We start from the raw sequence: 115,343 nt of genomic DNA on the forward strand, positions 1-115,343 counted from the left end.
TGTCGTGGAAGTCGTAATCCATCTCGAAGGGCGCGGCGACGGCGGCAAAATCGGCGCTGATGGCGGAGCCCGACAGTCCCTCTTCCGAAATGAAGCTGACGCGCATGAAGAACCTGCCGGTATCGAGATCGTCGAACTGGCTGGAGTCGATGATGTTGCAGCCTTTGTCGGCCAGATAGCTCGAAATCGCCGCAACGATGCCGCGCGTCGATTTGCAGGATACGGTGAGTACGAAGCTCTTCATGCTGTCTCTTCCTTCACCCTTTCAGGTATAGAGAGTCCGGTCATGCCGAGCTGTCCAACCCGGCATGGCGAAGACGTCGGTCCGGCTGCTCAGATATCGAGCGTGCTGTCGCGTTCCCACTGGGTGAAATGCGAGCAGTAGGCATTCCATTCCCGGTGCTTGAGCTTGAGATAGGCGGAGGAAAACTCAGCCCCGATTGCCGCCTTCAGGCCTTCGTCGGCATCAAAGGCGCGCAGCGCATCGAGCAGGTTGAGCGGCAGGCGCGGCGCGTCCTTCACCAGGTGTCCCTCGGCATACATATCGATATCATAGTGCTGGCCGGGGTCTGCCTGGCTGCGGATGCCGTCGAGGCCGGCCGCGATGATGATCGCCTGTAAGAGATATGGATTGACCGCACCGTCCGGCAGGCGCAGCTCGAAGCGCCCGGGCCCCGGCACGCGCACCATGTGAGTGCGGTTGTTGCCCGTCCACGTCACGGTGTTCGGCGACCATGTCGCGCCTGAGGTCGTGCGCGGCGCATTGATGCGCTTGTAGGAATTGACCGTCGGATTGGTGATGGCAGCAAGCGCCGAAGCGTGCTTCATGATGCCGCCGAGGAAGGTTTTCCCCTGCGCGGAGAGGCCGAAGGCCATTTCCTTGTCGGCGAAGGCGTTGACCCTGCCGTCGATGTCCCAGACCGAGATGTGGGCATGGCAGCCGTTTCCGGTCAGGCCCTTGAAGGGCTTCGGCATGAAGGTGGCGCGAAGACCGTGTTTTTCGGCGACCGACTTGACCATGAACTTGAAGAAGGAGTGCTTGTCCGCCGTCTTCAGGACATCGTCATATTCCCAGTTCATCTCGAACTGGCCGTTCGCATCCTCGTGGTCGTTCTGATAGGGCTTCCAGCCGAGTTCCAGCATATAGTCGCAGATCTCGGCGATGACATCGTACCGACGCATCACGGCCTGCTGGTCGTAGCAAGGCTTCTCGGCGGTATCGAACTCGTCTGAAATCACCGAACCATCAGCAGAGATGAGAAAGAATTCGGGCTCCACGCCGGTCTTTACCCGGAGCCCCTCCTTCGCAGCTTCAGCCACCAGTCTTTTCAGCACGACACGCGGCGCCTGTTCGACAGGCTGATCGTCCATGACGCAGTCGGCGGCGAGCCATGCGACGTCTCTCTTCCAGGGCAATTGGATGACGGAGGAGGCATCGGGAACCGCAAACAGGTCCGGATGGGCCGGCGTCAGATCGAGCCAGGTCGCAAAGCCCGCGAAACCGGCGCCATCCTTCTGCATGTCAGCAATGGCTTCCGCCGGGACCAGCTTGGCGCGTTGGCCGCCGAACAGGTCGGTGTAGCTGATCATGAAATATTTGATGCCTTTGTCTCTCGCAAAAGCAGCAAGGTCCAGTGTCATTCTCGTTCCCCTTTGGATTTCTTCGAGACACTTTGGTTATGGAGATGAGACGGCCGGGACTTTGGCCCGGCCGGTAGAAATCAGAAGCCTCCCTTGCCGGGAATCCAGTTGGTGCCGGCGAGCGGCACCTGCGCCATGGCCGATGCCTCGATCGTCAGCGCGACGAGGTCTTCCGGCTCGAGATTGTGCAGGTGGTTCTTGCCGCAGGCGCGCGCGATCGTCTGGGCCTCGAGCGTCATGACCTTGAGGTAGTTGGCGAGACGGCGGCCGGCCGCAACCGGGTCCAGGCGTTTTGCGAGCTCCGGGTCCTGGGTGGTGATGCCGGCCGGATCCTTGCCTTCGTGCCAATCGTCATAGGCTCCGGCCGTGGTGCCGAGCTTCTGATATTCCTCTTCCCAGCGCGGATCATTGTCGCCGATGGCGACGAGCGCCGCCGTGCCGATCGCGACCGCATCGGCGCCGAGCGCCAGCGCCTTCGCCACGTCGGCGCCCGAGCGGATGCCGCCTGATATGATGAGCTGCACCTTTCGGTGCATGCCGAGATCCTGCAGCGCCTGCACGGCCGGGCGAATGCAGGCGAGCGTCGGCATGCCGACATTCTCGATGAAGACGTCCTGCGTCGCCGCCGTGCCGCCCTGCATGCCGTCGAGCACGACGACATCGGCGCCGGCCTTCACGGCAAGAGCGGTGTCGTAATAGGGACGCGCGCCGCCGACCTTGACGTAGATCGGCTTTTCCCAATCGGTGATCTCACGCAGCTCCATGATCTTGATTTCCAGATCATCGGGGCCGGTCCAGTCCGGATGGCGGCAGGCCGAGCGCTGATCGATGCCCTTCGGCAGGTTGCGCATATTGGCGACGCGGTCGGAGATCTTCTGGCCGAGGAGCATGCCGCCGCCGCCGGGTTTGGCGCCCTGGCCGACCACGACTTCGATCGCGTCGGCACGGCGCAGGTCCTTCGGGTTCATACCGTAGCGCGAGGGCAGATATTGGTAGACCAGCGTCTGCGAATGGCCGCGCTCTTCATCGGTCATGCCGCCGTCGCCCGTCGTGGTCGACGTGCCCGCGATCGTCGCACCCCGACCGAGCGCCTCCTTGGCGTTGCCGGACAGCGCACCGAAGCTCATGCCGGCGATGGTGATCGGCGTCTTCAGCGTGATCGGGTTCTTGGCGAAACGCGAGCCGAGCACCACAGTCGTGTCGCACTTCTCGCGGTAACCCTCGAGCGGGTAGCGCGAGATTGAGGCGCCGAGAAACAGCAGGTCGTCGAAATGCGGAACCTTGCGCTTGGTGCCGGCGCCGCGGATGTCATAGATGCCGGTCGCCGCCGCGCGGCGGATTTCGGCAAGTGTGTAGTCGTCGAAAGTCGCGGACTTGCGTGGCGGGGTATAGGGGTTGTGATAGCTCATGAGTGTCCCTCGCCTCAGTATGCGTCGGCGTTGTCGATGTTGAAATTGTAGAGCTTGCGGGCCGATCCGTAGCGCTTGAACTCTTCGGGTCTGACGTCCGTCACCCCCGCCTTGTCGAGGAGTTCGGCAAGCTTCTCCAGATGCTCCGGCCGCATCTCTTTCTCGATACAGTCGGAGCCGAGGCTCTTGACCTCGCCGCGGACGAACAGCTTGGCTTCGTAGAGCGAATCACCGAGCGCATCGCCGGCGTCGCCTAGCACGACGAGATGGCCGGACTGGCCCATGAAGGCCGACATGTGGCCGATGCTGCCATGAACGACGATGTCGATGCCCTTCATCGAAATGCCACAGCGCGACGCGGCATTGCCCTTGATGACCAGCAGGCCACCCCGGCCGGTCGCGCCAGCATATTGGCTGGCGTCGCCCTCGATGACGACGGTGCCGGACATCATGTTTTCGGCAACACCCGGACCGGCCGAGCCATGAACCGTCACCTTGCCGCCGTCATTCATGCCGGCGCAGTAATAGCCGACCGATCCCCTGACAGCGACCGTCACTGGGCTGTCGATGCCGACGGCGACGGCATGGCTGCCGCGCGGGTTGATGACCTCGAACTCAGTGTCGTTGGCGCCTTTGGAAAGAGCGTGCAGCGCGCTGTTCAGTTCGCGAAGAGGGGTGCTGGAAAGATCGAATGTGGGCATTGATTCCTCGTTGGAAGCCTCGTTTGTCCGGGAGGCGGTCTGCGCCGCCTCTTGGCTTTCAGGCGCCCCTCAGGCGGCCTTGTCGTGATCCCAGAAGTAGACAGTTGCCGGCTCCGGCTCCCAGACACGGGCATTCTCGATGCCGGGAAGATTGACCAGCGCGCGGTATTCCGAACCGAAGGCGACGTACTGGTCGGTCTCGGCCATGACGGCGGGCTTGCAGGCGATGGGGTCGCGCACCACGCCGAAGCCGGACTTGGTGCCGACGACGAAGGTGAAGAAGCCATCGAGATCGTCAAGCGCGCCGGTCAGCGCCTGGCCGAGATCCTTGCCCTTGGCCATTTCGGCCGTCAGATAGGCGGCGGCGACTTCGGAATCGTTCTGCGTCTCGAAGGTCATGCCTTCGCGCACCAGTTCGCGGCGCAGATTGTTGTGGTTGGACAGCGAACCGTTGTGCACCAGGCACTGGTCGGCGCCGGTCGAGAACGGGTGGGCGCCGAGCGTGGTGACGGCGGATTCGGTCGCCATGCGGGTATGGCCGATGCCGTGGGTTCCGCTCATCGCGCGGACGCCGAAGCGCGCCACGACGTCCTTGGGAAGGCCGATTTCCTTATAGATCTCGACGCTTTCGCCCGAGCCCATGAGGCGGACTGCCGGGCGGATCCGTTCGAGCGCCTCGCGCACCTCTGCAAGCTTGGAAGCATCGAGCTCGATGACCGCATGCGTGCTTTTGATCCACACATGGGCCTTGATGCCGGCTTTCTCCAGGTCGCCGGCGAGGCCTTCGAAGTCCGCCCCTGGATTGCTGGACTGGACGGTGATCTTTGCCTTGCCCGCTGCGGAGCCGCCATAGATCGCGATTCCGGCCGAGTCCGGGCCGCGATCGGTCATGGTGATCAGCATATCCGAGAGCAGATTCCCGAGCTGGGGTTCAAGGCTCTTGTCCTTGAGGAACAGTCCTACAATGCCGCACATGGCGCGTGCCTCCGTTCATGTTGAGAAAGGAGTAGCAGGTCTCTATCGGGACATCAACTGGGAAGAATAAAGTTTTCCTCTAAGGCAATTCAGCTCCGCGAGCTCTGCTGGGGATAACTGATGATCGACAGGTATTTGCTCGGCAGTTTCACCAACTGTTCCGGCCCATGCGGCGCATCGGCGTCGAAGAACAGGCTGTCGCCCGGCTGCATCTGGAAAAGCTGGTCGCCGTGGCGGTAGACCACCTCGCCTTCGAGCATATAGAGAAACTCCATGCCCTCGTGCTGGAAGGTCGGGAAGATGTCGGAATCGGCCGTCAGCGTGATCAGATAGGGCTCGACGATGACCCCGCTGGTATTGTTGTCGATATGGCCGAGCAGATTATATTGGTGGCCGGCGCGGGTGCCGCGCCGTTCGAGTTCGACGCCCTGCCCCGCCTTGACGAAGACGGCATTGCGCGGCTCCTCGAAGCGGCGGAAAAAGGCGGTCAGCGGCACGCCGAGCGCCCGCGACAACGATTGCAGCGTCGTCAGCGACGGCGAGATATTGCCGTTCTCGATCTTCGACAGCATGCCGAGCGAAATGCCGGTCGCGGCCGCGAGATCGGTGACGGTGATGCCGAGTTTCTTGCGGTAGGCGCGCACCTCATGGCCGATTGCCATTTCGAGGTTGTTTTCCTTCGGTTCCCGAACGGCGTGCGGGTCCTGGGAAAAGGCAGCACGGCCGCCATGCGGCTGTTCCGGCTGCTCCGCCGCTTCTCGCTTGGATTTCATGGATTTTCCCCTGCCGCCTGCGCTTTTGTTCGGATGCAATCCTATCGTCATAGTGAAATTTCCTCAACCGTGAAGAAAACTATTCCCGCCGCGCCTCACGCGGAGTGACGCCGTAGGCGCTACGGAACATCCGGGAAAAATGGCTGAGGCTGGAAAAGCCGGTGGCAACCGCGATCTCCGAGACGGAAAGCGGGCTCTGCTTCAGCAGGCGATGGGCATGCTGCAGCCTGATCCTGTGGTATTGATCGAGGAAGCTGGTGCCGAGGTGGGCCGCAAACAGCCGGTCGAGATGGCGGGTGGTGACGCCGGCGATCCGCGCCATGGCGGCACGCTCGAGCGGCATCTCGATCGTCTCCTCCATTCGTTCGAGAACGCTGAGCAAGCCGGGGTGGTGGACACCGTAGCGCTCGGCAAGCGACGCACGCTGTGGTGCTGCCGGCTCGTTGACCTCCGTGTGAAGATACCAGTCGCTGACGCGACGGGCGAAATCCGGGCCCATGCGCTCGGCGATCAGCACATGCATCATGTCAAGTGGAGCGATGCCGCCGCCGCAGGTAATCCTGTTGCCGTCGATCACGAAGCGTGCCTGGCGCGGCGTGAGATCCGGAAAGGCTTCGAGAAGGGCTGCCGCATGCTCCCAATGGATGGTGAAGTCGCGGCCGCCGAGCAGTCCGGCGGCGGCCATTAGATAGGGACCGCCCGAGATGCCGCCGATCCTCACACCTTCGCGCGACAGCTGCCGCAAACAGGCAAGCACGCCGGGATATCGCCAGTCGCGCGGCGAACCGCCGGCGCAGACGAAGGCCGTTCCGAGCCCCGAGCCTCTGACGGGCAGAGGTTCGGCGGGTACGCTGATGCCGGAGGAAGAGAGTGCCGATGCGCCATCCGGCGAGAAGATCTGTAGCCGATAGATCTCGCGGCCCGCCAGCAAATTTGCCGCCCGCAACGGCTCCGTTGCCGAGGCATAGGACATCAGCGCAAATCCAGGAACCAGGATGAAGCCGATCGTCTGAACATTTCTGCTATCAAGTGAGGACATGTCCATTTCTTAGCGATTCATGTCCCTATTGTGCAAGTCTGCCCGCTTCTTTCTGGCATCATGCTTCCGTTCTTTCCGGGTGACCCATGCGCTATTCCGCTCTTTCGATTTTTTTGAACGGCCTTCGCGGCAACAAAGGCTGGGCGCCCGCCTGGCGCGATCCGGCGCCGAAGCCGCATTACGACGTCGTCATCGTCGGCGGCGGCGGTCACGGCCTTGCCACCGCCTATTATCTCGCCAAGGAGTTCGGCATCACCAATGTCGCCGTGCTCGAAAAGGGCTATCTCGGCTCCGGCAATATCGGCAGGAACACCACGATCATCCGGTCGAACTACCTGTTGCCGGGCAACAATCCCTTCTACGAACTGTCGATGAAGCTCTGGGAAGGACTGGAGCAAGACTTCAACTTCAACGCCATGGTCTCGCAGCGCGGCGTACTGAACCTCTTCCATTCCGACGCGCAGCGCGACGCCTATACGCGCCGCGGCAACGCCATGCGGCTGCACGGCGTCGATGCCGAGCTGCTCGACCGGCAGGCGGTGCGCAAGAAGCTTCCGTTCCTCGATTTCGACAATGCCCGTTTCCCCGTCATGGGTGGTCTATACCAGCCGCGCGGCGGCACGGTGCGCCACGACGCGGTCGCCTGGGGTTATGCCCGCGGCGCAGACAACCGCGGCGTCGACATCATCACCCAATGCGAAGTCACCGGCATCCGCACCGAAAACGGGAAGGTGACCGGTGTCGAGACCAGCAGGGGCTTCATCGGCTGCGGCAAGCTGGCGCTGGCGGCGGCCGGCAATTCCACCGTCGTCGCCGATATGGCCGGCTTTCGCCTGCCGATCGAAAGCCATGTGCTGCAGGCCTTCGTCTCCGAAGGGCTGAAACCTTTCATCGACCATGTCGTCACCTTCGGGGCCGGGCATTTCTATGTGTCCCAGTCCGACAAGGGCGGGTTGGTCTTCGGCGGCGATATCGACGGCTACAATTCCTATGCGCAGCGCGGCAATCTCGCGACCGTCGAGCATGTGGCCGAAGCCGGGATCGCGATGATCCCGTCGCTGTCGCGCCTGCGCTACCTGCGCTCCTGGGGCGGGGTGATGGACATGAGCATGGACGGCTCGCCGATCATCGACCGTACCCATATCGACAATCTCTATCTCAACGCCGGCTGGTGTTACGGCGGCTTCAAGGCCACGCCCGCCTCCGGCTTCTGTTACGCCCATCTGATTGCCCGCAACACGCCGCACCAGACGGCGCGCGCCTTCCGGCTCGACCGCTTCGCGCGCGGCTACCCTATCGACGAAAAGGGCGTCGGCGCCCAGCCCAACCTGCATTGAGGACATTTAGACGATGGCAAGCCTGATTTCATGTCCTCATTGCGGCGTCCGGCCCAAGGAGGAATTCTCGATCCGCGGCGATGCGAACCTTGTCCGGCCGGCGCCGGATGCCGGCGCAGATGTCTGGTACGACTATGTCTATCTGCGTGACAATCCGAAGGGCCGGCATAGCGAATATTGGCACCATTCCTCCGGATGCCGCCGCTGGCTGATCGTCGAGCGCGATACCGTCACCCATAAGGTCCACGGCGTCAGGGATGCCGCCCTTGCCAAGCTCGGCGGAGAACCGGCATGACGAGCTTTCGTCTTTCCTCCGGCGGCCGCATCGACCGGGCCAGGACAATCGGCTTCACCTTCGACGGCAAGGCGCTGCAAGGCCATTCGGGCGATACGCTCGCCTCGGCGCTGCTGGCCAACGGTATCCAGCTCGTCGGCCGCAGCTTCAAATATCACCGCCCGCGCGGCATTCTGACGGCGGGGGCCGCCGAACCGAACGCGCTGGTGACGACAGGCAGCGGCGGGCGCACCGAACCGAACACACGCGCGACGATGATCGAGCTTTATGAGGGGCTGACGGCCAAGAGCCAGAACCGCTGGCCCTCGCTCGGTTTCGATGTCGGTGCGGTCAACGGCCTGCTCTCGCCTTTCCTCAGCGCCGGTTTCTACTACAAGACCTTCATGTGGCCGGCAGCCCTCTGGGAAAAGCTCTACGAGCCGGTGATCCGCAAGGCGGCGGGCCTCGGCCGCGCCTCCTACGAAGCCGATCCCGATGCCTATGAGAAATGCTGGGCGCATTGCGACCTGCTGGTGATCGGCGCCGGCCCTGCCGGCCTCGCCGCGGCGCTGACGGCCGGGCGCGCCGGCGCGCGCGTCATCCTCGCCGACGAAGGACCCGAACTCGGCGGCAGCCTGCTCTCGGACAATGGCGCCGTCGATGGCAAGCCGGCGGACGCCCTTCTCGGCGAGTTGCTGGCCGAACTCGAAGGGCTTTCGAATGTGCGCCGCCTGCCGCGCATGACCGTGTTCGGCTGGTACGACGACAATGTCTTCGGCGCCGTCGAACGTGTGCAGAAGCATGTGGCGCTGCCCGATCCCGAGGGCCCCGTCGAACGATTGTGGCGCATCGTCGCCCGCCAGGCGATCCTGGCGACAGGGGCCGAGGAGCGGCCGCTGGTCTTCGGCGGCAACGATATTCCCGGCGTGATGATGTCAGGCGCCATGCGTAGCTATCTCAACCGGCAGGCGGTCGCGCCGGGCCGAGGCACGGTGATCTTCACCACCAACGATAGCGGATATGACACCGCCGCTGACCTCGAATCCGCCGGCCTTCGAGTTGCGGCGATCGCCGACAGCCGCCCCGACGGCGGCAAGAACTGGCCGGGCCGCGCCGAGGTGCTGAGGGGCGCGCGGATTATCGATGCCCATGGCGGCCGGCGTCTGCGCGGCGTCAGCGTTAAAGCCGAAGACGGCATTCGCCGGATTGAAGCCGATGCACTTGCCATGTCGGGGGGCTGGAGCCCTGTCATCCATCTTGCCTGCCATCGCGGCGGCAAACCGCAATGGTCGAACGAGATTGCGGCGTTTCTGGCGCCGGCTGCGCAGGATGGTCTTGCCGTTGCCGGCGCGGCTGCCGGCCTTGCGCAGACTGCAGCCTGCCTCGGTGATGGAGCGGCAAAGGCGGCCGCTGCCCTGAACGCGATCGGTTTCGCAGCTGAACCGGCCTTTGCCTCAGCCACCGACACGGCTCAGCGCACGAAGTCGCTCTGGTCCGTCAAAGGTTCGAAGGGCAAGGCTTTCGTCGATTACCAAAACGACGTGCATCTCAAAGATCTCGGCCTCGCCGTCCGCGAAGGTTACGGCCATGTCGAACTTGCCAAGCGTTACACCACATCAGGCATGGCGACCGATCAGGGCAAGCTTTCCAACATCAACGCCATCGGCATTCTTGCCGAGGCGCGCGGCGTCTCGCCTGCCGAGGTGGGCACGACGACCTTCCGTCCCTTCTACACACCTGTCTCCTTCGGCGCTTTGACGGGGGCATCGCGCGGCAAGGATTTCCAGCCGGCGCGCAAATCGCCGTTGCATGGCTGGGCGAAAAAGAACGGCGCGGTCTTCGTCGAAACCGGCCTCTGGTACCGCTCCTCCTGGTTCCCGCGCGCCGGCGAAACGACCTGGCGTCAAAGCGTCGACCGCGAGGTGCTGAACATCCGCAAAAATGCCGGCCTCTGCGACGTCTCGACTCTCGGCAAGATCGAAATCTTCGGCAAGGATGCAGCGACCTTCCTCGATCGCGTCTATTGCAACGGTTTTGCCAAGCTGGCGGTCGGCAAGGCGCGCTACGGCATCATGCTGCGCGAGGACGGCTTCATCTATGACGACGGCACCACCAGCCGCTTCAGCGACGACCACTTCTTCATGACGACGACGACGGCGCTGGCCGCCGGCGTGCTGACCCATCTCGAATTCTGCGCCCAGACGCTGTGGCCGGAACTCGACGTCTACTTCGCCTCCTCGACCGATCAATGGGCGCAGATGGCCGTCGCCGGGCCGAAGTCGCGCGCGATCCTCTCGGAAATCGTCGACGAGGATCTTTCCGATGCGGCCTTCCCCTTCATGAGCGCCCGCAAGGTGTCGCTATTTGCAGGCCGCCTCGAAGGCCGGCTCTTCCGGATCTCCTTCTCGGGCGAACTGGCTTACGAGCTGGCGGTGCCGGCCGGCTACGGCGAAAGCGTTGCCGATGCCATCATGGCGTCAGGCGAGAAGCACGGCATCTCAGCCTATGGCGCGGAAGCGCTCGGTGTCATGCGCATCGAAAAGGGCCACGTCACCCATGCCGAGATCAACGGCACGGTCACCCCAGGCGATCTCGGCTTCGGCCGCATGGTTTCATCGACCAAGCCGGATTTCATCGGCAAGGCGATGCTCGCCCGCGAAGGCCTGCAGGATCCCGAGCGCCCGCGCCTCGTCGGTGTCAAGCCGCTCAATCCGGCAAGCGGCTTTCGCACCGGCTCGCATATCCTTGCCGAGGGCGCAGCGGCGACGCTCGAAAACGACCAGGGTTATGTCACCTCGAGCGCCTTCTCGCCGAGCCTCGGCCATACGATCGGCCTGGCGCTCGTCCGGCGCGGGCCGGAGCGCATCGGCGAAAAGGTGACGGTCTGGAACGGCCTGCGCAACGAAATCACCGATGCGGTGCTCTGCCATCCCGTCTTCATCGATCCCGAAAACGAGAAGCTCCATGCCTGAACTTCCCCAGCACAGACCGGTTCTCGCAGGAGCCAGATATAGCGGCATGGCAGGACCCGGCCTCCGGCTGGAAGCTTTGCCGGAGGGCCATCTCCTGCACGTGCTCGGCGCAATCGAGCCGACCGCACTTGCCGCCGAACTGGCGAAGATAGGCCTTGCGAAAAGTTCGATCCGCAAGGCCGGCTTCCGCCAATGGTTCGTCGCCGGCGACGAGCCGCTCTCGCCTGCCGGTCTGGACGCGCTTGCGGCGGCCCTTGCTGGAAAGGCCTTCGTCATGGACCAGAGCCACGGTCGCGTCCGCATCGGCATTTCCGGAGGGTCTTCGCGCGTGCTTCTTTCAAAGGGCACCGCAGTCGATCTCGATCCCGCCGTCTTTGCGGAAGGCAGTTCGGCGATGACCATGATGGGTCACATCTCCGTACAGATCGCCCGCACCGGCGATGACAGCTTCGAACTCACCGTTCTGCGCAGCTTCGCCGAAAGCCTCTGGGACGAGCTTAATCATATGGCGGCGAGCGCTGAAAAGGACGGTGGCGCATAGGGCCGTACCGGCACAAAGATCGATTATTAACCCAAATTAGCTGGAAGGTTCAACTTTTCGGTGCGATGGCACGCAGCCGTTGACCATCGAGCCCACACGAGAATTCGCTACAGTGGAGAGGATGGCGGCGAAATTGTTAGGCCGTGGAGATCGAGTTCACGGGGTCGCCGGCAAAAAATCTGCTGTTTCGGTAAAGGTCCGTTCGGGGCGGAAGATGTTAGATGTGTGAACATAGCCGCTAGCCAACGAGCTCGTGTGTTACTTTGCAGATCTAAGCAAGTTGACTTGAGGTTTACACCGGAGCTAGGGAAGGTAGGGCCATCGTAAATCAGTCGCATCTACAGGCACAGTATGAACCTTCAGTCTGGTAAGACTCTATATCGCAGGATAGTAGTATCCTTCGTATTTTGTATTGTGGTTATTTATATATACGGCGGATCTCTCCAGTCACATAAGAGCCCGAAAGGACAGACAATAGATATATTAAAGAAATACCTTGCCGAATTTGGGGAGGTTGATCGACTACAGTTTGCGAATTGCTTCAGAATCGAAAAATCAGAAACCGATCAGCTTCCAGATGTGAGCTTCTTTATTGGGTGCGAGGTTAAGAAACCGCTTTCGGCGGCCCCCCTTGCTCTCTCAGTGGCGTTCGGTGCTCGCGGGCAGGTTGAATTTACGGATATGTCGAGGGGCGAGAAATGATGGGAGGCTTTTCTAACCTGAATCTAAAAGCCGCCGCTGGACATCCTGGCCGAGGCGCGGCGGCAGCTGGCGCGTTATCCCACGATCAAGCTCGTCAGTGCCCGGCCGAAAGTGTCTCCGGCGGCATCGACAACTTCTCCGTCCTCACTGGCGATGGCGAAAGCCTCACGGCGCGCCGCGTGATCCTGAGCTATGGCATCGTGGACCAGATGCCTGATGTTCCGGGCTTTGCCGAAAGCTGGGGCACCTCCATCGTGCCCTGCCCCTATTGCGACGGCTTTGAAGTCGCCGGCCAGCATTGGGGCCTCGTCTGGTCCGGCCGGCAGTCGCACAATCAGGCCAGGCTTTTCCACGATTGGACCGACAGGTTGACGCTGTTCGCCGATGGTCATGACATTCCGCCCGATATCCGGGCCGATCTCGCACCTCGCAACATACCTGTCGTCGAGGGCCGGATCACCGGGATCGTCCATCACGGGGGCCACAGCGCCGCCGTCAAACTCGATACCGGCCCCGATGTCGCGGTCGACATCCTGTTCGCCCATCCGCGCAACAAACCGTCCGCCAGTCTGCATGAATCACTGGGCCTCGCCACAGTCGATACGCCCAGCGGCATCGCCCTCAAGGTCGATGAGCGCCGCGAGACCAGCATGCCTGGCATCTACGCCGCCGGCGACCTCGCCAATCCCGGAATGCCCTCGGTCACCACGGCATCATGGCAAGGCGCGATGGCGGGTATCTTCGCCCAGCAGTCGATGCTGGTTTGAGAGCCGCGAATTCCTTCTCCGGGTTCTGGCGGGACGAGCGCGCCACCGGCGCTGGTTCCTCAGCCTCGAAATGTGTAGCCGCTGATCGAGGCCGGTTTCATCTCGATGGAGAAGCCCGGCAGGGTGGGCGGCATATAGGCGGCGTTGTCGATCCGGCAGGGGTCGAGGAAGTGTTCATGGAGATGATCGACATATTCGATCACGCGGCCATCCTTGGTGCCGGATACCGCGATGTAATCGATCATCGACAGATGCTGCACATATTCGCAGAGGCCGACGCCGCCGGCATGCGGCCAGACCGGCAGGCCGAACTTGGCGGCGATCAGCAGGACGGATAGGACCTCGTTCAGCCCTCCCATACGGCAGGAATCGATCTGGACGATGTCGATCGCGCCCTCGGCAATGAACTGCTTGAACATGATGCGGTTCTGGCACATCTCGCCGGTCGCGACCTTCACCGGGCTGATTGCCTGGCGGATCTTGCGGTGGCCGGCGACATCGTCGGGGCTTGTGGGTTCCTCAATGAAGAAGGGCTTGGCGAAAGCAAGCGCCTTGACCCAGTCGATCGCCTGATCGACATCCCAGACTTGGTTGGCGTCGATCATCAGGTAACGATCGGGACCGATCACTTCGCGGGCTATCCTCAGACGGCGGATATCGTCTTCGAGATCGCGGCCGACCTTCATCTTGATATGGTTGAAGCCGGCATCGATCGCTTCCTGGCAGAGCCGGCGTAATTTCTCGTCCTCGTAACCCAGCCAGCCGGCCGAGGTCGTGTAGCAGGCGTAGCCCTCCTTTTCGAGGGTGGCGACCCGTTCCGCCTTGCCGGCTTCCGCCTTCTTGAGGATAGCGACCGCTTCGTCACGCGTCAGCACGTCGGTGAGGTAGCGGTAGTCGACGATATCGGCGATCTCTTCCGGCGACATCTCGGCGACCAGCCGCCAGACCGGCTTGCCGGCCTGTTTGGCGAGCAGATCCCAGACGGCGTTGACGATCGCGCCGGTTGCAAGGTGAATGGCGCCCTTTTCCGGGCCGATCCAGCGCAACTGGCTGTCGCTGGTCAGATGCCGCCAGAATTTGCCGGGATGGGCAAGCACCTCGCCGAGGTCGGCGCCGACGACGAGGTGGCGCATCGCTTCGATCGCCATGCAGCAAATGTCGTTGCCGCGGCCGATGGTGAAGGTCAAGCCATGGCCGGCAAGGCCTGGGACATCCGTGTCGAGGATGACATAGGCGGCCGAATAGTCGGGATCGGGATTCATCGCATCGGATCCATCCAGGCTTTGCGAGGTGGGAAAGCGGAGATCGAAGACGCGAAGGTCGGTGATGCGGGTCATTGTTGTTCCTCCCGATTTATGGGGCCACTTGCGATAGCCGGATCGGCCGGTTATCTGCCGATCGACCGGCTGACGTCAGATCGTCCAGCCGCCGTCGATGGCGATCGCCTGACCGGATGTGTAGGTGGCGCCGGCGAGATAGACGGCGAGATCGGCGATCTCTTCCGGCGAGCCGAGCCGGCCCATGGGCTGGCGGGCGATAAAGGCGGCGCGCGCCGCATCGTAATCGCCCTGGGCTCGCATGCGGTCCTGCAAGGATGGACTTTCCACCGTGCCGGGGCAGATGGCATTGCAGCGAATGCCTTGAGCAACATAGTCGGCGGCGACCGATTTGGTAAGGCCGATGACCGCCGCCTTGGTGACACCATAGGCGAAGCGATTCGGCACGCCCTTGATGCTGGAGGCGACGGAGGCCATGTTGATGATCGACCCGTCCTTGCGTTCGAGCATGCCGGGCAGCACCGCCCGGATGGTGCGGATCATCGCCTTGACGTTTAGATCGAAAGCGAATTCGAGATCGGAATCCGGCATTTCCAGGATCGAGCCGGCATGGACGAAGCCGGCGCAGTTGAACAGAACGTCCACAGTGCCGATTTCGGCGACGAGCGCCGCGACCGCATTCCCATCGAGCACGTTGAGCTTATGCGTGAAGACGCCGGTTTCCGCGGCAACGGTCGCCAGCGCATCGGTATTAATGTCGGTTGCATGGACCTTGGCGCCGGCCGCGGCAAAGGCTGCCGCCGTCGCCCGGCCAATGCCCTGGCCGGCCGCGGTGATGAGAACGGTCTTGCCGGAAAGTCTGTTTGTCATGTCACGGGCCTCTTCTGGATTGTCTACATGAGACGATGCATGCGGTTATCTTGCCGAAGGCCGAGCGGTGATGGAATAGCTCGTCCGTCAAGGCCTGCCACTTTCTCTCTTTACGCGTTTCGGCCGGCCTAGGGTGGGCATGAAGCCTCGCCTCTCGTCGTTTCCGCTGATCGGTTGTCTTCAGTTATGATTTGTCTGTTTATAGACAAACAGACGATGGGCCAAGGGTCAAGCGTGAAGTTTTCCTTTTCCGGCCTTGGTTCTGCGTATATGCAGAATAATATTCACAGGAGGAAAGAATGGAGACCGACGAGTCAGACCGCTACCGCGCTCCTGCCCTCGACAAGGGTCTCGATATCCTGGAGCTGCTCGCCGGCGTCGACAGCGGCCTGACCCAGGCGGAGATCGCCAAGCGGCTCGACCGCAGCCCCAACGAATTCTATCGCATGCTCGACCGGCTGGTGCGTCGCGGTTACGTCACCCGGCTGGATGGCGATCGCTATTCGCTGACGCTGAAGCTCTTCGGCCTTGCGCAATTGCATGCGCCTGTGCGCCGGCTTGCCTCCTATGCCACGCCGCTGATGCGCGACCTTGCCCAGCGCACCCGCCAGGCCAATCATCTCGCCGTGTTCGATCGTGGCGCCGCGGTTGTCATCGCCCAGCAGGAAGCACCGGACTATTGGGGCTTCTCGATCCGCATCGGCGCCCATATCAGCCTGTTCGACACCGGCTCGGGGCATGTGCTGCTCGCCTTCCGCAGCGACGAGGAGCGGGAGATGATGATATCGGAACATGCGCGCAACCGCGCCGAGATCGACCTCGGTGCCGAATTCTACGATCGTCTCGACCAGATCCGCGAGCGCGGCTACGAGATGATGGCAAGCGCCCAGACATCGGGCGTCTATAATCTGTCGGCGCCCGTTCTCGGGCCGGATCGGCGTTGCATCGCCGCCCTGACCTGCCCCTTCATCGCCCTTGTCAACGCGCCGTCCGCCCCCGACATCACCCAGACGATCACGCTGGTGCAGAAGACCGCCACTCAGCTTTCGCTGCTGGCCGGGGCGGATGTCTTCAATTCCGGCTGAAAAGGTGGGAGGATCTCGGGAATTTCTATTTGAATAATCCATTCACGAGAAATAGGGTGCGGCAAAGCCAGTTCTGGAGGAGGAAAACGTGCTCATCGACACGCACCTGCACATTATCGACCGGTCGGCGCTTCCCTATCCCTGGCTCTCCGGCGTGCCGGCTCTCGATCATGACTTTCTCTATGAGACCTATGCGGCCGAGGCGCGGCGCTGCGGCATTACGACGGCGCTGCATATGGAGGTCGATGTCGATCCGGCCGTCATGCAGGCCGAGACCGACCACATTGCCTCTCTCGCCAAAAGGCAAGGCAACCTGATTGCTGGGGCGATTGTCTCCTGCCGTCCCGAGGAGGAAGGCTTTGCCGCCTATCTCGAGCGGCAGAAGGCCGATCCCTTCGTCAAAGGCTTCCGCCGCGTGCTGCATGTCGTCCCCGACACCGTCTCGGAAAGTGTCCTGTTTCGAGACAACATCCGGCGCATCGGTGGCAGCGGCCTGACCTTCGACCTCTGCACACTGCCGCATCAGGCCGGTCACGTCACCGCTCTCATCGATCTCGCGCCCGACGTGCAGTTCATCCTCGATCATTGCGGCGTGCCGGATATCCGCTCCAATGCTTTCGAGCCATGGAAAGCCGGGATATCGGAGATCGCCCGCCGGCCGAACGTGATCTGCAAGATATCAGGCGTCGTCGCTTATGCGGATGCGCAGACATGGACAGCCCAGACGCTGACGCCCTATATCGAACATGTGATCGCAAAATTCGGCTGGGATCGTGTCGTGTGGGGCAGCGACTGGCCGGTCTGCACGCTCGGCGGCGGCCTTTCCACCTGGGTTGCCGCCACGCATGCGGTGCTCGCCAGCAGCAGCGAAGCGGAACGCTCCAAGCTGCTCTTCGACAATGCCCAGCGCCTCTGGTCATTGTAACATTTTGTTTAGGCCGTCCCGATCCTTTGGCTGGAAGGGCCGCAGCAAACCACCATGCTCGACACCCTGAAATCGGATGATGTACCCCCCAAAAGTGCTACTTTGGCATGTTTTTTGCTGCTGCTAATATGAAGCGATGCAATGTTTCGGTTTGGGACGACTTACAGCCAAACAATTGCTAGCTTTGTGTGTCTCAGGTACAAGTTGTCAGACACGGATATGGCGAATAACCTCATGTCCGTGTCCTCAGGAGGGAAAACAAAATGAAAGAAGAACCGCACGCAGTGGATGTTCATGTCGGAAAGACGATCCGCATACAGCGTCTGCTGCGCAAAGTTTCGCAGACGGAATTGGGCGACCGTGTTGGCGTAACGTTTCAGCAGATCCAGAAATACGAAAAAGGCTCCAACCGCGTTTCCGCCAGCATGCTGGTAGAAATCGCCGGTGCGCTGAATGTCGACGTCAGGACGTTCTTCGACGACCTGTCGACCCCTGAAACGGCTAACGACAACCCCGCTCCCAGCGAGGAATTCGTTATTTCGCGCGAGGGTGTCCTTTTGAACGCGGCGTTCTTCTCGATCAAAAACGAAGCGCTTCGCAAGAAGATCCTGAAGCTTGTTCAGGCAATCGCCCACACCGAACAGGCCGACGGTGAAGCGGCCGAATAGCCGGATCTCCTTCACGCGATCCTAACGGCGGCATGAAGGTCAATGGCGATCGATCAGGATCAGATTCTCGCTAGCGTCCTTCATTGCGATCTTGGCCTTGCTGCCGAGCAGTTTCTCGAGGTTGACGTCAAGCTCCCTGTCCGGATCTATGCCGTCCCAATCGATTACGACCTGCAGCAGTGCCATGTTCGTCAGGTGCATCAGATTACGCAGCTGAAGCTTTTCAGCCTCCTCCTTGGCTGCCGACAGCAGCCGGAAGATCCTTGCGTATTCACTGCCTGTACCTTCATTATGTTGTTCAAACATTGTTCCCGCCCCTTTGGCCGTGAAGCCTCAGATTCCATCACCACTGCATCATTTCGCCGAGACCGTTATTCTAGCGTTACAGGAGTCACATTGCGTGTGACTTCGGCGTGCAAAAGCTCCCAATGCGAGGTTGCGGCAAAGCGCCAGTCACGGTTGACGGGGGCGAATTCGTCGCGGTGCAGCCACTCCAGCACCAGCCGCGCGTCGTCGCGTTTGCGTTCGACGCGGTTCTTGCGCAGAGCGGCGAGGAGGTGGTCGCGGCGCGGCTTGCGGAAATGGCACTCGTCGAGCACGTGCGCATAGGTGCGTTCGGAGAAATGCAGGAAGCGGCCGGAGAGCAGCAGTTTCTTGCGCTCAGCCGTCGAAATCTCGCCGCAGGCATAAAGCGCATCGATCGTCGGCTCGAAATCGACCCAGGGTACGGAAAGCGGCAGCCAGCCAAGCGCCTGCGGCGCATGTACCAGCGCGACGGCCTCGTCGTCGAGCAGCCGCCCGGACTCGTAATCCTCGAAGATCGAGCCGAGGCCGACCATGCCGAACGGTGCGCATTCCGCGGCCCGCAACGCGCCCATGCTGGCGCCGCCGGCTACGGCGACATCACGTTCGAGCGCGTAGAGAATTTCCTTGTGCCAGACCGAAGGCAGATCGCCGAAATAGCCGTCGACGAGGCCGATCGCGGTGGCGCCATCCTCCACCGCCTTCAGGATGTCGCCGCGGGCGGCGGGCGGGCGGAAATCGATGCAGGGAGACATGTTTCTCGCTGCGGCAAGGCCGCCACCAAGGCTCGGACCGACGAACAGAACCTTCATGACTGCGCTCCTCTCATGGTGTTGACGGCGCGCAGGCCGAGTTGGACGTACTGTCCTGATATATCGACCTCCAGGCCCGGCACGATCACCCTGACGACCGAGACCGGCAAAGCCGGATGGGCAAAGGGCACGGCGACGATCTGCTCGATCCCGCTCGCCACCAGCCGGTCGGCTATGTGGCGGATGGTCTTCTGGATCGTCGCGGCACGGCGATGGCGGCTCTGGAAGGCGCGCATCCGGCCGTCGCTCTCGCAGAGTTCGACCAGCTGCTGCATCGCCGCACTCCGATCGAGCCGCTGATAGATGCGCGGCGAGAAATCGTCGCGGCTGCCGGCGATCGCGGTCAGCCGGCTCTGGGCCGCTTCGGTAATGGCGCGCAGCGCGGCGCGCACAGGATCGGGATGGCAGCCGCAGCCGCCGCAGACATGCGACCAGCGCGCGTCGACGCGGTCGGAAAGATTGCCCGGCATGATGACGGCCAGAAAAGCCGGAACGCCGATATCCGTGGTCATGTCGAGCAGCAGCAGCCGCATGCCAGCGCGCGTGATCCGGTCGGTCATGACGTCGATGACCGCATCGCCGAAGGAGGCGGGGTCGATGCGGCTCTCCTTGAGGCGCTGCGGCGATTTCAACTGGGTCAAAGCCCAGGCATCACGCTCCACCAGCTCGCAAAGTCCGTGCAGGACGGCTTCGGCCGGCGTATTGCCGGAGGCAAGCCCATCGCTCGACTGCTCGAAGCCCGGCGGCCGCTCGCCGCGATGGTCGAGGCCGACAAGCCACCAGGGGACGAAGACGCTGCTGCCGGACAGAATGTCGAGGCCGGAGCACCATGGGATGGGGTCGCCGCCGATTTCATCGGGCGCACAGCGTGCGACATTATCGAGATCGATCATGGCGGCGCGTTCCGCCCGCATGCTCTCCACCGTCGCCTGCGTCAGGTCGGCAGGCGCATTTTCCGCGATCCGCGTCTCGATCGCCTCCATGGCGGCCGAGGCCATGGCGGCATCATTATCGATGCCTTTGCCCTGGAAGACCGAAAGCGTGTGGCTGTTCGGCCTCGTTGCGAAGGCGACGGGGATGTTCAGCACGTCGAGAGCGGTCAGCAGACCGACGCGCGTAATACCGAATTCGCGCAGATGCGGCCTGATGGCTGCAAGTGTCTGTGCCGGCGTGACTGCACGGTCGTGATAGTCGCTGACGCCGGCCGATGATCGCTTGAGATCATCGGCTAGCATTTCAAGATCGGCGAAGGCGGACATACCGATCTCGCTCTTAGCGGAACTTCAGCGCATGGGTCAGGTTTTCGAGAGCATTTGCCGTGACGTTGAGTTCGTCCTGCTTCATCGCAGCCTTGGCTGCGGCCGAGAAGCGCGGCTGAGAGGGCATTGCTGCATGGGTTTCAACAGTGGTTTTCATTGTCCATCTCCAATGGGATAGGCAGCCGGCTGCCGTTAACCATTGCAGAGGAACACTGTCTGCGTCATTTAACCGTTACAGGCTTCGTTAAAAGGCCATGCAATCAGGGAAGTCCGGCCAGTTGGAGGCCATGAATCAGCGTTTCCGTGTAGCGGGGATCGCGGTCGGGAACGAAATGGCGGATGTCCTCGCTGCGGAAATCCGGGAAATTTTCCAGAACGACGTTGGCGTATTTGCCGGCTTTTTTCATATCGCCCGCCATGGCATGGGCAGCCGCCAGCAGTCGCGCGGTCGCCTGTTTCGACTGCACCGGCTCAAGCGCCTCGATCGCCTGGTTATATTCGCCGCGATCGAAGTGGATGCCGCCACGATTCCAGTAGTAATAGTCCGGCGGCAGCGGATTGAGCTTGAAAGCCGCGTTGTTCAGATCCAGCGCCTTGTCAAAGTCGCCGTAGTGGCAGAGCGCGTCGGCATAATCGGCAAGGATGTCGGCGTCGTTGGGATTGAGATCCTGAGCCTGCTGGAAATAGTCCAGGCTTTCGTCGAAACGGCGGCGATACAGCGCCACGAAACCGAGTTCGCGGTAGGCCCGGCCGCTGTTCGGGTCGGATTGCTGCGCCAGTCGGGCGGCGCCATTCGCCTCGTCGAGCAGTTCGGTGTCCTGCATGCCCCGGATCAGCCATTCCATGCCGAGCGCGCGCGACACGCCGGCATGGGCGGCCGAGAAATTCTCGTAGCGATTGAGCGAGGATCTGAACCACTTGCGCGCCTGGCGCAGATGCTGCAGGTCTGTCTGGGCGATCAGGCGCTTGCCTTCGAGATAAAGACGGTAAGCCGATGGCGGCGCCTCGCCGATCGGCATCGCCAGCTCGCAGCGTTCGACGGTGTCGGCGAGCGAGGAGACGATGCGCCGTGTCAGATGCGCGAAGGATTCACTGATCTTCTGCATGACCAGCGGCAGTTCCAGAGCCCAGATCACCTCTGAGGTCGCCGTCCGCGTCAGACGGCAGGTCGCATAGACATCCTCGTCGCGGCCCTGGATGGTGACGTAGACCGCATAGTCGAAGCTGAGGTCGAGCGCACGTGGCACAGCGCGAGCCGGATCGACCGAACGGCTGAGGATTTCAAGGCTCGTATGGGCTGCGATCACCTTGAAGCCGCGCTGCTGGCTGAGGCCGATGGTGACATCTTCAAGAAGGGCCCTGCCGACGCGCTCCATCAGCGGATCGGTGAAAATGCTTTCCGGCGGCAGGATGATGATCCGCGGCTGGCCGAGCAGATCGGCGAAGCCGCCGGGCGCTGCCGACGGACGTTCGGCCGCCGCGGGTTGAGCTGCCGGGATCAGGCCGAGTTCGCGGGCGAGCGCGGTGGTGCTTTCCTCCGGCTCGGTGTCGAATTCGTCCTTCAGCTGGCTCTTGCACTTCAGATAGGATTGGCGGGCCGCGGCCGGATCGTTCATCCTGACATAAGTGCGCATCAGGGCGCGATAGGCCGTCTCGCTGGCGGGATCGAGCTCCAGCAGGCGACGGGCAAAGGCCACCTGCTCATCATCCGATCTGTCGTCAGCGGTTTCCACCAGCCGCGTCAGATGGGCGGCGCGCAATTCGTCGACGCGCTGGCGCTCGTATGTCAGCCAGTCTTCGGCGCCCTGCGTCGGCGACTTGGCGCCTTCAAGCAATTCGCCGTTCAGAATGTCGCCGTCTTCGGCTGCGATGGGCCCTTTCTGTTTCATTATATGGACGTCGACTTCCCAGCCGTCGGCAAGGCCGATATGGGTTCGGGTCGCTTTCAGCAGCGGCGGCAGGTCGGCGGGAATGCTTTGCTCGATACGCGCCAGCAGCTGGCGCAGACTGCCCGCGCGTTTTTCCGGGGCTTCCGATTGCCAGAGCTGCCGCCTGACGGTTTCGCGGTCGAGTTCGAGATTGGCTTCGGCGGCGAGCATGGCGAAGAGAAAATAAGACTTCTCCGGCAAGGGGAGTTCCCTCCCCGCTGCCAGCAATCGCGGTCTTCCGAGCAGGCAGAGCCTGTTCGTCGACATCTGTCCGGATGTCCGTTGCATCCCGCTTCTCACCCCTGAAGACCAGACGCGCATGCGCGCCGGCCACTCAGGAACATGTTAGAGCGATAATAAGCCCGCGCATAGCGCAAAAAGAAGTTTTTACACCGAATATTTGCATTTTCTCACATGAGCGGCCGGAAATGCTTGCCAACACTTTGCCCCCGACGTGATTTGGATCGATTATTCCAGCCGCTGCGGCCACTACAGCCGCAACCAACAGCAAGCGAGCCTGATCGATCACAGCATCTGCGCGATCTATTTGGTGCTGGTTTGCGTCGCGCCGGCGGCCTCGACGAAATCGAGGCCGATATCCAGCACTGGTGCGCTGTGCGTTAGCCAACCGACCGAAATAAGGTCGACGCCGGAAGCGGCGATTGCGGCGGCCGTTGCCGGCGTCACCCGGCCGGATGCCTCGGTGATTGCCCGCCCGGCAACGATTGCGACGGCCTCGCGCAGCTGGTCCGGCGTCATATTGTCGAGCAGAACGGCATCGACACCGACGGCCATCGCTTCCTGCAACTGATCGAGCCTGTCCACTTCGACCTCGATCTTGACCAGATGACCGACGCCGGCCCGCGCCCGGCGGATCGCCTGGGCAACACCGCCTGATATGGCCACGTGGTTGTCCTTGATCAGCACTGCGTCATAAAGCGCGAAACGGTGGTTCATGCCGCCGCCGGCCCGCACTGCATATTTCTCCAGAGCCCGCAGCCCGGGCGTCGTCTTGCGCGTGCAGGCGACCGAGGCCTTGGTGCCGCTGATGGCTGCGGCAATCCCGGCCGTGACGGTGGCGACGCCCGAGAGATGGCCGAGGAAATTCAGCGCGGTGCGCTCACCGGTCAAGAGCCCGCGCGACGGGCCTTCGATCGTGGCGATGACGTCACCTGATTTGACTGCATCACCGTCGTTGAGATGGCGGCGCATGACGATCTGAGGATCGACGAGCGTGAAAGCGAGGTCGGCCGCATCGAGGCCGGCGATCACGCCCGGTTGGCGAGCGGCCATCACCACCGTGGAGCGGTGATCTGAGGGAATGACCGACGCCGAGGTGATGTCGCCGGCAAGGCCGAGATCTTCGAGCAGGGCTGCCCGCACCAAGGGTTCGATAATCAGACGCGGAAGCGGAACGAGGCTCATGTCAGGCGCTCCTGGCCAGCGAATAGGGTGGTGTGGCGCGGGCAATCTCCAGCGCTTGGGAAAGGCGCATCCGGCGGCGTTGCGCATCGGCGAGCTGCAGGGGAAAATCGGTGCGGGCGTGGGCGCCGCGCGATTCCACCCGTAGGCTGGCAAAGACGGCGATCAGCAATGCAACAATGGCCGGATCGGAGCCGGGGCCGTCGCCCTCGGCAAGTGGCAGCAATGCGGCGATTGCGCCTTGGAGGGCATCCGCATTGCGCAGCACGCCGAGATGGCGCGAGACGATCGTGCGGATGGAGGATGCGTCGGCCGGCTCCGGAAGCTGTTCTGCGAAGATGGCACCGGCGCCGCCCGCCGGCATGGCCGATATGTCGCGCGCCGCCCGCATGCCCATGACAGCCGCCTCGAGCAGCGAATTGCTGGCAAGCCGGTTCGCGCCGTGCAGACCGGTCGAGGCGGCCTCGCCGGCGACCCAGAGGCCGGCGACCGAGCTGCGGCCATTCGCATCCGTCGCGACGCCACCCATTTGGTAGTGCACGGCCGGACGCACCGGGACGAGGTCTTTGGCCGGATCGATGCCGGCCTCGCCGCCAAGGGCAGCGATGACGGGGAAGCGCGCGGCAAAGCGACTGCCGAGCGCCTTGCGAGCATCGAGGAAGACGCGGCCGCCGCGGGCGATCTCGGCACTGATGGCGCGCGCCACCACGTCGCGCGGCGCAAGTTCGGCGCCCGCTATGCCGGCCATGAACCGTTCGCCGCGTTCGTTGACAAGCAAGGCCCCCTCGCCGCGCACCGCCTCGCTGACAAGCGCCAGGGGCCTGCGGCGTGAATCGAGCGCCGTCGGATGAAACTGCACGAATTCCATATCGGCAAGCTCGGCACCCGCCCTTGCCGCGAGCGCAATCCCCTGACCAAAATTGCCCATCGGATTGGTCGTCGCATCATAAAGTCCGCCGATCCCGCCGGTGGCGAGCACCAGCCTTGTCGTCGAAAGGACGGCGGCCGCGCCGCTTGCGGTCGCGCAGAGCAGCCCGGCGACGCGCTCGCCGTCCATCAAAATCCGTCGCGCCTCGAGGCCTTCGAGCACGGTGATGGCCGGCGTCCGCGCCACGGCCCGCACCAGCGCTGCGATGATCGCCGCACCTGAGCCGTCGCCTTCGGCATGGACGATGCGGCGGCGGCTATGGGCAGCCTCCAATCCGAGCGAGAGTTCCCCGGAGTCATTGCGGTCGAAGCGGACCCCGGCTTGTTCCAGTGCTGCAATGGCCGCCGGCGCCTCCGCAATGATGCCGGCGGCGACCCTTCGGTCGCAGAGCCCGTCGCCGGCGGCAAGCGTATCGGCAAGATGCAGTGCGGCGCTGTCGTCGGCGCCGATACTGGCGGCAATGCCACCCTGCGCCCACGCGCTGGAAGTCTCGGCGCCGAGGCCGGCGCGGGTGACGATGACCGAAGGTTCCGGCGCCAGCGTCAGCGCCGTCATCAGCCCGGCAAGGCCGCTGCCGACGATGACGGTGCGGCCAGTCAACTGCTCAAGGATCTCGGTCATATCGAAAGCATCCTCTCGACGGCGCGGCGCGCGGCCACAGCGATTGCCGGATCGACCGTCACCTCGTGGCGGTTTTCCTCGAGTGCGGCGCGGATATTGGCGAGCGTGATCCGCTTCATATGCGGGCACAGATTGCAGGGGCGGATGAATTCGACGTCAGGGTGGTGGACGGCGACATTGTCGCTCATCGAGCACTCGGTGAGCAGCGCCACCCGTGCCGGCTTCTGCCTGCCGACATAATCGGACATGACAGCGGTGGAGCCGGCAAAATCGGCCTCCGCCACCACGTCGGGCGGGCATTCCGGATGGGCAAGCACCGTCACGCCGGGATGGTTTTCACGCAGCTGGCGGACATCGTCAGCGGTGAACAGTTCATGCACTTCGCAATGCCCATGCCAGGCGATGATCTCGACATCGGTCTCGCGGGCGACGTTGCGGGCGAGATATTCATCGGGGATCATCAGCACCTTCGGCACGCCGAGCGACTCCACCACCTGTTTGGCGTTGCCCGAGGTGCAGCAGATGTCGGAGGCGGCCTTCACCGCGGCCGAGGTATTGACATAGGTGATGACGGGGACGCCGGGATGGGCCTGGCGCAGCAGCGCAATATCCTCCGGCGTGATCGATTCCGCCAGCGAGCAGCCGGCGCCGAGATCGGGGATCAGCACGGTTTTTTCGGGATTGAGAAGCTTGGCAGTCTCGGCCATGAAATGCACGCCGGCCAGCACGATGACATCGGCATCGACCTCAACCGCCTTGCGGGCGAGCGCCAGGCTGTCGCCGACAATATCGGCCACGCCGTGAAAAATCTCAGGCGTCTGATAATTGTGGGCGAGAATGACGGCGTTGCGGCGGCGCTTGAGCTCGAGAATGGCGTTGACGTCATCCTCGAACGACATCCATTCGGCTTTGGGAATGACGCGGCTGACGCGGTTATAGAGCGAGGATGCGGAAACTGGGTGGTTCATGGCCGGCTCCTAATTATGCTCTACTTGAGCATATCATAGGCAAAGACATATTCTCGCTGTGAGCATATGTCAATTGCGGGAGAGCGGTAATTTCGTTCCTGCAAGCGCCCGTTCTTCGAGCACTGTATGGCGGAAGCGGAAGAGCTTGGCCGGCCGGCCGCCGGTTTCGCTTTCCGTTCCGCCGGTCTCCTCAACCAGGTCCTGCTGTTCGATGAGGCGGCGGAAATTCTGTTTGTGCAGTGTCAGCCCCGCCAGGGCCTCGATCGTGCGCTGCAGCCGCAGAAGCGTAAAACTCTCCGGCATCAGTTCGAAGACGACGGGGCGGTATTTGATTTTGGCGCGCAGCCGGGCAATCCCGGTCGCCAGAATGCGGCGGTGATCGGCAAACATCGCCCGGCCGAGATTGGCCTCCACCCGGCATCCGGCTTCGGCCACGAGGCCGGCTTCATAAAGCAGTTCATAGCGTTGCAGGGCGAGATCCTCATTCCAGCCGCCGCCGTCGAGGCCGAAGGTGAAGTCGGCGCGGCGGTGGCGATGGTGCCGCCGGGCCGGATCGGCATCCGCCCAGCGTCTGAGCCGCGCGACGATCTCGTCCAGCACGGCCGGCCGGCCCTGCCGGTGGTCTTCCCAGGGAAAATAGTCGTACCAGCCGTGCCATCCCGGCCGACCGGCGCCCGCCTGCTCGTGGACGAGGCCGAGATAGCTGATCGAGATCGTCCGCCCGCCAAGAATCTCGTTGTTCCGGTCTCGGTCGGCGAAGGTATAGAGCTGTTCGAGATAACCGACCGGGTGCTCGGTCTGCTCCTGCACCCATTCGCGCAGGCCCGATTGCAGGGTTCGATGGCCCATTTCGAACGGTCCCGACGGCAGCGCGCTGCCGGAGCGGATGGTCATGACGCGCGGCTCGTCCCCCGTCACCGCGACGAGCACCGCAATCAGTTCCGCATGCGCAAAGCCGATCGTCACAGGGGGCCGAATACTCCGTTCCGAATGAATCGAGCGGATCATTCCTGCCACAGGCGGCGGCGGAAGCCAATGGAACTTTCCCCCTTTCCCGCTGGGAGAAGGGAAGTCCCCGGGCACGCGTCAGCGCTTGCCCGTCTCGTTAGTCAGCCGGTCGAGGAAAATCTTCAGTTCGGCGTCGTCGATACCGACGCAATGACGCTTTTCCGGATAGGCGCCGGTCCTGACGTCCTCGGCGAATTCGGTGAAGGCGGCGATGCGTTCGCGCTGCAGCCGGTCATGTTCGGCGGCGAAATTGCGGTAGACCTTGGCATGGCGCGGATAATGGTCTCGATTGGCGCCGAGCACGTCGTCGGCGAAGAGATATTGGGCGTCGCAGCCGCTGCCTGCCCCCATCGAGATCATCAGCATTGAGGTGTTGCTGCTGATGGCGGCGGCGACATCCCCCGGCACGACTTCGATTTCGGCGGCAAAGGCGCCGGCCTCTTCCAGCGCCTTAGTCTGCCGCCAGATATCGGCCGCGCTCGCCGCCGTCTTGCCGACGGCGCGGAAGCCTCCGGTCCAGGTGGCTTTCGAGGGGATCAGCCCGAGATGGCCGCAGACCGGGATGCCCTCGTCGCGCAGGCGCCGGATCGTCTGCAGGCTCGCGGCACAATAGATCGCATCGCCGCCGGCCTTTAGCGCCGCGAACGCGGCCCGCAGATAATCTTCCGCCGAGACATGGTCGCCATATTCGAGACCCGGAATGGCAAAGGGCGTGGGGGCGATCTCGCGGAAAACCGGTCCGAGCAGCGATGGCGGCACTGAGACGATGTCAATCCCGGCCTTTTCGGCGGCTTCGGCCTCCTCGAGCGAGGTGACGCGCAGCATGGTCAACTGACGCTTGCCCTTTTCTGCAAGCAGATCGGCAACGGTTGCACGCTTATGTTTTTTCATCGTCAATTCCTTTGAAAATATCGGGAGGCTCAAGCGGCCAGAAGGGATTTCAGCTTGACGTTGCTTGATGTCAGCGCCGCAGGGTCTGGATGGGCGCCAGCCGCGATCAACATTTCAGCAAGCCTGATGTCGCGCGCCACGGCGTTGCCCGGTCCGATGCCGCTTGCGGCGATCAACCGGCCATCGGCGTCGAGGTGGAAGAGAATGAAGGCGCCCGGACCGAGGTCGCGGCGCATATGCAGGATCGCCCCTTCGGCGAGGCCTGATATCTGCAGCGTCAGGTCGTATTGATCCGACCAGAACCACGGCACGGATGAGATGGCTTGGTCTCGGCCGAGCATGTTGGCTGCGGCCAATGTGCCCTGCTCCTGGGCATTGCGCCAGGATTCGAGCCTGATACGCCGGCCGCCGTAGATCGGCAGCGGAAAGGAGCAGCAGTCGCCGGCGGCAAAGACATCCGGCGCCGAGGTCCGGAGATAGGTGTCGACGGCAATACCGTTTTCGATTGTAAGCCCCGCCCTTTCGGCGATGTCGACATTCGGCCGCGCGCCGATGCCGACGAGGGCGAGGTCGGCCTCTACCATCTCGCCCGTCGACAGTTTGATCACGGCCTTCCCGCCTTCCTCGGTCAATGTCTCGATCGAGACGCCGCAGCGGATATCGACACCTTCGGCGCGGTGGCGTTCGGTGAGCAGATGGGCGATCTCCTCCGGCACGCCGCGTTTCAGCACCCGCTCCAGCCCCTCGATAACGGTGACGTCGGCGCCAAGCAGGCGCGCCGTCGCGGCAAGTTCCAGCCCGATGAAGCCGCCGCCGATAATGGCGATATGGCGTCCCGGCTTCATCGCCTTGCGCAGAGCGGCCGCATCGTGATGGGTCCGAAGCGAACGGATATGCGGATTGCCTTCCGGAGCGCCGGGGAATGATCGCGCGGCCGCGCCCGTCGCCAGCAGAAGCTTGTCGTAGGAAAGCGCGGTGCCATCCGAAAGCATGACCCTCCGCGAGGCAGGATCGAAATCCCTGGCTTCAAGACCGGTCAGCAGCCGGATGTCGCTTTCGGCGTATTTTTCCGCAGCGGCGATGAATTTCGGATCGCCGGCATCGGCGGAGGCAGCCTTGGAAAGCGGCGGCCGTTCATAAGGGTGAAGGGGTTCGGCGCCGACAAGCGTTATCTCGCCGGCAAAACCTTTTTCCCGCAGAGCGAAAGCGGCGCGGGCACCACATTCGCCCGCACCGAGAATAACGAAATGTGCCACATCGACCTCCGTCAGACCGAGATGAAGACGGAGCCGCCTTCGACCTTGACCGGATAGGTCTTGAGATTGACGCAGACCGGCGCACCCTTGGCTTCGCCTGTCTTGTAGTTGAAGCGGCCGTTATGTTTCGGGCATTCGATGATTTCATCCATGACAAGCCCGTCGGCGAGATGGATCTGTTCATGCGTGCAGAGCCCGTCGGTGGCGAAGAATTCGTCGTCGGGACTGCGGTAGACCGCGAAGGTGCGCCCGCCATGATCGAAGCGGATGACATCCTCTTCATCGATCTCGTCCTTGCCGCAGACTTCGATCCAGTTTCCGCTCATCTCTAACCTCCCTCGATTGTGATTATTGCGCCGCCGGGGCGAGTTCTTTGTGGAATTCTTCGCGATAGGGCCGCGCGGTGTCCGGCAGTTCCCGCTTCAGGAAATAATCCTCGTTGCGCAGCTGGCGCAGGAAAGCCGGGATCATCTCGCGGTAGCCCGACCAGATCGACGGGTTCGGTGCCGGCAGATCATGCTTGATCATTGCGTGCAGCCGGGGCAGCGCGTGATAGGGCACCATCGGGAACATGTGATGTTCGACGTGGTAATTCATGTTCCAATAAATGAAACGGCTGATCGGGTTCATATAGACCGTACGGCTGTTCAGCCGATGATCGATGACGTTATCGGCAAGGCCGCCATGTTGCAAAAGCCCCGTCAGCACGTGGTGCCAGGCGCCGTAGAGGCGAGGCAGGCCGATCAGCATCAGCGGCAGGATCGAGCCGGTGGCGACCGCGACGGCGATTGTCGCGAGATAGATCGCCAGCCAGATACGGGCGAAGCGGATCGCCTTCGGCTGCTCCATCTCCGGAATAAAGGTTTTTTCCGTCGCGCTGATGACGCCGAAGGCGTTGCGCAGCATGTCGACGACGGCATGCCAGACGTCGAGGATGCCGAAGAAATTGAGGACCAGCCGGAAGAGGTCCGGCGGCCGCATGACGGCGATCTCCGGATCGCGGCCGACGATGACCGTATCGGTGTGGTGGCGCGTATGGCTCCAGCGCCAGGTGACCGGATTGCGCATGATCATGAAGCAGGCGATCTGGTAGACGACATCGTTCATCCAGCGCGTCTTGAAGGCGGTGCCATGGCCGCATTCGTGCCAGCGGCTGTCGGAGGCCGAGCCGTAGAGCACGCCATAGGCGAGAAAGAAGGGTAGCGCGATCCAGGAGCCCCAGAAATAGATGCCGAGACCGGCAAAGACCATCATGCTGCCGAGCCAGATGACCGTGTCACGGATCGCTGGCGCATCGGAGCGCTGCATCAGCGCCTTCATCTCCTTGCGCGAAATCTCGGTGTGATACCATTCGGCAGCCGCCAGTCCCGTCTCCACCGCGATGCGGCCGCTTTCCCCGAGCAGGTCGTAGTCACGTTTCTTTGTCTGGGTCGCCATTATCCGCCTCCCTATGCCGTTGTCGGAAGAATAGGTTGACTTTGGGCGACGCTCAATGCAGGCTTGATGTAATCTATCAAAAGCCATCATGAATGGCTCGCATCCATGAGCGAATACATCACCATGCGCCGCCCCACCATTTCCGATCTCGCCCGCGCCTCCGGCGTCAGTGTCGCCACCGTCGACCGCGTTCTCAACGCTCGTCATCGTGTGCGGGAGGAAACGGCGCGGCGGGTCTATGATGCAGCGCAGGAGATCGGCTATCATGCCGTCGGCCTCATCCGGCAGCGCGTCTTCGAAGATTTGCCGCAATACAAGCTCGCCTTCCTGCTGCAGAAGCCGACGCAGGCCTTCTATCAGAGCTTCGCCCGGGAAATCGAAGCAGCGGCACGCGCCGTCACCACCGCCCGTCTCCAGATCCAGATCGAATACCCGTCTGCGACGACTCCTGCCGCCATCAATGAGAAGATCAAGTCGCTCGGCGCCCGCAACCAGGCCGTTGCCGTTGTCGGCCCCGACTACCCCGCGGTTACAACGGCGGTCGAGGAATTGAAGGAGCGCGGCATCCCCGTCTTCTCGCTGCTCTCGGACCTCGCCACCGGCGTGCGTGACGCCTATGTCGGCGTCAACAACCGCAAGGTGGGACGCACTGCCGCGTGGATGATTGCGCGTACGGCGCACAGGGCCGGCAAGGTCGCCTGTTTCGTCGGCAGCCACCGCTTCCACGGCCATGAACTGCGGGAGATCGGTTTCCGCTCCTATTTTCGCGAGAATGCGCCTGAATTCGATGTCGTCGAAACATTGATCAACCTGGAGACCGCCGAAATCACCCATGAGGCAACGCTGACGCTGCTGCAGAAACATCCCGACCTCGTTGGGCTTTATGTCTGCGGCGGCGGCATGGAGGGGGCGATTTCGGCGTTCCGTGAAGAGGATGTCGGCGGCCGGATCGTGCTTGTCGTCAACGAGTTGACGCCAGAGAGCAAGGCGGGTCTCGCCGACGATATCGTCACCATGGTGGTCGCCACTCCCCTGCCCGCTCTCTGCAAGGAGCTTTTATCGCTGATGCTCGGCGCGATAGAGCACGGTGAGGCCACCGTTCCCGGCCAATCCTTCCTGCCTTTCGATATCTATATTTCCGAGAATATCTGAGCAATGATGGAGTTCTATCATCGCGCCTGAAATTCTTTCAGCAATGAAGGCTGGCGCCGGCAATGACGGATGGATTGCCCCGTAAATTCGGATAGAGATTCGCTCGCCCATTCACGAGTACCGCTCCGCTCATGTCGCGGAGACGAGGAGGATATAACCGTCATGACTTCGATCCGCTTTGCCCTCAACCATATGGCCGCGCCATCGCTTGCCGTCGACGATTTCTTCGCGCTGGCAAAGTCGCTCGGCATTGATTCCGTTGAGATCCGCAACGACCTTTCCGGCAATGCCATTCTCGACGGCACCAAGCCCGAAGCGATCAGAGAAGCAGCCGCCCGCCACGGGCTGACGATCATTTCGATCAACGCGCTGCAGCGCTTCAACGAATGGAATGAAGCACGCGCCCGGGAAGCTAGGGAATTGATCGATTATGCCAGCGCATCGGGCGCCAAGGCGCTTGTCCTCGTTCCGAAGAATGACGGCACCGGCTGCGCCGACGGCGAACGCCAGGCCAATCTGCGCGAGGCTCTGTCCGCGCTGAAGCCGATGCTCGATAAGGCCGGCATCATCGGCCTCGTCGAGCCGCTCGGCTTCGAGATCTGCTCGCTGCGTTCGAAGACCGAGGCGGCCGAGGCGATCAAGGAGCTCGGCGCGCAATCGACCTTCAAGCTCGTTCACGACACCTTCCACCATCACCTTGCCGGCGAAGCAGCGACCTTCCCGGAATGGGCCGGCCTCGTGCATATTTCCGGCGTGAGCGATCCCTCCGTGTCCGTTGCCGATATGCGTGACTCCCATCGCGTGCTCGTGGACGGCGACGACCGGCTCGACAATGCCGGGCAGATCAAGGCGCTGCTGCAGGCGGGCTATAGGGGCCCGTTCTCCTTCGAACCTTTTGCTGCGGAAGTTCATGCGGTCAAGGATCCGGCCGCTGCGCTGCGCGCCAGCATGGATTACCTGACGGCGCGAGTCTGAGACCCGATGCACGCTTCTCTTCACGATCGGCCGCCGGCGAGCGGCCGATCGTGAGACACTATTCCCGCCCCCTGAACCGGCGCTGATAGGCCGGATCATAGAGCGAGCTCTCGCGAAAATCCTCCGCCGCGAGCGACGGTCCGACGAAGATGATCGCGGTGCGTTCGATCGGTTCGGCCGCAACTCTTGCCTCGATATCAGCGAGAGTGCCGGAGAGGATGCGCTCGTCCGCCCAGGAGGCTTTGACGACGATGACGATCGGGCAGTCTGCGCCGTAAAGTGGCGTCAACTCGTCGACCACCTGCTTCAGAGCATGGATCGCCAGATGGATCGCCAGCGTAGCACCCGTCGCGCCGAATTTTGCGAGCCTCTCTTCGTTCGGCATCGGTGAAGCGCGACCGGAAACGCGGGTCAGCACCAGGCTTTGGGCGACGCCAGGGATCGTTAGTTCGCGCCCCAGTGCTGCGGCCGCGGCCGCAAAGGCCGGAATGCCGGGGGTCATCGTATAGGCGATGCCGTGCTTCTGCAGCCGGCGCGCCTGCTCGGCCACGGCACTCCAGACGGAGAGGTCGCCGGAGTGCAGCCGGGCGACGTCCTGGCTGGCGGCAGCGGCACGGAGATATTCCGCCTCGATCTCATCGAGCGACATCGGGGCAGTATCGACGATGCGCGCGCCAGGCGGGCAATATTGCAGCAGTTCCGGCGAGACGATGGAGCCGGCATAGAGGCAGACCGGGCAGCGGGCGATGAGATCGCGGCCACGCACCGTGATCAGATCCGCAGCGCCCGGCCCCGCGCCAATGAAATGCACCGTCATCCCGTTATCCTTTCGTCCAGCGCCATTGCGTTACCGGCATCGCCGGCCGCCAGCCGCTCATGCTGCCGAGCGGCGCAGCGCGCGATATTTCGATCCGCGTGAGGGAGCCGCCGCGTTTGCCATGTTGGGAGATCAATAACGCTTCCATGTCAAGCGTCACGGCATTGGCGACAAGCCGCCCTCCCCGCTTCAGCGCGGCGGCGGCAATGTCGATGACATCGGCTTCGCTGCCGCCGCCGCCGAGGAAGATCGCATCCGGTTCTGGCAGGCCTCGCAGCGCATCGGGCGCTGAACCCTCGACGACGGCGAGATGCGGCACGCCGAAGGCGGATGCGTTGCGGGCAATCCGCGCCGCCCGCTCCGGCGATTGCTCGACGGCGATCGTCTTCAGGCTGGGATCGGCCAGCATCCATTCGATGCCGATCGATCCCGAGCCGGCGCCGACATCCCAGAGCAGTTCGCCATGACGTGGCGCAAGCGCCGAAAGCGTCATCGCCCGGATCTCCCGTTTGGTGATCTGGCCGTCGTGCTCGAACAGATCATCCTCGAGACCTGCGGCAAAAGGCAGGATGCGAGCCCGCTCCCCTGCCGCAATCTCGAGCGCGCAGACGTTCAGGGGATCGATGTCAGCGAGATCGAAATCCGCCGCCACGACGCATCTCTGTCGTTCCCGCGCACCGCCCAAGGCTTCGAGCACGGTAAGTCTCGACTGCCCGAAGCCGATGGTGACAAGCAGGGCAGCGAGCTCGCGGGGTCCTTTCTCATCAGAGGTCAGAGCAATGATGCGCCGCCCGGGGTGCAGATGCGGTCGGACCAGGTCGAGCGGCCGTCCGTGCAACGAGATTGTCGTCACGTCCTGCTGCGGCCAGCCGAGCCGGGAGGCGGCAAGGCTGAAGGCCGAAGGCGCGGGAATGACACGCATCTCTTCGGCCGCGACACGGCGGCAGAGGGTTGCGCCGACGCCATAGAGAAACGGATCGCCGGAGGCGAGCACGACGACAGGCGTGCCGCGCCTTTCAAGGACGGCGTCGACCGAGCGCTCGAAGGGGCTCTGCCAGGCAAGCATTTCGCCGGATATCAGGGATGCGGCAAGCGCATGGTGCCGCGTTCCGCCAAATACGGCGGGTGCAGTGGCGATCAGCCTCTTGGCCTCCTCGCCCAGGGCGGCTGGACCATCTTCGCCGATGCCGATAATAGTCAGCCAGCGCTTGTTGCAAGTGGAAAAGACATCAGACATGGGAAGACTTCGCATCCTGATCCTCGGTGGCACCGGCGAGGCGCGCCTGCTCGCCAAAGCGCTTGCGGCGCGTGATGATTGCGATGTTCTGCTGTCGCTCGCCGGACGTACCGAGAAACCGGCCGTTCAGCCTGTTCAGGTCCGTATCGGTGGTTTCGGCGGCGCCATGGCACTGGCTGATTTTCTGAAAGCCGGCAGCTACGGGCTGCTGATCGACGCCACGCACCCTTTCGCCGAGCGAATTTCCAAAAATGCCGCGGTCGCGGCCGAGACCGCCGCTGTCGCTGCAATCGCTCTGCGCCGCCCCGAATGGCAGCGCTTGCCGGGCGATCGCTGGCGGGAAATACAGAGCATCCCGGCGGCCATCGAGGCGCTCGGCCAATCCCCCCGCCATGTCTTCCTGGCGACGGGCCGGCAGGGTGCTCACCACGCAGAAGCGGCGCCGCAACATCACTATCTCATCCGCAGCGTCGACCCCGTCGAACGGCCGCTTAGGCTTGCGAATGCCGAATATATCCTCGATCGCGGCCCGTTCACGCTGGAAAGCGAATGCACTTTGCTGAGGCAGCATCATATCGATGTCATCATTGCCAAGAACAGCGGCGGCACGGCCACCTATGCAAAGATCGAGTCGGCGCGGCTGCTCGGCATCGAAGTGATGATGGTGGCGCGCGCGCCGACGCCGATGGTCGCATCGGTCGAAACCGTCGAGGCGGCGCTTGCGGCGATCGATCACCTCTTCCCCCCCGCCATGAAACGTGGCGTGTAGATCAGGTCCGGCTTGCCGGGGCGCGTGACGATCCGCGTTTCGGCGGAGCCGATGATGATGCAGGTCGCCATATCGGCGATCAATGCATCCGCTTGCGATAGCGGCTGCACCGCAATGCGCTCGTTTGCCCGCCCGGCCGCGCGCCCGAAAATCACGGGGGTTGTTGCCGGCAGATGGTGGCGCAGCAGCTTGAAAGCCTCACCGAGTTGCCACGGCCGCGACCGGCTGATCGGATTATAGAGCGCGATGACGAAGCCTGCCTTTGCCGCCAATGCAAGCCTGTTTTCTATGACATTCCAAGGCTTTAGGTTATCTGATAACGATATTGCGCAGAAGTCGTGACCCAGCGGCGCCCCGGCTCTTGCGGCCACCGCCAGCATCGCCGTGACGCCGGGCAGAACGGTGAGATCGACGGCGCGCCACGCCGCCGGCCCATTCTCGATCGCCTCGCAGACGGCAGCGGCCATGGCGAAGACACCGGGATCGCCGCCGGAGACAATGCAGACGTTGGCGCCATCCGCTGCCATGGAAAGCGCCGCCCCTGCCCTGTCGAGTTCCTCGCGATTGTCCGACGCATGCCGCAGCTGATCGGAGCGGAGCTGCAGCCGGTCGAGATAAGGTCCGTAGCCGAAGAAATCCGTCGCCGCCTCGACGACCGCCAGCGCTTCCGGCGTCATCTGCTCGGGATTGCCGGGACCGGTGCCGATGACGAAAAGCCTGCCACTCATCGGCTGCCCTCCCAGCCCGGCACCAGCACGAGCGAGAAGTAGGGCGCATCGCCGTCGTTCCTGTCGGCAAGCTTTTCCATCGCCGCATTCGACATGGTGCCGCGCTCGACATAGAGGGCGTCCGCAAGCCGGCCGGCTGCCGAAAGCGCCCGGCGTATTTTCGGCAGATTGCGACCGACCTTCATGATGACGGCGGCTTGCGTATCGGCGAGCCGGCGCGTCAGCTCTGCCTCGGCCATTGTACCGGGCAGTACGGACAGCACGTCGTCCCCCTGGACGATCGCCATGCCGGCCAGCGACCAGCAGCCCGACATGGCGCTGATGCCGGGGATCACTTCGGTGGGGTAGTGCTTGGAGAGCCGGACATGCAAGTGCATGTAGGAGCCGTAGAAGAGCGGGTCGCCTTCGCTGAGAACAGCGACGGTCCGCCCGGCCTCGAGGTGCCCGGCGATGTCTCTTGCAGACCGGTCGTAAAACTCGGTGATCAGGCTTTGGTAGCGTTCGTCACCTTTGTCGATCTCAGTGGTGACGGGATAGTAGAGTGGCAGCAGAGTGACCCAAGGTTTCAGCAGCGGCTCGACGATCGCCTTGCCGTTACCGCCCCTGCCCTGCTTGGCAAAGTAAGCGATGACATCAGCGCGTTCGATGGCGCGCACGGCCTTGAGGGTCAGAAGCTCCGGGTCGCCGGGACCCGTGCCGACGCCGATGAGACGGGGTGTCGTCATAGGCCCGGCCTCGCCAGCGCATTAATGGCGGCAGCCGTCATGGCGCTGCCGCCGAGCCGGCCGCGCACGATGGCGAAGGGGACGCCATAGGAATTTTCCGCCAGCGCATCCTTCGATTCCGCCGCGCCGACAAAGCCGACCGGCATGCCGAGGATCGCAGCCGGTTTCGGCGCGCCGTCGCGTAGGAGTTCGAGAAGATGGAAAAGCGCCGTCGGGGCATTGCCAATGGCGACAATGCTCCCGCCGAGCCTTTCGAGCCAGAGATGCATGGCGGCGGCCGAGCGTGTATTGCCGATCTCGCGTGCGAGCTCCGGCGTTGCGGGATCGCGCAGTGTGCAGACCACCTCGTTCAGCGCCGGCAGCCGTGCTCGCGTGACGCCGTGCGATACCATTTCCGCATCGCAGAAGATCGGTGCGCCGGTCCTGAGTGCGTCGCGCGCGGTGCTGACGAAATCTGTGGAAAAGACGAAATGCTTCGCCGCTTCCACGAGCCCGCAGGCATGGATCATGCGAACGGCGATTTCAGCCTCGTCTTCGGTGAAACGCGAAAGATCGGCCTCGGCGCGGATGATCGCAAACGAACGCTCGTAGATCGCGTCGCCACTGCGGATATAATCGTAGTCTGGCATTCCTATTCCTGTCGCGGCGCCTTCGAAACGCTGGTTGCGCCAAGCCGTGTAAGGCAGGCGGCGGCCGATTCGCCAGCGCCCCTGTTGTCTTCGATGGACCGGGCGAGCCTCTCTATAGCGAAATCGATCCGACCGCCAGCGATCCGTTCATCCGGCAGATCTGAAGCAAGGCCGTTGAGGATGAGGCCGAAACCATCCGCCGATCCGGTCAGTGTCAGCGCCGGCCCGGCGCGGGCGCAGCCTTTCGAACAGCCGGAGAGATGGATCGTCAGAGATCCGTCGAAGAGAACGGGTGCTGCGGCCATAAGGCGGCGCGCCAGGGCTTTCGTCTCGTAAAAAGCGGAGCCGCAGGCGCCGGCGCCGGCGCAGGCAGCGACATATTCGCTTTTCTCGCCGGGTTGCACGGTAAAGCCATGGTTGCTCGCGGTGATCAGCAGAGCCGGCGCCGCATCTGCCGGAAAGCCGATGAAAAAGAAGCCGCGGCCGGGCGCAAGTCTGATGGCTGTTGCGCCGTCAGCTTTGGCGTCGTCGAGCAGGGCGGTCAGATCGGACGCGCTCATCTGGCCGAATTCCGACCGCACGCCAAGCACGTGTTTTCCGTTCTTCAGCCGGTGCAAGCCGGAAAGCGGCGTCTGTTCTTGGTGGGACGGATGAAATCGGATGGCGTCCATAGCGGGAAAGCGCGCCCGCAGAAGGGCCGGATCGATATCCCTTGCCCGCTTGCTCTGCCCGACCGCCAGAAGATCGAGAATCTCGCCAACGGCTGATATCGCCGCCTCCGCAGGCCCCATTGCGACGGGTGTTGCCGTCTCGCCGTCGCCGTTGATCGCCACGAGCCATTGTGCGGCGGGCTGTGCGACGATACGGATATCGGCCGAGAGCGCCGATAAACCGAACGCTCCGCCGCCGTCGATGATGAGCGAGAGTTTCGGCGCGAGCCGCGGCGAGGCGAGTAGTCCTACGAGCTTGCTGCGCAATGTCCTTTCCAGCGCTGCCGGATCGCCCGTTTCCTCGGGATCGATGCCGTGCAGCGGCGATACTTCGATTGCCGGACCGTCCGGCACGGCGATCCCGGCGGCATCGATATCGGCGGCGAGACGCTTCACGGTCTCAGCCCGCAATCCGCGGATCTGCAGGTTGCCGCGCGCGGTGATTTCCACGATGCCGTTTCCATGCTCCGCGGCCGAGCGGGCAAGGGCTGAGAATTGCGATAGCGTCAAGGCGCCGCCGGCAGGACGCAGCCGTACGAGCAAACCATCGCCGGTCGGCATGGGTGCGGCAAGGGCCGGGCAGGCGCCGCGTGGGCGTGGCTTCGCCGGCGGTCGATCATCGAGATCCGCCTCGCCTGTCCTGTCGATTGTCTTGGCGGCCTTCGTGCCCATTCTCAATCCTCTGATCATCTCTTACATGATCGCGGCCGGTGCGGCAAAACCTGATGGCGACGGCTATTCCTCGAACTCGCGTCCCTTGCGCAGCAGATATATGTCCATGATCCAGCCGTGCCGCTGTCTTGCCTCTATCCGCAGCGCCTGAATATCGGCCGCGATGTCTGCGAGCCGTCCCGATCGGATAATCTCGTCCCCTGTCCCGAGATAGGCGCCCCAGAAGATCTCGGCGTCGGCATCGTCGATCTTCGCGAAAGTCTGTTCGCCATCGAGCATGACGACCGTGCTGCCGCCCCGAAGTCCATCCCGCGCCAGCCGCCGCCCGGTGGTAATCTCGACCGGCTGGCCGATGAGGTTGAGCGGAATTTTGTGGCTGGCCGCTAAGGCCTGGATGCTGGTGATGCCGGGAACGACGCTGAAGTCGAAATCAATGCTGTTTGTTTGGCGCACGCGTTCAATGATGCGGATGGTGCTGTCGTAAAGGCTGGGATCACCCCAGACGAGAAAGGCGCCGGTGGCGCTGTCCGGCAGGCCAGAGATCAACTCTCCATAGATATTGGCGATCTCGCCGTGCCAGGCATCGACACTTTGTTTGTAGGTCCTGTCTGCGGTCTGCCTTTGCGGCACCTCGAATTCCGCGATCCGGATATCCGGCCGGGTGACATAGCGCTCGCAGATCTCCCGCCGGATCTCGGCGAGCTCTTCCTTGCCGGTGCCCTTGAGCGGCAGGAAGATCACCTCGGCGGCGTTCATCGCCTTGACCGCCTGTATGGTGACGTGCTCCGGATTGCCCGTGCCGATTCCGATGATAGTGATATGTTTCAAGCGGATGTTCCCCGTGAGTCCAGGCGGTCTTGCCGAAAAACTGGGCCGGTCGCAAGGGCAGGGCAGGGAGTTGGCCGCGGCCAACTCGGCCCGCCACGACGGCTAGACCCCTATTGTTGCCGTAAATCCCGAATCGTGTCACTTTCGATACGCTTTTTGACGCTATGTTGACAGAAAAGCGCATCGAAAAGGATTGGGTGTTTTGGACAACATTAGCGTATCGACGACAGACGTGCGGATCGAGCGGCATGCGAGCCAGCTTTCGCGGCAACTGAAGCTCCTCCGCGACAAGCTGTTTCCGCCGCTTGCGCAGAAGACGCTGCGCACGTTCTCTTCCGGCGAAGCCGCGCAGATGATCGGTGTTTCCGACGGTTATCTTCGTCAGCTTTCGCTGGACGGCAAGGGGCCGCAGCCGGAACTTTCGTCGAATGGTCGACGCTCCTATACGCTCGGTCAGATCAATGAATTGCGCCATTATATGGCGAACCTCAAGCCGAAGGACGCGCTGAGCTACCTCCCGTGGCGTCGCCCCGGCGAAAAGTTGCAGACGGTCGCAGTCACCAATTTCAAGGGCGGTTCGGCCAAGACGACGACGACGCTTTATCTGGCGCAATATCTGGCGCTGGAGGGTTACCGGGTGCTGGCAATCGATCTTGACCCGCAAGCCTCGCTCTCCTCCATGCTGGGCGTTCAGCCGGAATTCGATCTTTCCGACGGCGATACGCTTTACGGCGCCATCCGCTACGATGCGGCTCGCAAGCCGCTGAAGGAGATCGTCCGCAAGACCTATTTCGACGGACTCGATCTGGTGCCCGGCAATCTCGAGCTGATGGAGTTCGAGCATGAGACGCCGCGGGCGCTCAATGATCGCCAGAAGCCGGCCGAGCTGTTTTTCCGTCGCGTTGGCGTCGCTATTGCCGAGGTCGAGGCCGATTATGACGTGGTGGTGATCGACTGCCCGCCGCAGCTCGGCTACCTCACCCTCGGCGCCGTTTGCGCCGCCACGTCGCTGCTCATCACCATCCACCCGCAGATGGTCGATGTCGCCTCCATGTCGCAGTTCCTGTTGATGACCTCGGATCTTCTCTCTGTGGTTCGCAGGGCCGGCGGCGACCTGCAGCACGACTTCATCAAATATGTCGTCACCCGCCACGAACCCTTCGATGCGCCGCAGTCGCAGATCGTTGCGCTGCTGCGCAGCCTGTTCGGCGACGACGTGCTGACGGCAACCATCCTCAAATCGACGGCAATCGCCGATGCCGGGCTGACAAAGCAGACGCTTTACGAAATCGAGAAGGGGCAGGTGCGCCGCTCAACGTATGACCGGGCGCTGGAATCGGTCAATGCTGCCAATGGCGAGGTTCTTGCCGGCATTCACAAAGCCTGGGGCCGCACATGAGCAGACGCGACCGCCTGAAAGGTCTTTTCGACGATACGGCGCAGGAGTTGGCCGCGGCCAACTACGAGGAGCCTTCTTCGCGCGGATCGGCCGGTCCGGTTCGGACAATGGCGCTGACCCTTGGCCGCATGGAGGAAGAGAGCAGGGCGATGCAGGAGGCTTTGCTCTCCGGCGAGCGCATCGTCGAACTCGATCCCGATCTGATCGATTCTTCCTTCGTCCGCGACCGCCTTGCCGACCAGCCGCTCGATTTCGAGGACGAGCTGGTGCAGTCGATTGCCGATAATGGCCAGGAAGTGCCGATCCTTGTTCGGCGCCATCCTGAAGACGGCGAGCGTTACCAAATTGCCTACGGCCATCGCCGCCTGCAGGCCGTCAAACTGCTCGGCCGCAAAGTGCAGGCGATCGTCCGTCAGCTCGACGATACCGATGTCGTCATTGCACAGGGCATTGAGAATTCGGCGCGCCGGAACCTTTCCTATATCGAACGCGCCGTCTTCGCTCTCAATCTCGAGCTCAAGGGCTTTGAGCGTCCCGTCATCATGAAGGCGCTGTCCACTGACAAGACGGAGCTATCGAAGCTGTTGTCGGTCGCCAAGGCCATTCCGGCCGAAATCATCAGGTTGGTGGGGGACGCGCCTGGTATCGGACGGCGCAAGTGGATGGCGCTTGCCCAGGACTGGAATGGGACGACGGCGGCGCGGCTTGCAAAGCTAATCGACTCGGAAGGGTTCAGGGCGCAGGAGAGCGACCGCCGATTCGAGCTTCTGGTCGCCGAGCTTGCCAGGAAAGAGGCCAAGCCCGTGCCAACCGAATATGACTGGATGCCGAAGAGCGGCGGCAAGATTGCCGGCCGAATCAGGAGCGCCGGCAATTCCTTCACGATCGCGTTGAAAACAGGCGATGCGCCGGATTTCGGCGCTTACATTTCACGCCGTCTCGATGAGCTTTACGAAGCCTATCAGGCCGGCAAGTTGCAAGCAGGAGAGTAGACCGCAAAAGAAAAAAGCCTCCGAACGTTGCCGCCGCGGAAGCCTTTCTCATATCTGGACAATCTGAGAATCGCACTTCCTCGAATCAGTGTCAAGCATCTTCGGCATCCTTTTGGGTGGTAGATTTCTTTTGCCTTGAAAAAAGGTGAGGGACATGGAGCCTCAATATGTATCGACGCCTTTTGGGCGGCGATCGATGACGCTTGGCATGCTGGCAAATCAGGAAAATGCCAGCAAGGTCGATCCGGATGCATCGGTCGACAAATGGAAGATCTTTCGCGCGCTCTGCGAAGCAAAGGAGATGGTCGGCGTATCCGATCGTGCGCTTGCCGTTCTCAACGCGCTGTTGACCTTCTATCCGAAGAACGAGATTGCCGAGGCCAACGGTTTCGTCGTCTTTCCTTCGAACGAACAGCTGTCGCTGCGCACGCATGGCATGGCCGGCACCACGCTGCGGCGAAACCTGGCGATGCTGGTGGAGTCTGGCCTGATCATCCGGCGCGACAGTCCGAACGGGAAACGTTTCGCCCGCCGTAACGGCGAGGGCGGGCTTGGGGAGGCCTTCGGCTTCAGCCTGGCGCCACTCCTCGTGCGCGCTCGCGAGATCGAGGCACAGGCCGCCCAGGTGCAGGCCGACAAGCTCGAATGGAAGCGCCTGAGAGAGCGGCTGAGCCTTTGCCGGCGTGACATCGCCAAGCTCATCGAGATCGCGTTGGAAGAGGAAATCGCCGGCGAATGGATCGAGATGCAGCAGCATTTCAATCGCCTGTCGGCAAGCCTGCCGCGCCGTCCGTCGGCAGCGGAGATTCAAAGCCTGCTGACCGATCTCGAAGCTTTCCGCCAATTGATCGTCAAGACGCTGGAATCGAAGACGAAAACAGAAAAAACGGACGCCAATGACAGCCGAAACGGTTGGCACATACATAATTCAAAACCACACCCCACATCTGAACTTGAACCAAGCTTCGAAACGAAGCAGGGCGCAAAGTCGGAGGAAGAGCCGCGGCCGTGGCGGGAGCCGCCGAAATCCTTCCCCCTTGCCATGGTGCTGCAGGCCTGCCCCGAGATTGTTGCCTATGGGCCGGGCGGCGGGATCGGCAGCTGGCGGGATTTGATGGCCGCCGCGGTCGTCGTTCGTTCCACCCTCGGCGTCAGCCCCAGTGCCTATCAGCAAGCCTGCAACGTCATGGGGCCGGAAAATGCTGCCACCGTGATCGCCTGCATTCTGGAACGCGGCGGCCATATCAATTCGGCCGGCGGCTATTTGCGTGATCTGACGCGGCGGGCGGAGCGCGGCGAGTTCTCGCTCGGTCCGATGCTGATGGCATTGATGCGGGCCAATGGTCCGATGGCGAGAAAAACGGGATGAAGGGCCCAAAAGCTTCGCGCCAGTCGCAGCGGTTTAAAGGGATTGTGGATCGGCAATCGCCATCTTCTTTGCTTGCTTCTCCGCGCTTTTGTTGAAACAAACCGTTAACCATGTCATAGATGGCGGAAGAAAATAGCTGTTTTGCTTCCATTTGTGAAAAACCGCAAAGCTTAACAATGCGCTATGATATCGACGGTACGATGCTTCAGACCCTACTTCCATTGCTCGCTGCGGCGGAGGATGCGTTGGCGCGACTGGACGAGCGGGTGTTGCGCTCGCCGGTGGGTGAGGGGTTTGCCGAACGCAGCCATTTCTTCGATGCCGCCGGCGCATTATGGGTTGCCGGCGAGCTCGTTCATGTCGAGGATCTCGTTCTGCACGACGCGCATATGGATAGCCGCGCTCCGAGCCATGAATTGACGATCGCCCATTCGGTGCTGCGGACGCGTCGGCGCATCTGGACCGGCGAGCCGTCCTGGGCGCTCGGCGCCTCGGGGCTGGCAACGCTGACGGCGACCACGGGGGAAGGGAAGGGCCTCACTCAGGAGGCCAAGAGCCCGGCCGCTGCGGTCGAGGCCGACGATGAGGGCGAGGATGGAGACGCGCCGCTCGCCGCCGAGATGGCCGAGATCGATGCCATTCTTGCCCGCTCGCAGAAGCTCATCGACATCCATACGGGCAAAGCGCCGTCCGGCGAGGCGGCGGCAATATCTCCGGCCAAGCGCAACGATGACCCCCTCGGCCTGCTGGGCGACGAGGAATGGGATGAGGAGCAGCGGCTTGCGGAGTGGCGAGGCGTGCTGCCCCTGGCCGACAGCCTGCCGCCGGTTCTCGGCGCCGTCATCCTGTTCGAAACCTGGGACAGGATCGAGCCGTTGCGGCGTCAGCATTGGCTCGGCGGACTTCTCGTCGAAAGCTACCTGCGCGCCCGCGGCAAGGTCGCTTCCCATCTCTTTTCCTTTTACGGCGGGCTGAAATTGGTGCGCCACGAGCGGCGTCGGGCCCGTGACCGGGCGACGCGGCTGCAAGCCTTTCTTGAGGCGATGCAGTTGGCTGCGGCGGCCGGCCTCAAGGAAATCGACCGGTTGTCGCTGGCTCGCACGCAAATGGAGTTGCGCTTTCGCGGCCGCCGCTCGAACAGCAGCCTGCCGGAACTTGCCGACTTCATCCTGTCGCGGCCGATGGTGTCGGCAGCGATGATCGCCCGTCAGCTGCGCATCACGCCGCGTGGCGCGCTGAACCTCGTCAACGAGATCGGCATTCGTGAAATCACCGGCCGCGGCCGCTACCGCGCCTGGGGCATCATCTGAAACAGAAAAAACCGGCCGGGTCGACGTCCGGCCGGGTCTTTGCGAGTGAGCGCCCGGTCTGCCATCCTGTCACAGATTGCAGACCGGACGCTCTTGCGCTTCCATTGCCCCCAGAAGCGCAGTTCTATTCCCGCTCGCCCGTGAAGTTGAGCAGAAGCTGGAAGATGTTGACGAAGTTCAGGTAGAGCGAGAGCGCACCGAAGACGGCGAGCTTCTGGTTCGATTCCTGATCGTAGTTTTCCGAATACTGTTCCTTGATGTTCTGCGTGTCGTAGGCGGTGAGGCCGACGAAGACGACGATGCCGATCACCGAGATCGCGAACTGCAGCGCGCTCGAACCCAGGAAGATGTTGACGATGCCGGCGATGATGATGCCGAACAGACCCATCATCAGGAACGAGCCCATCTTCGACAGGTCACGCTTCGTCGTGTAGCCGTAGAGGCTGATGGAACCGAACATCGCGGCAGTGATGAAGAAGGTCTGTGCGATGCTCGTCTTGGTGAAGACCAGGAAGACGGAGGCGAGCGACAGGCCCATCACGGCGCAGAAGGCCCAGAAGGTGACCTGGGCGGTGCTGGCCGACATCGTCTGGATTTTGAACGAGAAGAAGAAGACGAAGGCGAGCGGCGCCAGCATCACGACCCACTTCAGCGGCGAGCCGAAGATCGGGACGTAGAGGGCCGGCGTCGAGCCGACGACGAAGGCGACGATGCCTGTGATGACGAGGCCGAGAGCCATATAATTGTAGACGCGCAGCATATGCTGGCGCAGGCCCTCGTCGAACAGGGCCTGGGTGCCGGCCGCGGCACCGTAGCGGGAATTGATCGGGTTCATGCTGATCTCCTCGGTTTGAATTAATAGAGCGAGCGGGCGAGCCGTTCGGCCGCCTGGTCGAGATTGAGACCGCTGTCGTCGGCGATCAGCGCATAGGCGACCTCGCCGATCTGCCAATAGGCGGCTTCTGCTTTTTCCAGCGTGAGATGACTGACCGGCTTGACCTCGAAGGCCCCGGGACGGACCGCGAAAAGCGACAGCCGCTTTCCATCCGACTGCTCGATCGCCATTTCGACGCTGGGGCCGAATTCGGACGGGAAGATCTGCACGTCGGCGACTTTCCAATCCCCAGGCAGTTCGGGCATGACGATGGCGGTGGCGGCGCGAATATCGTCCGCGCTGTAGGTGGCCGGCGTCTGCGGCGGCATTGATTGGCGCAGTGCCGCGGTCTGATAGGCGCGGACGGCATCCTCCACATAGGCGGGTGCGGGCACCGACGCCGATACCTCGGTCGCCGAAAAGGCGCCGAACGAATTATGCGCCACCCAGCCGGCGGTGACCAGAATGCCGACGGCGGCGATGCGCTGCATGGAATGGAAGATGCGGCCATAGGAAAGGCCACGTTCCAGCCGGCGGGCGGCATCGCGGGTCTCGGGACGGCCGAAGGCATTTTCGCCGGCAAGCGCCAGGCGCAGCTCACCCTTCATGCTCAGATCGGCCATGACCTTGGCGGCAATCGCCGGATTCTCCGAGAGATAGGACTCGACCTGAATGCGGCGGGCGACATCGAGCTCGCCATCCACGTAGGCGTCGAGATCGGCATCGATGATCGGATCAACTGCTTTCATTGCCGCTCCCTCCGATTAATTTGAGATGCGAAACGCGCGGCGACCTCTCCTCGAATTCGCGCAGCTGCGCCCGGGCGCGGGAAATGCGCGACATCAGCGTGCCGATCGGAATACCGAGCGCATTGGCGGCTTCCTGATAGGAAAGGTCTTCGATGGCAACGAGATGCAGCGCTTCGCGCTGCTCCTCCGGCAGGTCGAAGAAGGCGTCGCGCACCTGCTGCAGGCGCACCGCATGTTCCTGGCCGGCCGGCAGCGACTGCTCGGCGTCGACAGCCGCTTCGTCATGGCGACGCGCCAGCGACCGGTTCTGGCGAAGACGATCGATGTGGGCATTGTGCAGGATGGAAAGCAGCCAGGTACGCAGGTTGCCACCGCTTCGGAAGCTCTTTCGCTTCTCGAAGGCGCGCACCAGAGCATCGTGCACCAGATCCTCCGCCTCATCCGAGTTGCGCACCAGCGCGCGAGCATAGCGCCTTAGCGCTGCAAGCTGTCCGATGACATCGAAGGGGCGGTCTTTGCGTTCCATGCTTGAGTATACGCAAGCGCGGCTGGTTTTATTCCCGGCGGCATAAAAAAATCATGCCAGCCGGAAATCGCCGCCGCCGAACCGGGGAAATAGCATCAGCAAACGCATGTGTGCCTTAAATCGGCGATTGTTTATGACAATTACATGACAGATCATCACGCCGCTGATTTGGAGGGGAAGGTAAAGGATGAAGGAAAAGAAGCGGGTCTACGAAGCTCTCGTGGACGGCGCCATGGAAGGGCTGACGGGTGAGGCGCTCTATGAATTCGTCAAGGCGCGATGCCCGAAGGCCACCAGCAAGAAGATCGTCAGGGCTTCGCTTCTCGCTCTGACCGATCCTCATCTCAAGGACCGCAATATTCTCGACGTGATTTACGCGCTTGCGATCAAGCATCGCCTCGATGAGGGCGTGTTTGAGGACGGCGACGAGGACGAGCCCGCCGAGCCAGCGCCGTTCCAGACGGTCAGCTAGACCCTCCCGGCTTTCCCAGAATGGTCAGCGACCGTCCGAGAGCTCCTCGAGGATTGGACAGTCCGGCCGGTCGTTGCCATGGCAGGCATGCACGAGATGCTCGAGAGCGTGGCGAAGTTCCGTCAGTTCGCGGATCTTGCGGTCGATCTCCCCGAGTTTCGTCTCGGCAATGTCCCTGACATCGGCACTCGCCCGGGCTTTGTCCTCATAAAGCGCCAGCAATTGCCGGCATTCCTCGACGGAAAAGCCGAGGCCGCGTGAACGCTGCAGGAAGCGCAGCTTGTGAACATCGGCCGCAGCATAGTCGCGATAGCCGTTTGCGCCCCTTTCGGGGCGGATCAGGCCGATATCCTCGTAGTAGCGGATGGTCTTCGAAGGCAAGCCGGACCGCTCGGATGCTTCGCCGATATTCATGGCCGTCTCCTATAATTTTGCAAAGCGCAGTCTCAGCGCATTTGATATCACCGATACGGACGAGAGGCTCATCGCCGCCGCCGCGATCATCGGCGAGAGCAGCAAGCCGAAAACCGGATAGAGGATGCCGGCGGCGACCGGCACGCCGAGCGCGTTGTAGCCGAAGGCGAAGCCGAGATTCTGGCGGATATTGCGCATCGTCGCCTCCGCCAGCCGCCGCGCCCTGACGATCCCGTTGAGATCGCCTTTAACCAAGGTAATGCCGGCGCTTTCCATCGCAACATCGGCGCCGGTGCCCATGGCGATGCCCACATCGGCGGTCGCAAGTGCCGGGGCGTCGTTGACCCCGTCGCCGGCCATGGCGATCACCCCACCTTTGGCGCGCAGTTCCTCGATCAGCGCCTTCTTGCCTTCCGGCAGCACGTCGGCACGGACCTCGTCGATGCCGAGGCTTTTCGCCACCGCCCGCGCCGTGCGCTCGTTGTCGCCGGTCGCCATGATGATCTTCAGCCCGCTGTCGTGCAGCGCCTTGATCGCGGCTGATGTCGTCGGCTTGATTCGGTCGGCGACGGCGACGAGACCGGCAAGCTTGCCGTCGAGCGTCACGAACATCACCGTCTTGCCGTCGCCGCGCAGGGCTTCGGTCTTCTCCGACAGCGCCGACCGATCGACGCCGAGATCGGCGAGCAGCGCCGCATTGCCGAGCGCCACCTTTGCACCGTCGGCTATGCCCTGGACCCCCTTGCCGGTTTTCGCCTCGAAACCGGTCACCTCCACGAAGGCGGCCCCGCGCTCTTCGGCGCCGGCAACGATCGCTTCGGCCAGCGGATGCTCGGAGCCGCGCTCGAGGCTCGCGGCCAGCGACAGCAGCCGGTTCTCCTCGACGCCGCCGACGGCGACGATGTCGGTGAGCACAGGCTTGCCTTCGGTCAGCGTGCCGGTTTTGTCGACGATCAGCGTGTCGACCTTGGAAAAGCGCTCCAGCGCTTCGGCGTCCTTGATCAGCACACCTTCGCCAGCGCCGCGCCCGGTCGCGATCATGATCGACATCGGCGTTGCAAGACCGAGCGCACAGGGGCAGGCGATGATCAGAACGGCGACCGCGGCAAGCAGCGCGTTTGCCAGGCTCGGCTCCGGTCCGATGGCCGCCCAGATGACGAAGGCAAGGATGGCGACGGCGACGACGGCGGGCACGAAGAAGGCCGACACCCGATCGACGGCGCCCTGAATCGGCGCCCGCGAACGCTGCGCCTTGGCGACCATGTCGACGATGCGCGACAGCACCGTGTCTGCGCCGACCTTCTCGGCCGACATGACGAGGGAGCCGTTCTTGTTGATCGTGCCGCCGGTCAGCCCGTCGCCCGTCGTCTTCTCGACGGGCAGGGGCTCGCCCGATATCATCGATTCGTCAACGGTCGACTGGCCCTCCAGCACGGAGCCATCCACCGGTACGCGCTCGCCCGGGCGCACGCGCAGCCGGTCGCCGGTCTGGATCTCCTCCACCGGCACGTCCCTCTCGTTGCCATCGGCATCGAGACGCCGCGCCATCTTCGGCGCGAGGTCGAGCAGAGCGCGGATTGCCGAGCCGGTCCGCTCGCGTGCCTTCAATTCCAGCACCTGGCCGACGAAGACCAGGGCGACGATGACGGCGGCCGCCTCGAAATAAACAGGCACCGAGGCGCCATGGCCGCGAAAGCTCATCGGGAAAAGACCGGGCGCAAGCGTGGCGACGACGCTGTAGACATAAGCGGTGCCGACACCGATGCCGATCAGCGTCCACATGTTCGGGCTGCGGTTGACGAGAGAGGCCCAGGCGCGGCGGAAGAACGGCAGGGCGGCCCACAGCACGACCGGTGTTGCCAGCGCTAGCTCAATATAGATCGCCAGCGGTTCGCCGATCGCTTCCCGGAGCGGCAGGCCGAGCATCGGTCCCATCCCGAGCGCCAGCAGCGGCAGGGCAAGGATGGCGCTGACCCAAAGCCGCCTGACGAAATCGACAAGTTCCGGATTCGGTCCTTCGTCGGCCGGAGGAATGCCCATCGGCTCCAGCGCCATGCCGCATTTCGGGCAGTCGCCGGGCCGGTCGCTGACGACTTCCGGATGCATTGGGCAGGTATAGAGCGTACCCTTCGCCGCCGGTTTTGCCGCCGGACGGGCGCCGTTGCGATAGGGGTCAACCTCGAATTTGGTTTGGCAGGCGGCCGAGCAGAAGTAGAATTTCTCGCCTTCGAATTTGGCGAAGTATTTTGCCGTCGAACGATCAACGGCCATGCCGCAGACCGGATCCTTCGCCGTCAGATAATCCTGCGGCTGCGCCGCAAACTTCGTGCGGCAGCTCTCGGAGCAGAAATGATAGAGGCGGCCCATGTGGTCGAACGAGGGTTTGCCGGCTCGCGGATCGACCGTCATGCCGCAGACAGGATCACGGATCACCGCTTCGGCAGCCTTCTCCTGATGATCATGGCCGCAATGGCAGTGACCGTCGCCGTGGCTGTGATGATGATGGTCGTCGTGTTCGTGCTTGGTATCCATGGCTATCTCCTGTGCCCCAAAGGGCAGTTGGAGAGGCTTATCCACCTTCCAGCAACTGGAAGGTCAAGTGCTAATCTTGACGACATCGATTTTTTCGAAACCGCCGCGTTGCGCAGCGCGACGGCGATCGTCGCCCGATCCTCAAATCGCGCCCGAGGCTCAGATCGGACTGATCAGCCCGAGCGGCTGGCTCCCGAGCAGTGCGGCGACCGAAATGCTGCCTCCCGGCTCGATCGTTTTTCCCGTCACGAGATCCGCCTTCAAGCCATGGAGAGGGGAGGGGACCGCGATCGCCGTGTCTTCCCAGAATTCCGGACCGGCAAAAAGCACGCCGGGATCGAGCCAGCCGAACATCAGCCGCGGGGCGGCGGTGATTGCGAATTCGCTGTTGTGCACGCGGGCGAAAGCCAGCACATGATCACGGCGGCTGCCCGTCGTCTTCAACGGAAGATAGTCACCCCCGGCAAAGAGAACCGGGTGCCGCTGGCGCAGCTGCAGGCCGATTGCGATGATGCGCTGCTTCAAGGCCGCCGCCTGGAGCTTGGCGATGGGTCCGGCTTCATCCAGCCAGGCCGTCAGGCTGGCGTGATCGACAGGCCGGCGATTGTCCGGATCGACAAGGCTGAAGTCGAAACCTTCCGCGCCCTGGTAAATGTCGGGAATGCCAGGCGCCGTCAGCTTGAGCAATGTCTGCGACAGGCTGTTGACGTAGCCGGCCGCAATAAAGGGCTGCAGCACCCTTTCGAAATCTTCCAGGAAGGCGTCATTGTCCGGCGACACCAGCGCCGCCGCATAGACTGTGATCGCCTCCTCGTAGGCGCCCTCCTGGTCGGTCCAGGCGCTGCGCAATTTCGCCTCGCGCACCGCCTTGACCGCGTAATCGGTAAAGCGGGCGCGAAGGTTTTCCATCTGTGCTCTGTCGAATTCCTCCGGCCAGACGCCGGCGAGCGCCTGATACAGCATCCATTCGGTATTGGGCTCCGGCGCCGCCCCATCTGGCAGATCCTTCAGCCAGGGCCGGTTCATATCACGCCAACGCGCTACCGCCTGGGCAAACACATCCGCACCCTCGCTCAGGACATAGAGCCGCGCGCGCGCATCCTCGCCACGTTTGGTATCGTGCGTGGAGCTTGCCGAAAGCCCATGCGGCTGCAGCCGCGCCCGCTCGGCCATGCGACGATGGAAGCCATCCGGGCCCTCGGGCGCCTTGCCCGGTTCGCCGCCGACCTCGTTTGCGGCAAGCAGCCTGTTATAGCGGTAGAACAGCGTATCCTCCATCGCCTTCGCCATGACCGGCCCGCTCAGCTGTTGAAAGCGGATTCGGAATTCGTGTGCCGCATCGCCTTCGATCTTGCCTTCGAGAAGCTTCAGCACGTAGTCGAGCGCGCGCCGGTCGTCGAGCCGCGCCATCACTTGCGATGCGGTTGCGGCAAGAACGGCCGAATCCTGCCAGCTCAGCTGACCACCGTCGCCATAGGTGCGGTAGACGGGGAATGCGATCAGCAGCTCGCGTATGGCGGTGGCAATCTCTTCCCGGCTTATCTCGGGAAAGATGCCGGCCGCCATCGCTACCAGCCTGCCGGTCTCACCGGCGAAATTGCGCTCGACCATCTGTCGCTTGGCCTGCCGGCGGCCCTCATCGAGATCGCCCGCTTCGCCGGCGAGGCTGCGATAGGCATCGTCCAATATCCGCAGGCCGCCGGCGTCGATGAAGAGCTCGCCGAGGGCGGCGATGAATTCATATCCGGTGGTGCCGGCGACCGGCCAGCTCTCCGGCAGGACCTCGCCCGCCCCGAGGATCTTTTCGACGACGATATAGGTGTCTGTCCCGACTGCTGCCCTCAGCCTGTCGAGATAGGCCTTGGGTTCGGCGAGCCCGTCGACATGGTCGATGCGCAGGCCCTGCACCTTGCCATGGCGCACGAGTTCGAGCACCAGCCGGTGCATGTCGTCGAACACATGGGGATCCTCGACGCGGGTGCCGACCAGTCCGGTCACCTCGAAAAAGCGGCGGTAACTCAGATGCCGCGCCGCTTCCTTCCAATGGATCAGCCGCCAATACTGCTCGTCATGCAGGCTCCTCAGGAATTCGCGATCGGACGAGACGTCCTCGAGTTTTTCCTGAAGGACCGCCCGATCGCCTCCCTCGAAGAGGATGTCGCGCAGCGCGCGGGCGAAGTCCTCGCCTGAGGTCGCGGCCGCGGCCTCGGCCATTCGCATTGCGACCGGATCGTCAAGCCGGTTGGCGATCGCGCCGTAGCTGCTCGGGTTCGCCGGCAACAGCGTCTGAAAATAGGCCAAGGCGAAATTGCCGTGCGTCTCGTCGAGCACGAGGCGCAGTTCGCCTGATGCCAGCGCCTCTTCGAAATCCTGGCCGAGCTGCGGCAGGGTCAGCGGTTCGCTCCAGTCGATGTCGAAATGGCTGGCATAGGCGCTCTGCGGGCCGAAGGCCAGCACGTCCCGCCACCAGGCGTTGTCAGGCGAAGCGGCCATATGGTTCGGAACGATGTCGAGAACCAGTCCCATGCCCGCCGAGGCGAGGCTTTCCGTCAGCCGGTCGAACCCGGCGCGACCCCCAAGCGCCGGATCGATCTCATTGGCGTCGGTGACGTCATAGCCGTGAGTCGAGCCGTTGACGGCGGTGAAAATCGGCGAGGCGTAGAGGTGGCTGATGCCGAGCGTCTTGAGGTAGGGAACGAGGTCGCAGGCACGATCGAAAGTCATGCCGTTGCGGAACTGTATCCGGTAGGTCGCTGTCGGAAGAGTCATGAGGCCGTCTGACGTTGGAGGGAGACCTTTTCCAACGGTTGTGCCCGGTCTTTGGTTCCCTCAGTCGATGAAAACGCCCACACTTGCGGCGCGTCCGGCTGAATCGATGACGGTCAGTTTCGAATAGCCGCCGCCGTCGGGTAGCCATTGCTGGGTGCGCCGGCGCGAGAGATCGGGTAAGGGCTTGCCGTTGGCGAGCCAGCGGAAGGGCGCGCGGCCGCCCTGCAGCTTCAGCATCAGCGGCGATAGATCGCCAGCTCCAGCGCCGAGATCGATATGGGCGCCCTCGGGCGGATAGACGATCTGCGGCGCGGGCTCGCGGCCGGAGGCGACGAGCAGGCCGCTGGCATTCAGTGCAAAACGCCGCTGGCTGATCGGCAATTCGGACTGGGCGATGCGCACGGCGCCTGCCGGCGGGCGGGGCAGGGGCGTCGTGGCGATGCCGGATTTGGCGAAGGCCTCGAACAGGATCGGCGCGGCGGTGCCATAGCCGGTCAGACCGGGCACGGCGCTGTTATCAGGCCGGCCGGCCCAGACGCCGAGCACATACCGGCCGTCATAGCCGACCGACCAGGCGTCGCGATAGCCATAGCTCGTGCCGGTCTTATAGGCGATGCCGCGCTGCGGTGCGCCGGCCGGTGGAATGACACCGGAGAGAATATTGGCAACGTTCCAGACGGCGACCGGCTCCAGCAACGGTTCGCCGTCGATTTTGCCCGGCGTGCCGGTGATGCCGTCGCCAAGCCTTGCCGGTTGGCCGCGATTGGCGAGCGCCGTATAAAGCTGCACCAGATCCTTCAGCGTGAGGCCGACGCCGCCGAGACCGATCGCCAGTCCCGGCGTCTCGTTCGGCGGCAGGACCGGGCGCACCCCGGCGCGGCGGAAGCGCACCATGAGCCGCGACGGCCCGACGGCGTCGAGCAGCTTGACGGCCGGCACGTTCAAGGAGAGCTGCAAGGCCTCGCGCACGGTGACGTCGCCCTGATAGCTCATGTCGAAATTGCGCGGTCGGTAGCCGAAGAAATCTGCCGGCCGGTCTTCGATGATCGTCTCCTGGGAAACGAGGCCCAGCTCAAAGGCGAGCCCGTAGATGAAAGGCTTCAGCGTCGAACCGGGCGAGCGGTTGACGCGGGTCATGTCGATCCAGCCGGAGCGGCTGGCGTCGAAATAATCGGCCGAGCCGACCTCGCCGACGATCGCGCCGGTCTGCGCGTCCGCCATTACCATGGCGAGCGAAAGCTTCGGCCCGAGTTTCATCGCCGCGGCGCGAGCAACGGATTCCAGCCCCTGCTGCACCTGCTTCTTCAACGTCGTCTGGTGCTTGAGGACCAGAGGCTCCTTGCGCAATGCGGCTTCGCCGAGATGGGCGGCAAAGGCAGGCAATTGCAGGCGTCGCGGTGGAATGGCGACAGCTTCGGCCCGTTCCGCCTCACCGTCGCCGACGGCCTCGGCCACTGCGACGCGGTCGAGCACGCGCTTGCGCGCCTCCTGTGCGGCCTGGAGATTGCGGTCCGGCCGCCGCCGTTCCGGCAATTGCGGCAGGGCGACCAGCAGCGCCGCCTCGGCCACCGTCAGGCGGCGCGGCTCCTTGCCGAAATAGGCAAGGCTTGCGGCGCGTACACCTTCCAGGTTGCCGCCATAGGGGGCATGTGTGAGATAAAGGTCGAGGATCTCTTCCTTCGACAGCCGCCGTTCGATCTGCACGGCGCGTGCAAGCTGCCGAAGTTTTGCCGAAAACGAGCGTTCCGCGCGCGGCTCGATCAGCCGGGCCACCTGCATCGAAAGCGTCGAGGCGCCGGAGACGATGCGGCCGTTGCGGACGAACTGCAGGCTGGCGCGCCCGAGCGCCCAGACGTCGATGCCGGCGTGATCGTAGAAACGCTGATCCTCGTAGGCAACAAGCATGCGCAGGAATTGCGGATCGACGTCGGCGACCAAAGTCTTCAGCCGCCAACGGCCCTCCGGCGTCGCAAAGGCGCGCAACAGCTGCCCATCGGCATCCAGCACCTCGGGTGAAACCACCGCTGCCTTGTCGAGCGGCGGCGGAAAGGCCCGGTCGGCCGCGTCGAGCGCGACGAGAGCCGCGCCGGCAAGAAGGATGCCGGCGGCGGAGCCGATCGCGAACTTGTGCCACAGCCTCATTATTGTGCTGCTATGACCTCCATCTTGCCGGTCGCCGTGCGGGCCGAAAGCTCCGGCCGGTACATGTCCTCGACGCTTGCGGCCGGATGGTCGTACGTGCCGGGGGTGACGGCGCGTACGACATAGGCGACGTTGAATTCACGCTCCTCGCCGGGCGCGCGGTTGAAGGCGGCGACAAAGCGGTCGTAACGGAATTCCGTATGGGCGGCTGATATTTCGCCGATCCAATCGAAATTCGTCATCTGGGCGCTGTCGACGAGGTTCGGATTGTCGATCTCGAAGCCGGCCGGCAGAAGGTCGGTAATGACGATGCGCGACGACCAGTCATTGGTCTCGCGCACATGGATGACGACCACATAGCGCTCGTTCTGCTTCGCCTCGCTGACATTGGCCTGCTCGCCGTCGAGCGTGTAATAGCTGCGCTCGATGAGGAAGCCGTCGCCACCGGCTGGCAGCGGCACGGTGGGAGCGGCAACGGTGGTGACGACAGCCGAGACGGAGTCGTTCGTCTGGTTGGTCAGCGTCAGCGGGTGACCGGCGAGCGCATCGCCGGTCATGCGCGCCATATAGGCGCCGCTATGCGCCGCGCCATTGACATCGATCTTCAGACCGTCGTCACCGCCCTGGAGGGCGCGCGCGGCAAGCAGCATCCAGGCTTCTTCCTGAGTGCTCTTGTATTTGCTGCGGCCCCATTCCTTGGCGACGGACTTGGCGAGATCTGGGATGACAGGCGGCACCGGCCGGCTTTCGGCGGCGAGCGCCAGGATCGCCGCACCATCGCGCAGTATAGTGCCGTAGTCGGTGCGCGAGAGATTGACGCGCGACACCATCGATTGCTGCGACATCTGCAGCGCGTCGATGAAAATGTTCTTCGAACGCTGGGCGTCACCATAGAGCGCCAGAGCGGCGGCGATATGCGCCTTGGCGAGCGGCGTCGGGAACTGGTTGATCATCGTATCGGCATAATAGCGCAGATCGCTGATCGCGGCCTTCTTGTTGCGGGCAAGAACATAGATGGCATAGGCGATCTGGTCGCCCTGGCCGTTGATGTCGGTGGTATAGGACAGCGTGTTCTGCAGATTTTCGAGCGCCTGCACGAAGGCCTTTTCCGGCACGTCATATTTCATTTCGCGGGCCCGCGTCAGGAAATCGGTGACGTAGGAATCGAGCCAGACATCACCGGAATCCGGTCCCCAGAGGCCGAAGCTGCCGGCCGAGGCCTGGTAGGAAAGCACGCGATAGATCGCGTCCTGCACGCGCTTGTGCACGTCCTCGTCGTTTTCGATGCCGGCCTGCTTCGCCACTTCGGCGAAATAGAGCAGCGGCAGCGCCCGGCTGGTCGTCTGCTCGGCGCATCCGAAGGGGTAGCGGTCGAGGGTCATCAGCAGCGCCGGAATGTCGAAGGCCGCCGAACGGGTGACGTTGACGCTGATTGAGGCGCCGGGCAGCACGCTGTCGGCCAACAGGTTCTTGTCCACCGTCAGCTTGGCCCCCGGCTTCAGCGCCAGCACCCTGCGTTGGGTGATCGGCAAGGATGCCGGACGGACCGGCACATCGACGACCTGGTCGAGCGAGATGCCGGAGGCGTCGGACAGGTTGATCGAGACGCTGCCGGCGCCCGGCTGTTTGCCGATGAGCGAAAGCGTCAGTTCGGATTTCGCGCCCGCTTCGAGGCGGATTGTTTGCGAGGCTGAAGCCTGCTCGATGCCGACCGCATCATTGCCGGTCAGCTGCAGCTTGTAGTCACCGGCCGGCGCATCGGTATTGGCGATGTCGAGGCGCAGATTGGCCTTGTCGCCGGGTGCGAGGAATTTCGGCAGGCTCGCCGTCACGACGACGGGATCGCGGATGATGACGTCCTTGACGCCGTGGCCGACACCCGTCTTCGACCAAGCGACCGCCATGACGCGCGCCGTGCCGTTGAACTGCGGAATGTCGAAGGAGACCTTCGCCTTGCCCTCGGCATCGAGCTTGACCGGACCGGAGAAGAAAGCGACGAGCTTCTGCGTCGGCGGGCTTGCCTGCAGCGCAATGGCGCCGCCGTCGCCGCCGGTCCTGAGCTTACCGGTCGCGCCCAGGGAGCCGTCGATCAGCCGGCCGTAGAGGTCGCGGATCTCGAGACCGAGCTGACGCTGGCCGAAATACCAGTCTTCCGGATTCGGCGGTTCATAGCGCGTCAGGTTGAGAATACCGACATCGACGGCGGCAACCGTCACGTAGGCATCCTCGTTGGCGCCGGCGCCGGTCACCTGCAGGCCGATCTCAAGCGGTCCGCGCGGCAGCATCTTTTCTGGTGTGTCGAGCTTGACCTGCAGCGCGCGCTGCTCGGGATCGACCTTCAGCCACTTGATGCCGATCGATCGCATCGGCATGTGGCTGTCCTGCGCGGCGCCGGGGCGGAAGAGCGTTGCCGTGACATAGGCGCCGGCGCCCAGGTCCGCGGTGACCGGGATGTCGATCTCGCCGCCGGTCTCGCCGATCGTGGCGTTCTCCACGCCGACGAGCTTTTCGGTTCCGGCCGTCACCATCAGTTCGCCGCCGTAGCGCGACGTGATTTTCAGCTTGGCGGTTTCCCCGATCTTGTAGCTGTCCTTGTCGAGGGCGATTTCCAGGCCGTCCGGCGTTTCGGTCGACGTCGAGGCGACGAACCAGCCGGCGTCGAATTCGACGCTGGAGGTCGGGCCGTCGGCATCAGGGCTTTCCACTTCGAGGCGGTAGCGGCCCCAGGTCACCGGCACGGAAATCTTGCCGCCATCCATCGTCGCGTCGACGCTGCCGTTGGAAATCTGCTCGGCGGTATAGACCGGCTCGTATTTCCAGGCGGTCCCCTCGCGATACCATTGGTACTCGCGGTTGAGGCTGTAGAATTTCCAGCGCAGGCCCTTCGCCTCCTGCTTCTGCCCCTCGGCATTGACGCCGATCACCGTGAAGTTGGCGATGGAATTCTCGGGCAGCTCGTCGGAAAATTCCGGCTTGATGCCGATCGAAGCGCGATCGTTCTTCACGGGAAGGACAAGCGAGCGCTCGATGGCGCGACCGCCCGCTTCCTGCATGCGCATATAAATGGTGGCGTTGAGCAGCTGCGTCGTTGCCGGCAGGTCGCCGACGGTGAGGTCCGTCGAAGCTTCGCCGTTTTCGTCGAGTTCGGGCAGCCCCTCGATCGGCAGACGCGAATCCTCGTTCGCCTCCTCGTCGGCAAGCCCGAAGAGGAAGCCCTTATAGGCGGCGCTCTCACGCGTCGGCTTGACGACAACATCGCCCTCGAGCGTCAGGCCGACGGCCGGGGCGCCATAGAGATATTTGCCTGAGATGGTGATGTTCGCCGGCGTATCCGGGCCGATCTCCGTGGCCTCGGTCTTGATCTCCATGTCGGTGCGATCGGGCACGAAATCGTCGACGAGGAAACTCTTGCTGGCGATCGCGCTGCCCTTCGGGTCGGTGAAGATGTTCATCGTCCAGGTGCCACGCATGGCGTTTGCCTGGGTGGCGAAATCGACGGAATAACCGCCGAGATTGCTGGTCTGGCTGACGATCCGGCGGTCTTCGACGCCATCCGGCCGGCTGAAGATGAAAGTCAGCGGCAGATTCTCGATGGCATTGCCGTCGGTGTCGCGGGCAAGCGCCTGAGCATGGACGGTTTCGCCGGCGCGGTAGATGCCGCGTTCGGTAAAGGTCAGCACGTCGATCGCGCCGGGTGAGGCGCGGCCGGTAACACCGCGGTCGGAGAGATCGAAGCCGGCCCGCGTCATGTCGAGGAACACATAGTCCGCCGTGCCGTTCCTGGCGGCGATGACGGCGGGCGTCAGCGCCGCCGTTCCGCGGATCAGGCCGGCGGTGAAGGTGGCGCGGCCGTTTTCGTCGGTCGTCGCCGTGCCGAGCACCTCGTTGTTCTTGGCAAGCAGCTGCAATTCGACGCCTGATATCGGCTTTGCCGAGGCAAGCGAACGGGTGAAGACGTTGAGCCCGTCGGTGCCGGCATAGGTGCTGACGCCGATGTCGGAGACGAGGAACCATTGCGTCGCCTGTGAATCCCACTCCTGCGCCGGCGCATTCGGCGCCGTCGCCGTCATCACGTAGATGCCGGGCTTGCGTTCGGGCAGCGCCTCGTCGACGGGGAAGCTGGTGATGATGTCCTCGTTGAGCTCGTTGGCGATGTCGATCGACCCCTGCCAGACCAGCTCGCCGCTCTGTTCCTCGATGTTCTGGGCGCTGTAGCCGTCGAGCTGGGTCAGGAACTGCGAGTTGGTCAAGAGCGGCGCGATGGCGCGGTCGCCGATGCGGTAGAGTTTGAGGTTGGCCGAGGTCAGGTTGACCGAAACGATCGGGATGCCGCGGCGCGCTGTCGAGGGCAACACGAAGCTGTCGCCGGTGAAGCGCACCATCTGGCTGCGGTCCTTGATATAGACGTCGATGGAAACAGGCGCGTCGAGCGTCTCGTCGACCGATGACGGCAGGCCGGTGCGGAAGGCGATCTTGTAGGTCTGGCCGTGCGTCAGGCCCTCGACGCAGATCTGCTTATCCTTGGTCTCGACCGCCTTTGGCGCCTCGCCGTTCAGCGTCACGAAGGGCGTATAGTCGGTGGTCTTGATCAGCGCCTCCGAGAAGGTGGCACAGGCCCGCGGCGTGGCGCTGTCGGCGTCGACCGTGTGTTCGGTGATGCGGAAGCCCTGCGTCGATTTGAGCTGCAGGTAGGCGGTCTGCACCTCGTCGGAGGCAACCAGCGCCAAGCTCGCCTTGTAGGCGTCGAGCGCCGGGCGGTAATTGGCGTTTCGTTCGAGAGCGGTGGCCAGCACGGCGAGCGCCTCGGCGCGCTTGGCCTTGGTGCGGGTCAGCTCGTAGCCGTTCAGCGCGTCGACCACGGCCTGACCGGTGACGCTGCTTTCCGTGCTGCCGAAGGAAATTGCGGCGCGGGCAGATTCGAGCCAGAGATCGGCATCATCGGGCGTGAGCGACAGCGCGCCGTGGAACGCGATCAGCGCGTCCGTCAGGTTGTTGGCCGTCATGTCGAGACGGGCATTGGCCGTCAGGCTGTCGGCGCCCTGGCCCTGCTGGCCGTCTGTCAGGGCAAGATTGTCCTTGAAGTCGTGGGCCTGCTGAATGAGGTCGTTGCTTAGGAAGGTCGGGCGCGGCGCGGCGCCGATATCCGGTTCCTTCTGGGCTGCCGTCTCGACGATCTTGCCGGCGATGGCGCCGGGGAAGGCGTTCATCGTCTTGAAATCGGATTTCAGGAAGCACCATTTCACCTTGGGATTGTAGGTGAAGGCCTTGCAGCTCTTGTCGCCGATGCAGGAGGTCTTGCACTGGTCGAGCGAGACGTTCTGCTCGGTGCGAAGATCGAAGCCGAAGAAATCGGCATCCTTGATCGTCTGGATGTCACGCTTGGTCTCCGCAGCGGCGGCTGGAAGGCCGATGGCGATCGCGGAAAAAAATGCGATGGTGGCGAAAGCAAAGAACGAGCGCACGGACATAGGTTCCCCCCGGAATGCTGGCTCAGACCGGCGGCACTCTCCTCACTCCTCATGAGATTGTCAACTCAACTTGGGCGCTGTTTCGCCTTCAAACACACGCTTTCATTTAGTTGTCACATCGGCGTGAGTGAACGGCTTGTGATTTGCCGCTTTGGCAAGGATGAGCAAGGATTTGAGCGACCGCCAGGAGGTAGCGCACATGTCCATGTCTTCCAACCGCTGGAGCCGTGCCGTGCTCCTTGCCGCCACTGCTGTCTTGCTCGACACGGGCATAGCAGGCGCCGCCGAGAAAGCGGTCGTCATTCCGCCGCCGGCCATGGACGAAGCCGTCAGGTCGAGCACCGAGACCGCCATTTTTGCCGGCGGCTGTTTCTGGGGCGTTCAGGGTGTCTTCCAGCATGTGAATGGGATCGAGAGCGCCGTCTCCGGTTATGCCGGCGGCGAGGCTGAAACGGCGCAATACGAAACGGTCAGCACCGGCTCGACCGGCCACGCCGAAGCCGTCGAGGTCAGGTTCGACCCGAAAAAGGTGACCTACGGCAGGTTGCTGCAGATCTTCTTCTCCGTGGCGCACAACCCGACGCAGCTGAATTTTCAGGGACCGGACCGCGGCACCCAGTACCGCTCGGTGCTGTTCGTCACCGCCACCGGGCAGCGAGAGGTGGCCGAGCGCTACATCGATCAGCTCGACAAGGCCCATGTCTTCCCGAAGCCGATCGTCACCAAGGTGTCCGATGCCGCCGGCTTCTATCCCGCCGAGGCCTATCACCAGGATTTCCTGACGCGCAATCCGACCTACCCCTATATCGTCTACAACGACCTGCCGAAGATCGAGAATTTGAAGGCGCTGTTTCCCGCCGACTACCGCAGCCAGCCGGTGCTCGTCGGGAAGACCAAGGGCTGAATTGAGCCTGCTCAGTTTCGGCGGTTGATCCCGGTACGGATCGCAGTCGCTCAAGGCATGATGTCGATGGGCGTATGATCGGGAACGCGGGCCCAAATTTCCCGCATCTCCCTATCGGTGACCGCTATACAGCCATCCGTCCAATCCCACAGGCGATGCATCCCTCCGAGCAGGCCCCAGCCATTCGGCAGCCCGTGGATCATGATGCTGCCGCCGGGCCGATAGCCTATCACTTCAGCCTCATGTTGCTCTTTCGGATTCGGATAGGAAATGTGCAGGCTGAGACGGGCCACGGATTTTGGATTGCGCCAGTCTATTTCATAACGCCCTTCCGGTGTTTTCTCGTCGCCTTCGCGCTGCTTGGGGCCTGCATCGGCAGCACTTCCAAGTGAAATCTGATAGGTCGAGATCGCAGCGTCGCCTCTGAAAAGGACCATGCGGCGTTCGGACTTGTAAACGCGAATGAGGTCGGCGCGTTGCTCCGGCGGTGCATCCGCGGGCGGCAGGCCCGAGCCGATCCTGGCCATCACTTTGGTATAGGCAAACAGGCTGACGGCCACGATGACCAGGACAACAAATTTAGTTCGCAACGTGATCCTCAATCGCCGAGCCCGATGGAATAATCCGATCGTATCATTGCCCGCTCTCATCCAGAAGTAGGCGGTTGATTCAAGGTGATTGAGCGGCAGGTTTTTGCCTTGCCGGCGTCGTGTTAAGGATTTGTCAACGTTAACAATGTGTTAAGCGGCAAAAATCGCGTTTCACCCCGGAACATATCGTCAGGTTTCCCGTTACGACAATGAGTTTCGGGCAGGGAAGACTGCCGAGCGGCTCCTTCTTTCGAAGTATGTGCGTAACAAGAGGACGAATCATGGCCACCAACGTCGTGCGGCGCTGCCAACGAGATGATCTCATGAAGCAGAGAGTATTGATCGTCGAAGATGAATTCCTCATCGCGCTTGATCTCGGCGCGACCGTGGAAGGCATTGGCATGCAGGTCGCGGGCCTTGCGAATGACCGCGAACAGGCGCTGCGGCTGGCGCCGTCCGCCGATATCGCCTTCGTCGACGTCAATCTCGCCGATGGCCCGACCGGGCCTGAGCTCGGCAGGCGGCTGGCGGAAGAGCATGGGATCGCCGTCGTCTTCATGACCGGCAATCCCGAGATCGTCGCCGGCGGCGTCAAGGGAGCGGTCGGCGTCGTCCAGAAGCCGGTCGTGCCTTCGCTTGTCGAACAGCTGGTGACATATCTTGCCGCGCGCCGCGTGGGCATGTTTGCGGTCGTGCCGGCGCAGATGACTGTTTTTACATGATCGCAAGGGGTGATCAGCCGGACATGGCCGCAAGCTGCGGCTCTCCGCCGGCCTTTTCGGCCTTCGGGCAGCCATAGGCCTTCAGAAAGGTGCGCACGGCATTGCGCGCCGCCTTTTCCAGGTCTTCATTGGTGGGTGTGCCGCCGAACAGCGTCATCATCTGCAGGTCGGCATTGGCGAGCGCCACGAACTGCCGGGCGGCGACGTCGTAATCATCGATAGCAAGCGCTTGACTGTGGGCAAGGCGGGCGAGAAGCGCGGAAAGCGCGGTGGTTAGTTTGCCCGGCCCCTGCTGGCGCCAGCTTTCGAAGAGGTGCGGATATCGCTCGCCCTCCGTCTGCACCAGTTTGCGCAGGAATTTTCCATCATGATTGCAGATGCAGTTTTTATTGAGGCGCACGGCAAATGCCGTCAGACCGTCCTCCAGATTGTCGGCGCTGTCAGGAAAGGTCGACAGCACGGAGAAGAGCATGGCATTGGCGCGGTTCATGACGTCCTCGACGACGGCGACGAACAGTGTCTCCTTTTCACGATAATGATTGTAGATCGTCTGGCGGGAGACACAGGCGACGGCGGCGATCTCGTCGATGCTGGCGGCTGAAAAACCCTGGCGGCAGAAGACATCGGCGGCGGCGTCGAGGATCGACATACGCTTGGCGCATTGTCCACGCTGCGTGTGCCCCGCCATCCGGTCTGCCGGTGTCATGCTGTCTTTCATGGAGCGAAGATAAGATGTCTTGACGGTTTAGACAATGGCGTCTAATTTTACAGGCGTGTCCAAATTTATTGACACTCTTGGTTCCGCCGCTGGAGATATGAGCTCCCAACTTCGTCTTCGCGCGAACGATCATCATTGAACCCAGCGCATCGGCGCGAAATCGGACTAATTTTCGGAGAGCACGATGCGTCGATTCCAAAGAGTGCGGAGCGACGATCCGGCGCCTCCGCTGCGCTTTTACGAAAGATCACCATTATGACGGCTTCCTTCTTTCGCATTGCCCTCATTCTCGGCCTGTTGTCGGCCATCGGTCCCTTTGCCATCGACATGTATCTGCCTGCGCTGCCCTCCATCGGCCAGGACCTGCATGCCGACAACAGCGTCACCCAACTGACCCTGCTCGCTTTCTTTATCTCCTTTGCGCTTGCGCAGCTCGTCTACGGGCCGCTGTCGGACATGTGGGGCCGCAAGCTGCCGCTCTATCTCGGTATCGGCCTCTTCGCCGTCGCGTCGATCGGTTGCGCATTTGCGACAGATATCGAAACGCTGATCGCCTTCCGTTTCGTCCAGGGCATCGGCGGTGCCGCCGGCATGGTCATTCCCCGGGCCATCGTCCGCGACATGCATACCGGTGTCCAGGCCGCGCGGCTGATGTCGCTGCTGATGCTGGTCTTCTCGATCTCGCCGATCCTGGCGCCGCTGACGGGCAGCGCCGTCATCGAGCTCTCCGGCTGGCGCGGCGTATTCTGGGCCGTGACCGGCGCCGCGGTGATCGGCCTTGTCCTGCTTTCCACCCAGCTCGAGGAAACCCGCCCGGCCGAGGAGCGCAACGGCAGCGGCCTCGGCAGCGCCATGAAGGCCTATCGTCTGCTGCTCGCCGACCGCAATTTCCTGACGCTGACTTTCATCGGCGGCCTCGGCATTTCGAGCTTCCTCGTCTATCTCGCCAACTCTCCTTTCGTGCTGATCCAGCATTACGGGCTCACGCCGACCGAATACAGCTTCGCCTTCTCGATCAATGCCGTATCCTTCTTCGCGGTATCGCAGGCGACGGGCTGGCTCGGGGAGCGGTTCGGTCTGGTGCGCGTCATGCGGATTGCCGTCAGCGCCTTTGCGCTGGCCATGATCGTCATGGCGGTGGTGATGGCTTCAGGCTTCAACCAGCTGCCTGTTATGGCGACCTTCCTGTTCATCGGCTACGGCTTCCTCGGCCTCGTCATTCCAACGAGCGCGGTGCTTGCCCTTGAAGATCACGGCGCGATCGCCGGCACCGCCTCGTCGCTGATGGGCACGCTGCATTTCGTGATTGCCGCCGTCGCCATGGTTGTATCGAGCCTGTTCTTCGATGGCACCGCCGTTCCAATGGCCGCGGGCATCGCGCTTTGTGCCTTCTCGGCCTTCGTGCTGACCCAGGCGACGATCGGTCGCCGCGTCGCCGCCGCCGCCGCCGCCGAATAGCCGGAAACAGGCCGCACCCGGCAACGAGTGCGGCCATGCCATCTTTCTACAATGCCCATTGTCGGCGAGCCGATCGAGAGCATCAGGCAGCCTCAAGCCGGCCCTGCTGAATCTTTGCCTATAGACGGGGTTCAGCCCGCCAGTGTGAAGGCGTCGCTTTCGCCTGGAACGAGTTCCATCGGCCAGATCCTGTTGCGCGCGCCCTGCGGATAATGGTCGGCATAGGCCGGCATGGTGGCGAGCAGGGTTTCGCCGAGTTGGGCGCCGAGATCGCGCAGCGACATGCGGAAGGAGGTCAGCGTCGGCTGCAGGAAATGTGTGCGCGATTCTTCGCGGAAACCGACGACGGCAAGGTCGCGCCCGGGCACGATGCCGGCTTCCGCAAGCCGCCGGTACAGTCCGATCGCCATCAGTTCGTGGATCAGGATGATTGCGGTCGGCCTCTCTTCGATCATCAGCAATTCGTGGCCGGCCTGATAGCCGCCCTGTTCACTCGACTTCACACGGATGACGAGGGCGGGGTCGAAGGGAATGCCGTGCCGTTTCAGCGCCTGACGGTAACTGTCGAGGAAGATGTAGCCGAGATTGATGTCGGAGGAGGGGGCCGCCACCGCAATCCGCCGGTGGCCTTTGGCGACGAGTCGGTCGACGCCGCGCGCCGCCACGCCCTCGAAATCGAGATCCATCCAGGTATAGCTGCCGCCGGACGCACTGCGGCCGAGCGCCACGAAGGGGATGCGGGCCTTTTCCAGAAACTCGATGCGCCGGTCGGTGCGCCGCGTCGCCGAGATGATCAGCGCATCGACGAGCCGGCGCGCCACCATGCGCTTCAGATATTCATGCGGGTCCTCGTCATCGGGGCAGGGCAGCATGACCAGATCGAGCTTGTGGCGGGAAAAGACGCTCTGCAGCCCGTCGGTGACGCCGAGGAAGAAGTCGTCGCTGTTCTCGACCGTCTCGCGGCTGACCTCGAGCATCAGCCCGATGACGTTGGTCATGCCCTGGCGCAGGCTGCGGCCCGACTGGTTGGCGACATAACCGAGTTCTTCGGCGGCGGCCAGCACGCGCCGGCGCGTGTCTTCATTGACATCCGGCTTGCCGTTCAACGCCCGGGACACCGTCCCGATCGAAATGTCGAGGTGCTCGGCGAGCTGGCGAATTCCTTTCATCTGCAGCGATCTTCCTCCCTGACGACGCCGCCCAAATGCGCAAAGAACGTAACGCCTCGATCCCAGTGTCCGGTCCTTCTTGCCACAGGATTGCGCCCGCGAAAAGCCAGGGAGAGATGTCAGGGCTTGAAGCTCTGGCGGATGATGAGTTCCGGAATGACGCGTTCGTAAGCCGGGGGCGAGTCCGGGTTTTCGAGCCGCCGCTCCATCAGATCGACGGCGCGCTGCGCCATGACCACCGGGTCCTGGCGGAAGGTGGTCAGCTGGTAGCTCAGCCAGGAGGATTCCGGCACGTCGTCGAAACCGATGACGGCGATATCCTCCGGAATGCGCAGCCGCGCTTCCAGGCGCGCGACATCCATCAATCCGAAGGCGATCAGGTCGTTGGCGCAGAAGATGGCGTCCGGCTTCATTCTTTTGGATAAGAGGGCGCGGCCGGCGGTGACGCCGCCCTGATAATCCGAATCGTCGCCGCGTGCGACGACGACCGATGCACCGAGCGACTTGGCTGCCGAAACGAAGGCGCTTTCGCGCTCCATGATAGCAGGCATTCCCGAGTTGGAGCCGATCACTGCCAGCTGACGCCTGCCGCTTTCATAAAAGGCCGTCGCCGCCTTGCGCGAGGCTTCGGAATTGCCGGCGCGCACATGGTCGGCGTCGGGCTCCGAGCGGCCGATGACGACGAGCGGCTGGCCGTTGCGCTGGGCGAGTTCGAGGAAACTCGCCGGCGGCGAGCCGGACAGGATGATGATCGCCTCGGCGCGGTGGCCGATCAGCATCTTCTGGGCGGCGAGCAGTTCGTCTTCCGTCTGGCCGGTGTTGATCAGAATCGGAATGCTGCCGCGCCGGATCAGGGCTTTGGCAAGGGCGGCGGCCAGATGCGCGCGAAAACCCACCTCCGGCCGTGTGGCGACCATGCCGACGAGGCGGCTTTGATTGGCAAGCACGCCGCGCGCCAGATCATTGACGTGATAGCCGAGCTCTTCGGCGGCCCGCAGCACTTTCTCGCGCGTTGCAGGCGCAACGCTCGCGCCTGGCGTAAAGGTGCGCGAGACAGCCGAGCGCGAAACGCCCGCCATTTGCGCCACCTGTTCGGCGCTGACGAAACGCATGCGCTCTTTTCTCAGCACCTTGCCGCCGTTCACGGGACCATCATCCATCGGCTCTCAACTATTGCGCGTCTCTGACAGCCGGATGACAGGCGGCGGGATGGGCGGGATCTTTTGCGTGCTGTTCGTTGGCGTGCCGGCTCACGCTAAGACCGCTCCCCACAAGGGGGAGGGGCTAAGCCACGGTCTCGGCGGCGATCAAAGAAGAGATCTTGTTGGACTTTTACGTGAAACGGTGCGGCATGGAGGGGGTCTTAGGCCCGGACGAGCGGCCGGGATGTCGCACAAAAAACCGAGGCTGCGGGACGCAGCCTCGGCTGGAGGCAAACCGGCGGCGATTAAAACCAATGCCGCTGCAAGAATTCAGGGGCTATTCGCAGACCCGCACGGTTTCGGTATGGTAATAGCCGTCATAGCGGTTGCGGACGTCGCGGTCCTCATACCAGCACCTCGGCGCCGGCTCGACATAACGAGGGCCTTCATCGACGTAGCGAGGGCCGCCATTGGCGAGTGCGCCGCCGATCAGGCCGCCGACGACACCTGCCGCGACGCCGCCGGCGATGATCCGGCCGGTATTGTCGTGATGATGGTGGTCACGCGCCGCAGCAGGCTGAATAGCCGATCCAACAAGGGCCGTCGCGATCAACAGGCTGCTAATAATTCTCTTCATGACATTCTCCTCAGTGGCACTTGCCCCGGATAAGAGGGAAATGCGGCAGGAACGCGTTTGTTCGTTCAATCTTTACGACACGCGTTAACGCAAGTCATCCCCATCAAGTTGCCGGCCCCGCCGCCGTCGTCTCTTCCAGCACGTCCTCGGGAATATCGTCGAACGAGGCGTAGTTGAGATTGTAGAGTCTGGAATAGAGCTTGCCGTTCTTCATCAGCTGGCGGTGGTCGCCGCTTTCGATGATTTCGCCGTTCTGCAGCACGATGATGCGGTCGGCTTCGCGGATCGTCGCCAGGCGATGGGCGATGACGAGGCCGGTGCGGTTTTCGAGCAGCTTCACCAGCGCCTTCTGGATCAGCATCTCGGTATAGCTGTCGATATTGGCGGTTGCCTCGTCGAGCACGAGGATCTTCGCATCCGCCACAAGGGCGCGGGCAAAGCTCAAAAGCTGGCGCTGGCCGAGCGAGAGATTGCCGCCGCGCTCGCCGAGAATGCTGTCATAGCCATCGGGCAGGCGCATGACGAAATCATGCGCGCCGACGGCCCTGGCCGCCTCGATCACCTGTTCGCGCGTCGCTTCCAGCTTATGGTAGCGGATGTTTTCGAAGACGGTGCCGGTGAAGAGGAAGGGTTCCTGCAGCACCATGGCGATCTGCGCTCCGAGCGAATCCTGGGTCAGGTCACGCACGTCGTGGCCGCCGACCAGCACCTGGCCTTGCTGCACGTCGTAGAAGCGATGGATTAGCGACATGCAGCTCGATTTGCCGGAGCCCGTCGGCCCGACCAGCGCCACCGTCTCACCGGGATTGACCTTGAAGCTCACATGTTTCAGCACCGGATGCTTCGGATTGTAGCCGAAGACGACATCCTTGAATTCCACCGAGCCGTCCATGTCGCGCGACAGGGTCTTGGCGTCAGGCGCGTCCTTGATGTCGACGGGGACGTCGAGCACTTCGGTCAGCCGCTGGCCCGAAGCCATGGCGCGCTGCATCACCGAATATTGCAGGGTCAGCGATCGGATCGGGTCGAAGAAGCGCTGGATATAGAAGAGGAAGGCGACGAGCACGCCGACATCGAGCGCCTGGTTGAGAACGCGGGCGCCGCCGACGACGATGACGAGCGCCATCGCCACGCCGGTCAGGCTGTCGACGATCGGCACCATCACCTGGGCATAACGCGCGGCCGTCAGATGCGTTTTGAGATTGGCATGCGCCTTGTCGTCGTAGAGCGTGAAGTTGACGCCCTGCCGGTCCATGCTCTGGACGGCGCGCACGCCGTGGATCGCTTCGGCAAGCGCGCCGTTGGCGACCGAATTGGTCTCGTGCGCGGCCATGAAGGACTTGCGGGCGAGCGGCAGCCAGAACAGCCGGACGACGAACAGCACCGGCAGCACCGAAAGCGTCAGCAGCCCCAGCTTGAAATCGAGATAGAGCATCACGAAGACGATGCCGAAGAGCAGCACGATGTCGCCGACGGACAGCACCGAGGTTTCGAGGAATTCCTGCATCGAGTTGACGTCGCCCTGCAGGCGCGACATCAGCCGCCCCACTTCGGTCTTGTCCATGAAGGAGAGCGAGACGCGCTGGAGATGCGAAAACATCGCCTTGCGGATGTCGAAGAGCACCTCTTCCGCGACATTGCCGACCAGCGTCTCCTGCGCGTAGCTTGCCGCATAATTGATAAGGATGGCGATGGTGAAGGCGGCAACAGCCCAGATCAGCGCCGCATGATTGCCGCCCGGCGACATGCCGTGATCGATGGCGTAACGGATGATCAGCGGGATCAGCAATTGCATCGTCGTGAAGGTCAGCACGGCGACAACAGCCCAAAGGACCTGGGTGCGGTAGGGGCGAACGAAAGCCCAGATGCGCTTGATGATGTTGCCGTCGAAGGCCTTGCCGAACATTTCCTCCTCGACGCGATGCGAACCGACCACCGCCCGCGGCGGACGGCGCCCATCCTCGCGAACGTCGGGACGCTCTGTTTCCAGTTCCTCGGCCATGTCTTTCCTCCTGCGGCCATCATGTCAGGTGGCCAGCACGTTCATTGCGTGTCCCCTTCTCCCCAGCGGGGGGTCCGAAGGACGGTGCCCGAAGGGCGGATGGGGGGGCCGCACGGCACGCCCTCTTTGCCCTTCGCTTCCGCTCAGGGCACTCGTCGCTGTCGCTCCTCGCCCTCTTCGCCTCGCTTTGCTCGGCACTTCTCCCCAGTGGGGAGAAGAGAGGCATCTCATCACGCGCTCAACACCTCGTCGCCCGGCCGCACCTGCAGATCGTAGAGCGCCTTGTAGCGCCCGCCGAGCGAAAGCAGCGCCTGATGCGTGCCGCGCTCGACGATCCGTCCGTCTTCGACGAACAGGATCAGGTCGGCATGCATAAGCGAGCTCAGGCGATGGGCAACGATGATGGTCACCCGGTCGGCGGCGTAGCGGCGCATGGCGCTGCGGATGCGCTGCTCGGTGGCCGCGTCGATTGCCGCCGTCGAATCGTCGAACACCATCACCGCCGGCTTCAGCATCAGGGCGCGGGCGATCGAAAGACGTTGGCGCTGTCCGCCGGAGAGCGACACGCCGCGCTCGCCGACGACGGTGCCGTAACCGGTGGGAAGGCCGAGCACGTAATTGTGCAGTTGAGCGCTTTCGCTGGCGCGTTCGATGCGGCTTTCCTTGGCCCAGGGGTCGCCATAGGCGATGTTGTTCTCGATCGTCGTCGTGAACAGGAAGGAATCCTGCTGCACGACGGCGACAGCCCGGCGCAGCGACTGCAGTGTCGCCTTGCGGATGTCCTGGCCGTCGATGGTAATCCTGCCGCCGCTGACATCGTAGAAGCGCGGGATCAGATGGGCGATGGTCGACTTGCCGCTGCCGGGAGGGCCGACGATGCCGATCGTCTGGCCGCGCCTGGCTTCAAGGGAGACATCATGGAGCACGGTGCGCTTTTCCGAGCCGGGATAGGCGAAGCTGACATTCTCGAAGCGCAGCACGCCCTCCGTCACCGCCAAATCCGTCGCGTCCGGCGCATCCTTGATCGCGATGTCGAGGTCGAGCAGAGCAAAGAGCCGCGAGCCGCAGGTGGAGGCGCGGGCAAAGGCATTGACCATCAGGCCGAGCTGGCGCACCGGCATCTGCAGGATGGTCATGAAGGTCAGGAACGAGGCGAGCGTGCCGACGGTGATCTCGCCCGACATGACCTTGCCGCCACCGACCCAGAGCACGAGGCCCATGGCGGCGAAGAAGGAGAAGGTCATGGCGCTGGTGTTGACGACGCGGATGCCGACCCGCTGATGCGCAAGCGCCAGCGCGTTCTTCGAGGCGGCCTCGAACTTCGACAGTTCGTGTTCCTGGGCGGCAAAGGCCCGCACGACGCGAATGCCGCCGAGATTCTCCTCCATGATCCGGGTCAGCACCGACAGCCGCTCCTGGAGGTCGAGCCAGGTGGCCCGCAGCCTGAGCTGCGTCACCGAGGAGCGCCAACCGACGAAGGGCACGAAGGAGAGCGCCAGCAGCCCGAGCACGACATCTGTCGACAGCAGCATATAGGCGCCGATGCCGATCAGGATCGACAGCAGGACCATGCGGACCAGCGCGGTGGAAAAATACATGCGCACGCCCTCGAGATCGAGCAGGCCGACGGTGATCAGGTCGCCGGAATGGACCGTATCGTGAAAGCTGAAGGAGAGGCGCTGGATTTTCTCGTAGCAGGCCAGGCGCAGCTCGTAGCCCATGTGGTGACCGACGGATTCGCTGAAATAGTTCTGCACCATGGTGAAGAGACCGCGCAGCACGCTGGCGCCGAGCAATAGCAACGCCGTGGTCAGAAGCGCGTCTTGCGCCGCCTGGCCGGCCGCACCGCCGCCCATCGCCATCTGCGTGTGGTCGACCGCCCGGCCAAGAAGGCGGGGGATCATCAGCTGGAAGGTGGAGGCGATGAGGGTGGCGCCAATCGCCAAGCCGGCCTGCCAGGGATGGCGGAAGGCCATCACGGTGATGCGCACCAGTGTATAGAGGCCTCGGCCCCAGCCTGCCGCAGTTGCAAGCGCCATCGAAGCCGAAGGCTTCGTCGCGCGTGTTGACGCATCGCTGCTCACGGTATTTTTCCAATAGATGTGGTGCTCGGACGCTGGCCCGAAAAGACGGCAAATCCATGAAGGGATTGATAGCACCGTCATTTTTGCCGATTCCAACTGGGCGTTCAAGTAAAGAATTCACCAACTGGTTATTTTTGCGTGAGGCCCTCACGCATCCCTCTCGGGAACTATCGGCGCGCGGGTGGGTTGCAGCAGCAAGGCCCGAGAGGCGCCCGTTACGGAGAGACCCATGCCGCTGAAAGCCCTTGCTCTCAACGCGACGCTGAAGACCAGCGACGCCAAGGATCCGTCATCGACCGACCGGATGATCGCTCTCATCGACAAGGCGATGTCCGAATACGGCGTCGTGACCGAAGTGCTCCGCCTTGCCGATTTCAACGTCAAGCCGGGCGTGAGCTCGGACGAGGGCGCCGGCGACGACTGGCCGGATATTCGCGCAAAGCTGCTCGACGCCGATATCCTGCTGATGGCGACGCCGATCTGGCTCGGCCAGCCGTCCAGCGTCTGCAAGCGGGCGCTCGAGCGCATGGACGCCTTCCTCGACGAGACAGACGATCAGGGCCGTATGGTGTCTTACGGCAGGGTGGCAGCCGTTGCCGTCGTCGGCAACGAGGACGGCGCCCATCATATCTCGGCCGAACTCTACCAGGCGCTCAATGATGTCGGTTTCACCATTCCGGCCAATGCCGTCGCCTACTGGGTCGGAGTAGCGATGGGTTCAACCAATTTCGTCGATCTCGACAAGGTGCCGAAGGTCGTGACCAAGGCCGTCAACATGTTGGCCCGCAACACGGCGCATTTGGCAGGTCTGTTGAAGGCGAAGCCATATCCGGGCGAGGGCGGCTGAGGCCAATCGCGGGCAGCGCTTCAAATATGCATTCAGTTTAACGCGTTAGATCGATTCGGCAATAAAGCTCTTGCCAGGGAGAATTGCCGCATGACCTACCTTCATCGACGCGTGACCGGCCGTTTATGCGTTGAAACTTCGATCAACCCCAGGTGCGGATGAAGCCGCAAAGGAGTTGCGATGACGGTTCAGGGACTTTTTGTGTGTCCGACCGATCGGATGATCTATCTCGTCGACAAGGCAACGGCGAATATTACGTTTCGTTCGAAGTCCTCTCGCTCAGAACGCTTGCGTTCTCCCTTTCTTGTGTAAGGGAGAACGCGTGCCGGTAGTTCTTTCGGTTGCCGCGACGATCGTCACGCCGGCCGTTCAGAAGCACTTGTTCGCCACTTGATGAGATGCTTCTCGGCGATGTCCAGAATGCTGTCGATGATCAAGACAAAGATCGCGAGGATCAGGATGCCCGCGAAGACGCCGACCGCATCAAAATTGCCTTCGGCCTGAGCGATCAGATAACCGAGCCCGGCGGAAGAGCCGAGATACTCGCCGATGATGGCCCCCACAACGGCGAAGCCCACCGAAGTACGCAACGACGACAGAATCCAGCTCGCCGCTGCCGGGAAATAGACATGGCGAAGCAGGTCCCTCCGATTGCCGCCCAAAATGCGGGCGTTCGACAGCACCACCGGGTTGACTTCGCGCACGCCTTGCATCGCGTTGAAGAACGTCACGAAGAATACCAACGTCACGGCGAGCGCCACCTTGGACCACAGCCCAAGGCCGAGCCAGAGCACGAAGATCGGCGCGAGCACGACGCGCGGTATTGCGTTCAGCCCCTTGATGAAGGGGTCGAGAATGCGCGCAGCCGAACGGCTGAGACCAAGCCACACGCCTGCGGCGACGCCGAGTGCCGTTCCGACGAGGTAGCCGAGCACGGTTTCTGTCAGCGTGATGGCGACGTGGCTGTAGAAGTCGACGTCGGCCACCCAGGATAAGACCTGGTCGAAGATGTCGAGAGGAGCCGGGAAAAAGAAGACGTCTATGACGCCTGCCGCGACACCGAGCTGCCAGCCGCCGACAATTGCCACGAGCAGCACGATTTGAATGAGGCGTTCAGTCATGACGTTCATAGCTTTTCTCCACTTCACCGCGCAGCGATGACCAGATGTTGCGATAGAGATCCAGGAAGCGCGGATCGAGCTTGATTTCGGCGACATCACGCGGGCGTTCGAGGTTGACGGGGAAGCTGTCGATGACGCGCGAGCGCGGTCCGGCGGCAAGCACGACGACCCGATCGCCAAGGGCGATCGCCTCCTCGAGGTCGTGCGTTATCATCACCACTGCGCGCCGTTCCTCCTGCCAAAGCCGCAGCAGCTCGTTCTGCATCAGGTGGCGGGTATGGATATCGAGCGCGGAGAAAGGCTCGTCCATCAGGATCACCTTGGGGCCGGTGATCAATGCCTGTGCCATCTGCACACGCTTGCGCTGGCCGCCGGAAAGTTGATGCGGATATCGATGCTCGAACCCCTTCAATCCGACCTTCGCCAGCCATCTCATCGAGTGCTCCCGACGTTCGGCAGCTCCGACACCCTTGAACATGGGACCGAGTTCCACGTTCTCGATTGCGGTCTTCCACGGAAGCAGTGCGTCCTGTTGGAACAGGTAACCTATATCGGTCTGGACCCCGCGGACCGGCTGACCGTCGATGGAAACAGTGCCGCTGGCAGGCTTCAGAAGACCGGCAATTGCGTTAAGTATGGTGCTTTTGCCGCATCCAGTCGGTCCGACGATGGCCAGGAATTCGCCATCGGAGACGCTTAGATTAACCTCCTGCACCGCCACATAAGCACCGAAGGACATGGTGATTGCGTCGATGGAAACCATCGGCTTCGAATGATCCGGACGGTTGGTCGGGGGTGCAGTTTTCACGACGGCCAATTCCATGACCTCCTCCTATCAGTTGGCAGCGGCGTTCGGGACCTTGCCGACGAACTCGTTCGTGTAGGTTTTCGCTAGGTCGATTTCACCCGCGGCGACTTTGTCGTTAAAGCTCTTCAGGACGGCGAGCGGGATCTTGATGTCCTCCTCGTTAATGCGCCCGTCCTTCGAGAAGATCGCCTTGGCGTTCTCGACCGCCTTGACGTAGGTGTCACGATCGCCGGAAATGAACTCCTTCGGGAGCTTCTCCACGATTTCTTCCGCGGAGTGGCTGTTCATCCATTCGAGCGCTTTGACCGTCGCATTGGTGACCTTCTGGATCGTCTCGGGATTTTCCTCGATATAACTTTGCGTGGCATAGAGGACGGAGGTCGGGTAAATCCCGCCATAGATCGCTCTGGCACCGTCGTCGCTGCGCCCATCGATCAGGATCTTGCCGACGCCCTTGGCTTCGATGAACGTCGCAGCCGGATCGTAGTTGACGAGCAGGTCGACCTTCTGCTGTTCGAGCGCTGCGACGGCGGAAGAGCCGGAGCCAACACCGATCAGCGACACGTCGCTTGCGGACAAGCCGTTGCGCTGCAGGTAATAGCGAACAAAGAAATCGGAGGACGAACCCGGCGAGGTGATACCGATTTTTGCGCCTTTGATCGTTTCCGGCTTTGCCGGATCGAATTTGCTGCCCTTGCCGCCAGCCAATACGAGCCCTGAATTGCGGGCGAGCTGTACGAAGGCGACGACGGCCTTCTTCTGCGATTGCATCTGGATCGTATGATCGTAGAAGCCGACGGCGATGTCGGTTGAGCCGGCAACAAGCGCCTGAAGCGTCTTAGAACCGCCCGACGCAAAATTTTCTACGGTCACCTCCAGCCCTTCCTTTTCATAAAGGCCAAGCCCCTGGGCGACGGGAAACGGAAGATTATTGAGGTTGTAAGAGCCGACGCTGATACGGACCGGATCCGCAAGTGCGGAGCCGGCGAGCGCGACGGTTGCCGCGAGGGCGAGCATAAGCTTGCGCATGATGATATTCTCCTCCTGTTGTTGGCGCCCTCCTGGCGGCCAGAGCTATTATGCCGCGCAACCCAGTTGCGTGACAGGTTTTGCTAGCACATGTCCCTCGAACAGCCGGCGGGCGGTGCGAAGGATTCCGGCGACGGTCTTGCCGTCCCGTTCATACAGCTTGACGTCCAGGTGGCCGCTGGGGTGCTCGATGGAAAGAACAAGCGGAGGGGCCCTCCGGCCGATCAGAAGCGAAGCGACCGTATCCTTGGTGATGCAGGCTGTGGCAATTCCGACGGCGCCCGTGGTTGCCAGCGACGGATGACATTGATGCGGCATGAAATAACGTACGCTGAGGTCGCCTCCGGCCTTTGGCCGCGATATGAGCACCGGCTTTGGCGTTACCTGGTTGCGCACGTTTCCAAGGCCCATTCGTTCGCCAGCCGCAATCCGCAGCTCTTCCAGCCGTTCCAGCAATTCCCTGTCAGCATTGAGTTCGGCTGCCGATTCCAGGCCGGTTGCGCCGATCGAAACTGCCTCGATCAGGATCATCGGCATGGCGCAGTCGATGCAGGTGACAGCCACGCCGCCGATCAGGTCGATGGCTTTGCCGGTGGGAAAGAGCCGTCCGGTACGAGCTCCGGCTGCGTCCATGAAAGTAAGCGCAATTGGCGCGGCGCGCCCGGGCACTCCGTCGATTGCAGCTTCACCGAGATAGGAGACGCTGCCATTCGGAGTGGGAACTTCGGCCTCGATCAGCTTGCTGGTGTTGACGTTATGGATCCGAACGAGCGTCGTCTCTCCACGCACCGGAACCAGTCCAGCCTCGATGGCAAACGGGCCAACTGCGGCGAGCATGTTGCCGCAGTTCGGCGAGGTATCGACGATCTGTTGGTCGACTCGCACCTGGGCAAAGAGATAATCCACGTCTGCGCTGGGAACGCTGGCAGGTCCGATGATGGCGACCTTGCTGGTAACCGGGTTGCCGCCGCCAATTCCGTCGATTTGCAACGGATGACCCGAGCCCATGATCGACAGCAGAATCTTGTCACGCTGGTCGGTGTCCGCGGGAAGATCCCTGGCGAGGAAGAAAGGGCCTTTCGAGGTGCCTCCTCTCATCAGAACGCAGGGAATAGCCATCAGATCGTTCATCGGTTGTGCTTTCGCCGGAATTATGCCATCACCGTATCAATCGGCGTTGTTTGATCCGATTATTGGAAGAATTTTTTATTTGTAAAATGCTAAGATTTGAAGGATTGATGCGAAATGAGCATTAATTGTGAGATCCTCGACCTAAGAGCCTTCCTGAGCGTCGTAGAACTGGAGAGCTTCAATCGCGCGGCCGATGCCCTGCATATGTCGCAGCCTGCGTTGAGCCGCCGCATTCAAAAACTGGAGCAGGCCATCGGGGCACCGCTTCTGGAACGCACAACCAGGCATGTGTCAGCGACGGCCCTCGGGACGGAACTGGTGCCCCTCGTCCGACGCATGCTGGAGGAGTTCGATGGCTCCCTCTTTGCTGTGCGTGACGTTGGACCCAATCGAGGGGGGTTGGTGACTATCGCATGTCTTCCAACCGCGGCATTCTACTTCCTGCCTACGGTCATTCGCCAGTTCAATGAAGAATATCCGAACATCCGCTTTCGTATCCTCGATCTGCCTGCCACCGACGGGCTTCAAGCCGTGGCAAGCGGGGAAGTGGAATTCGGAATCAATATCATGGGCACCTCCGACCCGGACCTTACCTTCGAGCGGCTTGCGGAAGACCCATTCGTACTTGCAGCGCGCAAGGATCATCCTCTTGCAGCAAAACAATGGGTCGAGTGGGCGGAGTTAGAGCCTTATCACGTGATCACCGTTCATCGGTCGAGCGGCAACAGAACGCTGCTCGACGCGGCACTGGCAAAATCGAACATTAAGCTGCGCTGGTTCTATGAGGTAACTCATCTGTCTACCTCCCTTGGGTTGGTGGAGGCGGGCCTTGGGATTTCGGTGCTGCCTCGAATGGCAACCCCGCGAGAAGATCATCCGTTCCTGATCACCCGCCCTATTCGCAACCCCGAGATATCTCGAACGATCGGTGTGGTTCGCCGCCGCGGCGGCACCTTGTCGCCTGCGGCGGAGCGGTTTCTCAAGATGTTGATAGGCGTATGGGGAGCCTGATTGAACGGTGCCTTCAGGACCGTCCGAGCAGGCCGATCAGACTTGGCAAGCACGACCGCGGCGAAGGCAGCGGTATGGCCACTTCGGGAGAAGTCAAAAATCTTCTGCGGTATCAATGACTTAATCGCGTGTCTAACAAACCTCTTGCCACTTCCGGTTTTTGGCGCTTTCATACACGACTAGTTTAATAGACTATGGCGAGGGATCATGCCCTCGTTTTCTTGGGGGGCCTCGGTGAGGCCCGAGCTGCGGCGCGAATGGCCGCGTAACCCTCATCAACGCGTAAGCCGCTGTTTATGCGTTGAAACCTCGATCGAGCCCAGGCTGCGAATGAAGCGCAAAGGAGTTGCGATGACGGTTCAGGGACTTTTTTCCGGAAGGGCCAAGGCGGCGGCGCAGATCTCAGCCGTGCCGCGCATTGTGATCGTCGGGCGCGGCTTCTCCGGAATGATGACGGCCATTGCGCTGATGAAGACGCTGCGCGCACCTTTCCATCTGCAGTTGTTCGATCCGAATTCGTCGGTCAGTGGCGGCCAGGCGCTGGCCGCCGCCCGCGCCTCGACGATCCTCAACACCCGCGTGCGTGATCTCTCGGTTTCGGTCGGCGACAGCGACGATTTCAACGACTGGCTCTGTAGCAACGCCGCTTTCCGCGCTGCCGTACCGGCCGCCATTCCCGGTTTCCGGCAGATCTTCGTGCCGAAGGAGATCTTCAGCGATTACGTCTATCAGCGCTTTTCGGAAGCGCTCGCCGCACGCCGGGACATCACCGTCCAGGTCTGCAACGATCCTGTGGTGGCGATCCGCCGGAGCCATGGCAACCGCTTCCTGCTCGAAAGCGCCAATCCGGCCAATCCGCTGTTCGATACCGTGATTCTCGCCACCGGCTACGGCCTGGGTGAACCGGACGCCGGCGAGCCGGATCCTTCGCCGGTCAGGGCTCAGCGCCTTGTCGCGCGGCCGCATGCCGTGTTGCTCGGCAGCGGCATTCGCGTCGTCGATCAGTTGCTGCAGCTGCGCGATTCCGGTTTTGCCGGCCAGGTGACGATCATTTCGCGGCGCGGCTTCCTGCCCCAGAGCCATACGCCGAATTCCGCCGATCCGGTGTTTCCGGCCGAAGCGCTGCCGGAGAGCCTGCCCGACATCGTGCGCTTCATCCGCCAGGCCTGTCGCGAGGCGGAAGAGGAGGGGCGAAGCTGGCAATCGGTGATGAACGGGCTGAGGAAACATGCCCGCTCCCTGTGGAGATCGCTGCCGGCCCGCGACAAACATCAGTTCAACCGCCATTTGCGGGCAATCTACGACAGTCACCGCAATCGCCTGCCGGAGGCCATGCACCTGCGCCTGAAACGCGAGCTTGCCGAAGGCCGCACGGTGCTGCGCCGCGGCCGGGCCGGCCGCCGGGGCCTGAGCGGTCTGTTCTTCACGCCGGCCGGCTCCTCTGTCGAGGAGGTCATCCATGCCGAGCGCATCATCGACTGCCGCTGCCGGGCGCCGGATCTTTCCGCGCCGCTGATGCAGAGCCTGTTTTCCGCCGGCCTCGCCATGCCGGACGAACTTTCGCTCGGACTGGCAGTCAATGCGCGCGGCGAGCCTTTCCTGGAGGACGGCTCGACGGTCGCCGGACTTTTTGCCGTCGGCCCGCTCGGCCTCGGCAGCCTGCCCGATATCGATCTCGTGCCGGAGATCGTCTCGCAGGCTTATGCAGCCGCCGAGCGTATCGGTGAGCGGTTCCATCCGCAGGTCAGGGCGGTGTGAAAAAGTGTGATATTTTGGAACCTTCTGCCTGATGCCGCGTTATGAGCGCTGGTAACCGAGAGGGGCAGATGGAAGTGCTGGATCGACATGATACGTCTCTTGACGAAGAGGGGCGCTTTCGTCTTCTGGTCGATGCCATCACCGACTACGCCATCTACATGCTGAGCCCGGAAGGCATCGTCACCAGCTGGAATACCGGCGCTCAACGTTTCAAAGGCTACAAACCTTCGGAGATTCTCGGCGAGCATTTTTCCCGTTTCTATGTGGATGAGGATCGCGCCGCGGGTATCCCCGAGCGCGCGCTCGCCACGGCGATGGAAGAGGGCCGGTATGAGGGGGAGGGCTGGCGCCGGCGCAAGGACGGCAGCCGCTTCTGGGCGCATGTGGTCATCGATCCGATCCGCCACCCCTCCGGCGAACTGGTCGGCTTTGCCAAGATCACCCGCGATCTGACCGAACGCAGGGCCGCCGAACACGCGATCCGCCAGAGCGAGGAGCAGTTTCGCCGTCTGGTTCAGGGCGTTTCGGACTATGCGATCTACATGCTCGATCCCGACGGCAATGTCAGCAGCTGGAATTTCGGCGCCGAGCGCATCAAGGGTTATCGGCCTGATGAAATCATCGGCCGGCATTTCTCGACCTTCTATACGCCCGAGGATCGCGCGGCCGGCCTGCCGGAGAAGGCGCTCCGCGTCGCGCGCGCCGAAGGCCGGTTCGAAAGGGAAGGCTGGCGTGTCCGCAAGGATGGCAGCCGTTTCTGGGGCAGCGTCGTCGTCGACGCTATCCGCGACGAAGATGGCGAAGTGCTCGGTTTCGCCAAGATCACCCGCGACATCACCGAAAAGATGGAAACGCAGCGGGCGTTGGAGCAGGCGCGCGAAGAGCTTTTCCAATCGCAGAAGATGGAGGCGATCGGCCAATTGACCGGCGGCATCGCCCATGATTTCAACAATCTGCTGATGGCCGTGCTCGGCAGTCTCGAACTCCTGAAGAAGCGCATGCCACAGGACCGCTCGCTGACTTCGCTGGTCGACAATGCCATGCAGGGCGCCCAGCGGGGTGCTGCCTTGACGCAGCGCATGCTTGCCTTTTCCCGCCGGCAGGAGCTGCACATAGAGCCGATCGACGTCTCGGGCCTGGTGCGCGGCATGATGGACATTCTGAGCCGGTCGCTCGGCCCCCTCACCACGATCGAGACTTCCTTCCCGATCAGGCTGCCGACAATCCTCACCGACCCCAACCAGCTGGAGATGGCGATCCTCAATCTCGTTGTCAACGCGCGCGACGCCATGCCTTCCGGCGGCCGCATCATGCTTCGCGCGTCCGAGGAAACGATAACCGCAGGCAAGGGGCCACTGTCGGCCGGCCGCTATATAAGAATAGCAGTGATCGATGAAGGCGAGGGCATGGATGCGAAGACGCTGGAGCAGGCGGTCACACCGTTCTTCACCACCAAGGGTGTCGGTAAGGGCACCGGCCTCGGCCTTTCCATGGTGCAGGGTCTCGCAAGCCAGTCCGGCGGCCGGCTCCTCCTCAAGAGCACGCTGGGCGAAGGCACGACGGCCGAGCTATGGTTTCCTGTCGTCATTGCCGAGCAGACTGCCGAAGCACCGGCCGACACGCCGCAAAAACCGGATAACCCGCCGCAGGGGCTGCGCATCGTCGCCGTCGATGATGACGGGCTGGTCCTGATGAATACGACGCTGATGCTGGAGGATCTCGGCCACACCGTTTTCGAGGCCATGGCCGGTCCAGAGGCGCTCGACATTCTGCGCAAAGAGCAGGTCGATCTGGTCATCTGCGATCATGCCATGCCGCGGATGACGGGAGCGCAACTCGCCGAGGCGATCCGCAGCGAGTGGCCTGAGATGCCGATCATTCTCGCCACCGGTTACGCCGATCTGCCCGACGGCGACGGCGCCGCCAATCTGCCCCGCCTGGGCAAGCCCTTCTCGCAGGCGCAGCTTGCCGAAGCGATCAGCCGGATCGCTTGTTGACCGCTCTAGGCGCGAAGCTTCTCGTCACCATTATCCTGAAGGGCAGTGCGGCCGGCTCCGAGTTCAGAGGTCGTCGGAACTTGCTGTTTACCCGTCGCGCCCGGAGTTGCGCCGTCCAGCAGGCGCTTTTCGGTCTCTTGCAGGTCGACGATCGCCTGTTCGATCGTCTCAGCCGGAGTTTCCCGCGCGGCTGCGCGCCACCGATGATGCTGCCACAAGCCGACGAGCAGGCGTCGGCTCGGAACTTCTATCGTCTCATGAATGAACCATGCTCCTGCCGCCGCAACAAAAAGCGCCACCAGGATGAGCGCCGGTTCCGGCATCAGAGCCTCGAAAGCCCGGCCTACAAGGAACATGATGGGGACGTGGAAAAGATAGAGCGAAAAGCTGATCGCGCCGAAGAACCGCACGGGTGGCGCTGCCAGGACATGGGCTGCGATGGGAGGCTGTCGAGCGACCAGCGCCACGATTATGGCTGCGGCGGCCGCGCTTTGCAGGCTCCAGAATTCAGGGGAGAAATCAGGCAAGACATGCCTGTAGGTGAAGAACACCGCCAGAAGGAACAGGGTGAAAGCGCCCGTGAGGGGGGATGGCGTCCACCTATCCCAGTGGGGATGCATCGCCCCGGCAAGGGCGCCGAACAGAAAATAGGGGAGCTTGGAAAGAAGCAGTATGCCTGGTCCCGGCAGCTCAAGCAGACCATCCACCACGACCAGCACCGCCAAACCTGCGATCCCACCGCTATAGCGCTGCGGGCAGGTCAAGCAGAGCCAAAGGATCGGGAAGAACAGATAGAATTGAATTTCGGGTGGAATTGACCAGAAAACGCCGCTTGAGCCTAGAAGAAAGACGTGGCGGAGAAATTCCGTGCCGCCGGTGATCGGCTGAACGAAATTGAGATCTTGCGTGCTCGACAGCATTGCCACGAGCAGGACGGCAACCAGATAGACCGGATAGATACGGGCAAAGCGGCTCACCAGAAAATCCAGGACATTTTCTCTGGTCACCGGCCGCGCGCCATAGAGATGGGCCATCAGAAAGCCGCTGAGGGCGAAGAACAGGCCAACGGCTTCGCTGCCCATCGTCATGTTACGCAAGGCTGTATTCGGAAAGATGAGCCCGATATGCGCCTGCACGACCAGAAGCGCGGCGACACCGCGCAGACCATCGAGACTGGGGATGTAATCCGGCCGGCTCATGTGCAACTTTGAAATGTTCTGTTGAGGCAAGCAGTATCGCACACCGCTTTACAAGAGATTAAGCCGGCGCGCGCAAACTGCCGGCGTGCAACTGTTGCTTGCCGGAGCGCTCGCGCCCTTGCAAAGCGACAGCGAGGCCGGCCTACGCTCGGCCTCTTCCGATCTCGCCGCGAACAACAAACACCAGCAATGCCAGCACCATCACCGCCAGTCCGTACCAGGTGATCGCATAGACGAGATGGTTGTTGGGAAAACGGATGACGGTGAGGCCGCCGACGGGCAGGCCCCCGGGATTTGCAGCGGCGTCGGCATCGATGAAATAGGGCGCGACCGCGCCGAGGCCGCGTTTTTGGGCGATCGCTGCGACATCGCGTGAATACCAACGGTCGGCGGCGACGTCGTTGGATTGGAGCAGCGATCCCTTCGGCTCGGTCATCCGCATCAGTCCGGTGATCTCGATCAGGCCCGATATCTGACCGTCGCGGCGCGACGCGGGGTCGCGCCTGTCCGTCGGCACGAAGCCGCGATTGACGAGGATGGCGGTGCCGTCGGCGAGCATCAGCGGCGTCATCACCCAATAACCCGGGCCGAGCACGGTCGAGGCGTAGACCAGCGTCTCCTTGCCGTTTGCCAGCATTCCCTCGACGGTCACCCGGCGATATTCGTCGCTGCCGGCATTGACCTTCCCCCAGTCGGCGCGCGCCGGGGCCGGCACGGCGGCGTCGTGCACGCGCTGGTCCACGCGGGCGATGAGGTCGCGCTTCCAGCCCAGGCGTTGAACCTGCCAGGTGCCGAGGCCAAAGAGGATGGCGGCAAGCAGCGTCAGGCAGACGGCGAAAAGCGCACGTTTTGCCCGGAAATGCTGTCTTTCCGATTTTTGCGTGGGGGCTTCGCTCATCGACTTAGGGCGGCGCTGCCGCCGCCCCTCATTGCTGTCACGGCATGTTCTTCATCATCTCGGGGCTCATCGGCATCATATTGGAATTGAGATGATGCATGACCCAGAGCGAACCGGAGAGCGCGATGGCGACGATGATGAGGGTGAAGATCAGCGCCATCATCGTCCAGCCGCCTTCGCTCCTGGGGTTCATGTGCAGGAAGAAGACCATATGGACGACGATCTGGATGGCGCCGAGGCCCATCACCAGCACCGCTGTCAGTGCCGGGCTGGCGACGACGCCGGACATGACCGCCCAGAAGGGAATGGCGGTCAGGATGACGGAAAGTGCGAAGCCCGTCATGTAGCTTTTGAACGTACCGTGGCCGGCCTGGTGACCATGGCTGTGGCCGTGATGCGCCTCGTGGGCATCCTCATGGGTGGGTGCTTGCGAACTCATCCGAGAACTCCGAGCAGATAGACGAAGGAAAAGACGCCGATCCAGACGACGTCGAGGAAGTGCCAGAACATCGAAAGGCACATCAGGCGGCGGCGGTTGGCCTCGACCAGCCCGTGCATCGACACCTGCACCATCAGCGTGATCAGCCAGATGATGCCGAAGGTGACGTGCAGCCCGTGTGTGCCGACGAGCGTGAAGAAGGAGGAAAGGAAGGCGCTGCGGGTCGGTCCGGCGCCCTCGTGGATCAGGTGGATGAACTCGTAGAGTTCGAGCCCGATGAAGGCTGCGCCGAACAGGCCGGTGACGGCAAGCCAGAACAGTGTTTCCGCCTTGGCGTTCCGCTCCATCTGCAGCATGGCGAAGCCGTAGGTAATCGAGGAGAAGAGCAGCATCGAGGTGTTGAGAGCGACGATCGGCAGATCGAAGAGATCGGCTGGCGACGGCCCGGCGGCATAGTTGCGGCCGAGCACGCCGTGCGTGGCAAACAGCACCGCGAAGATCAGGCAGTCGCTCATCAGGTAGAGCCAGAAGCCGAGATTGGTGCTCCCTTCCGGATGATGGTCTTCGGTCAGATAGAATTCAGGCTTTTCGGCCGTGTCGATGGTTTGATCGCTCATGGTCATTACACCTGCTCGGCAAGCAGCGCCGTGCGCTTGCCTTCCGTTTCGGTCACCTTGCCGGCGGGAATGTAGAAGTCGCGCTTGTAGTTGAAGGTATGGCCGATCGCCACCACCAGCAGCGCGACGGCTGAAAGGATCACCAGCCACCACATGTACCAGATCAGGCCGAAGGCAAGCGCGACGCTGATGGCCGACAGGATGGCGCCGGTGCCGGTATTCTTCGGCATGTGGATCGGCTTGAAGCCGCCGAGCGGGCGCTCGTAGCCGCGCCTTTTCATGTCGTACCAGCTGTCATGGTCGTGGACCACGGGCGTGAAGGCGAAGTTGTAGTCCGGCGGCGGCGAGGAGGTCGACCATTCCAGCGTCCGGGCATCCCAGGGATCGCCGCTGTCGTCGCGCAATTCCTCGCGTTTCATGAAGCTGACGACGATCTGGATCAGGAAGGCGGCGATGCCGAGCGCGATCAGGCCGACGCCGAAGGCGGCGATGATGAACCAGATCCGCAGCGACGGGTCCTCGAACTGGCTCATGCGCCGGGTGACGCCCATCAGGCCGAGCACGTAGAGCGGCATGAAGGCGAACCAGAAGCCGATCTGCCAGAACCAGAAGCTCATCTTGCCCCAGAAGGGATCCAGCTTGAAGCCGAAGGCCTTCGGGAACCAGTAGTTCACGCCGGCGAACATGCCGAAGAGAACGCCGCCGATGATGACGTTGTGGAAATGGGCGATGAGGAACAGCGAATTGTGCAGCACGAAGTCGGCCGGCGGCACCGCCAGCATGACGCCGGTCATGCCGCCGATGACGAAGGTCACCATGAAGCCGACCGTCCACAGCATCGGCACCTCGTAGCGGATGCGGCCGCGATACATGGTGAAGAGCCAGTTGAAGATCTTCGCTCCCGTCGGGATCGAGATGATCATCGTGGTGATGCCGAAGAAGGAATTGACGGAAGCGCCCGAGCCCATCGTGAAGAAGTGGTGCAGCCAGACGATGTAGGACAGGATCATGATCACGCAGGTGGCGTAGACCATCGAGGCGTAGCCGAACAGGCGTTTTCCCGAGAACGTGGCGACGACTTCCGAGAAGATGCCGAAGGCCGGCAGCACCAGGATGTAGACCTCCGGATGGCCCCAGATCCAGATGAGGTTGATATACATCATCGGATTGCCGCCGAGGTCGTTGGTGAAGAAATTCGTGCCGGCATAGCGGTCGAGCGATAGCAGCGCGAGCGTTGCCGTCAGGATCGGAAAGGAGGCGACGATCAGCACGTTGGTGCAGAGCGCCGTCCAGGTGAAGACCGGCATCTTCATGAAGGTCATGCCGGGCGCGCGCATCTTGACGATGGTGGCGATCAGGTTGATGCCCGACAGCGTCGTTCCCACACCGGCCACCTGCAAGCCCCAGATATAGTAGTCGACGCCGACGCCCGGACTGTAGGCCGCGCCCGACAGCGGCGGATAAGCGAGCCAGCCGGTCTGGGCGAATTCACCGATGAACAGCGACAGCATGATGATGATCGCGCCGGCTGTGGTCATCCAGAAGGAAAAGTTGTTGAGGAAGGGGAAGGACACGTCGCGCGCCCCGATCTGCAGCGGCACCACGAAGTTCATCAGACCGGTGACGAAGGGCATCGCCACGAAGAAGATCATGATGACACCGTGGGCGGTGAAGATCTGGTCGTAATGGTGCGGCGGCAGGTAGCCCTCCGAGCCGTTGAAGGCGATCGCCTGCTGGACGCGCATCAGGATCGCGTCGGAAAAGCCGCGCAGCAGCATGATGACGGCCAGGATCACATACATGATGCCGATCTTCTTGTGATCGACGCTGCAGATCCAGTCGTGCCAGAGCGGACCCCAGAACTTGAAATAGGTGATGGCGCCAAACACGGCGAGACCGCCGATGACGACGCCGATGAAGGTCACGACCAGAATTGGCTCGTGGTAGGGAATGGCGTCGAGGGTCAACCGGCCGAAGATCAACTTCAGGAGGTCAGGATTGGAAAACATGGAACAACCCGTTCATTATGTCTTGCGACGCAAAGCGCCAGGTTAATTGTTGTTGAGCTGCGCCGGCGCCGGATCGGCGCCGTTGCCCGTGTCGGGCATGGAATGGCCGTCATGCTGCATGTCCATTCCGGGCGTGCTGTGCATGCCGGGCATGTCGTGCTGCATGCCGTTGCCATCGCTGCTCTTGGGCGGCTCGACCTGTGCCGGAACGCCCGTTGCCGGCACAGTAGCTCCAGGCTCGACGACGTCTTCGGCGGCATGGCGGTTGTCGTATTGCAGCTTCTCGCGGTTTTCGGCGCTTTCCTTGCCGCCGCCGCCCGTCATGTCGATATGCATCATTTCGTTCATGCACATCTTGCCCGGGGTGGCGCACATGTTGAGGATGGCGTCGTAGAGATCGGCGTCGGCGCCGGCATAATAGCGCACCGGCTCCTTCTCGCTCGGCTTCTCGAGCTTGAGATAGGCGTCGCGATTGAGCATCGTGCCCTGCTGCTTGACCTTGGCCACCCAGGCGTCGAAGCCTTCGCGGGTGAGGCCATGGAACTTGAAGCGCATGTGCGAGAAACCGGCGCCGCTGTAATTGGCGGAGAAGCCTTCATATTCGCCCTCCCGGTTGATGACGGCGTGCAGCTTCGTCTCCATGCCGGGCATGGCGTAGATCTGGCCGGCAAGGGCGGGGATGTAGAAGGAGTTCATCACTGAGGATGCGGTGATCTTGAAATTGACCGGCATGTCGACGGGGGCGGCGAGCTCGTTGACGGTGGCAATGCCGAGTTCGGGATAGAAGAACAGCCATTTCCAGTCGAGCGCCACGACCTCGACGGTCAGCGGCTTTGTATCGGCCGGGATGGCGCGCTCGGCATCGAGCCGGTCGAGCGGGCGGTAGGGATCGAGCTTGTGCGTGGAAATCCAGGTGACGGCGCCGAGCGCAATGATGATCGCCAGGGGTGCCGCCCAGATGACGATTTCGAGGCGGGTCGAATGATGCCATTCCGGCGCGTAAGCGGCGGCCGTGTTGGAGCGGCGGTAGCGCCAGGCGAAGAGCAGCGTCAGGAAGATCACCGGGACGATGATCAAAAGCATCAGCACCGTCGAGATGACGATCAGATCGCGCTGTTGCACGGCGATGTCGCCCGAGGGCGCCATGACCACCATGTTGCATCCTGCCAGGAAAAGCAGCGGCAAGACGGATAGAAGGCGGGAAAACTTCATGAGTTTTTGCACGTCTCTAAGCTCTTGTTGTTTCGTTTTGACCGCGACTAAAGCACTGAACCCGATAGCGACATGAGGCGGAAAGTCGCAGTGCAGCAAAGATGCCGCAGTGCGGCAGAATCGTGTTGCGCTACCGCCTTGAGATCCTGATGAAATTAAGAAGGATTTTTTGCGCGCGCATGTCCACTCAATATATCCGCAAGAGCCGGGCCGGCCAGCTTTAGCAGGGGAAAAATCACCGCCGGGATCACGCAATTTTTCCCGGCCCGGCTCAATTTAAGCCGCGATGATGAACTATTTGCATCTTACGGACTTGATAAGCCTGCGGGTTTGATCAAGATCAGGTTGAGGCGCCGTGCCGAAAGCGCCTCAACGAGGGAGGCGTTTCATGGCCACAGCATCGCATTACGGACCGTCATCGTCGTCGCTGGAACGCGACGCGCGGCGCATTCACGACGACAAGCCGGTTTCGCCGGGCAGCATCGCCATCGGCGTGGTGATCGGCCGCATGTCGGAATTCTTCGATTTCTTCGTCTATGGCCTCGCCTCGGTCCTGGTCTTTCCGCAGCTCGTCTTTCCCTTCGCACCGGACCGGCTGACAGCGACGCTCTATTCCTTCGCCATCTTCTCGCTCGCTTTCCTCGCCCGTCCGGTCGGCTCCGTCGTCTTCATGACGATCGACCGGATGTACGGGCGCGGCACAAAGCTCACCATCGCGCTCTTCCTGCTCGGCGGCTCCACAGCCTCGATCGCCTTCCTTCCGGGTTACGCGGAGATCGGCGTCTGGTCGATCGCCCTGCTGGCGCTTTTCCGTCTCGGCCAGGGTTTTGCGCTCGGCGGCGCCTGGGACGGTCTTGCCTCGCTGCTCGCGCTCAACGCGCCGCCCAATCACCGCGGCTGGTACGCGATGATCCCGCAGCTCGGCGCGCCGATCGGCTTTGCGCTGGCAAGCACGCTCTTCGGTTATTTCGTCGCCAACCTGTCCAGCGAGGATTTCCTCTCCTGGGGCTGGCGCTATCCCTTCTTCGTCGCCTTCGCAATCAACGTCGTGGCGCTGTTTGCGCGTCTGCGGCTGGTCATGACCAAGGAATTCGGTACGCTCCTGGAGCAGCATGAACTGGAGGCCGCACCGATCCTCCAGGTGCTGCGCGTTCACGGCCGCGACATCCTGATCGGCGCCTTCGTGCCGCTCGCCAGTTTCGCCATGTTCCACCTGGTCACCATCTTCCCGCTCGGCTGGATGAGCCTTTACGGCAATCAGCCGATCGGCGCCTTCATGGTGGTGCAGGTGATCGGCGCCCTGGTCGGCGTCGTCGCCATCGTCGCCTCGGGGCTGATCGCCGATCGCATCGGCCGGCGTGCCCAGCTCGCCATCTGCGCCGTCATCATCGCCATCTTCAGCTTTATCGGACCGATCCTGATCGCCTCGGGCAATAACGGCCACGACGCCTTCGTCATCATCGGCTTCGGCGTGCTCGGGCTGTCCTTCGGCCAGGCGACCGGTTCGATCTCGTCGCGCTTCGGTCGCGGCTATCGGTATACCGGCGCCGCCTTCACCTCCGACCTTGCCTGGCTGATCGGCGCCGGCTTTGCGCCGCTGGTGGCCCTCAGCCTCTCCAGCCGCTTCGGCCTGACCTTCGTCGGTTACTACCTGCTCTCCGGCGCCATCTGCACGCTCGCAGCACTCGCCTTCAGCAAGGCGCTGGAGCAGCGGGAATAAGATCGAGACAGTCCGCCGGGAAACCGGCGGCCGTTATCATCTATCGAAGCGAAGAGCGGCATCGTCGAAATGCAACATCTGGTCGTTGGCGATATCCACGGCTTTCCCGAAACCTTTGTCGAGCTGCTGGATGCTGGCAGCTTTCAGCGACAAGATTTGCAACTGGCCGATCTGAGCGGGCGTCCCGATCTGCGTGGAGACGCGCTTCACGACCATCTTTTCAACCGTGACGGCATGCGGCATGCGGTCCGGGCACTTCGTGAGATCGACGGACGCGGGTGCTTGGGGATCGGTTTTAGCGCCGGTGGAACGGTCCTGTGGAATGCGGTCAAAGAGGGTCTGGAAATCCAGGCGCTGATCTGCGTGTCATCAACCAGATTGCGCTTCGAAACGTCTCCCCTCGCTATACCCACCATGGTTTTCTGGGGAGAACTCGATCCATACCGGCCAACTGAAAGCTGGAACAACGCTGTTCCCCAGTGCTGGAAAATCTACGCCGGCAAGCAGCATGATTTTTATCGGCTCGATGCGCATACCGCTCAATCTCCGTTGAGGTCGGATATTGCCGCCTTTGTCGAAGGCAGAGTCCCGTTTGAATAGGATGTATTCTGTGTCGCTTGGCCGCTTCGGCCTGACTTTCCCTTGCCGGCGTTGCACCCTGTAACGACGATCGTGGAAGATATCATGGCAGACACCGCATCCAGGGTGGTCGCGAACGCCCGCGAAAGAGTCTGTTCATGTGCATATTCCCTCCGTTCCCCGCCAGCCTCTCGCAGGTCACGTCCCCTCGCCCCGTTTACCGGGAGAGGGTTAGGGTGAGGGGCAGCCACGCGGCACAAAGGCTGCAGCAGCCGTGACCTTGCGCCTGACATCTGCTGGACCATTGCAAATACAATGTCAATTATTGAATGCATTGCAATCTATAATTAAATGCGCCAATCTTCGGGATCAGCGAGGATTTGACATGACCGCAGAAACCATCGATCATTCGACGCTTTCCCGTCTTGTCGAGGCAGGGGCGGTCGATGCTGCTCACGTCGTCGGCAAAACCGGCGGCTGGTCCGTCGTCATCCGCTACGGCAAGGCCGAACGCCCGCTTGCCGCCCAGCGCAGCCGCAAGGTGCGCCTGTTCAAGCGCATGGATACCCTGGTTTCCTATCTCAAGGATGTCGGCATCTCCCAGTTCGATGTCGATGCGGCCGATTACGCTCCCGAGACTGTCTCTCGGCCGGATCGTGCGGCAGCCCTGCGCCGCACCCATGAGGCAGCAGAATACGACAAGTGGTTTCGCGAACAGGTCGAGGAGGCGATCCGGGAGGCCGATGATCCTGACACGGTCGGGATTCCGCACGAGACGGTCAAGAAAGAGATGGCGCGCGAACGAGCAGAGTTGGTGGCGCGCCTTAAGGGTAAAGCCAAGTGAAGCTCATCTGGCGTGCGAAAGCTGCGTCAGATCGCAAGCGAGCAATACAGTTTATCGCCGATCAGAATCTCAGCGCCGCGATAAGCCACCTTGACGAGATCGAGCGCCAAACGGATTTGCTCATCGATCAGCCGGAGATCGGCCGGCCCGGACGAATTGGCGGAACGCGCGAACTCGTCATTTCGCGCACGTCCTTTATTGTGATCTATCGTGTTCGTCAGAAAATCAGACGGGTGGAGATTTTGCGCCTTCTGCACGGCGCTCAACAATGGCCACCGAAACGCTGAATATTCTTACTGCGCCATCTGCGGCTGCTTGGCAGCCCGCGCTGCCGTCAGTTCGGCGGTCGTGTGGTTCAGGCGGTCGGCAAGCACGCGCATGATTTCCACGGCCATCTCCGGGAAATCGCTGAGCAGCTTTAAAAAGTGCTCCTTGCTGATGCGCAATACTTCGAGCGGCGAGGTGGCGCGCACCGTTGCCGTGCGCGAGACATCGCAGAGAATGGCGATTTCGCCGACGATGGAATTGAGCTCGACGTCGGCGACCTTGATCTCGCCGGCCGGCGAGGAGACGATGATATCGGCGCTGCCGGAGAGGATGACATAGGCGGCGTCGCCGACATCGCCCTGATGGAAGAGATCCTGACCGGCCTTGTAGGTCATGCGGTCGGAGGTGAAGGCCAAAAGCTTGAGTTTCGCTGGCGCAATCCTCGAAAAGATCGGCACCCGGCGCAGCATTTCGACTTCGTCTCTCAATAGCATGAGCGTTTCAATCCCCTGACGCAGGGTTCTTGGAACCAGGCGCCTCAATTCGGGGCGTTCCCCCGGGAACGCCTACCATCGCCGCCCCAATAGAATATTACGATAACAGTTCCTTGAACATACCGTTTTTCTCGGAAAGTTCCGGATAGTTTCCGGCCTCCGCCAGCCCGCCGCGGTCGAAGAGCAGGATTCGGTCGAACATTTCGGCCATCCGCGCATTCGAAAGAACCCAGATGATCGCCGGGCGCTCACCTTCCTTATGCAGGTCTTCGATGATGTTGCGGGTGATCTGATCCTGAACGCGCTGATCGAGTGCCGACAACGGCCGATTGAAGACGAAATAATCCGAGCGCTTCAGAAGCGCGCGGGCCAGGTTCAGCTTCTGGCGCTGCACCATGGTCAACCGCTTGCCGCCGGAGCCGACGTCGAATTCGAGGCCGATCGACAGGACATCGTCATAAAGGTCGAGTGCGTCGAAGAGCTCGCCCATGATGGCGCGGATGCGGTCGGAGGCGTCGGCCTGCTGATAGGCGATGCGGCCGAAGAGCACATTGTCCATCAGGCTGGCCGACGGCGTGAAACGCTCGGCGTCGTAGCGCTCGATCAGCTCGGCGAGATCGGCCGGAATATGCGCGTGGAACTGCTTGCGGGCGCTGACGATCTTGTCCATCAGCTCGTTGGTCAAAAGGCCGAAGCGGTGGCGCGGCTCGATATAGGCGAAGCTCAGCCGGATGATGGCGGAGCGCTCCTCAGGCGTGGCGTCCTCGAAGCGGCGGCTTTGCAGCTTCTGCAGGAGCGCCTGATAGGTCGGAATGTCGTCCGCCGTCATGAAGGTCAGCTGCTGGAAGAAAGGATGATCCGGCGGCAGGTCGTGGAAGAGTTCGACGGCGTTTTCGGCAATCTCGAGGCCCATGGCGTAGAGATCGGTGCTGAGGCCCGTCTCGCGGAAGAGCTGCTGGAAATAGGGATGGGCGGCGAGCCGGCGGTTGGTCATCAACGGCCGCTTCATGGTGCCGAAGAGCAGGTTCTCACCGACCGTCGCCTGGGCGTTGTAGGCGTCGAAATCGAAAGGCACGACGATGCCGTCGAGACCTTCGTCGCGCAGCCGGTCGCGCAGCGACGCGCGCAGCGCCACGACATGGTCGCTGACCGCCACATGCACGTCGGTATTGACGTTCGAGCGCAGCGCCAGGTCGAGGATGTCCTGCGAGATCAGCACGGCGTCGAGCACCGGCCGGATCGCTTTGAGGAGATCATCCGGTCCATTGGCGCCGGCCGCCTGATAATCCACCCAATCGCTGTTGAGGTCGAGCGTCGGGTTGCCGGCCTTCACCGCCTCGATGGAATGCCATTTATACTCCTGCGCTTCTTTCTCGTCGTAGACGGCGTCGATCATCGGCGCGTGCTTGAGGCCGTAGAGCAGATTGCTGGCGAGCGTGCCATGGAAGAAGAAGGTGTCGGCCGAGGCATAGGAGATGCGGCGACCGGTGATCGATTCCGGCAGCTCGAGCAGGTCGCGTCCGTCGATGGTGATGCGGCCGGAGTCGGGCCAGACCATCCGGCCGAGCGCTTCGGCGAAGGCTTCGGCGCCACTGCCGTTCGGACCGACGATCGCAACCGTCTCGTTCGGCTTGATTTCGACCGAGACGTGGTCGACGAGGCGGGCGCCGCTGTCATCGGAGAGCGTCAGGTTGGTGACGACCAGCGCGCTGGTCAGTGCGCCCACGGGTGCGGTCGCCAATTCCTGGATGTGGCTCTCGATCAAGGGCTCGACGTTGAACTGCTCGTAGACCTGCTGGTATTTCACCTGCACGTCCTGACGCATCTGGTCCCAGTCGATCAGTTCCTTCAGCGGCCCGGGCAGATCCTTGTAGGCCGAGATGACTGCGACGAGCTGGCCGATGTCGAGCCGGCCCTGCAGCGCCAGATAACCGCCGATCGCGTAGAACAGGAAGGGCGTGACCTGGGCGAGGAAGTTGTTGATGAACTTCACCAGGAATTTCCACTGGTAAAGGTCGTAGCGGATCGAGAAGATGCGGCCAAGCCGCCAGGCGATGTCGGCGCGTTCGAGGTTGGACGTGTCGTTGCCGTGGATCGTGCCGATGCCGTCGACGATTTCGCCGACGCGGCCGGAAAGTTCGCGCGCCGTCAGCTGCCGCTGGCGGCCGAGATCCAGCAGGCGCTTGCGCATGCGGGGAATGACGACGGCCTGGACGCCGACGATGGCGGCGGCGATCATGCCGAGCCAGAAATTCTGCACGATGATGAAGGCGAGCGCGGTGATCGCCTGGCCGCCGAGCAGGGCGGGCGAGACGAAGGCGTCGCCGGTGAAACCGCCCATCGGCTCCACTTCGTCCTTGATCATGGTGGCGATCTCGGCCGATTTCACCCGCTTGAAATGAGCCGGCGGAAACCGCAGCACCCGGTCGATCAGTTCGAAGCGGATGCGGCGCAGCATGCGTTCGCCGAGCCGGCCCTTATAGGTGTTGATGTAGAACTTGAAGAGCCCGTTTAGCACCACCAGCGCCAGGAACACGAGGCTCAGGGCCATCAGCATCTGGAAGCGGTCGAGCTGCACGCCCTTGAAGAATTCGACATGGCCGATCAGCGGAATGTCATAGGCGATGTGCATGAAGGTCTGGGTTGCGCCGGGGCCTTCAAAGCCGTCGCCCTGGATCGGTCCGTTGACGATCTGCTTCGGCAGGTCGAAGGACAGGAAATAAGGGATCATCGAGGCCGCGACGACAGCCAGGATCCACAGCTGCTGCAGCCGCGTGTTCTTCCAGATATAGCGGGCGAGGCTCTTTTCCATTGGCTAACCGTCAGCGTGCTGGGAAATTTCGAAGGCGCGATCCTGGCGCGGGACGGGAGGAATTGTCGAGAACAGGACCATGCAGCCGGACCGCCGATATCGCAATGAAAACAAGGCGAAGGGACCGGCTGCAGAAAGGCCGATTCTCGCCGGAACTCTGCTTATATCACAGGATTTTTAAATTAGGCGAGCGATTCGGCAATCATCGAGCGAATGATGGCGGCCGTCTTCTCCGCCCCGTCGAGATCGAGCGAAACCGGCTCCTGCCGGGGCGCTGTCAGCGCCTTTTCGACAGCCTCTTTCACATGTGTGGAGGTCAGCCCCCGTTCCGGCAGGATGTCGGCAAGACCCAGCGCCTGCAGCCGTTCGGCGCGCACTGTCTGTTCGGTCTCGCCGCCGGCGACGAAGGGGATGAGGATCGGCCGGCACTCGGTGCGCAAGAGGTCGCCGACCGTGTTGTAGCCGGCCTGCGAGATCGATACCCTGGCGCCGCGCAAGAGCGAGGGAAAATCCTTGCGAAAGCGAACCAGAGTCACATTCGGGGCTGCGTCCCGCGACAGTCTGGCGAAATCGGCCTCCGGCAGGTTGGGACCTGAGATCAGCAGCCAGCGAAGATCGCCCGGCAGCAGCGCCGCCGCCTCCTTCGCCGCGCCGATCAGCTCGGCGCCGACCGCGCCGCCGCCGGCCGATGCGATAATGTCGAAGGTTTCCGTCGGTTCGGGCGCCGGCGGCGGCGTAACGAGGCCGGTATAACGCAGCCTGTCGGCGATTTCTGGCGTCAGCGGGAAAGTATCTTCGAGCCTGACGAAGCCGGGATCGCCATGGACGAGCACAGCGTCGAAGTGATGGTTGACCAGGGCGGCGGTCTCCGCGTCGCGGCCGGCCTTGCGGTTTTCCTGCAGGATGTCGCGCACCGAGCTTAGGAGTTTCGGCCGCGGTTCGGTCTTCTCGATCGCAGCGAGCAAGGGCAGGAGTTCGAAGCGCATCTGCCGCCGGCCGAAGGGGAAGGCCTCGATGATGACGACATCGGGCCTTGTGGCATGGAAGGCATCGAGCAGCAATTGCCGGCGGGCGGCCAGGAATTCTTCGCCGGCCGGCTGGCCATCGGCATCGGCGAGGCCGGAGAAACCGGCATTGCTGGCGACGACCGACGGCAGGGCAACGGTCTTCACACCCTCGCCGGGAAAGCCCGGTACCGGCAGGCCGCCGGTGACGACGGTGACGTCGAAACCGTCCCTGACCAGCGCATTGGCGATGCGGCTGGCGCGGGCGATGTGGCCGATGCCGAGCAGATGCTGGACATAGAAGAAGATACGCGGTGCCGTCATGACGCCTTCTGCCATTCGGCCTCGAACAGGCCGGCGAGCTGTCTGATGCTGGAGTGATAGTCGAAGTCCTCGCGCACCCGCCTTTCGGCGGCGTCGCCGAGGCGCTGGCGCAGCGCCGGATCGCGGATCGCCACCTCCAGCGCCCGGGCAAGCAGCGCCGGATCCTCCGGCGGCACGACGAGGCCGTTCTCGCCATCCGTCAGCAGTTCCGGCACGCCGGATACTGTCGTGGAGACGCAGACGAGACGCTGGCTCGCGGCCTCGACCAACACGTTCGGCAGGCCGTCGCGGTCGCCGTTGGCGGCGATGCGGCAGGCGAGCGCAAAGACGTCGGCGCGGCGGTAGTGGTCGAGCACGTCTTCCTGCGCCATGGCGCCCTTCCAGATGATGCGGCCGGAGAGGCCGAGCTCGGCGGCGAGCGCCTTCAGCCTGGCAAGCTCGTCACCGCCGCCGATATGCTCCATGCGCCAATGGAGGTCCGCCGGCAGCAGCGCCAGCGCCCGAAGCAAGACGTCGTAGCCCTTCTTCTCGACGGCGCGGCCGACGCTGAGGATGAAGGCCGGATCAGCCGGGTTGTTGCCGGTCCTCTGCGAATGCGCGCCGGAAAAATGGCCGAAGCGGGCGAGATCGAGGCCGTGATAGCTCAAATGTACCGCCTCCTTGCGCGATGTCAGCACGCGCATGTGTTCGTAGCCAGACCGAGTGCAGGTGACGGTCCAGCGGGCGCGCTTCAGCTTCTCCTTCAGTTCCCAGTCGGGCGAGGTCCATATGTCCTTGGCATGGGCCGAACAGGTCCAGGGCGTGCCCGTCAGGATGCTGGTATATTCCGTCACCGAGGCCGGCGTATGGATGAAATGAGCATGCAGCCACTCGCCTCCATCAGGCCATTCGCGCGCCAGCACCAGCGCCTGGCCGAGACGGCGGAAGCGGTTGCGGGAGAGGTCGCGCTTGAGGTCGGCGAAGAAGCGTTTGATCAGCGCCTTGAAGCCGGTTTTACCGAAGCCGGCGACGAGGCCTTTCAGCACGCGAATCGGTTCCTCGTGCAGATATTCCGGCAGATAGACGACACTCGCCTTGATCTCGTCATGCACCGGATGGCGCTTCTTGTCGGTCGGTCGGCGCATGGAAATCAGCGTCAGGTCGAAGCCGGCCCTTTCGAGGCCGAGCAATTCCTGGGCGATGAAGGTTTCCGAAAGGCGGGGATAGCCTTTCAGCACGACGAGTATCTTGCGGCGTGGCGGCAAGGCTGTGCCCTATTCTGCGCCGACAACGGCTAGGTGGGTGGCCCGGCCGTCGAGCCATCGGCCGACGGTCTGCGAGATATGGTCCAGCCCTTCGAGATGCATATTGCTGCCGCTTTTCGACGGCGGCAGGCGAGAGGGCAAGCGCTTCAGCGCCGCGGCCATGATGGCGGGATCAACCGATTGCTCCGGCAGCAGCATCTCGACGAGGCCGAGTTCGCTGGCCCGCTTCGCGCGCAGCAGCTGCTCCTCGCGCGGCTTGACGCGGGGCACGATGAGGGCCGGCTTATCGAAGGAGAGGATCTCGCAATAGGTGTTATATCCGCCCATGGCGACGACGCCGGTGGCGCCGGCGATCAGCTCTTCCATGTGATTGTCGAATTCGATCACCTCGATATAGGGAATGGCTTCGCCCTTCTGCACCAGCTTGGCGCGCTCGGCGGCCGGCATATAGGGCCCGAGCACGACCAGCGCCTTCTGCGTCAGCGTCGGATCGGCCTCATAGGCGTTCATGACGTCATGGACGAGATCGGAGCCGTCGCCGCCGCCGCCTGTGGTGACGAGCAGATAATTGTCCTTGCGGGCGTTGATCGAGCTCTTGCCTTTGGAGACGCTGCGCTGCAGGAAGCCGACAAAATCCATCTTCCGGCGCAGGCTGGCCGGCACGTCGAGACCAACAAGCGGATCGTAGAAATCCGGGGGGCCGTAGACCCAGACGCTGTCGTAATATTGGTCGATCTTCTGCATGACGCTGTTCTTCTTCCACTCGGCCTCGAGCAGATGCGGCGCGTCCATGATCTCCCGCAGCCCTAGCACCAGCACGGTGCCACGGGCCTTGAGATAAGCGAGCGTATCCTCGACCTCGCCCTTCAATCCCATCGGCTCCTTGTCGACGATGAAAATGTCGGGCTGGAAGGTCTCGGCCGTGTGGCGGATGCTCGATTCGCGCATCTTCAGCGTTTCGTGCAGATCGATGTGACTGGCAAGCGACGTATATTCGCCGTTGCGCAGCTTGATCACGCTCGGGATCTTCACGAAGTCGACGCGGGCGCGGTAATCGAAGGCGCCGGCGATCGTCGCCCCTGAAATGATCAGGATGTTGAGGCCGCGATAGTCTTCGACCAGCGCATGGGCGATGGCGCGACAGCGCCTGAGATGGCCGAGGCCGAACGTGTCGTGGCTGTACATGAGGATGCGAGCATCTTCGAGACGTCTGGCCATGGGTGTTCCCTCCGGGGTGAACATCATAGTTAGCACCCCCACCATCCGGAGGCCAAGAGGCGGGCGCGATGCCGGACGGCGCCGCCGAGCTTGCCGCTATTTGTAGGGATCTGCCGCATCGCGCAAGCCGTCTCCCAGAAAGTTGAACGCCAAAATGACAAGAACAACAGGAATGATCGGAAAGAGCAGCCAAGGATAGAAGGCGATGACGCTGACGCTTTTTGCCTCGGTCAGCAGAATGCCCCAGCTGGTGATCGGGGGTCGAAGGCCGAGGCCGAGGAAGGAGAGCGCGGTCTCGCCGAGGATCATGCCGGGGATCGAAATCGTCGCCGAAGCGATGAGATGCGACATGAAGCCCGGCACCAGATGGCGGCCAATGATGCGCGGCGTGCTGGCCCCCATCAGCTGCGCGGCCTGGACGTAATCCTCCTCGCGCAATGCCAGGAGCTTGGAGCGCACGGCCCGCGCCAGCCCGGTCCAGTCGATGATTCCGAGGATAACGGTGATGCCGAAATATATGACGATCGGGCTCCAGGTCACCGGCATGATGGCGGCGAGCGCCATCCACAGCGGCAGGCTTGGCAGCGATTGCAGCACCTCGATCAGGCGCTGGACGATGAGGTCGAAGACGCCGCCCCAGTATCCGGCAAGGCCGCCGATGACGATGCCGAGCACGAAGCTGATCGAAATGCCGATCAGGCCGATCGTCAGCGATATACGCGCGCCGTAGAGGATGCGCGACAGCACGTCGCGGCCGAGCCGGTCGGTGCCGAGCAGGAACATCTGGCCACCGATCGCCGGGCAGATGAGATGGTAGTTCGAGGCGACGAGACCCCAGAATCTATAGGAATCGCCGCGGCAGAAGAAGCGGATCGGCTGCACGTCGTTCGGCCTGTCGGTATAGACGCGGTGCAGCGTGTCGAGATCGAGCGTCATGCTGCGGCCGTAGACGAAGGGACCGACGAACTCGCCCTTGTCGAAGAAATGGACGCGCTGAGGTGGTGCATGGATGAAGTCGACGTTGCGCGTGTGCAGGCCGTAAGGCGCCAGGAACTCGACGATAAGGATCATCAGGTAGACGGCGGCGAGAAAGATGCCGGAGATCAAAGCGAGCCTGTGCTGCTTGAACTTCCACCACATCAGTTGCTTCTGCGAGGCGAGATGGATGCGCGATTGCGCCGCCGTCATGCTCTCGGTCGCATGCGGATCGAAGGGAGCGGTGGAGACGTAGTGCGGCAGCGGCGCGCCGGGTGCGGGAAGGGGCGACATTATTTGGTGCTCCTGCCTTGCAGACGGATGCGGGGATCGAGGAAACCGAGGGCGATATCGGAGATCAGCACGCCGATGACGTTGAGGAAGGCGAGGAACATCAGGAAGGAGCCGGCGAGATACATGTCCTGGCTCTGCAGCGCCTTGATCAGCATCGGCCCGGTCGTCTCCAGCGACAGCACGATGGCGACGATCTCGGCGCCCGAGATGATCGACGGCAGGATCGAGCCGATATCGGCGATGAAGAAATTGAGCGCCATGCGCAGCGGATATTTGACCAGCGCCCGCATCGGATGCAGGCCCTTGGCGCGGGCCGTCGTCACATATTGCTTCTGCATCTCGTCGAGAAGATTGGCGCGCAGCCGCCGGATCATGCCGGCCGTGCCGGCCGTGCCAACGATGATGACGGGGATCCAGAGATGGGCGAGGATCGACTTCGCCTTTTCCCAGCTCATCGGTGCGTTGAGATATTGCTGGTCCATCAGATGGCCGATCGACAGCCCGAACCAGACATTGGCGAAATACATCAGGATCAGCGCCAGCATGAAGTTCGGAATGGCGATGCCGAGCAGGCCGAGAAAGGTCAGCCCGTAATCGCCCCAGCTATACTGATGCGTCGCCGAATAGATGCCGATCGGAAAGGCGATCAGCCAGGTGAGCAGGATCGTCGTGAAGGAGACGAGGATCGTCAGCCACAACCGTTCGCCGACCACGTCCGAGACCGGCAGCTGGTATTCGAAGGAATAGCCGAAATCGCCGTGCAGCATGCCGCCGACCCAGTAGAAATAGCGCACGATCTCCGGCTTGTCGAAGCCGTATTGCTGGCGCATCTCCTCGATTTCCTGGAGGTTGGCGGCCTCGCCGGAGGCGCGCAGCTCGGCGATCTGGCTCTCGAAGAAGTCGCCGGGCGGCAGCTCGATGATGGTGAAAACAAGCGCCGAAATGACGAAGAGCGTCGGCACCATGGCGGCGATGCGCCAGAGAATGTATCTGAGCACGCCTCAGGCCTCCTTGTACCAGAAAACATCCGGCATGTAGACGCCGAGATAGGAGGTGGGATCGAAGCCGTAGAGCGCTTTCTCCGGCAGGTTCTGCAGCTTGGCGGCGCGCAGGATCGGCTGCAGCGTGCTGTTGATGAGGCCGATTGAGAAGACCTGCTGCGTATAGAGCGACAGCATTCTGTGCCAGATCGCCTGGCGCTCCTCGAATTTTGCCGTCGAGCCCCATTGGCCGAGCAGGTCCACCAGCTCTGCCGCCTCCGGCAGGTCGGGAGCGACACCTTCCTGGCCGGCGGAGAGATAATGCATGCCCCAGAGCGGCCATTGCAGCTGATCATCGAGCGTCGGCGCAAGACCGGACGGCGACATGTCGGCCGTCGGCACGCCATTGTCGAGGCCGTACCAGATCGACATCATGATCGTGCCGCTCATGGCGCGGTTGCGGAAGACGTCCCGCTGCGAGGTGCGGGTATAAAGCGCAAGGCCGATATCGGCCCAGTGATCGTGCACCAGTTCCAGCACGTCGGTGTCGAGATTGCTTTCGCCGGCGGTCTCGACGGTGATCTCGGCGCGTCGCCCGTCCGGCAGCAGCCGGATGCCGTCGTCGCCGCGGCGGGTCAGGCCGAGCTCGTCGAGCAGGCGGTTGGCCTCGTCGGGATCGAACTTGACGAAGGCGTCGGCATATTCCTGCTTGAAGAGCGGACTGTCGGGCAGCACGGTATCGGCGCTCGGCGTGCCCAATCCATAGAAGGCGACCATATTGATCTCGTGCCGGTTGATCGCCAGCGACAGCGCCCGGCGCAGGCGCACGTCGCGGAAAAGGCCGCGCCACACCTCGTCGGCGCAGTTGAGATTCGGCAAGAGCGTGATGCGCGAGCCGCGCGCGACCTTCCAGAGATTGACCTTCACCGGAAAGCGCTTCTCCGCCTCCTTCAGGAAGGTGTAGTCGTTGAAGTCGATGCCGGTTGCCTGCAGGTCGGCCTCGCCCGCGCCGGCCTTGGCGGCGATGATCGACGAGGAAGAGACGTTGAGGATAAAACGATCGAGATAGGGAAGCTGCCTGCCGTTTTCGTCGACGCGATGGAAGAACGGGTTGCGCTCGAAGACGAACTGCTCGGCCGGCAGCGCCGTCGTGTTGCGCCAGGGATCGAGCGTCGGCAGGTTGGGATTTTCCGGACGATAGGAGCGCGCCATCTTGATGTGCAGGTCCTGCCATTTCTTGACGCGGAAGGTCTGCATCATCTGTTCCATCTTCGCCTGGTCCGGCTGGAACTTCTTGTGGAACTGCTTCAGGTAATGCGCCGGCCCGAAGATGACGAGCGGCTGCGGGCCGGCCAAGCTCGGCAGGAACATCGGGTTGGGTTTATCCCAAGTATAGCGAACGGTCAGCGGATCGAGCATCTCGAAGCGCGGCAGGCTGCCGTGTGGGCGAAGCTCGAGTGCGCCGCCGCCCGGCGTCAGCTTGTCATTGAGGATGACGTCTTCCCACCAGTAGCGGAAATCATCGGCGGTGAACGGCGCCCCGTCCGACCATTTATGGCCCTCGCGCAGCGTGAAGGTGAAGACCGTGTCTTCCTCGGAACGGAAATCGGCCAGAATGTCGGGCCGGAACTGCAGGTGCTTGTCGTAGCCGATCAGGCGGGCATAGCCGTAGATCGTCATGAAGCGGATATCGCGCTGGCTGCCGATGATGGTGCGCACCGTGCCGCCATAGGCGCCGGGTTCGAGCCCCATCTCCTTCAAGTTGACGATGCGCGGGCGGGCGGGAATGCGTTCGGCCATACCAGGCAGGCTGCCTGATGCCAGCCGCTCCTTCAGGAATTCCGGCTCGCCGACCTGTTCGGCCCGCAGCACCGCCGGCGCGATCGCAGCACCGACGAGGCCGCCGAGAAAGGTGCGACGCGTCACCATCAGCGCAACTCCCGGATATCAGCGCCCTTGCGGGCGCGCACCAGATGGCCGTCGCCGAGATCGGCATAGGCAAGCTCGGAGGCGTCGTCATGCTCGGCGGTGAAGGTCTTGCCCCAGTTCTGCTTGTCGGCGGCGCCGTTTTCCCGAAGCGCCTTGAAATCGAGCGGCCGGTCGAGATCGGGGAAGGGGACGGCGGCGAGCAGTGATTTCGTATAGGGGTGCACCGGATCGCGCAGAATGATCTCGCGCGGAGCGATCTCGACGATGCGGCCCTTGCACATGACAGCGATACGGTCGGCCATGTAATCGACGACGGCGAGATTGTGCGAGATGAAGAGATAGGTCAGGCCCAGCTCCTTCTGCAGATCCTTCAAGAGGTTGAGGATCTGCGCCTGCACCGAGACGTCGAGGGCCGACACCGGCTCGTCGAGGATGACGAGCTTCGGCCCGAGCGCCAGGGCGCGGGCAATGCCGATGCGCTGGCGCTGGCCGCCGGAGAAGCTGTGCGGGTAACGGCTGAGGTAACGCTTGTCGAGGCCGATCGCGCCCATCAGTCCCTCGACCTTGCGCTTGCGCTCGGCGCTGTCGCCGCGGTCGTGGATCTCGAGCGGCTCGCTCAGGATGTTGCGCACCGTCATGCGCGGCGAGAGCGAGGAGACCGGGTCCTGGAACACCATTTGGATCTTGGTGCGCAGCTCCTGCAGCTCGGCGCCCTTGACGGCCAGCACGTCGATGACCTCTTTGCCGTCGTTGAACACCACCGAGCCGCCATCAGGGGTGACGGCGCGCATGAGGATCTTGCTGAGTGTCGTCTTGCCGCAGCCGGATTCGCCCACCAGGCCGAGACATTCGCCGCGGCGGATGTCGAAGCTGACGTCGTCGACCGCATGCACGACGGCGGCTTCGTGCTTGCCGAACAGGCTGCGCCTGCGCGTCCTGTAGGTCTTCGACAGATTGGCGACGGAAAGCAGCGTGCCCGGCGTTTCAGCCTGCAGCGGCTTCTTCTTGCCGACCAGCGTCTCGAGATTGACCGGCACGTCGCGCAGCGCCTTCAGCCGTTCGCCGGGTTTCATGTCGAAATGCGGAACGGCCGCCATCAGCGCCTTGAGATAGGGATGCTGCGGATTGCGGAAGATCGCCTCGACCGGTCCCGCTTCCATGATCTCGCCGTGATAGATGACGACCACCTCGTCGGCCATGTTGGCGACGATGCCGAGATCGTGGGTGATCAGCAGCATCGCCATGCCGAGCTTGGCCTGCAGGTCGCGCAGCAGTTCGAGGATCTGCGCCTGGATCGTCACGTCGAGCGCCGTCGTCGGCTCGTCGGCGATCAGGAGAGCCGGCTTGCAGATCAGCGCCATGGCGATCATCGCGCGCTGGCGCATGCCGCCCGACAGTTCGAATGGATACATGTCGTAGGTGCGGTGCGGATTGGAGAAGCCGACGAGGCCGAGCATTTCCTCGGTCCTTTGGCGTGCTTCCTGCTTGTCGACGTCGGTATGGATCAACAGCACTTCGCTGATCTGGTTGCCGACGGTATGCAGCGGCGACAGCGAGGTCATCGGCTCCTGGAAAATCGTCGCCATGCGCTTGCCGCGCAGATCACGCATCTCTTCACTGTCGCGCGGCAGCGACAGGATATCGGTCGTGCTGCCGTCGAGCGGATCGGTGAAGAGGATACTGCCTGACGCATTGGCCGGGTTGGGCAGGATGCCCATCACCGACTGGCTGATCACCGATTTACCGGAACCGGACTCACCGACGAGGGCGGTAACCTTACCCGGAAGAATGCGGAGATTGGCTTCCTTTACGACACGCAGGCGGTCGCCGAAAACGGAGAAGGAGACGTCGAGATTCTCGATACGCAACAGATCGGCAGCGGACGCCATACCAATGAAATTCCCCAGTCTTCTATGTTCCCGTTAAGGCAACACTATCGTACCGCAAACGGGGTGTCTAGCTGATGACAAGCAAGGGGAAATTGCCGCGGTTCACCATCTCTGTAACGCGCAGTTCTGGCGGCCGCAACCTGGCGTTTTACTGAATGAACTTCTCCATGCTTGTGCGCTTGACCTGTTTCTTGGCGTCGCGGTGCAGGAGAATGACCTGTTCGGCTTCGGAAAGTCCGTTCTGCACGGCTTCGCGGAAATGTTCGTCGACATGGATATCCGGGGCCGGGGCGCGTGGCTGCAGTACCGTCACCTTCTGGCGGATGCCGCGCAGCTTCTCCTCGCCGAGGGTTGTCCATTCGCCGCCGCAATAACCGGCGAAGGCCTGGCTGGCGACGACCTCCCGGCCGTATTTTTTGGTCAGGATCTGCAAACGCTGCACCTCGTTGACCGCCGATCCGAAGGCGGAGAAGGTCAGCCGGTCCTTGAGGCCGACATTGCCGAACATGACGTTGCCGACATGCATGCCGATGCCGTAGCCGATCCTGGATAGACCCTTCTCCTCGCGCTCCCGATTGAGCTCGGCCACCCGCGCCTGCGCCTGGTGGACGGCCGAAAGTGCTGCCTCGCAGGCGATTTTCGATGGGTCCTTGTGACGCCCGCAGGGATAGACGGCGAGAAAGCCGTCGCCGAGGAAGCTCAGAATCTCGCCGCCATTGCGGTTGAAGGGAGCGGCGATCGCGTCGAAGAACTGGTTCAGCGTATCGATATAGGCCTGGCGGCCTTCCTTTTCGGCATACATGGTGGATTCGCGCATGTCGCCCATGACCAGCGCCGCCCGGATCGTTTCGCCGTCGCCGCGGCGAATCTGGCCATTCAGCACCCGTTTGCCGGCGTCGCCGCCGAGATAGGTGGTCAGCATGTTGTTGGCGAGCTTGCCGAGCACCGCCATCTTGGCGGCCACCGCCAGATGGTTCTGCATCCGGAGCAGCGCGTCGATCATGTCGTCGGTAAAACCGTTATGATGGTCAGTCGACCAGGAGCCCATCATGCCCTGCACCGAATCGTCGCCGAAGGGCTGCACGAAGGCGAGGTAATCGGTCATCCTGTCCTTGCGCAGATCCTCGAAGATCGGGAATTCGGCCGGGCCTTCCTGCATCAACCGCCGCCGAATATGCTGCAGGTTGTTGTCGAGCAGGTAATAATAGGGGCTCTGCAGGAAGCGGTCCGGCTTCTGCCCGGCCGGCATGCGGAGGCCCTCGATAGTGACGCCGCTGGCCCGCCGCCAGGTGAAGCTCAAGGCATCGTAGAGCGGATGCAGCATCGAAAAGGTCAGGTGCACGCGGGCGATCGGAAGGCCGGCGGAAGCAAGTCTTTCGCAGAAGCCGCGCACGATGTTTTCGAGGTCGTCACCTGCCAGCGAGGAATGTGTCAGCCATTCGGCGACCCGGTCCAACAGGATGGAGGACACGCTGGATTCGATCGTGCTCATTCTCGGTATGATCCTCATAAGGCACGCCATCCCCAAGAGCCAAAAGTCCCCCGGCCGACGCATTTTCATGCGCAGGTCACAAGGAAATCAGGATGTACGAGCGGTAATATTTGTCAACGATCTGCCGAAAGCCCGGCAGCAGCGCCCTCAGTTCCCCGGAACGCGGATCGGAGGGGAAGTCCTTTCTCGATGGTTCAATATCAAACTCACATAGGGGTGCTGCAGATGCGAAACAATGGGACCCGGATTCTTTTGTGCGCTCAGGTTGCGGCAAAGGCCGCCGCCGGGGCATTTCGGCCACACCCCGGAGAGGTGGTGCTCTGGGATATCGGCGAGACCAGCCCTCGTGCGCTCTGAGGGCACGGCGTAAACAGGGGTGGCACCGTGGCGAGAAGAAGCTCCGGGTTTAATTCCCCGCCATGATGCATTAGATCAGCTTTCTAAATTCCCATTCGAAAGATCCCGCCTTGGCCACCTCCACCTTCGACACGCTCCTGCAGAAGATCGAAAGCCGCGCGGCGCGTGCCGGCATTATCGGGCTCGGTTATGTCGGCCTGCCGCTGGCGATCGCCGTCGCGCACAGCGGTTTTGCGGTCACCGGCTTCGACATCGATCCCTCAAAGATGGTGGCGCTCGATGCCCGCCGCTCCTATATCGACGCCGTCAGCAACGAGGCGCTTGCCGCCGAGATCGATGCGAACCGATTCCAGGCGACGACGGATTTCGCCGGCCTTGGTGAATGTGATGTCATCATCATCTGCGTGCCGACGCCGCTCACCAAGCATCGCGACCCCGATCTTTCCTTCGTCGAGGCGACCTCGCGCTCGATCGCTGAGCATTTGCGCCCCGGCCAGCTCGTCGCGCTGGAATCCACCACCTATCCCGGCACGACCGACGATATCGTCAAGGTCATCCTCGAAGGCACCGGCTTGAAGTCCGGCGCGGATTTCTTCGTCGGCTTCTCGCCGGAGCGCGAGGACCCCGGCAACCAGCATTACCACACCGCGACTATCCCGAAGGTTGTCGCCGGCGACGGGCCGGAGGCGCTGGCTCTGATGAAGGCCTTCTATGGCGCGGCGGTGTCGACCGTCGTTCCGGTTTCCTCGAATGCGACGGCCGAGGCCGTCAAGCTCACCGAAAACATCTTCCGTTCGGTCAACATCGCCCTAGTCAACGAGCTGAAGACGGTCTATGCGGCGATGGGCATCGACGTCTGGGAAGTGATCGACGCGGCCAAGACCAAGCCGTTCGGCTACATGCCCTTCTATCCTGGCCCCGGCCTCGGCGGCCATTGCATCCCGATCGATCCCTTCTACCTCACCTGGAAATCGCGTGAATATGAGCTTCCGACCCGATTCATCGAGCTTGCCGGCGAGATCAATTCGGCGATGCCGCGCTATGTCGTCGGCAAACTGGCCGAAGCGCTCGACATCCGCGCCGGCAAGGCGCTGAGCCGCAGCCGCGTGCTGGTGCTGGGGCTCGCCTACAAGAAGAACGTCGCCGATATAAGAGAGAGCCCGTCGCTGCGGCTGATCGAGATCATCGAGGAGCGCGGCGGCAGCGCCGATTACCACGATCCCTTCGTCGCCGAGATCCCGCCGACGCGCGAACATCAAGCGCTGAAGGGGCGCCAATCGGTGGCACTGACGGCGCAGGCCGTTGCCGGCTATGATGTCGTGCTGGTCGCGACCGATCATGACGGGGTGGATTATGCGGCGCTCGCCGAAAGTGCGGCGTTGATCATCGACACGCGCAACGTCTTCGACCGGCTCGGCCTTTCCGCCGATCACGTCGTCAAGGCGTAACGGAAACGGCCGAAAGCGACTTGCCGGTCATCCGGCTGGCGGCCACCGCATAACCGCCGGCGGCGCCATCGATGAAATGCATGTGGTCGCGCGAGATCGGCGTCGGCACAAAGCAGGTCATCAGCGCCGAGGACTGGCGATGCAGGCCGTAGCGGGCGATGCCTCTCGCCCGCGCGTCTTCCAGCAGCGTCTCGATCCGTTTCAAGCGCGCGGCGTCGACATCGACTGTCATCTTCAGCCCGTCGTCGAACTTGCGGAAATCGGAATTGCCGGCGACGTCGCCCTTGTAGCGGCGGGCATCGAAGCGGCCGAGCGGAATGCCGAGTTTGTAGCAGAGAACGGTGATCGCGAGCTGCAGGAAGATGATCAGCTTCTGCCGCAGACGTTTGCCGGCCGGCGCGGTGGCCTTGGCCTCGCGATTGATACCTTTCAGCGAGAAGGCGAATTTCGGGCCGTCGGCCGGCACCGGATGGCTGCCGCGGCTCTGCTCGGCGGTGATGGCGACGATGCCGTTGACGAGATCGCGGAACTCTTCGCCCGGCCGGCCTTCGCCGGGCACGGCGATGATCGAGACGATCTCGCCATTCTCGGCCTCGATCGGGCTCCATCGGCAGGAAAGGCCGGTGAGATCCGGCCGCGTTCCGGGGGCGGCGCGGCCGACGCCGTAGTGGCCAAGCTTCATCTGTCGTTCCGCCCAGCTCGTGCCGCCGCCCCAGAACATTGCGTAAGTGACATGCGGGCTTGCGGAATAGCGGGCGACACGGACGTCGAGGCCCTCTGCGCGGGTATCGGCGACCGGTACGATGGCGATGCGCAACATCAGGCCGAGATCCTCCTCGACCCAGACCTGCACGGCGGCCAGCGCATCCCGCGCCGCCTTCTCCAGCGAACCCGGAAGCGCAATCAGGGCGCCGTCACCACCGAAGACGAAGGGATAGTCGCCCTTGCCGACCGCATTCAGCACCGCCGAAATGACGCTGGCGCCGGCCATGTTGACGTCCTTGTAGCGGCCGCCGGCGATCGCCTGCGTCGAACCGACGATATCGGCAAGCGCCAGCACCCATCCCTCCGGCAGCGGCCGGTAATTGCCGGCATCGGTCACGCCCTCGAAGGCGCTGAAGCGCGGCACGTTCGCAAAGAATTCTTCGTCATTCACGATTGTCATGGCATCGACCTTAGCACAGACCCATATCGCTGCTGCAACGCCAATTCCCATTTACGGCAATCGACTTGGCAAGGTTTCATGTGTTAGCACGCGCTCACGATTTTCATCACGGATACGGATTTCGATGAGCCGCCTCGACAGCTTCATTCGCCGCTTGACGGCCCAGCGCGACATTCTGAACGCAATCACCGATCTGGTCGAGGACATCGAAGGCCCGGTGCTGGAGTTCGGCCTCGGCAACGGCCGCACCTATGACCACCTGCGCGAAAAATTCCCCGACCGCCGCATCATCGCCTTCGACTGGGAGGTCCGTTCCTATTCGGCCTCGACCCCGGAGCCGCAAGATATGGTGACCGGCAACATCCGCGATTCCGGTCAGGCCTTCCTCGGGATCGGCGCAGCCCTTGCCCACGCCGATATCGGCACCGGCCATGACGAGATCGACGCGGTGACGCTGACCTGGCTGCCGCAGCTGATGGCCGGCGTGCTCGCCCCGAACGGCATTGCGGTCAGCGGCTTGCCGCTGGAGCATTCGGAGCTTGCGGCGCTGCCGCTGCCGGAGGGAATCAAGGAAGGGCGTTACTTTCTGTATCGGCGGGTGTGAGGGGGAGAGTAGGCCCCGGCCCCACCCGCCTGTTGAAGGAGGAGAAAATGAAACGCATCGAGATGGAAGTGAGCGGCGGCTGCCAGTGCGGTGCCGTGCGCTACCACGCCACCGCCATGTTCGACAATTCGCATCTCTGTCATTGCCGCATGTGCCAGAAGGCCTCGGGCAACATCTTTGCCGCGCTGGTCGCCGCTCCCGATGATGCGCTCAGCTGGACACGCGGCAAGCCGAGCGTCTGGAAGAGTTCGGAGCTTGTCGAGCGCGGCTTCTGCGCCAATTGCGGCACCCCATTGTTCTTCCACCACCTGGAAAACGGTCGCACCAACCTGATGATCGGTTCGCTCGACAATCCGCACCCTTTCTCGCCGCATGCCAATACCTGCACCGAGAACATGGTGACATGGTTCGACACGATCACCGACATAGAAAATACCGGTGCAACCGAAAATAACGGCGCCGACTGGGCGGCGGCGATCAAGGAGAGCAGCAATCAGCACCCCGATCGCGATACAACCTCCTGGACGGTGAGGGGGGGCGTGACGGCTGATTTCTAGGAGCTTCCGCTCACGAGGCACAGGAATAAGCCGCAGCCGAGCGCGCCGTCAGTTTTGCCTCGAATTCAGCCGCGATTTCCTCCAGCGTCACGCTGCCCAGCCGCCTCAAAAGCAGCGCCTCCGCCTCCTTCATCGCGTCGGCCAGCGCGTTATTCACCGCCTGCTCGACCAGACATTTGGGCTGATCGTCGGCGGGGCCGATGGCAAAGACGTGCGGTTCGCCAAGCGCGTTGTAGACGTCGAGCAGGGTGATCTCGGACAAGGGTCGCACCAGCGTCCAGCCGCCGCCATGGCCCTTTTCCGAACGCACATAGCCCTGCTGGCGAAGCCCGGCCATCGTGCGGCGAACGACGACGGGATTGGTGTTCAGCATCTTTGCAATCATTTCGGAGGTCGCCGCATGCTGATGCCGATCCATGTGGATCAGCACGTGCAGCATGCGGGAAAGGCGGCTGTCGTTGCGCATGGTTCTGTCCTGTCGAGCGAGCGCGCCATTATCGCAGCCAGTTTGTAACAAGACAAGTGACATGAGTCTTGACCGCCAGGTTTCATGTAACTTATGATGATTCATGAACCAATATCGAAGGAGTCAGCGCATGTCCTACGAAGTCATCGTCATCGGCGGCAATTTTGCCGGCCTGTCGGCAGCCATGCAGCTCACCCGGGCGCGGCGGCGGGTTCTGCTCGTCGATGCCGGCGCGCCGCGAAACCGGTTTTCGCAAGCTTCGCACGGTTTTCTCGGCCAGGACGGCCAGGCGCCGGCGGCGATCATGGGTGAGGGGAAGAGGCAGCTTTCGCTTTATCCGAACATAACATTTCGCGACGGCAAGGTTACCCGCGCCCGGAAGGAGGGTGAGGAATTCGTCATCACCATCGAAGGCGGCGGTGAAGAACGCGCTGCCCGCCTCATTCTCGCGACCGGCGTCAGCGATACGCTGCCCGACATCCCCGGCCTTGGGGAGCGCTGGGGCCGCTCCGTGCTGCACTGCCCCTATTGCCACGGCTACGAGGTGAGCGGCGGCGAACTCGGCGTCCTTGCAAACCACCCGCATTCGGCCCATTCCGCCATGATGATCCCGGACTGGGGCGCGACCACCTTCTTCGCCCAGGCACTGTTCGAGCCCGATGAAGAGCAGCTGGCGCGGCTGACGAACCGCGGTGTACGCATCGAACGCAGCCCGATCGTGGAATTGCTCGGCGACAGTCCGAAACTCCAGGCGGTACGTCTCGCCGATGACCGCATCGTGCCGCTCGACGCCGTCTTCGTCGCGCCGAAGACCGCGATGGCGAGCCCGATCGCCGAACAGCTGGGCTGCGCCTTCGACGACGGCGCTTTCGGGCCGGTGATCCGCACCGGCGAAAACAAGGAGACCAGCGTCAAGGGCGTCTTCGCCGCCGGCGATGCGGCGAGCTCCATGCACAGCGGCACGCTCGCCTCCGCCTCGGGTGTTCTCGCCGGCGTGCATTGCCATCAGTCGCTGGTGATGCCGCCTGCCAGCTAGTGTTTGGCGGCGGTGCCCGCGGCAAGGGCGTTGAGGATCTGTCGTCGTTCCAACAAAGCGCGAGCGTGTCAGCAGAAAAATGGACCGCCCGCCTTGCGCCTCCGCGGGTAACGCCAGCCAAAGCTGCCCGTCAGCCACGCTCCCCAACCAGTTCCCATAGATCAACCTTCTCAGCCCGCCCCTTCACCTGCACCAGCCCCAACGGCCGAAACTGGAAGCGGTCGCCGACGGCATTGTGGACTGCGGCGCTCACCAGGATCGAGGTGCCGTAATCCTTGTTCAATCCTTCCAGCCGTGAGGCGACGTTGATCGTATCGCCCATGGCCGTGTATTGCTGGCGCGAGATTGCTCCGAAACTGCCGACGACGGCGGGACCTGTGTGGAGCCCGAACCGCGTGAAGAGTTCGGGGCGGTCATGAACTCTGTTTTCCCGATTGAGGTCGTCGATCGCGGCTTTCATCGAAAGCGCGCAGCGACAGCCGTGTTCGACATGCCCGCCATCTTGAACAGGGGCATTCCACATGACGAAAATGGAGTCGCCGAGATATTGCACGACCGTGCCCTCATGACGCTCGGCGATGGTGTTCAGCAGCTCGAAATAGGCCGACAGCGTATCGACCACGTCCTCGGGTGAATTCTGCTCCGATATGGTCGTGAAGTCCCTGATATCGGTGAAAAGCACGGTCACGTCCTGCCGCTTCGCCTTGACCACCGTTCGCCCGTCAGGGCTGACGATACGGCGAACCACTTCGCGCGGTACATAGAGGGCAAACTGGCCGATGGCGTGACGGCTTGCCGAGAGCGCGCTCGCCAATGTGTTGATTTCGGTTATCCAGGAGTGCGACGAGGCTTTCTCACCGACATCGAGATCACCGATCCTGCGCGCCTCGTCGGCGAGTCGGTAGAGAGAGCGGCTGACCATCCGCGAGAGAATGACCGATGCCGCGACACCCGCGAGCACTAAGGCGCCGGCAATCAGCAGATTGCGCACGAGCAGCCGGTGGGCATCGGCCACGAGGTCTTCCAACGGCACGACGATCGCAGCGCTGCTTCCCTGGAACAGACCGGATATGCTGACGGGAGCGATCTGCACGAGATAGCCTTCACCATCAAGATCGAACCGCGCCAATCCGCCGCCTGCGAAGGCGGGATCTCGCCGCAGCCTCGCAACCGTTTCCAGACTGGTATCGAAAGCGTTCGCCGTCATGGCGAAAGAGCCTGAGGTCCTCGACCAGATCGAGATGATCCTGCTCATGATGTCAGGGTCGGAGTGAGCAATGAGATTGTCGCTCCCGTCGATGACATAGGCTCGGGCATGCGGCGAAATTCCCTGCGCATCCAACAGGCGACCGATGGTCTGCAGGTGAACGTTGATGCCGACGACCACCCGCCCATCGTCCCTCGTCGGTGCCGCGATCGTCAGGGTCGGAACCTGGAGCGTTCCGGTCACATAGGGTCCGACCGAGACCGGAACTCCATCCTGGACCACCGCTTGATACCAGGGGCGTTGCCGCGGATCGAAAGATGCATTTTCGATCTTCCGCTCGCCGATGGGTCTCGCCTTGCTGTCGAGAAAGCGAAGCGTCGATATGACGCTCGCGCTTTGTCGCTCGGCGATCGTTCTGATCGCGAAAGCCGCATTGTCAGGCGCCGAGAGGGTCTGGCGGACATCCCTCCTTGCAGCTTTGATGACCTGCAGGTACGAGCCGTCGGGATAACCGGTATAGATGCTCGTTGCCTCGGGGACGTTTCGCAGAACTTCGAGAAAGAGTTCCTGTTTTGCCTCGATATCCTGAGGCGGCGGCGAAGCGAGCTGCGGCAGGGTCGCTGCCAGCGCGACCGCCTCGTAGCCTCCTTCCAGCGTGTTGCGGTATCCCTCGATCAGCCGCAGGCTCATCTCGCGCATCTGCTGCGCGCCGGCACTCACGGCAGCATTGCTTCCCTGCCTGAACGCCATCCAGATAATCGGCATCGACGTGCAAAGCAGCGATGCAACGATCAGGACCCCGAGATGTACTCTGAGCGGTTTGGACCAGCGCACGAGACTTCCCTCGAATGCGGAAACGTCTCAGCACACCTATCGCCCACGGGTCGTCTAACTGTGCATGAAGAGCGTCCCCAACGACGGTAGCTAACTGCTTTTTTCGGGCTTGCACAAGCCGGTCCCGCGCGCCCGGCTCCGGGCGTCAGTATGTTTTTGAGAAGTAAGCCTAAGGCAAAAACAGCACGTTGTACTGATCGAACTCTTCAGGCAGGTCCCGCACCTTCATCTCTTCCTCGCGGTCCTCGAAGAGCACGAGACAATCCTCGTAGAACCCTGACAGCATCGCTATGAAGGCCTTCGTTCCCTCGCGCCCGTAGAACAGCGGCGTGAATTCCATATGAAGCGGCACGCGGCGGGAAAGCAGCGGCTGCATCGAGCGGCAGGCGACCGGCTCGTAGCCTTCGATATCCATCCACACAAGGCCGATTGCGGCCGGATCGATCGAGAGGCCGGCGAGGATTTCGGAGACCGGCTTCACCGGCACGCTGATCTTCCGGTCGATCGGGCTCTGGCGGATGGCGCTGCTCTTGCCGTGATTGTTGAGGTTGAGAAAAAAGTCGATCTCGCCTGCGTGCTCGCCGGCGGCGCAGTTGACGAGCCGAACCTTCTCCTCCAGCCGGTTCTGGCGAATGTTGAGTTCAAGCAGCGGGAAATTGCGCGGATCGGGCTCGACACTGACGATGTTGGCGTAGGTGCCGCTCAAGGCGAAATAGACGGTCTGGGTGCCGATATTGCCGCCGATCTCGAGCAGCGTCGCATCCTTTCTGAGCAGGCCGCGCTCGCGCAGGATGACGATCAGCCGGTCGACGGCGTCGCGCTCGAAATGGCCCTTGCGGAAGACCTTGCGGCCGATATAGTCGGCGGGCGAGAAGGTCATCAGATGATCACCGGCATCGACCGTCATCGAGACGACGCGCGGGCCGATATTCTCGATCAGCAAGCGACGGCCGAGGCGAGTGTCGAAGAACCGCGAGGCGGTTCTATTGCGCGCCTTGCGTAGCCGGCGGCTCCAATATTTGGCGGTGAGCCAGGGCTTGCCGGGCATCAGACAT

Annotated in this window: 98 protein-coding genes and 2 pseudogenes (1 of these 100 running past the window's edge); 31 read left to right on the forward strand and 69 right to left on the reverse strand. The window is 62.6% G+C overall.

Annotated features, from left to right (window positions below; all coding sequences use genetic code 11):
• Position 1 precedes the first annotated feature (1 nt).
• From J7U39_RS22290 to J7U39_RS22320, 7 genes and pseudogenes are all read right to left on the reverse strand, one after another.
• Positions 2-244 (reverse strand): annotated as a pseudogene (locus tag J7U39_RS22290) (ACT domain-containing protein); the annotation flags it as partial.
• 89 nt (positions 245-333) lie between these two features.
• Positions 334-1,641: a type III glutamate--ammonia ligase gene (gene glnT, locus J7U39_RS22295; protein WP_210632430.1), complete on the reverse strand. Its 1,308-nt coding sequence runs from the start codon at positions 1,639-1,641 to the stop codon at positions 334-336.
• Between the two features lie 80 nt (positions 1,642-1,721).
• On the reverse strand, positions 1,722-3,050 hold the full coding sequence (locus J7U39_RS22300) for an FMN-binding glutamate synthase family protein (RefSeq protein ID WP_210632431.1): 1,329 nt from the start codon (positions 3,048-3,050) through the stop codon (positions 1,722-1,724).
• Positions 3,051-3,064: 14 nt separating this feature from the next.
• Positions 3,065-3,751, reverse strand: coding sequence for a GXGXG domain-containing protein (locus tag J7U39_RS22305; RefSeq protein WP_210632432.1), 687 nt, complete (start codon positions 3,749-3,751; stop codon positions 3,065-3,067).
• A 69-nt stretch (positions 3,752-3,820) separates the two neighbouring features.
• Positions 3,821-4,726, reverse strand: coding sequence for a glutamine amidotransferase family protein (locus tag J7U39_RS22310; RefSeq protein WP_210632433.1), 906 nt, complete (start codon positions 4,724-4,726; stop codon positions 3,821-3,823).
• Positions 4,727-4,815: 89 nt separating this feature from the next.
• The gene (locus tag J7U39_RS22315) at positions 4,816-5,499 is read right to left on the reverse strand and encodes a helix-turn-helix domain-containing protein (RefSeq protein WP_210632434.1); all 684 of its coding nucleotides are present in this window, start codon (positions 5,497-5,499) and stop codon (positions 4,816-4,818) included.
• A 79-nt stretch (positions 5,500-5,578) separates the two neighbouring features.
• Positions 5,579-6,538, reverse strand: coding sequence for a GlxA family transcriptional regulator (locus J7U39_RS22320; RefSeq protein ID WP_210632435.1), 960 nt, complete (start codon positions 6,536-6,538; stop codon positions 5,579-5,581).
• An 86-nt stretch (positions 6,539-6,624) separates the two neighbouring features.
• Here J7U39_RS22320 and J7U39_RS22325 point away from each other — a divergent pair, with 86 nt between their 5' ends.
• The 5 genes and pseudogenes from J7U39_RS22325 to J7U39_RS22345 all read left to right on the forward strand — a co-directional run bounded on the left by J7U39_RS22325 (position 6,625) and on the right by J7U39_RS22345 (position 13,131).
• Positions 6,625-7,875 carry a sarcosine oxidase subunit beta family protein gene (locus J7U39_RS22325; protein ID WP_210632436.1) on the forward strand — a complete coding sequence of 417 codons (1,251 nt, stop codon included), beginning with the start codon at positions 6,625-6,627 and terminating at the stop codon, positions 7,873-7,875.
• Positions 7,876-7,888: 13 nt separating this feature from the next.
• A complete protein-coding gene (locus J7U39_RS22330) occupies positions 7,889-8,170 on the forward strand; it encodes a sarcosine oxidase subunit delta (protein WP_210632437.1) in 282 nt (93 codons plus the stop codon).
• Positions 8,167-11,121: a sarcosine oxidase subunit alpha family protein gene (locus tag J7U39_RS22335; protein ID WP_210632438.1), complete on the forward strand. Its 2,955-nt coding sequence runs from the start codon at positions 8,167-8,169 to the stop codon at positions 11,119-11,121. Before J7U39_RS22330 ends, J7U39_RS22335 begins: the two co-directional genes overlap by 4 nt.
• Positions 11,114-11,662 (forward strand): sarcosine oxidase subunit gamma family protein, encoded by a 549-nt coding sequence (locus tag J7U39_RS22340; RefSeq protein WP_210632439.1) that lies wholly within the window; start codon positions 11,114-11,116, stop codon positions 11,660-11,662. Before J7U39_RS22335 ends, J7U39_RS22340 begins: the two co-directional genes overlap by 8 nt.
• Positions 11,663-12,253: 591 nt before the next feature.
• Positions 12,254-13,131, forward strand: a pseudogene (locus J7U39_RS22345) (NAD(P)/FAD-dependent oxidoreductase).
• A 59-nt stretch (positions 13,132-13,190) separates the two neighbouring features.
• Here J7U39_RS22345 and J7U39_RS22350 read toward each other — a convergent pair.
• Positions 13,191-14,468, reverse strand: a complete 1,278-nt coding sequence (locus tag J7U39_RS22350; protein ID WP_210632440.1) for an L-fuconate dehydratase — start codon at positions 14,466-14,468, stop codon at positions 13,191-13,193.
• 75 nt (positions 14,469-14,543) lie between these two features.
• Complete coding sequence (locus tag J7U39_RS22355) at positions 14,544-15,278, reverse strand: SDR family oxidoreductase (protein WP_210632441.1); 735 nt, start codon at positions 15,276-15,278, stop codon at positions 14,544-14,546.
• Positions 15,279-15,577: 299 nt separating this feature from the next.
• Here J7U39_RS22355 and J7U39_RS22360 point away from each other — a divergent pair, with 299 nt between their 5' ends.
• From J7U39_RS22360 to J7U39_RS22370, 3 genes are all read left to right on the forward strand, one after another.
• Entirely contained in the window at positions 15,578-16,363 is a 786-nt protein-coding gene (locus J7U39_RS22360) for an IclR family transcriptional regulator (RefSeq protein ID WP_210632442.1), read from the forward strand.
• A gap of 88 nt (positions 16,364-16,451) precedes the next feature.
• Positions 16,452-17,288: an amidohydrolase gene (locus J7U39_RS22365; RefSeq protein ID WP_210632443.1), complete on the forward strand. Its 837-nt coding sequence runs from the start codon at positions 16,452-16,454 to the stop codon at positions 17,286-17,288.
• Between the two features lie 263 nt (positions 17,289-17,551).
• On the forward strand, positions 17,552-17,956 hold the full coding sequence (locus tag J7U39_RS22370; protein ID WP_184458547.1) for a helix-turn-helix transcriptional regulator: 405 nt from the start codon (positions 17,552-17,554) through the stop codon (positions 17,954-17,956).
• A 39-nt stretch (positions 17,957-17,995) separates the two neighbouring features.
• Here J7U39_RS22370 and J7U39_RS22375 read toward each other — a convergent pair whose 3' ends face one another.
• The 13 genes from J7U39_RS22375 to J7U39_RS22435 all read right to left on the reverse strand — a co-directional run bounded on the left by J7U39_RS22375 (position 17,996) and on the right by J7U39_RS22435 (position 30,789).
• Positions 17,996-18,262, reverse strand: a complete 267-nt coding sequence (locus tag J7U39_RS22375; RefSeq protein ID WP_004668299.1) for a hypothetical protein — start codon at positions 18,260-18,262, stop codon at positions 17,996-17,998.
• 65 nt (positions 18,263-18,327) lie between these two features.
• On the reverse strand, positions 18,328-19,071 hold the full coding sequence (locus J7U39_RS22380; protein WP_210632444.1) for a TfuA-like protein: 744 nt from the start codon (positions 19,069-19,071) through the stop codon (positions 18,328-18,330).
• Complete coding sequence (locus J7U39_RS22385) at positions 19,068-20,330, reverse strand: YcaO-like family protein (RefSeq protein WP_210632445.1); 1,263 nt, start codon at positions 20,328-20,330, stop codon at positions 19,068-19,070. The genes J7U39_RS22380 and J7U39_RS22385 overlap by 4 nt, the downstream gene beginning before the upstream one ends.
• A gap of 13 nt (positions 20,331-20,343) precedes the next feature.
• The gene (locus tag J7U39_RS22390) at positions 20,344-20,487 is read right to left on the reverse strand and encodes a hypothetical protein (RefSeq protein ID WP_176536271.1); all 144 of its coding nucleotides are present in this window, start codon (positions 20,485-20,487) and stop codon (positions 20,344-20,346) included.
• Positions 20,488-20,590: 103 nt separating this feature from the next.
• Positions 20,591-22,546, reverse strand: coding sequence for a BTAD domain-containing putative transcriptional regulator (locus J7U39_RS22395; protein WP_210632446.1), 1,956 nt, complete (start codon positions 22,544-22,546; stop codon positions 20,591-20,593).
• A gap of 255 nt (positions 22,547-22,801) precedes the next feature.
• Complete coding sequence (gene nadC / locus J7U39_RS22400) at positions 22,802-23,683, reverse strand: carboxylating nicotinate-nucleotide diphosphorylase (protein ID WP_210632447.1); 882 nt, start codon at positions 23,681-23,683, stop codon at positions 22,802-22,804.
• Between the two features lies 1 nt (position 23,684).
• Positions 23,685-25,229: an L-aspartate oxidase gene (locus J7U39_RS22405; RefSeq protein ID WP_210632448.1), complete on the reverse strand. Its 1,545-nt coding sequence runs from the start codon at positions 25,227-25,229 to the stop codon at positions 23,685-23,687.
• A complete protein-coding gene (nadA, locus tag J7U39_RS22410) occupies positions 25,226-26,197 on the reverse strand; it encodes a quinolinate synthase NadA (RefSeq protein ID WP_210632449.1) in 972 nt (323 codons plus the stop codon). The genes J7U39_RS22405 and nadA overlap by 4 nt, the downstream gene beginning before the upstream one ends.
• A 69-nt stretch (positions 26,198-26,266) precedes the next feature.
• Positions 26,267-27,205: a hypothetical protein gene (locus tag J7U39_RS22415; RefSeq protein ID WP_210632450.1), complete on the reverse strand. Its 939-nt coding sequence runs from the start codon at positions 27,203-27,205 to the stop codon at positions 26,267-26,269.
• Between the two features lie 78 nt (positions 27,206-27,283).
• Positions 27,284-28,096: a 3-methyl-2-oxobutanoate hydroxymethyltransferase gene (locus tag J7U39_RS22420; RefSeq protein WP_210632451.1), complete on the reverse strand. Its 813-nt coding sequence runs from the start codon at positions 28,094-28,096 to the stop codon at positions 27,284-27,286.
• A 29-nt stretch (positions 28,097-28,125) separates the two neighbouring features.
• On the reverse strand, positions 28,126-29,352 hold the full coding sequence (locus J7U39_RS22425) for an FAD-dependent oxidoreductase (RefSeq protein ID WP_210632452.1): 1,227 nt from the start codon (positions 29,350-29,352) through the stop codon (positions 28,126-28,128).
• An 11-nt stretch (positions 29,353-29,363) separates the two neighbouring features.
• A complete protein-coding gene (locus J7U39_RS22430; RefSeq protein WP_210632453.1) occupies positions 29,364-29,678 on the reverse strand; it encodes a MocE family 2Fe-2S type ferredoxin in 315 nt (104 codons plus the stop codon).
• Between the two features lie 22 nt (positions 29,679-29,700).
• Positions 29,701-30,789: a fatty acid desaturase family protein gene (locus J7U39_RS22435; protein ID WP_210632454.1), complete on the reverse strand. Its 1,089-nt coding sequence runs from the start codon at positions 30,787-30,789 to the stop codon at positions 29,701-29,703.
• Positions 30,790-30,912: 123 nt separating this feature from the next.
• Here J7U39_RS22435 and J7U39_RS22440 point away from each other — a divergent pair, with 123 nt between their 5' ends.
• Positions 30,913-31,941 (forward strand): LacI family DNA-binding transcriptional regulator, encoded by a 1,029-nt coding sequence (locus tag J7U39_RS22440; RefSeq protein WP_210632642.1) that lies wholly within the window; start codon positions 30,913-30,915, stop codon positions 31,939-31,941.
• A gap of 162 nt (positions 31,942-32,103) precedes the next feature.
• A complete protein-coding gene (locus J7U39_RS22445) occupies positions 32,104-32,916 on the forward strand; it encodes a TIM barrel protein (RefSeq protein ID WP_210632455.1) in 813 nt (270 codons plus the stop codon).
• A 58-nt stretch (positions 32,917-32,974) separates the two neighbouring features.
• Here J7U39_RS22445 and cobM read toward each other — a convergent pair whose 3' ends face one another.
• Entirely contained in the window at positions 32,975-33,733 is a 759-nt protein-coding gene (cobM, locus tag J7U39_RS22450; protein WP_210632456.1) for a precorrin-4 C(11)-methyltransferase, read from the reverse strand.
• Between the two features lie 4 nt (positions 33,734-33,737).
• Positions 33,738-34,970 (reverse strand): precorrin-6y C5,15-methyltransferase (decarboxylating) subunit CbiE, encoded by a 1,233-nt coding sequence (cbiE, locus tag J7U39_RS22455; RefSeq protein WP_210632457.1) that lies wholly within the window; start codon positions 34,968-34,970, stop codon positions 33,738-33,740.
• On the opposite strand from cbiE, the gene J7U39_RS22460 reads away from it, so the two are divergent.
• Positions 34,969-35,739, forward strand: a complete 771-nt coding sequence (locus tag J7U39_RS22460) for a cobalt-precorrin-6A reductase (protein ID WP_210632458.1) — start codon at positions 34,969-34,971, stop codon at positions 35,737-35,739. The two genes, cbiE and J7U39_RS22460, sit on opposite strands and share 2 nt — an antisense overlap.
• On the opposite strand, the gene J7U39_RS22465 is transcribed toward J7U39_RS22460, so the two are convergent.
• The 5 genes from J7U39_RS22465 to cobF form a co-directional block, all read right to left on the reverse strand.
• The gene (locus J7U39_RS22465) at positions 35,703-36,467 is read right to left on the reverse strand and encodes a precorrin-3B C(17)-methyltransferase (protein ID WP_210632459.1); all 765 of its coding nucleotides are present in this window, start codon (positions 36,465-36,467) and stop codon (positions 35,703-35,705) included. The two genes, J7U39_RS22460 and J7U39_RS22465, sit on opposite strands and share 37 nt — an antisense overlap.
• Positions 36,464-37,192 (reverse strand): precorrin-2 C(20)-methyltransferase, encoded by a 729-nt coding sequence (locus J7U39_RS22470; protein WP_210632460.1) that lies wholly within the window; start codon positions 37,190-37,192, stop codon positions 36,464-36,466. The genes J7U39_RS22465 and J7U39_RS22470 overlap by 4 nt, the downstream gene beginning before the upstream one ends.
• Complete coding sequence (locus tag J7U39_RS22475; RefSeq protein WP_210632461.1) at positions 37,189-37,821, reverse strand: precorrin-8X methylmutase; 633 nt, start codon at positions 37,819-37,821, stop codon at positions 37,189-37,191. Before J7U39_RS22475 ends, J7U39_RS22470 begins: the two co-directional genes overlap by 4 nt.
• 2 nt (positions 37,822-37,823) lie before the next feature.
• Complete coding sequence (cobG, locus tag J7U39_RS22480; protein ID WP_210632462.1) at positions 37,824-39,203, reverse strand: precorrin-3B synthase; 1,380 nt, start codon at positions 39,201-39,203, stop codon at positions 37,824-37,826.
• Between the two features lie 63 nt (positions 39,204-39,266).
• Complete coding sequence (gene cobF / locus J7U39_RS22485) at positions 39,267-40,031, reverse strand: precorrin-6A synthase (deacetylating) (protein WP_210632463.1); 765 nt, start codon at positions 40,029-40,031, stop codon at positions 39,267-39,269.
• 202 nt (positions 40,032-40,233) lie between these two features.
• Here cobF and repA point away from each other — a divergent pair, with 202 nt between their 5' ends.
• From repA to J7U39_RS22505, 4 genes are all read left to right on the forward strand, one after another.
• Positions 40,234-41,430, forward strand: coding sequence for a plasmid partitioning protein RepA (gene repA / locus J7U39_RS22490; protein WP_210632464.1), 1,197 nt, complete (start codon positions 40,234-40,236; stop codon positions 41,428-41,430).
• Positions 41,427-42,422 carry a plasmid partitioning protein RepB gene (gene repB / locus J7U39_RS22495; RefSeq protein ID WP_210632465.1) on the forward strand — a complete coding sequence of 332 codons (996 nt, stop codon included), beginning with the start codon at positions 41,427-41,429 and terminating at the stop codon, positions 42,420-42,422. Before repA ends, repB begins: the two co-directional genes overlap by 4 nt.
• A gap of 154 nt (positions 42,423-42,576) precedes the next feature.
• Positions 42,577-43,791: a plasmid replication protein RepC gene (gene repC / locus J7U39_RS22500; protein ID WP_210632466.1), complete on the forward strand. Its 1,215-nt coding sequence runs from the start codon at positions 42,577-42,579 to the stop codon at positions 43,789-43,791.
• Between the two features lie 176 nt (positions 43,792-43,967).
• Positions 43,968-45,101 carry an RHE_PE00001 family protein gene (locus J7U39_RS22505; RefSeq protein ID WP_210632467.1) on the forward strand — a complete coding sequence of 378 codons (1,134 nt, stop codon included), beginning with the start codon at positions 43,968-43,970 and terminating at the stop codon, positions 45,099-45,101.
• 124 nt (positions 45,102-45,225) lie between these two features.
• Here J7U39_RS22505 and J7U39_RS22510 read toward each other — a convergent pair whose 3' ends face one another.
• Genes J7U39_RS22510 through J7U39_RS22520 form a run of 3 tightly spaced genes read right to left on the reverse strand, consistent with a single transcriptional unit; the run spans position 45,226 to position 47,250 of the window.
• Positions 45,226-45,936, reverse strand: a complete 711-nt coding sequence (locus tag J7U39_RS22510) for a Bax inhibitor-1/YccA family protein (RefSeq protein WP_184473408.1) — start codon at positions 45,934-45,936, stop codon at positions 45,226-45,228.
• Between the two features lie 20 nt (positions 45,937-45,956).
• Positions 45,957-46,724, reverse strand: coding sequence for an anti-sigma factor (locus J7U39_RS22515; RefSeq protein WP_210632468.1), 768 nt, complete (start codon positions 46,722-46,724; stop codon positions 45,957-45,959).
• Positions 46,711-47,250: a sigma-70 family RNA polymerase sigma factor gene (locus J7U39_RS22520; RefSeq protein ID WP_210632469.1), complete on the reverse strand. Its 540-nt coding sequence runs from the start codon at positions 47,248-47,250 to the stop codon at positions 46,711-46,713. Before J7U39_RS22520 ends, J7U39_RS22515 begins: the two co-directional genes overlap by 14 nt.
• A gap of 187 nt (positions 47,251-47,437) precedes the next feature.
• Between J7U39_RS22520 and J7U39_RS22525 the strand changes: the two genes are divergently transcribed.
• On the forward strand, positions 47,438-47,722 hold the full coding sequence (locus J7U39_RS22525; RefSeq protein WP_210632470.1) for a hypothetical protein: 285 nt from the start codon (positions 47,438-47,440) through the stop codon (positions 47,720-47,722).
• Between the two features lie 24 nt (positions 47,723-47,746).
• Here the strand turns inward: J7U39_RS22525 and cueR are convergent, their stop codons facing one another.
• The 5 genes from cueR to J7U39_RS22550 form a co-directional block, all read right to left on the reverse strand.
• Entirely contained in the window at positions 47,747-48,136 is a 390-nt protein-coding gene (gene cueR / locus J7U39_RS22530) for a Cu(I)-responsive transcriptional regulator (RefSeq protein WP_210632471.1), read from the reverse strand.
• Positions 48,137-48,145: 9 nt separating this feature from the next.
• The gene (locus J7U39_RS22535; protein WP_210632472.1) at positions 48,146-50,668 is read right to left on the reverse strand and encodes a heavy metal translocating P-type ATPase; all 2,523 of its coding nucleotides are present in this window, start codon (positions 50,666-50,668) and stop codon (positions 48,146-48,148) included.
• Between the two features lie 159 nt (positions 50,669-50,827).
• Entirely contained in the window at positions 50,828-53,437 is a 2,610-nt protein-coding gene (gene treY, locus J7U39_RS22540; protein WP_210632473.1) for a malto-oligosyltrehalose synthase, read from the reverse strand.
• 60 nt (positions 53,438-53,497) lie between these two features.
• Entirely contained in the window at positions 53,498-55,579 is a 2,082-nt protein-coding gene (pbpC, locus tag J7U39_RS22545; protein ID WP_210632474.1) for a penicillin-binding protein 1C, read from the reverse strand.
• Positions 55,579-61,047: an alpha-2-macroglobulin family protein gene (locus tag J7U39_RS22550; protein ID WP_210632475.1), complete on the reverse strand. Its 5,469-nt coding sequence runs from the start codon at positions 61,045-61,047 to the stop codon at positions 55,579-55,581. Before J7U39_RS22550 ends, pbpC begins: the two co-directional genes overlap by 1 nt.
• A 199-nt stretch (positions 61,048-61,246) precedes the next feature.
• Here J7U39_RS22550 and msrA point away from each other — a divergent pair, with 199 nt between their 5' ends.
• A complete protein-coding gene (msrA, locus tag J7U39_RS22555) occupies positions 61,247-61,951 on the forward strand; it encodes a peptide-methionine (S)-S-oxide reductase MsrA (RefSeq protein ID WP_210632476.1) in 705 nt (234 codons plus the stop codon).
• Between the two features lie 50 nt (positions 61,952-62,001).
• Here msrA and J7U39_RS22560 read toward each other — a convergent pair whose 3' ends face one another.
• Positions 62,002-62,541, reverse strand: a complete 540-nt coding sequence (locus J7U39_RS22560) for a L,D-transpeptidase family protein (protein ID WP_210632643.1) — start codon at positions 62,539-62,541, stop codon at positions 62,002-62,004.
• Positions 62,542-62,822: 281 nt separating this feature from the next.
• Here J7U39_RS22560 and J7U39_RS22565 point away from each other — a divergent pair, with 281 nt between their 5' ends.
• Complete coding sequence (locus J7U39_RS22565) at positions 62,823-63,263, forward strand: response regulator (protein WP_210632477.1); 441 nt, start codon at positions 62,823-62,825, stop codon at positions 63,261-63,263.
• A gap of 13 nt (positions 63,264-63,276) precedes the next feature.
• Here the strand turns inward: J7U39_RS22565 and J7U39_RS22570 are convergent, their stop codons facing one another.
• Positions 63,277-63,981 (reverse strand): TetR/AcrR family transcriptional regulator, encoded by a 705-nt coding sequence (locus J7U39_RS22570; RefSeq protein ID WP_210632478.1) that lies wholly within the window; start codon positions 63,979-63,981, stop codon positions 63,277-63,279.
• Between the two features lie 255 nt (positions 63,982-64,236).
• Between J7U39_RS22570 and J7U39_RS22575 the strand changes: the two genes are divergently transcribed.
• A complete protein-coding gene (locus J7U39_RS22575) occupies positions 64,237-65,439 on the forward strand; it encodes a multidrug effflux MFS transporter (protein ID WP_210632479.1) in 1,203 nt (400 codons plus the stop codon).
• A gap of 131 nt (positions 65,440-65,570) precedes the next feature.
• Here J7U39_RS22575 and J7U39_RS22580 read toward each other — a convergent pair whose 3' ends face one another.
• The 5 genes from J7U39_RS22580 to J7U39_RS22600 form a co-directional block, all read right to left on the reverse strand.
• Positions 65,571-66,608: a LacI family DNA-binding transcriptional regulator gene (locus tag J7U39_RS22580; RefSeq protein WP_210632480.1), complete on the reverse strand. Its 1,038-nt coding sequence runs from the start codon at positions 66,606-66,608 to the stop codon at positions 65,571-65,573.
• 119 nt (positions 66,609-66,727) lie between these two features.
• Positions 66,728-67,768 carry a LacI family DNA-binding transcriptional regulator gene (locus J7U39_RS22585; RefSeq protein ID WP_210632481.1) on the reverse strand — a complete coding sequence of 347 codons (1,041 nt, stop codon included), beginning with the start codon at positions 67,766-67,768 and terminating at the stop codon, positions 66,728-66,730.
• Positions 67,769-68,087: 319 nt separating this feature from the next.
• The gene (locus J7U39_RS22590) at positions 68,088-68,387 is read right to left on the reverse strand and encodes a hypothetical protein (protein ID WP_210632482.1); all 300 of its coding nucleotides are present in this window, start codon (positions 68,385-68,387) and stop codon (positions 68,088-68,090) included.
• 103 nt (positions 68,388-68,490) lie between these two features.
• Positions 68,491-70,389 carry an ABC transporter ATP-binding protein gene (locus J7U39_RS22595; protein WP_210632483.1) on the reverse strand — a complete coding sequence of 633 codons (1,899 nt, stop codon included), beginning with the start codon at positions 70,387-70,389 and terminating at the stop codon, positions 68,491-68,493.
• 230 nt (positions 70,390-70,619) lie between these two features.
• The gene (locus J7U39_RS22600) at positions 70,620-72,428 is read right to left on the reverse strand and encodes an ABC transporter ATP-binding protein (RefSeq protein ID WP_210632644.1); all 1,809 of its coding nucleotides are present in this window, start codon (positions 72,426-72,428) and stop codon (positions 70,620-70,622) included.
• 274 nt (positions 72,429-72,702) lie between these two features.
• Between J7U39_RS22600 and J7U39_RS22605 the strand changes: the two genes are divergently transcribed.
• Positions 72,703-73,320 (forward strand): NAD(P)H-dependent oxidoreductase, encoded by a 618-nt coding sequence (locus J7U39_RS22605; RefSeq protein ID WP_210632484.1) that lies wholly within the window; start codon positions 72,703-72,705, stop codon positions 73,318-73,320.
• A gap of 356 nt (positions 73,321-73,676) precedes the next feature.
• On the opposite strand, the gene J7U39_RS22610 is transcribed toward J7U39_RS22605, so the two are convergent.
• Genes J7U39_RS22610 through J7U39_RS22625 form a run of 4 tightly spaced genes read right to left on the reverse strand, consistent with a single transcriptional unit; the run spans position 73,677 to position 77,409 of the window.
• Positions 73,677-74,450: an ABC transporter permease gene (locus J7U39_RS22610; protein ID WP_210632645.1), complete on the reverse strand. Its 774-nt coding sequence runs from the start codon at positions 74,448-74,450 to the stop codon at positions 73,677-73,679.
• Positions 74,434-75,264 (reverse strand): ABC transporter ATP-binding protein, encoded by an 831-nt coding sequence (locus J7U39_RS22615; protein WP_210632485.1) that lies wholly within the window; start codon positions 75,262-75,264, stop codon positions 74,434-74,436. The genes J7U39_RS22610 and J7U39_RS22615 overlap by 17 nt, the downstream gene beginning before the upstream one ends.
• Before the next feature lie 12 nt (positions 75,265-75,276).
• Complete coding sequence (locus J7U39_RS22620; RefSeq protein ID WP_210632486.1) at positions 75,277-76,278, reverse strand: ABC transporter substrate-binding protein; 1,002 nt, start codon at positions 76,276-76,278, stop codon at positions 75,277-75,279.
• Positions 76,279-76,326: 48 nt separating this feature from the next.
• Positions 76,327-77,409, reverse strand: coding sequence for a 4-oxalomesaconate tautomerase (locus J7U39_RS22625; RefSeq protein WP_210632487.1), 1,083 nt, complete (start codon positions 77,407-77,409; stop codon positions 76,327-76,329).
• Between the two features lie 114 nt (positions 77,410-77,523).
• On the opposite strand from J7U39_RS22625, the gene J7U39_RS22630 reads away from it, so the two are divergent.
• The 3 genes from J7U39_RS22630 (at position 77,524) to J7U39_RS22640 (ending at position 82,175) form a co-directional block, all read left to right on the forward strand.
• Positions 77,524-78,420, forward strand: a complete 897-nt coding sequence (locus tag J7U39_RS22630; protein WP_064707350.1) for a LysR family transcriptional regulator — start codon at positions 77,524-77,526, stop codon at positions 78,418-78,420.
• A 351-nt stretch (positions 78,421-78,771) separates the two neighbouring features.
• A complete protein-coding gene (locus tag J7U39_RS22635) occupies positions 78,772-80,178 on the forward strand; it encodes an FAD/NAD(P)-binding protein (protein ID WP_210632488.1) in 1,407 nt (468 codons plus the stop codon).
• Positions 80,179-80,246: 68 nt separating this feature from the next.
• Positions 80,247-82,175: a PAS domain-containing sensor histidine kinase gene (locus tag J7U39_RS22640; RefSeq protein WP_210632489.1), complete on the forward strand. Its 1,929-nt coding sequence runs from the start codon at positions 80,247-80,249 to the stop codon at positions 82,173-82,175.
• Between the two features lie 5 nt (positions 82,176-82,180).
• Here J7U39_RS22640 and J7U39_RS22645 read toward each other — a convergent pair whose 3' ends face one another.
• The 6 genes from J7U39_RS22645 to cyoA form a co-directional block, all read right to left on the reverse strand.
• The gene (locus J7U39_RS22645) at positions 82,181-83,374 is read right to left on the reverse strand and encodes an acyltransferase (protein ID WP_210632490.1); all 1,194 of its coding nucleotides are present in this window, start codon (positions 83,372-83,374) and stop codon (positions 82,181-82,183) included.
• Between the two features lie 142 nt (positions 83,375-83,516).
• Positions 83,517-84,272: an SURF1 family protein gene (locus tag J7U39_RS22650; RefSeq protein WP_210632491.1), complete on the reverse strand. Its 756-nt coding sequence runs from the start codon at positions 84,270-84,272 to the stop codon at positions 83,517-83,519.
• A 37-nt stretch (positions 84,273-84,309) separates the two neighbouring features.
• A complete protein-coding gene (gene cyoD / locus J7U39_RS22655; RefSeq protein WP_210632492.1) occupies positions 84,310-84,711 on the reverse strand; it encodes a cytochrome o ubiquinol oxidase subunit IV in 402 nt (133 codons plus the stop codon).
• A complete protein-coding gene (cyoC, locus tag J7U39_RS22660) occupies positions 84,708-85,328 on the reverse strand; it encodes a cytochrome o ubiquinol oxidase subunit III (RefSeq protein WP_064812310.1) in 621 nt (206 codons plus the stop codon). Before cyoC ends, cyoD begins: the two co-directional genes overlap by 4 nt.
• Positions 85,329-85,333: 5 nt before the next feature.
• On the reverse strand, positions 85,334-87,337 hold the full coding sequence (cyoB, locus tag J7U39_RS22665; protein ID WP_210632493.1) for a cytochrome o ubiquinol oxidase subunit I: 2,004 nt from the start codon (positions 87,335-87,337) through the stop codon (positions 85,334-85,336).
• A gap of 42 nt (positions 87,338-87,379) precedes the next feature.
• Complete coding sequence (cyoA, locus tag J7U39_RS22670) at positions 87,380-88,561, reverse strand: ubiquinol oxidase subunit II (RefSeq protein WP_210632494.1); 1,182 nt, start codon at positions 88,559-88,561, stop codon at positions 87,380-87,382.
• 376 nt (positions 88,562-88,937) lie between these two features.
• Here cyoA and J7U39_RS22675 point away from each other — a divergent pair, with 376 nt between their 5' ends.
• The 4 genes from J7U39_RS22675 to J7U39_RS22690 all read left to right on the forward strand — a co-directional run bounded on the left by J7U39_RS22675 (position 88,938) and on the right by J7U39_RS22690 (position 91,979).
• Entirely contained in the window at positions 88,938-90,269 is a 1,332-nt protein-coding gene (locus J7U39_RS22675; RefSeq protein ID WP_210632495.1) for an MFS transporter, read from the forward strand.
• A gap of 69 nt (positions 90,270-90,338) precedes the next feature.
• Positions 90,339-90,869, forward strand: a complete 531-nt coding sequence (locus J7U39_RS22680) for an alpha/beta hydrolase (protein ID WP_210632496.1) — start codon at positions 90,339-90,341, stop codon at positions 90,867-90,869.
• Positions 90,870-91,233: 364 nt separating this feature from the next.
• On the forward strand, positions 91,234-91,692 hold the full coding sequence (locus tag J7U39_RS22685) for a hypothetical protein (RefSeq protein ID WP_210632497.1): 459 nt from the start codon (positions 91,234-91,236) through the stop codon (positions 91,690-91,692).
• Positions 91,689-91,979 (forward strand): type II toxin-antitoxin system RelE/ParE family toxin, encoded by a 291-nt coding sequence (locus tag J7U39_RS22690; protein WP_210632498.1) that lies wholly within the window; start codon positions 91,689-91,691, stop codon positions 91,977-91,979. The genes J7U39_RS22685 and J7U39_RS22690 overlap by 4 nt, the downstream gene beginning before the upstream one ends.
• Before the next feature lie 6 nt (positions 91,980-91,985).
• Here the strand turns inward: J7U39_RS22690 and J7U39_RS22695 are convergent, their stop codons facing one another.
• The 10 genes from J7U39_RS22695 to J7U39_RS22740 all read right to left on the reverse strand — a co-directional run bounded on the left by J7U39_RS22695 (position 91,986) and on the right by J7U39_RS22740 (position 106,614).
• Positions 91,986-92,453 (reverse strand): cyclic nucleotide-binding domain-containing protein, encoded by a 468-nt coding sequence (locus J7U39_RS22695; protein WP_004679746.1) that lies wholly within the window; start codon positions 92,451-92,453, stop codon positions 91,986-91,988.
• Between the two features lie 97 nt (positions 92,454-92,550).
• Positions 92,551-95,265: an ABC transporter ATP-binding protein gene (locus tag J7U39_RS22700; protein WP_210632499.1), complete on the reverse strand. Its 2,715-nt coding sequence runs from the start codon at positions 95,263-95,265 to the stop codon at positions 92,551-92,553.
• 182 nt (positions 95,266-95,447) lie between these two features.
• The gene (locus tag J7U39_RS22705) at positions 95,448-96,593 is read right to left on the reverse strand and encodes a glycosyltransferase (RefSeq protein ID WP_210632500.1); all 1,146 of its coding nucleotides are present in this window, start codon (positions 96,591-96,593) and stop codon (positions 95,448-95,450) included.
• Entirely contained in the window at positions 96,590-97,837 is a 1,248-nt protein-coding gene (locus J7U39_RS22710) for a glycosyltransferase (RefSeq protein WP_210632501.1), read from the reverse strand. The genes J7U39_RS22705 and J7U39_RS22710 overlap by 4 nt, the downstream gene beginning before the upstream one ends.
• Before the next feature lie 9 nt (positions 97,838-97,846).
• Positions 97,847-99,055 (reverse strand): glycosyltransferase family protein, encoded by a 1,209-nt coding sequence (locus tag J7U39_RS22715; protein WP_210632502.1) that lies wholly within the window; start codon positions 99,053-99,055, stop codon positions 97,847-97,849.
• 96 nt (positions 99,056-99,151) lie between these two features.
• On the reverse strand, positions 99,152-100,324 hold the full coding sequence (locus tag J7U39_RS22720; RefSeq protein ID WP_210632503.1) for an ABC transporter permease: 1,173 nt from the start codon (positions 100,322-100,324) through the stop codon (positions 99,152-99,154).
• Complete coding sequence (locus J7U39_RS22725) at positions 100,324-101,322, reverse strand: ABC transporter permease (RefSeq protein WP_210632504.1); 999 nt, start codon at positions 101,320-101,322, stop codon at positions 100,324-100,326. The genes J7U39_RS22720 and J7U39_RS22725 overlap by 1 nt, the downstream gene beginning before the upstream one ends.
• 3 nt (positions 101,323-101,325) lie before the next feature.
• A complete protein-coding gene (locus J7U39_RS22730) occupies positions 101,326-103,233 on the reverse strand; it encodes an ABC transporter substrate-binding protein (RefSeq protein ID WP_210632505.1) in 1,908 nt (635 codons plus the stop codon).
• Positions 103,233-105,122, reverse strand: a complete 1,890-nt coding sequence (locus J7U39_RS22735; RefSeq protein ID WP_210632506.1) for an ABC transporter ATP-binding protein — start codon at positions 105,120-105,122, stop codon at positions 103,233-103,235. Before J7U39_RS22735 ends, J7U39_RS22730 begins: the two co-directional genes overlap by 1 nt.
• A 148-nt stretch (positions 105,123-105,270) precedes the next feature.
• Complete coding sequence (locus J7U39_RS22740) at positions 105,271-106,614, reverse strand: adenylate/guanylate cyclase domain-containing protein (protein ID WP_210632507.1); 1,344 nt, start codon at positions 106,612-106,614, stop codon at positions 105,271-105,273.
• Positions 106,615-107,081: 467 nt separating this feature from the next.
• On the opposite strand from J7U39_RS22740, the gene J7U39_RS22745 reads away from it, so the two are divergent.
• Complete coding sequence (locus J7U39_RS22745; RefSeq protein ID WP_210632508.1) at positions 107,082-108,419, forward strand: nucleotide sugar dehydrogenase; 1,338 nt, start codon at positions 107,082-107,084, stop codon at positions 108,417-108,419.
• Here the strand turns inward: J7U39_RS22745 and J7U39_RS22750 are convergent.
• On the reverse strand, positions 108,409-109,584 hold the full coding sequence (locus J7U39_RS22750; RefSeq protein ID WP_247241785.1) for a DUF3095 domain-containing protein: 1,176 nt from the start codon (positions 109,582-109,584) through the stop codon (positions 108,409-108,411). The genes J7U39_RS22745 and J7U39_RS22750 overlap by 11 nt on opposite strands.
• A gap of 124 nt (positions 109,585-109,708) precedes the next feature.
• Between J7U39_RS22750 and J7U39_RS22755 the strand changes: the two genes are divergently transcribed.
• Together J7U39_RS22755 and J7U39_RS22760 are read left to right on the forward strand one after the other, a co-directional pair.
• Positions 109,709-110,188 (forward strand): class I SAM-dependent methyltransferase, encoded by a 480-nt coding sequence (locus J7U39_RS22755; protein ID WP_210632510.1) that lies wholly within the window; start codon positions 109,709-109,711, stop codon positions 110,186-110,188.
• Positions 110,189-110,235: 47 nt separating this feature from the next.
• Positions 110,236-110,745: a GFA family protein gene (locus J7U39_RS22760; protein WP_210632511.1), complete on the forward strand. Its 510-nt coding sequence runs from the start codon at positions 110,236-110,238 to the stop codon at positions 110,743-110,745.
• 10 nt (positions 110,746-110,755) lie between these two features.
• Here the strand turns inward: J7U39_RS22760 and J7U39_RS22765 are convergent, their stop codons facing one another.
• On the reverse strand, positions 110,756-111,211 hold the full coding sequence (locus J7U39_RS22765) for an Rrf2 family transcriptional regulator (RefSeq protein ID WP_210632512.1): 456 nt from the start codon (positions 111,209-111,211) through the stop codon (positions 110,756-110,758).
• A 130-nt stretch (positions 111,212-111,341) separates the two neighbouring features.
• Here J7U39_RS22765 and J7U39_RS22770 point away from each other — a divergent pair, with 130 nt between their 5' ends.
• Positions 111,342-112,247, forward strand: a complete 906-nt coding sequence (locus J7U39_RS22770; RefSeq protein WP_210632513.1) for an NAD(P)/FAD-dependent oxidoreductase — start codon at positions 111,342-111,344, stop codon at positions 112,245-112,247.
• A gap of 130 nt (positions 112,248-112,377) precedes the next feature.
• On the opposite strand, the gene J7U39_RS22775 is transcribed toward J7U39_RS22770, so the two are convergent.
• The 3 genes from J7U39_RS22775 to J7U39_RS22785 all read right to left on the reverse strand — a co-directional run.
• Entirely contained in the window at positions 112,378-114,288 is a 1,911-nt protein-coding gene (locus tag J7U39_RS22775) for an adenylate/guanylate cyclase domain-containing protein (protein WP_210632514.1), read from the reverse strand.
• 169 nt (positions 114,289-114,457) lie between these two features.
• A complete protein-coding gene (locus J7U39_RS22780; protein WP_210632515.1) occupies positions 114,458-115,336 on the reverse strand; it encodes an FkbM family methyltransferase in 879 nt (292 codons plus the stop codon).
• Positions 115,336-115,343, reverse strand: the end of a protein-coding gene (locus J7U39_RS22785) for an adenylate/guanylate cyclase domain-containing protein (protein ID WP_210632516.1). Its footprint extends 1,708 nt past the window's final position; 8 of the gene's 1,716 nt are visible here — the last part of the coding sequence; its start codon lies beyond the right edge, outside the window; the stop codon is at positions 115,336-115,338. The genes J7U39_RS22780 and J7U39_RS22785 overlap by 1 nt, the downstream gene beginning before the upstream one ends.

The organism is Rhizobium sp. NLR16a (assembly GCF_017948245.1).
Lineage (GTDB): Bacteria > Pseudomonadota > Alphaproteobacteria > Rhizobiales > Rhizobiaceae > Rhizobium.

Excerpts from the sequence above, each read along its gene's own strand:
- J7U39_RS22320 (WP_210632435.1), bottom strand. The coding sequence starts at position 6,538 with ATGTCCTCACTTGATAGCAGAAATGTTCAGACGATCGGCTTCATCCTG.
- J7U39_RS22390 (WP_176536271.1), bottom strand. The coding sequence starts at position 20,487 with ATGAAAACCACTGTTGAAACCCATGCAGCAATGCCCTCTCAGCCGCGC.
- J7U39_RS22415 (WP_210632450.1), bottom strand. The coding sequence starts at position 27,205 with ATGATCCGCTCGATTCATTCGGAACGGAGTATTCGGCCCCCTGTGACG.
- J7U39_RS22740 (WP_210632507.1), bottom strand. The coding sequence starts at position 106,614 with ATGAGCACGATCGAATCCAGCGTGTCCTCCATCCTGTTGGACCGGGTC.
- J7U39_RS22645 (WP_210632490.1), bottom strand. The coding sequence starts at position 83,374 with ATGAGCCGGCCGGATTACATCCCCAGTCTCGATGGTCTGCGCGGTGTC.
- pbpC (WP_210632474.1), bottom strand. The coding sequence starts at position 55,579 with ATGAGGCTGTGGCACAAGTTCGCGATCGGCTCCGCCGCCGGCATCCTT.
- J7U39_RS22700 (WP_210632499.1), bottom strand. The coding sequence starts at position 95,265 with ATGGAAAAGAGCCTCGCCCGCTATATCTGGAAGAACACGCGGCTGCAG.
- J7U39_RS22680 (WP_210632496.1), top strand. The coding sequence starts at position 90,339 with ATGCAACATCTGGTCGTTGGCGATATCCACGGCTTTCCCGAAACCTTT.
- J7U39_RS22720 (WP_210632503.1), bottom strand. The coding sequence starts at position 100,324 with ATGTCGCCCCTTCCCGCACCCGGCGCGCCGCTGCCGCACTACGTCTCC.
- J7U39_RS22650 (WP_210632491.1), bottom strand. The coding sequence starts at position 84,272 with ATGAGCGAAGCCCCCACGCAAAAATCGGAAAGACAGCATTTCCGGGCA.
- cyoB (WP_210632493.1), bottom strand. The coding sequence starts at position 87,337 with ATGTTTTCCAATCCTGACCTCCTGAAGTTGATCTTCGGCCGGTTGACC.
- J7U39_RS22595 (WP_210632483.1), bottom strand. The coding sequence starts at position 70,389 with ATGGCCGAGGAACTGGAAACAGAGCGTCCCGACGTTCGCGAGGATGGG.
- J7U39_RS22735 (WP_210632506.1), bottom strand. The coding sequence starts at position 105,122 with ATGGCGTCCGCTGCCGATCTGTTGCGTATCGAGAATCTCGACGTCTCC.
- J7U39_RS22750 (WP_247241785.1), bottom strand. The coding sequence starts at position 109,584 with ATGACAATCGTGAATGACGAAGAATTCTTTGCGAACGTGCCGCGCTTC.
- J7U39_RS22525 (WP_210632470.1), top strand. The coding sequence starts at position 47,438 with ATGAAGGAAAAGAAGCGGGTCTACGAAGCTCTCGTGGACGGCGCCATG.
- glnT (WP_210632430.1), bottom strand. The coding sequence starts at position 1,641 with ATGACACTGGACCTTGCTGCTTTTGCGAGAGACAAAGGCATCAAATAT.
- J7U39_RS22505 (WP_210632467.1), top strand. The coding sequence starts at position 43,968 with ATGCGCTATGATATCGACGGTACGATGCTTCAGACCCTACTTCCATTG.
- J7U39_RS22635 (WP_210632488.1), top strand. The coding sequence starts at position 78,772 with ATGACGGTTCAGGGACTTTTTTCCGGAAGGGCCAAGGCGGCGGCGCAG.
- J7U39_RS22640 (WP_210632489.1), top strand. The coding sequence starts at position 80,247 with ATGGAAGTGCTGGATCGACATGATACGTCTCTTGACGAAGAGGGGCGC.
- J7U39_RS22300 (WP_210632431.1), bottom strand. The coding sequence starts at position 3,050 with ATGAGCTATCACAACCCCTATACCCCGCCACGCAAGTCCGCGACTTTC.
- J7U39_RS22620 (WP_210632486.1), bottom strand. The coding sequence starts at position 76,278 with ATGCGCAAGCTTATGCTCGCCCTCGCGGCAACCGTCGCGCTCGCCGGC.
- J7U39_RS22465 (WP_210632459.1), bottom strand. The coding sequence starts at position 36,467 with ATGAGTGGCAGGCTTTTCGTCATCGGCACCGGTCCCGGCAATCCCGAG.
- J7U39_RS22420 (WP_210632451.1), bottom strand. The coding sequence starts at position 28,096 with ATGAAAAAACATAAGCGTGCAACCGTTGCCGATCTGCTTGCAGAAAAG.
- J7U39_RS22610 (WP_210632645.1), bottom strand. The coding sequence starts at position 74,450 with ATGAACGTCATGACTGAACGCCTCATTCAAATCGTGCTGCTCGTGGCA.
- J7U39_RS22625 (WP_210632487.1), bottom strand. The coding sequence starts at position 77,409 with ATGAACGATCTGATGGCTATTCCCTGCGTTCTGATGAGAGGAGGCACC.
- cueR (WP_210632471.1), bottom strand. The coding sequence starts at position 48,136 with ATGAATATCGGCGAAGCATCCGAGCGGTCCGGCTTGCCTTCGAAGACC.
- J7U39_RS22600 (WP_210632644.1), bottom strand. The coding sequence starts at position 72,428 with ATGGCGCTTGCAACTGCGGCAGGCTGGGGCCGAGGCCTCTATACACTG.
- J7U39_RS22780 (WP_210632515.1), bottom strand. The coding sequence starts at position 115,336 with ATGCCCGGCAAGCCCTGGCTCACCGCCAAATATTGGAGCCGCCGGCTA.
- repB (WP_210632465.1), top strand. The coding sequence starts at position 41,427 with ATGAGCAGACGCGACCGCCTGAAAGGTCTTTTCGACGATACGGCGCAG.
- J7U39_RS22335 (WP_210632438.1), top strand. The coding sequence starts at position 8,167 with ATGACGAGCTTTCGTCTTTCCTCCGGCGGCCGCATCGACCGGGCCAGG.
- J7U39_RS22535 (WP_210632472.1), bottom strand. The coding sequence starts at position 50,668 with ATGGATACCAAGCACGAACACGACGACCATCATCATCACAGCCACGGC.
- nadA (WP_210632449.1), bottom strand. The coding sequence starts at position 26,197 with ATGAACCACCCAGTTTCCGCATCCTCGCTCTATAACCGCGTCAGCCGC.
- J7U39_RS22350 (WP_210632440.1), bottom strand. The coding sequence starts at position 14,468 with ATGACCCGCATCACCGACCTTCGCGTCTTCGATCTCCGCTTTCCCACC.
- J7U39_RS22460 (WP_210632458.1), top strand. The coding sequence starts at position 34,969 with ATGGGAAGACTTCGCATCCTGATCCTCGGTGGCACCGGCGAGGCGCGC.
- J7U39_RS22685 (WP_210632497.1), top strand. The coding sequence starts at position 91,234 with ATGACCGCAGAAACCATCGATCATTCGACGCTTTCCCGTCTTGTCGAG.
- J7U39_RS22445 (WP_210632455.1), top strand. The coding sequence starts at position 32,104 with ATGACTTCGATCCGCTTTGCCCTCAACCATATGGCCGCGCCATCGCTT.
- J7U39_RS22570 (WP_210632478.1), bottom strand. The coding sequence starts at position 63,981 with ATGAAAGACAGCATGACACCGGCAGACCGGATGGCGGGGCACACGCAG.
- J7U39_RS22360 (WP_210632442.1), top strand. The coding sequence starts at position 15,578 with ATGGAGACCGACGAGTCAGACCGCTACCGCGCTCCTGCCCTCGACAAG.
- msrA (WP_210632476.1), top strand. The coding sequence starts at position 61,247 with ATGTCCATGTCTTCCAACCGCTGGAGCCGTGCCGTGCTCCTTGCCGCC.
- J7U39_RS22375 (WP_004668299.1), bottom strand. The coding sequence starts at position 18,262 with ATGTTTGAACAACATAATGAAGGTACAGGCAGTGAATACGCAAGGATC.
- cbiE (WP_210632457.1), bottom strand. The coding sequence starts at position 34,970 with ATGTCTGATGTCTTTTCCACTTGCAACAAGCGCTGGCTGACTATTATC.
- J7U39_RS22315 (WP_210632434.1), bottom strand. The coding sequence starts at position 5,499 with ATGAAATCCAAGCGAGAAGCGGCGGAGCAGCCGGAACAGCCGCATGGC.
- J7U39_RS22340 (WP_210632439.1), top strand. The coding sequence starts at position 11,114 with ATGCCTGAACTTCCCCAGCACAGACCGGTTCTCGCAGGAGCCAGATAT.
- J7U39_RS22590 (WP_210632482.1), bottom strand. The coding sequence starts at position 68,387 with ATGAAGAGAATTATTAGCAGCCTGTTGATCGCGACGGCCCTTGTTGGA.
- J7U39_RS22695 (WP_004679746.1), bottom strand. The coding sequence starts at position 92,453 with ATGCTATTGAGAGACGAAGTCGAAATGCTGCGCCGGGTGCCGATCTTT.
- J7U39_RS22395 (WP_210632446.1), bottom strand. The coding sequence starts at position 22,546 with ATGCAACGGACATCCGGACAGATGTCGACGAACAGGCTCTGCCTGCTC.
- J7U39_RS22380 (WP_210632444.1), bottom strand. The coding sequence starts at position 19,071 with ATGAAGGTTCTGTTCGTCGGTCCGAGCCTTGGTGGCGGCCTTGCCGCA.
- J7U39_RS22430 (WP_210632453.1), bottom strand. The coding sequence starts at position 29,678 with ATGAGCGGAAACTGGATCGAAGTCTGCGGCAAGGACGAGATCGATGAA.
- J7U39_RS22565 (WP_210632477.1), top strand. The coding sequence starts at position 62,823 with ATGGCCACCAACGTCGTGCGGCGCTGCCAACGAGATGATCTCATGAAG.
- cyoC (WP_064812310.1), bottom strand. The coding sequence starts at position 85,328 with ATGAGCGATCAAACCATCGACACGGCCGAAAAGCCTGAATTCTATCTG.
- J7U39_RS22630 (WP_064707350.1), top strand. The coding sequence starts at position 77,524 with ATGAGCATTAATTGTGAGATCCTCGACCTAAGAGCCTTCCTGAGCGTC.
- J7U39_RS22675 (WP_210632495.1), top strand. The coding sequence starts at position 88,938 with ATGGCCACAGCATCGCATTACGGACCGTCATCGTCGTCGCTGGAACGC.
- J7U39_RS22355 (WP_210632441.1), bottom strand. The coding sequence starts at position 15,278 with ATGACAAACAGACTTTCCGGCAAGACCGTTCTCATCACCGCGGCCGGC.
- J7U39_RS22580 (WP_210632480.1), bottom strand. The coding sequence starts at position 66,608 with ATGAAAGGAATTCGCCAGCTCGCCGAGCACCTCGACATTTCGATCGGG.
- J7U39_RS22615 (WP_210632485.1), bottom strand. The coding sequence starts at position 75,264 with ATGGAATTGGCCGTCGTGAAAACTGCACCCCCGACCAACCGTCCGGAT.
- treY (WP_210632473.1), bottom strand. The coding sequence starts at position 53,437 with ATGACTCTTCCGACAGCGACCTACCGGATACAGTTCCGCAACGGCATG.
- repC (WP_210632466.1), top strand. The coding sequence starts at position 42,577 with ATGGAGCCTCAATATGTATCGACGCCTTTTGGGCGGCGATCGATGACG.
- J7U39_RS22730 (WP_210632505.1), bottom strand. The coding sequence starts at position 103,233 with ATGGTGACGCGTCGCACCTTTCTCGGCGGCCTCGTCGGTGCTGCGATC.
- J7U39_RS22705 (WP_210632500.1), bottom strand. The coding sequence starts at position 96,593 with ATGACGGCACCGCGTATCTTCTTCTATGTCCAGCATCTGCTCGGCATC.
- J7U39_RS22605 (WP_210632484.1), top strand. The coding sequence starts at position 72,703 with ATGCCGCTGAAAGCCCTTGCTCTCAACGCGACGCTGAAGACCAGCGAC.
- J7U39_RS22385 (WP_210632445.1), bottom strand. The coding sequence starts at position 20,330 with ATGTCCGCCTTCGCCGATCTTGAAATGCTAGCCGATGATCTCAAGCGA.
- J7U39_RS22585 (WP_210632481.1), bottom strand. The coding sequence starts at position 67,768 with ATGGATGATGGTCCCGTGAACGGCGGCAAGGTGCTGAGAAAAGAGCGC.
- J7U39_RS22765 (WP_210632512.1), bottom strand. The coding sequence starts at position 111,211 with ATGCGCAACGACAGCCGCCTTTCCCGCATGCTGCACGTGCTGATCCAC.
- J7U39_RS22470 (WP_210632460.1), bottom strand. The coding sequence starts at position 37,192 with ATGACGACACCCCGTCTCATCGGCGTCGGCACGGGTCCCGGCGACCCG.
- J7U39_RS22330 (WP_210632437.1), top strand. The coding sequence starts at position 7,889 with ATGGCAAGCCTGATTTCATGTCCTCATTGCGGCGTCCGGCCCAAGGAG.
- J7U39_RS22405 (WP_210632448.1), bottom strand. The coding sequence starts at position 25,229 with ATGACCGAGATCCTTGAGCAGTTGACTGGCCGCACCGTCATCGTCGGC.
- J7U39_RS22760 (WP_210632511.1), top strand. The coding sequence starts at position 110,236 with ATGAAACGCATCGAGATGGAAGTGAGCGGCGGCTGCCAGTGCGGTGCC.
- J7U39_RS22715 (WP_210632502.1), bottom strand. The coding sequence starts at position 99,055 with ATGGCCAGACGTCTCGAAGATGCTCGCATCCTCATGTACAGCCACGAC.
- J7U39_RS22515 (WP_210632468.1), bottom strand. The coding sequence starts at position 46,724 with ATGAAAGCAGTTGATCCGATCATCGATGCCGATCTCGACGCCTACGTG.
- J7U39_RS22370 (WP_184458547.1), top strand. The coding sequence starts at position 17,552 with ATGAAAGAAGAACCGCACGCAGTGGATGTTCATGTCGGAAAGACGATC.
- J7U39_RS22520 (WP_210632469.1), bottom strand. The coding sequence starts at position 47,250 with ATGGAACGCAAAGACCGCCCCTTCGATGTCATCGGACAGCTTGCAGCG.
- J7U39_RS22770 (WP_210632513.1), top strand. The coding sequence starts at position 111,342 with ATGTCCTACGAAGTCATCGTCATCGGCGGCAATTTTGCCGGCCTGTCG.
- J7U39_RS22475 (WP_210632461.1), bottom strand. The coding sequence starts at position 37,821 with ATGCCAGACTACGATTATATCCGCAGTGGCGACGCGATCTACGAGCGT.
- cobM (WP_210632456.1), bottom strand. The coding sequence starts at position 33,733 with ATGACGGTGCATTTCATTGGCGCGGGGCCGGGCGCTGCGGATCTGATC.
- J7U39_RS22435 (WP_210632454.1), bottom strand. The coding sequence starts at position 30,789 with ATGGCGACCCAGACAAAGAAACGTGACTACGACCTGCTCGGGGAAAGC.
- J7U39_RS22305 (WP_210632432.1), bottom strand. The coding sequence starts at position 3,751 with ATGCCCACATTCGATCTTTCCAGCACCCCTCTTCGCGAACTGAACAGC.
- J7U39_RS22510 (WP_184473408.1), bottom strand. The coding sequence starts at position 45,936 with ATGAACCCGATCAATTCCCGCTACGGTGCCGCGGCCGGCACCCAGGCC.
- J7U39_RS22440 (WP_210632642.1), top strand. The coding sequence starts at position 30,913 with ATGCGCCGCCCCACCATTTCCGATCTCGCCCGCGCCTCCGGCGTCAGT.
- cyoD (WP_210632492.1), bottom strand. The coding sequence starts at position 84,711 with ATGAGTTCGCAAGCACCCACCCATGAGGATGCCCACGAGGCGCATCAC.
- cobG (WP_210632462.1), bottom strand. The coding sequence starts at position 39,203 with ATGGGCACGAAGGCCGCCAAGACAATCGACAGGACAGGCGAGGCGGAT.
- J7U39_RS22755 (WP_210632510.1), top strand. The coding sequence starts at position 109,709 with ATGAGCCGCCTCGACAGCTTCATTCGCCGCTTGACGGCCCAGCGCGAC.
- nadC (WP_210632447.1), bottom strand. The coding sequence starts at position 23,683 with ATGAGCCTCGTTCCGCTTCCGCGTCTGATTATCGAACCCTTGGTGCGG.
- J7U39_RS22310 (WP_210632433.1), bottom strand. The coding sequence starts at position 4,726 with ATGTGCGGCATTGTAGGACTGTTCCTCAAGGACAAGAGCCTTGAACCC.
- J7U39_RS22575 (WP_210632479.1), top strand. The coding sequence starts at position 64,237 with ATGACGGCTTCCTTCTTTCGCATTGCCCTCATTCTCGGCCTGTTGTCG.
- J7U39_RS22550 (WP_210632475.1), bottom strand. The coding sequence starts at position 61,047 with ATGTCCGTGCGCTCGTTCTTTGCTTTCGCCACCATCGCATTTTTTTCC.
- J7U39_RS22325 (WP_210632436.1), top strand. The coding sequence starts at position 6,625 with ATGCGCTATTCCGCTCTTTCGATTTTTTTGAACGGCCTTCGCGGCAAC.